This window comes from Lacrimispora sanguinis (assembly GCF_044987295.1).
In the GTDB taxonomy this organism is placed as follows: domain Bacteria; phylum Bacillota; class Clostridia; order Lachnospirales; family Lachnospiraceae; genus Lacrimispora; species Lacrimispora celerecrescens_B.
In genome coordinates, this window is sequence record NZ_CP173277.1 from 2,720,001 (window position 1) to 2,835,343 (window position 115,343).

The following is a 115,343-nucleotide window of genomic DNA, read 5'->3' on the forward strand; positions in this document are numbered from 1 at the left end:
ACGCCAACTGCTCAAATAAATTTATTTCTGAATCACGAGCGCAAAGGAAATAGCGGCTCATTACTTTCTGGTCCAGAATATGAGCGAGTGTTCGTTCCACCAGCTCTTCTTTTTTAAATTTGGAAAGTCCATTCATACCATGTCTTTTTGCAATCTCAAGAATACTGCCTTTATCATAGCAATCATAAACTTCTGCTATATGAACTTCTTCCGATGAAGCATCAGAACTCTGGTCCAGACGTTTATTGACTGCAGACATGTCATATTCCTTCAGTTCTTTTGAACCTGACTCCAAAAGATCATAGTACCCGGCGATGCCTCCACAGTTTTCCGGGACACAATCTCCTTTGAATTTTACAACCTGTCCCCAGCTTTCCTTATAATCAGCCACCACATCTTCTACCTGGATGTTTAATTCCCAGTTTTTGTCAATGCCGTAGGTATATGTAAACTTGCTGGTACCGGATACCAGACTGTCAATGGTTTCATCACTTAAAAGGTATTGAAATTTCTGGGACCTATCCTCTGTTCCCGGAACTACCCGAACCCCTTCAGAACGGAATTCAAATTCATACAGGTGTTCATCGGACCAGCAGAATGCTGTCTGAATCATCTGGTGCAACTTTCCAAAGGTTATCCCTTGCGGTACCAGAACCCTTCTCCAAATCGGCGGCTTGCTGCCTTTGATCGTGACTTTCAGTTGATATGCTCCCATGAAAACGCCCTCCTGTCTCGTATCCTTTGTATCCGTTCTTAAATTACGGAATGTTATTTTTATTTCTACTATAAAATAAGCGCACGTTCCAATTTACCATATTTCCTCCCATTCTGTCCAGTCCATCCCGTGAATTTTTGCAAACAAAAGGCTGTTTTTTGTAATTATAACAGCTTTTTCTATGCCGGCTATCCTTCTTAACTAAAATATAGGAATTTCATTTTCCCATCCTGCAAATACTATTAATAGGAAATAAATAGATCTGAAAGGATTTACACAACCTTTACATTTTCTATACTAAAACATGATATCAGAAAAGTTTTACGGCTGATATACTCCATGATGTAAGCGAAAGCAATTTTAAAGAGAAAAGAGGAGAAAGTAAATATGAAAAAAAATTACATTAAGGTTCTTGCATTAGCTGGAATGGCTATTCTTACAATGGGTACTTTAGCTGGCTGCGGCAGCAAAAATGCTGAGACACAGGCTCCTGATACCAAAACCGAGGCTGGCACTACAAGTGGGACAACCGCTAACGAGACAACCGCAAAAGAAGATACTGCCTCTAATTTAAAGGGTTCTATCAGCATGGTTGGTTCTACCTCTATGGAGAAATTCGCAACCGCTTTAAGTGAAGTTTTTATGGAAAAATATCCGAGCGTTACCGTACAGGCCGAATTTGTAGGTTCTGGCGCAGGAATCGAAGCAGTTACCAATGGTTCTGCAGATATCGGTAACTCTTCCCGTAATTTAAAAGATGAAGAAAAAGCAAAAGGTGTTGCTGAAAATATCGTTGCAATCGATGGTATCGCCGTTGTCTCTGATCCGGCCAATACCGTTGATAATTTAACAAAAGACCAGTTGATCAACATCTACAACGGAACAACTACCAACTGGAAGGAATTAGGCGGAGCCGATCAGCCGATCGTTGTGATTGGACGTGAGGCAGGATCCGGTACAAGAACTGCTTTTGAAGAACTGTTAAAGCTGGAAGATGCATGCAAATACAGCAATGAGCTGGACAGCACCGGCGCAGTTATGGCAAAGGCCGCTTCCACTCCAGGCTCCATTGGCTATGTATCTCTGGACGTTCTTGATGATACCGTCAAGACCATGAAGCTGGAAAGCATAGAACCAACTCCGGAAAACATCAAGGCAGGTTCCTACTTCTTAAGCCGTCCATTCGTTATGGCTACCAAAGGAGAGATATCTGAGCAGAGTGATCTGGTGAAGGCATTGTTTGACTACATCTATTCAGATGAAGGAAAAGATTTAGTGAAAGCCGTTGGTTTAATCCCGGCAAACTAATTGAAAAGAAATTCTTCTTATACTGCATAACGATAATATTTACAGGGGACGCAGCCGGATGATTATGCTACGTCCCCGTTTTGAAAGGAGCTGTTATATGCGACCAAAATCTTATTCCATATTTGGTGGCCACGGAAGTAAATCAGGAGTCGAGCATGCTGCAGAAGTGATCTTTACTGTCTGTGGCTTCTTTGCCGTTTTGGCTGTGGCCTCTATCACTCTGTACATGATCATAAGCGGTACGCCGGCACTTTTTAAGGTGGGGATTCTGGATATTCTGTTCGGAACCATCTGGATGCCGGCAGCCGCTACACCAAGCTTTGGTATCCTCTATGTCATTCTGACCTCTATCATTGGAACTGCTCTGGCGATCCTGATCGGCGTTCCCATTGGCGTTATGACTGCCGTTTTCCTGGCTGAAGTTGCCCCTGAAAGATTAACCAACATCGTGCGCCCGGCAGTAGAGCTGTTAGCCGGTATTCCTTCCGTTATTTATGGGTTGCTTGGTATCTTGATTTTAAACCCATTAATGTATAAAATAGAGTTAAAAATATTTGCAGGATCCACCACTCACCAGTTTACCGGAGGTGCGAATCTGATCTCCGCTGTTTTAGTGCTGGCCTTAATGATTCTTCCTACGGTTATCAACATCAGTGAATCAGCGCTCCGTGCTGTTCCGCAGCACCTTAGGAGTGCCTCCCTGGCTCTTGGAGCTACAAAGATCCAGACGATTTTTAGTGCGGTCCTTCCGGCAGCAAAATCCGGTATCATTACCGCGATTGTCCTTGGAACAGGCCGGGCCATCGGTGAAGCAATGGCCATCAGTCTGGTGTCCGGAAGTTCGGTAAATATGCCTCTTCCCTTTAATTCGGTCCGTTTCCTTACTACTGCGATCGTATCAGAGATGTCTTATTCCGCCGGGCTCCACAAACAGGTGCTCTTTACCATAGGTCTTGTCCTATTTGCTTTTATCATGCTCATTAACATTACCCTTAACAACCTGTTAAAGAAAGGAGAGGAAAGCCATGACAAATGATATCGTTATTCCTGTTCAAAAAGAATCCGCAGTAACACATAGCATTTATAACCAGAAAAACCGGATCTCCGATTCTTTCTTAACGTTTCTTATTTACTTATGCGCTTCCATCTCTATTATGGTCCTGGTCGGAATCATGGGCTATGTGTTTGTTCGCGGCATTCCCGAAATAAGCCTGGAATTTCTGACCACTGTGCCAAGTACCATTAAAGGAACCTTTGGTATCGTCGGAAATATTGTTAACACCTTATATGTCGTTGTCATTACCCTGTTAATCGCCACTCCCTTAGGCGTTGGCGCAGCCATTTACTTAAACGAATATGCAAAGGGCGGAAAAGCGGTACGAATCATCGAATTCACCACAGAGACCCTGGCAGGTATCCCCTCCATTATCTTCGGACTTTTTGGTTATGTGTTTTTTGGAAACACCCTGGGCCTTGGCTATTCCATCCTCACCGGTGCATTAACCTTATCCATCATGGTTCTTCCCCTTATTACCAGAACCACTCAGGAAGCCTTAAAAACCGTTCCGGAAAGCTACCGTTCTGGTGCACTGGGCATCGGTGCAACCAAATGGTATATGATCCGGACCATTCTGCTTCCCAGCGCCATGCCAGGCATTGTAACCGGAATTATCCTGGCCATCGGCCGTATCGTGGGAGAGTCCGCTGCCCTTCTCTTTACGGCAGGAAGCGGTTACCTCCTTCCAAAGGACTTCTTCGGGAAGATATTTGAATCGGGCGGTACCCTGACGATTCAGTTGTACTTATGCATGCAAAAGGCCAAATACGGCCAGGCCTTCGGAATTGCCGTTGTCCTTCTGGTCATCGTACTGGCAATAAACGGACTTGCAAAATTTCTGTCTCATAAATTCAATACGGAGGTCAAAGAATCGTGAATACCAATACAGTAAAAATTTCAACCAACCATTTAAATCTATATTATGGAACGAATCACGCACTGAAGGATGTAAGCCTAAATCTCTTCACAAATAAAATTACTGCCTTTATCGGCCCATCCGGCTGCGGAAAATCTACCTACTTAAAAACATTAAACCGAATGAATGACCTGGTTCCAAGCGTAAAAATAGAAGGAGAGGTTCTTTTAGATGAAGAAAACATCTATGATCCCCGAGTCGACACCACTCTTTTACGAAAAAAAATCGGTATGGTATTTCAGCAGCCAAACCCGTTTCCAATGAGCATCTATGACAATGTAGCCTACGGCCCAAGAATCCATGGTATAAAGAATAAATCCGAGCTTGACGATATAGTGGAAAGAAGCTTAAAAGGAGCAGCTCTCTGGGATGAGGTATCTGACCGTTTAAAAAAATCAGCCCTCGGCCTATCCGGCGGCCAGCAACAGCGTCTTTGTATCGCCCGCGCCCTGGCAGTTGAGCCGGAAGTACTGCTTATGGATGAGCCCACCTCAGCCTTAGACCCTATCTCAACCCTGAAAATCGAAGACCTGATGGATGAGCTGAAAGAAAAGTACACAGTTGCAATCGTTACCCACAACATGCAACAGGCAACCCGAATCGCAGATAATACTGCCTTTTTCCTTGTAGGAGAGGTGGTGGAATACGCTCCCACAACCGAGCTTTTCACTGCCCCTAAGGACAAAAGAACCGAAGACTATATCACAGGACGCTTCGGCTGATCCATTTTATATAGAACAATAAAGGAGAAAAAGCAATGACAACAAGAGTTAATTATGAGCATGAGTTAAGCCTTTTAAACCATGACATAAAAGAAATGGGGCGAATGGTCGAAACCTCCATTGAACAGTGCTTTGTGGCATTTGAAGACCAGGATTTTGAAAAAGCAGAGGATATCATAAAAGGAGACCGTACCATCAACGACCTAGAGCGTTCCATCGAGGCCCGCTGCCTCTCCATCATCTTACGCCAGCAGCCTGTTGCAGGCGATCTAAGAGTGGTTTCCAGCGCTTTAAAAGTGGTTACGGACTTAGAGCGTATCGGCGATCACGCTTCCGACATCGCTGAACTCATCCTGCGCATAAAAGGAGAACACGTTTACCACGTAGTCCGCCATATCCCTTCCATGGCCACCGCCGCCCGTGAAATGGTCCGCTGCTCCATCGAAGCTTTTATCAATCAGGATTTAGAGACTGCAAAGCAGATTGAAAAGCAGGATGATGTGGTTGATGAATTATTCGATAAGGTGAAGAATGATGTGGTTGATTTGTTAAAGCATTCCAACGAGCATATCGATCAGTGCATTGATTTGTTAATGGTAGCAAAATATTTAGAGCGAATTGGGGATCATGCAGTAAATGTTTGTGAATGGACAGAGTTTTCAAAAACCGGAGCATTGAAGAATGTACGGATATTGTAAAGCTACGAGCAGTGCGTCCTCAAAAATGAAAGAGCCCATAAGAATGCCAGCATTCTTATGGGCTCTTTTGATTTTGAGGACATACGGCGACAGCCGTCAAGCGAGAAGTAGCGAAGCGGATTCGAGCTTGAGCACTGCGGACTAACGGGCAGCACAATCAAACTCAATCTTTTACTATCTCACTTCTCCTACAACATCGCCCCACCTCTACAATAAGTCTGAACCACATCATAATCATCTCTAAGAACTACAAAATCCGCATCATACCCAGCAACCAGTCTGCCCTTCCTATCATCAACACCCAAACACTTAGCTGGATTAATCGTACAAGAATTCAAAGCCGAATCAAAAGGCACCATAGCCTCTTCCACCAAAATCTTCAGCCCCTTATTCGCCTTCAGCGTACTACCCGAAATCGTATCCGTCCCCTTCAGATAAGCAAGGCCATTCTCCCTAATCTCAATGCTATGCCCACCCAGCTGAAAATCCATTCCAGCGGCGCAATGCTTTGGACAAAGAGAATCCGTAATCATAATCGCATGGTCCCTGCCCTTAATCGCATAATAATTATTAAGCGCAGCCAGATGAGAATGGCACCCATCACAAATGATCTCGCCATAAATATCCCTCACCCTGAACGCAGCTCCAACCAGCCCAGGATCCCTATGATGATAAGGTGTCATGCCATTATACACATGAGTCATAGAGGTAGCCCCATTGGCAATCCCCATAAGCGCCTGCTCATAAGTCGCAGACGAGTGTCCCATACTTACCACCACACCAGTATCCTTACAATATCTCGTTAAATCAAAATTAACATCATGCTCCGGCGCAAGCGTAATATATTTAATCAACCCCTTAGCCGATTCCTGATACTCTTTAAACTGTTCAATAGATGCAGTCGCGATTGCCTCCGGAGGCTGGGCCCCCTTATACTTCATATCCAGATAAGGCCCTTCAAAATGGATTCCAAGAATCTCAGCCCCTTCATATCCGCCTTCCACCACAGCTGCCACATTAGCAACCGCCTTTGTCAGCACATCCGGCATCTGGGTCACAGTAGTCGGAAGGATGGAAGTCACTCCCTCTTCAGGTATCCGTCTCATCCATTCCCGCAATCCTTCCGGTTCCCCATCGTTGGTATCATAACCATAAGCTCCATGGGTATGAATATCAATAAATCCCGGAACAATCCTATCATCCCCGTAATCCTGATCAGCCGCCATCTCACCATATTCAAGGACTGCCTTAATCTTTTCACCTTCCACTTGAAGCTGTGCCGGGATGAACTGTCCAGCAATCCAGACCCGTCTGCTCTGTATTATCATAACCGTAACCTCTCTTTCCTAATTTTCTCCCCAGCTTACAAACGGAAAGAAATATCAAAAGTTATTTCTCATTTAAAACTCATCCGCCAGTAACTGGTACGTTTACCTATAGTATAAACAGTTCTTTCCCCGTTTTCAAGAAGTTTAGGAATAGTTTCCTCATGCAGCAATTAATCCTGAGAAATCGGCCACCGTATAATCACCCGGAACAAATCAGCCTCCACTTCTATTTGAAGCCTGCCGTTTTGCAGCTCCACAAAGCTTTTTGCAATCGCCATTCCAAGGCCGGAACCTTCCGTGTTCCGTGCCTGGTCCCCTCTGACAAACCTTTCCGTTATTTCATCCGGATTAAAGGTAAGCTCTGCAGCCGAAACATTCTTCAAAGTAGTGACCACATAACCCCCTTCCTTCTTCATATCAATATACGCCCTGGTATGAGGCATTGCATATTTAATAATATTCGTCAATAAATTGTCAAATATCCGATAAGTCTTCTGGCTGTCCAGAGGTAGAACGATTTTTTCATCTGGCAGATTCCATCTGAAATCAATGGTACTTTCCTCAATTTTATCACTTAGCTCCAGGCTGACTTCCTTTAACAGGCTGACAATATCCACATCCTCCAGATTCAGCGTCACGTTATTACTATTCGCCTTACTGATTTCAAACAAGTCCTCTATGAGCGCCTTCAAACGCATCGACTTCTGTTCCAGAATATCAATATAAGCCTTCCTCTGTTCCGGTGTCGTCTTATCATCCCTCAAGAGACTTACATAAGTAATAATAGCCGTTAAAGGAGTTTTTAAATCATGTGACATATTACTGATCAAATCGGTCTTAAGCTTCTGGCTTTTCACCTCTTCGCCGACAGCAACCTTGAACCCGCTTTGTATCTTCTGTATTTCCTTCTTAAATGGCTCAAACACACTTAAATCCTCTTCTATGGCAACCTCTAAATTACCCTCTGCAATCTGGTTTGTAGCCCTTAAAAGAATCTGGTATTTGTCACTTAAATCCCTGTAGTACTTTCTCATTACAATAAACAAAATAATAGAATAAAGAATCAAAGCACCGATTCCGAAAAACCATAGACTGCAAAGGACAGACAGAATAATAAAATTCACTCCAACAATGCGGAAAATGGTCCGGTCTGACCGTTCCTGCAGGTTGATATTCCCCACAAAATTATAAACCTTACGGCAAAGATTTCTCATCCATTGCCAAAACCAGCCGCATAAAGTCCGTTCATGAAAGTAACGTTTCATGCCAATATGAATAACGTCACGCACACATAATACGGCCCAGTAGACAATAGCGAACGGAATGGACCACCACATCAGGTTCCAGAGCTTTATCATAATTCCCGCCACCAGCGGCAGAAAATTGGCTCGCATAAGAGCATCATACAAGTCTCCACGGTTTGTTACTGCCACAAGATTGGTAAGGCCTGTGCCAAAAAATACACCGCCACAGATGACTCCCCCAACGATTTCAAAAGGCGTTCGTAATATCCGGCTGTACTCCGGGAGGTCAGGATCAAAACAGGAGAGCAAAAAGGCTGCAATCGCTACGGCACAGACCAGACCAAAGAATATCCGGGAAACGCTGCCTGAGTAATTATAGGCGCTCCAGACCGTTTCTCTCTCATCTTCATATGCAGCAATCTGCTGGGGTCTCATTCCATAAGCAAAGGTAACATTTCTTGGATTTTTCAGCTTTAAATCCGTCTCATAACGATACTGTTCCCAATAGTGATCACTCATGGGGTCCTTATCCCCTAACGTCCCCAGGGTATTCATAAGTTTGACCGTATTGTCTCCGCTTACTGCCCCAGCCTGCATACGCCCAAGATCATCATAACGAAGCTCTGCCTTAAACGTATATTCATCGCTTCCACCAATGGAGCGGCCTCCCGCATGATCAGCCAAAACTTTGCCATTGCCATCAAGGATCTGATAATCCAGGTAATTTCTTATGCCATTAAAATTCCGGTTCCAGGATTCATATTGTCTGACACAGTTTTGACGCAGCTCCTTTAAATAATCAATGCGCTCCTCCTGGTCAGGCAATCCATTGGATTCATCCCCAGAAGTGGTAATGGTATCCACTCCTTCCATGGCAACCGGCTCTCCTTCCGAGGCTGCAGTCCGGCTGTTCACACCATTCTTTAATTCCTCCTCTGCCAGAGGGAAATAGAACTGAAAGGGAGATATGACGCTGCCCTGTTCATACTGGGCCTGTTCCAGATAAAGTACATAATTGCCCAGCACAAGATGCTTAAGAAACGCATCCTGCCCATAAACAGGCTCCTCGTATCTGGCTGATTCATTTTCAAAAAATGGATAAAGCCCCACCATGACAGATGCTGCCGACAAAATTACGATTAATGCCAGAAATATGCTGATTCTATGCCTGTTTCTCAATTTTATATCCAACGCCCCACACCACCTTTAAATATTTCGGTTCCTTCGGGTTGATCTCGATCTTTTCCCTGATTTTCCTTACATGAACCATGATCGTATCTGTGTTAATGGCCCGTTCATTCCAGACCCGCTCATAAATCTCTTCTGCAGAGAACACTCTTCCCGGGTTTTTCATAAGAAGAGCCAGTATCTTAAATTCAATGGGAGTCAGCTTCGCCGGTTTTTCGTCAACAGTCACTTCCACCGTGTCCTCATTCAGCTCCAGACCTCCAATGGAATAAACATTGCTTTTCTCCCTCTGCTCCTTTGCCTCCAGCATATCCATATATTTTTTATAGCGCCTTAACTGGGAATTCACCCTTGCTAACAGTTCCATGGGGGTAAACGGCTTTGCAACATAATCATCGGCGCCGATATTAAGCCCCATGATCTTATCCACTTCCTCAGACTTTGCCGACAGGATGATTACAGGGAAATCATGGGTCTCTCTTAATTTTACTGTCATCGTAATGCCATCCATTCGAGGCATCATCACATCCACAATAGCCAGATGAATCTCTTCCCTCTCCAAAATCTTAAGACCTTCCACACCATCTGCCGCCTGGAATACCTCGTATCCCTGGCTCCTTAAATATATCTCAATTCCTTCTCTGATCTCTTTATCATCTTCTACCAATAAGATATGGTTTGCTTCCATGTTCTCTCTCCTTTCACCTTACTGTCCATTCTTTCCGGACATAGAGGTATGCCTATATAACCCTAAAGGGTGTTACCTGATAATTAATAGGACCTGCCGCCCGCAGCATCCCAATTTATGATACCACATTTTCTATCATTTTACTTTAATTAAAGGATACGAAAGCAATCTTAAATGGAGGGGCACAGAAAACGAAAGAAATTCTAAAATTTCATTCCCCTTCATTAACAAATCATTTCCACATAAAAAAAAGGCCATCAGGATTTAAAAAATCACTGATGCACCTTTCTGTTTTATTCAGATGTCTTCCGTAAATTGCTTTCCATCAACCGGTTAAATCCCAGCCAGCCGTTATTGTCTCCAGCGCCCTTTAATACCTCGATCATGGTCTCCATCTTCGCATCCGTGTTATCTGCAAAATTCAATGCCAGCGCCTCGATCAAAGCCGGTTTTTTGGGAGAACCGTATTCCAGCTCCCCATGATGAGCCAAAATGCAGTGCTTAAGCTCGGAAGCCGTCTTTTCCGGAAAACCTGCAATTGACCGGATCCTCTCTCCCACCATTTCTGTTCCAATGATGATGTGGCCCAAAAGCTGTCCATCATCCGTATAGTCGTTTTCCGGGAATGTGGAAAGTTCCCTGGTTTTTCCGATATCATGAAACATCGCTGCAGTTAAGAGCAAATCCCGGTTAATGAACGGATAGTAGCCGGCGTAATAATCACACAGCTTTACAACGCTTAAGGTATGCTCTAAAAGTCCGCCCACAAAACCGTGGTGAACACTTTTTGCCGCAGAGTGGAACTGAAATGCCTTGGCAAAAGCGGCATCCTCCACAAAAAAGCTTTCTGAGAGCTTTCTTAAATAAGGATTCTTAACCGACCGGATAAAGCCCAGAAACTCCTCATACATAAGTCCGATATCCTTAGAAGAAACCGGAAGATAATCACCGGGAACGTATTCTCCCTCATCCGCTTTCCTGATCCGCTTAATATTCAACTGGTTGGAATTCTGGAAAACGGTAACATCTGCATCTATGTATACATAATCCAGAGTTTCAAAATTTCCGATTCCCGGAGATCCCAGATCCCAGATCTTGGCATCCACAGTCCCGGTCTTGTCCTGAAGAATCAGGTTTCCATATTCTTTTCCCGATTTCGTAAGGGCGATCTGTTTATTTTTGCATAAATACACATCTGATACATGAATTCCCTCACGGAATGATTCTACATACCTCATTGTTTTCCTCCACATTCTTAACCCCAGGCAACACGGAAGCCAGGAAGATTACCTGGCTCCAATGGTTACCTGATACTGTATCTCTTTATATTCTTCCCTTCCATTGCGGGAAACACTCACAGGAATTACATCTCCTGGATTGGAATTTTCGAGCACTGACTGAAAGTCCTTCATAGTAACAATGGTTTCCTTTCCCATGGTCCTTATAATATCGCCGCACTGGATCCCGGCGCTATAGGCAGGGCTGTCTGCATTTACATCAACCACATATACCCCAAGAGGCATACCGTTGCTGTTCATGACAGCACTTACTTCCTGTCCTTTGATCCCAAAGTATGGATATGCCACCCCATTACTCATTTTTCCCAAAATGCTCTTATAATCGGATATGGCCATAGCTGCTGTCATATCCTTATTGCTGTCATTCTTATGTTCATCCGTTACCCAGCCGATGATCTGCCCCGACGTATTCATAAGGAACGTGCCGGTCCCGGCATTTCCCTTCACATCGGAATACAGGATGCGTGTCATGCCATCGGTAATTTGTACATTTTTCGTTATATACGATATAAATCCGTATCCAGTGGAATGGACCATGCCGGCAGGGCCGCCAATGGCCAAAACCAGATCCCCCTGCTTCACGGAATAGGAATTTCCAAGCTCGATAGCCTTAATCTCCTCTAACAAAGCCCTTCCAAGATCGGCCGTAGAAACGCTTACAATGGCCATTCCGGAAAGCTTATCGGTCTGCTTGATGGTTCCCTGGACTTCCGTTCCGTCGGAAAATGCCACACGAATCGCCTCCGCATCCTCCACCGCTCCATCCGGTGTCAGCACCAGGAGCTCCTGATTTGCAGAAGCAATCACCACTCCGGAGAAAAGACTGGAGTTTTCCACAGGATTATTAAACCAGTCTGTCTGGGTTTTTACGGAATGGACCGTTACGATCCCCTTGTCCGCTTTTTGGACCAGAGTTCTAAGGCTTCCATAAAGAGTATTTAAATCATCCACTGAAAATGGATATTTCTCCATAGCAGATTTTAAAATATCCTCAATCGGTTCTGTCTCAGCTACAGACCCGGTCTCAGCCTCGGAAGGCACAGTTTCAGGATCATCCTTTGGTATGGTCACAGGAATACTTTCACTGGTGGACCCTTTTGTAAAAAATCGTTCAGCTACAGGTCGGGATACGGCAAATGTCACAGCTGCAATAATTCCGAAAATAACCGCAGTTGCAAAAAGGCCCAAGGCCCTTTTTAACATATCCCTTTTTGACATGGGCTGTCTCACTATCTTTTCATTGATAAACCGACGGGGCTCCGTCTTTCTATCATCTGGCCCGTTATTTTCCGGCATACTTACCCTCCTTTGCAGAAGACCTAAATACTATTATAAGGTTGTTCGCCCTTTAATGCAAGAAAAACCTACATGAATAGAGACTTCATCCGGTAACCTTAGGAATAATTTCCAGAAATCCAGAAACATTATAATTATCCCCGTGGCATGAAAAACAACCTGAGGATTGCAGTTTTTGTCCCATATATGCTATACTGTAACAGATACCATCATCACCGAACCACAATGCAGAGAAAGCAGAATAAACAAGGAATATTATATGAATCAGAAAGCATTAAAAACTTTAGAATATCATAAAATCATCGCACAGCTTGCGGAATACGCTTCCAGCGATTCAGGTAAGGCACTGTGCCGGAATCTCGTCCCATCAACGGACTACCATGAGATCGTTAGGTCCCAGAGCGAGACGACCGATGCCGCCACAAGAGTTCGCCAGAAAGGCGGTATCTCTTTTGGGGGCGTGAAAGACATCCGGCCATCGATTAAGCGCCTGGATGTAGGAAGCTCCCTGGGAATTGTGGAGATTCTTTCCATCAGCTCCCTTCTTACTGCCTCAGCCCGGGCAAAAGCCTATGGACGCCATGAGGACTCTGAGCTGCCGGACGACTCACTGGAGGAGTTTTTCCGGATGTTAGAACCCTTAACCCCGGTCAATACAGAGATCAAACGCTGCATCATCTCCGAAGAGGAAGTCAGCGATGACGCCAGCCCAGGACTTCATCATGTAAGGCGCTCCATGCGTTCTATTAATGATAAGATCCATACCCAGTTAAACTCCATATTAAACTCCAACCGGACCTATCTTCAGGATGCGGTAATCACCATGAGAGATGGACGTTACTGTCTCCCGGTGAAATCTGAGCATAAATCTCAGGTATCAGGCATGGTTCACGACCAGTCCTCCACCGGTTCCACTCTTTTTATCGAACCGATGGCCATCGTGAAGCTTAATAATGACTTAAGGGCCCTGGAAATTCAGGAACAGAAAGAAATCGAAATGATCCTTGCTGATTTAAGCAACCAGCTGGCTCCCTATCTTGAGGAGTTGGAAACAAATTTTGAAATTCTGACCAAACTGGATTTTATTTTTGCAAAAGCAGCCTTATCCAAATATTACAATGCAAGCGAACCGGAATTTAACACAAAAAGGATCATAAACATTAAGGATGGCCGCCATCCCCTGCTTGATCCGGCCAAAGTAGTCCCCATCAGTATCCATCTGGGCCGGGACTTTGATCTGTTAATCGTAACCGGACCAAATACCGGAGGTAAAACAGTTTCCTTAAAGACAGTGGGCTTATTTACACTTATGGGACAGTCCGGCCTTCATATACCGGCATTTGACGGTTCCCAGTTAGCTGTATTTGATGAAGTGTTCGCAGATATCGGAGATGAACAGAGCATTGAGCAGAGCTTAAGTACCTTTTCCGCCCATATGACCAACATTGTTAATATCCTGGGCCAGGCAGACAGCAATTCTCTCTGCTTATTTGACGAGCTTGGGGCTGGAACCGATCCAACGGAAGGAGCGGCCCTTGCCATCTCCATCCTGTCATTTCTCCATAATATGAAATGCCGCACCATGGCTACCACTCATTACAGTGAGCTAAAGGTGTTCGCCCTCACAACCCCAGGTGTGGAAAATGCCTGCTGTGAGTTTAACGTAGAGACACTCCGGCCAACCTACCGCCTTCTAATCGGCGTGCCGGGTAAGAGCAACGCTTTTGCCATTTCCAAAAAGCTGGGGCTTCCGGATTATATCATTGAGGATGCGAAGACCCACCTGGAAGCAGAGGATGAAACCTTTGAAGACCTTTTGACCCATCTGGAAGAAAACCGTGTCACCATTGAAAAGGAACGGATTCAGGTCGCCTCTTATAAGCTTGAGGTAGAACAGTTAAAAGCCCGTCTGACCCAAAAGGAAGAACGGCTTGATGAACGCCGGGATCAGATGATAAGGGCGGCTAAAGAGGAAGCTCAGAAGATCCTCCGGGATGCCAAGGATACGGCAGATCAGACCATACGGAATATTAACAAGCTGGCCGCAGACTCCGGCGTGAGTAAGGAGCTGGAAGAACAGCGGACCAAGTTAAGAAGCAAGCTTCAGGCTGTGGATTCTTCCCTGTCCCTAAAAAATGAGAAAAAACAGCCCGGAAAACAGATCGATCCCAAAAAGCTGAAGCTGGGAGACGGAGTAAAAGTCTTAAGCATGAACTTAAACGGAACTGTCAGTTCTCTTCCAAATGCAAAAGGCGATCTGTATGTGCAGATGGGAATTCTCCGTTCCTTGGTCAATCTTTCGGATTTAGAGTTACTCCATGAGGAGTCTGTTTCCACACCCGCCACCGGCGGTTCCAGGAAAACAGGAAGCGGAAGCAGTTCCACGCGTATGTCCAAATCCTTTACTATCTCTCCGGAGATAAACTTAATCGGAATGACTACGGATGAAGCCATTCCCCAGCTGGACAAATATTTAGACGATGCCTATCTGGCCCACCTTCCCCAGGTGCGTGTGGTACATGGCCGGGGGACGGGAGCCTTAAAAAATGCGGTGCACAAGCACTTAAAGAAGTTAAAGTATGTGAAGGAATTCCGGCTTGGCGCCTTTGGAGAAGGAGATTCCGGCGTAACCATTGTTTCATTCAAATAAAGTATTTCGTGGGCAGCCGTCAAATGGATATGCGGGCATATTCTCCTTGCCCGCTGCCTTTGCATGAATCATTTGAGAAAGGGGGCCATTATGGCAGAAAAACAGCGAATATTGATCGTAGACGATGACAGCAACATCGCAGAATTAATTTCCCTATATTTGTTAAAAGAATGCTATGAAACAGAAATCGTAGGCGACGGAGAGGAGGCACTGCGGGTATTCCCGGAGTTCCGTCCCCACTTGGTGCTTTTAGACCTGATGCTTCCCGGAATGGACGGCTACCAGGTATGCCGGGAGATGCGTTCCTCCTCTCAGGTTCCCATCATCATGCTGTCCGCCAAAGGAGAGGTCTTTGATAAAGTTCTGGGTCTGGAACTGGGTGCTGACGACTATATGATCAAACCCTTTGATTCCAAGGAACTTGTGGCCCGTGTAAAGGCCGTATTAAGGCGTTACCAAACGACCCCTGTTCCCGCCGCTCTTCATACGGACCACCAGGGAGATTATGTAGAATATCCGGACCTTATTGTCAATCTGACAAATTATTCCGTTATCTATATGGGGCATTCCATCGAGATGCCGCCCAAGGAGCTGGAGCTTCTTTATTTTCTGGCCTCCTCACCAAACCAGGTGTTTACAAGAGAACAGCTTTTAGACCACATCTGGGGATACGAATACATCGGTGATACCAGAACAGTAGATGTCCACATCAAACGGCTCCGGGAAAAGATCAAGGATCACGCAGGCTGGGCTCTGACAACGGTTTGGGGAATCGGCTATAAATTCGAGGTAAAAAGATAAAAGGACAGCTACTCGCTGTCCTTTTCCTCGTAAACGTCTCTGTTTTCTTTATATCTCAGTGTGTTCGGTCCCAGAAAATGCCCTGTTCCCCAGTGGTTGTTGAAAGTATTGACTTCCTCTGATGCATCTTCTTCATATTCCTGATAATCCTGGTAATCCTGATAATCCTTGTTTTTCTTCATGTTTTTCACCTCTGTGATAGTATGGACGATTCGTTGTAAAATTAATCAATCACAATCATAGATATATGAGAGCAATTACAAAAATCACATCTAGGAAAATAAGAAGTGACTTAATTCCCGAAAAGATGTATACTAAATTTAATTACGTCTTATGATATCAATCAGTTCGGATTCCTGGATGTAAAAATTAATAAGATGGAGTAGTATTATGAAACAGTCAAATAATAGTCAAATAATCGAATACGGCATCCATATGGAATGCTATGGTTTTGAGGTGAAACACTAGATGACACATTCTCTCTATTATAAATTCGTCCTGGGCTATCTGCTGTTCGGTTTCCTGGGATTTGCTACCATTGCCACCTTTTCTTCTGAAATCACGGACCAATATCTCCTCGGCCGCCGTTCCGAAGCACTGTATGACGAAGCCAATCAGATCGCTTCCTCCTACAGCGGCATGTACCAAGGCAAGGACATGAAGCTGACCTCTTCTTATCCGGAATTGGTTAAGGAAGGCAATTATCTTCATGCACAGATATGGATCGTAGACCGGCAAGGCAAGGTGGTATCCGATAGTGCACAGTCCGATAAGCAGGGACAGGTTATTGAAAACTTTGACCCTACCTCAATGGGCAACAAGTCCTACACCATCGGCGATTACTATCATCAATTCTCCTATGATGTCTTAAGCGTCCATGCGCCCATTACAGGGAACTATAACACTTATGGCTATGTGGTGATCCACCTGCCCCTATCCTATTTGAAATTAGAGAGGGACGGGATCTTAAACATCGTCTATGTCACATCAGCAGTAGTGTTTGGCCTTTCATTAATTATCCTCCTGGTTTTTACTAAGAATGTTTATTTTCCTCTTAAAAAAATTACGGCGGGAGCAAACGAATACGCCCAGGGGAACTTAGCCCACCACATTGAGGTGAATACAAGAGATGAAATGGGCTATCTGGCCGCTACGCTTAACTATATGTCCGCCGAACTTGGGCAGATGGAGGAATATCAGAAAACCTTTATCGCCAACGTTTCCCACGACTTCCGTTCTCCATTAACCTCCATTAAGGGGTACCTGGAAGCCATCCTTGACGGAACCATACCACCGGAGATGCATGAGAAATATTTGACCAGGGTTATTTCAGAAACTGACCGTTTAAACAAGCTGACCCAGGGGCTGCTGACACTTAATTCCCTGGACTGCAAGGGGTATTTAAACCGCACAAGCTTTGATATCAACCGAGTGATCAAGGATACCGCTGCATCCTTTGAAGGAACATGCAGTGATAAAAACATCACCTTTGATTTAACCTTTTCAGAAAGCATTCAGATGGTTTATGCGGACCTTGGAAAGATACAGCAAGTGCTCTATAATCTGATAGACAATGCCATAAAATTCAGCCATGCGGATTCCACCATCTTCATACAAGCTTCCGTAAAGTATGAGAAGATCTTTGTGTCCATTAAGGATACGGGAATCGGAATCCCAAAGGAAAGTTTAAAAAAGATTTGGGATAGGTTTTATAAATCAGACTTATCCAGGGGAAAGGATAAAAAAGGCACCGGACTTGGTCTTGCCATTGTCAGGGAAATCATCCAGTCCCACGGAGAAAACATTGATGTGGTCAGCACAGAAGGGGTCGGGTCAGAGTTCATCTTCAGCCTGCCTAAGGCTGGCACTCCATAGCATAAACAAACTTCCCAAAGGGGTAAACATAGAAATACCGGTACAGTTTTTTCTTCCAGACAAACCTGGAAAATACTGTACCGGTATTTTTTATTCATTCCACTGAAGGTGATGAAGCTCTCCCTTCATAGTCATACGTTCAAATCCATGCTGCCTCAATGCCTCATACAACACAATAGAAACAGAATTTGATAAATTTAAAGACCTGATATCTCCCCACATCGGGATCCTGACACACCGGTCCTGATTCTCCAAAAGGATCTCTTCCGGAATTCCGGCGCTTTCCTTTCCAAACATGAGAAAGCAGTCCGGTTCATACTCCACATCGGAATAGACATGAAGCCCCTTTGTGGTAGCCATGTAGATCTTTGCTCCAGGGTTCCTGTCCAGAAAATCCTGATAATCACTGTATACCGTTACATCAAGCTTGTCCCAGTAATCCAGCCCGGCCCGTTTAATCAGTTTATCATTCAGTTTATATCCCAGAGGCTCGATCAGGTGCAGCTTCGTTCCCGTAGCCACACAGGTTCGGCCAATATTTCCGGTGTTGGCCGGCATCTCCGGTTCCAATAATACAATATTCATTCCCTTTACGCCTTTCCATCCAGTTTCTTGATAAATCGGTCCATACGGCTTAAGGCCTCCTTAAGATTCTTCAGAGAGTATGCATAGGAAATACGAAGATATCCTTCTCCACAGTCTCCAAAGGCCGTACCCGGTACCACCGCCACCTTTTCTTCCCGAAGGAGCCTGGTGGCAAATTCATCAGAGGTCATTCCAAACCGTTTGATCGATGGGAAGGTATAAAATGCACCATGAGGTTCAAAGCACTCCAATCCCATTTCTTTAAACGCATGGATCAGATAACGGCGTCTCTGGTCATAAGATTCCCTCATCACCTGAACATCTTTATCTCCATCACGCAGGGCCGCCACGGCAGCATATTGGCTGGTAGTCGGCGCGCACATAATGGCAAACTGATGGATCTTTAACATCTGTTCCAGAATCACTCTCGGAGCCGCAGCATAGCCAAGGCGCCATCCTGTCATGGCATAGGACTTTGAAAAGCCGTTGATGAGCACGGTTCGGTCCTTCATACCGGGAAATGCAGCAATGGTAGTATGGTCGCTTCCGTAGGTAAGCTCCGCATAAATCTCATCTGAAATCACAAACAGATCTTTCTCTATGACGATTTTAGCGATCTCCTCCAGCTCCTCCGCCTTCATAACCGCTCCCGTCGGGTTATTGGGAAATGGAAGCACCAGTACTTTAGTCTTTGGAGTGATCTTCTCTAACAGCTTTTCACTTGTCAGTTTAAACTGATCCTTTGCTTCCAGATCAATGATGACCGGAACACCATTTGCCAGAATGGTGCAGGGAACGTAGGAAACGTAGCTGGGCTGGGGGATCAAAACTTCATCCCCGGGGTCTAACATGGCACGGAGGGCAATATCAATGGCTTCACTGCCACCCACCGTCACCATAACTTCGTGGTCCGGATCATATGTAACCTCGAAGCGCCGGCTTAAGTAGCTGCATATTTCCACCTTTAATTCTTTTAGACCAGCATTAGAGGTATAAAACGTACGGCCCTTTTCCAAGGAGTAGATCCCCTCCTCGCGGATATGCCAGGGCGTGTCAAAATCAGGTTCCCCTACTCCCAGGGAAATGGCATCCTTCATTTCACTTACAATATCAAAAAACTTCCGGATTCCCGAAGGCTGGATCTCTACAATTCGATCTGATAATGGATTTCTCACGGCGTAATCAACATCCTTTCATCGGTTGTCCCTTCAGCAAGAACGGTTCCATGATCTTTGTATTTCTTTAAGACAAAATGGGTCGCCGTGCTTAGTACCGATTCCATGGGAGACAGTTTTTCTGATACAAACTGTGCTACCTGCCTCATGGTCTTTCCTTCTATGAAAACCGTAAAGTCAAAAGCGCCGGACATGAGATAAACAGCATTTACCTCACTGTACTGATAAATGCGCTCCGCAATCTTGTCAAAACCCATGCCTCTCTGAGGAGTAACCTTAACCTCAATCAGAGCCATAACCTTTTCTTCGCTGGTATTATCCCAGTTAATCAGGGTGTGATAGCCGCATATGATATGCTCTTTTTCCATATCGGCGATTTCATTGGCAATGGCGGCCTCATTTTCCCCTAAAAGAATCGCCAGGTCCTTTAAATCGATCCTGCTGTTTTTTTCAATAATTGCCAATATTTTTTCTCTCATATCCTGCCTCCTGATTTTATTATTGTCCACGCTTTTGGGACATAGGGGTATGCCCTCAGGTTAATCCTAATTGTTATCCGCACCTTTTGGACATAAAACCTTATAAAGTTCATCCTCTGAGGGCCGGTCAAGATAGCCGACGCTTTCCCCGTGGTCAATGATCCGTTTGATGCCTCCCGTTACTTTCCCGATCACCGCTGCATGGATTCCCTGCTCTTTTAAAGCATGTACCAGATCCCCTCCGTTATCAGCCGAAAAAAGCAGGCAGCCTGTCGAGAAAAGGCGGTACGGGTTTAAATCGTACCGCTCACAAATTTCAATGGTTTCCTGTTTTACCGGAATCTCAAGAAGGGAAAACCGGATTCCCGTCATATAAGCGCCGGATAAGTCCCAAAGAGCCTTTAAAATTCCGCCCTCACCTGCCGGTTCACATTCGGATGCACCGAATTCTTTCCACTTTTCCAAATCTCCTTCCAGTTCCATGTTCCCGGAATCCAAAATCCGGTCTACATAGTCTCTGGAAAACCATTGATACAATTCTTCTCTTTTATTTTTTACGGTTTCCACCGTACCGGACAGCCCGGCATATCCTGCAACAACAAGATCTTGCCCGGGCCTCACGGTTCCGGTGTTCTCCCTTTCAATCCGTCTCATATACTTACCTGCCTGCGCTTACGATCCTGCCTCTAATGAGGCATCTTCCGGCACCTGGGGTCCTTCCTGTACTGCGTTACCGGTATCCGCCGGAACTGTCTCAGGCGGTATTACAACCGGAGGCGTTTCCACTGGAATCCCGGGAGTTTCAGCCGGCACAGCAACCGCAGGAGCAGCTGGCCCGACCTTTATGATGGCCTTTGATGGATTATAGGTATCCGTATGGAGGATCTCCCGGCTCTGTTCAACGCCGTCCACATATACAACTTTCCACAGCCTGGACTTCATACCCTTATGTGCAGATTGGACCTGGCTTTTGCTTCCAGGAGGCAAGGTTGGATCCACGATCTCCTTTGGAGCACCCGGATCCGTTACACTCAAGGTCTCTGAAACAAAATCAAAGGTTCTGTTTGCAGGTCTGGTTTCTTTCCCATAGATGGTAAAGGTAAGGGTCTTTCCGGAAGTATAGCCCTCAACATAAATGGGCGTGCTGTAATTGTTGGTAAATTTAATGTCCTTATACGTACCGGCTATGGCTGCATCTTCAGAGGGTTTCACATAGCCAACTATCATGGAGTGGTTCTGCCTCTGGGCAACTTCCAGCTCTGCCCTCAGTACGGCGTTGTAAAGGGTGGTGGCAATCTGGCAGACTCCTCCGCCAATGCTGTCTACAACCTGGCCATTCTCATAGGCAGAGGCCGTTGCATAGCCATTTTCTACGGTAAACGGATGCATACACTCATAACCAGACAAAGTTTCCCCTGGCATCAGCACGTGACCGTTGATCTTGCCTGCGCCTACCTGGAGATTCTTGGATCTGGAAGCACCACTGGAAGAGAAGCTGGTGGAAAAGGTTCCTAGCACATCTTTTATGGTTATCAGATCATCCGTGGTAATTGCAGGTTTTACCTCTAAGACCACTGCGGTGGCTGTTACCGGTTCCTTCAGCCCATTGGCAAGAGCCGCATCCAGGGCCTGCTTTGTAGCCGCCACATCTACGGTTTTACCAATGGCCGAGGGAGTTACGATAAATTCCCCCTTACCACGGACTATGGTCGCATTCTTTGGCTCCATTACTGCCTGTGCACATTTATCTGCCACAAATGCAGCCACACTTCCATCATCAAGAGCCGTTTCCAGAGGGATGATCACATGGTTTTGTTCAATATCCTTCTTATTCAGATACCGTTTGATTAAGTTGCCTCCCTGCCAGGAAGATGCGGCCTGGGACACGGCTTCCGGATTACTCCAGTGAAAGCCCAGATTTTTTGCTTGGGTTTCCACCGGCTGTCCGTCAACAATCAACGTTATTTTCTGGTTTTCCATTTCATTTACCAGACCCTGTATCTTCTGGCTGGCCTCTTCTTCTGTCATACCTCCCAGATTATATTCTCCCACATATATCCCATCCGGAAGAGTATCAGCCATGGCATACGCGGGAGAAAGAAGCCCAATTCCCGCTGCTATTACGATCGCTGCCAGGCTCATGGACAAAGTTTTCTTTTTCATAATCATTCCTCATGCTCTGCTGTGCCTGTACGCTGCCAATACACCTCCTGATTCGCTTATAGAAACTGAAGCATCATAGGAAGCACCATGGCAGCAATCAGTAAAATTACTACAAGGATCAAAACTACTGATAAAAATTTTCTGTTGTTTTTATTGTTAAAGTTAATCATATCGTATCACCTCTCTTATATTCTTCCATACTGTGCTATGATTTTATCCGTGATTCTTGATATTTCATTTCTGGATAAATGTTCTGTTTGCACAGATAAAACTATTTTATGATATTTTAATAAATCCTGCAAGTGTTCTTTTTGCCTTTTTGAGGCCGGCTGCTCTTTTTTTACCTTATAAATCAAAGCCTGAGCGTCAAAAGCTTCCGGCGATTCTTTCCCATACCGTGCTGCCAATTCCTGATACAGTTCATGAGCTGCTTTTGCATCTGCAAGTGCCCGGTGGCTTGAGGTTTGAACGATCCCATAATATCCGCAGGCTGCTGTTAAATTTTTTTTCTCTTCCAGAGGCATAAATCTTCTTGCAAGCTTAAGCGTGTCGATTCCCTGACGCTCAAATTCATAGCCATCATTGATTGCTGCGCGCTTTAAAAAACTGTAATCAAATATTACGTGATGTCCCAGAATCGGCAAATCTCCTGCAAAATCCAAAAATCCGCTGATCACCTCTCCGATTCCACGGGAAGCTTCTAACTGGCGGTCAGTAATGCCGGTGAGCATACCCACTTGGGGTCCCAATTTCCTGTAAGGATTAACAAAGGTTTCATAGCTTTCTGTAACCTGCCCCTCTATAACCCTCACCGCTCCTATTTCAATGATCTTATCCTGCTTTGGGTCAAGACCGGTAGTTTCCAAATCTACGGCAATATAGGATGATACCACATTAATCCTCCCTCTTCTGACTTGGTTCCAGTCCGGCGCTGGGACAAAGCTTTTCCAAAAAGCACTGGCTGCACTTAGGGTTTCTTGCAACACAAATGGATCTGCCTAAAGTAATGATCTGGATATTCCATAAAATCCAGTGTTCCTTTGGAAGTACCTTCATCAGTTCATACTCAATTTTCTCCGGGTCCTCTTCCTTTGCAAAGCCCAGCTTTCTGGAGATCCGCTTTACGTGGGTATCCACTACAATGCTTGGCTCATGGTAGATGTTTCCCCGGATAACATTGGCTGTTTTACGCCCAACTCCTGCAAGAGAGGTCAGTTCCTCCATGGTCCGCGGAACCTCACCTCCGAATTTTTCCACCAGGTCCTGACAGCATGATATGATGTTTTTCGCCTTCATATGATAAAAGCCAAGAGAATGGATATCCTTCTCCAATTCCTTTAAATCCGCCTGTGCAAACTTCTTTGGGGAATCATATTTCCTGAATAAGTCCGGTGTCACCATGTTCACCCTGGCATCGGTGCACTGGGCGCTTAGAATGACCGCTATTAATAGCTGCCATGGATTTTCGTGGTTTAAATAGCATACATATGACGTTCCATATTCCCGGTCGAGGGCCTCAAGCACCTTTAATACCCTGGCCTGACGTTCTGCTTTTGTCTCTCTCTTTGCCATCATTTCCTCCATACACCGATTTCATAAGCCGCTGCATTATGAGACAGGGCATCCCGTTTCTTATAATCAAAAAGAACCGCTCTTCCGTCCCGGAATACCTCCACATGAGCCATCTTTATAAGCTGTCTGGCCTCATAACCTTCGTATCCTTCCTTCAAATACCGGAAAGCCGCCGCCTCTTCCTCAAAAAATGCCCTTACCCGGTCCTTATAAGGCTCCTGGTCTGCTGCAAAGACAGGCCGGCTCTTTAAATTTTCCCTCAGGTAAAGATCATACACCAGAAGATCCCGGTACAGGGAACGCTTTTCCGGTACCCGGCTGTAAATAAACTCTTCCAATACCTCATACCGGGCCATACGGCTATGACTGATTCTTAAGTACCCCTGTTTATCATAATATTCGGCTAATGCCTCAAACATATCAAAAGGTGTTTCAAACTCCTTATGAAGTTTATCTAAGGTCGTCCGGAATTGCCCGCTGTTACCGTAAACCTCCAGCATTTCCTCCAAAGCCTTCAGCTTTAAAATCCCGCCGTAGTCAATCCATCTGGTTGACAGCACCTCGTAGGGTGCCTTCTCCTTAAACTTTACCCCGTATTCTCCTGTCTTTTCCCACAGATAAGAACCTTTTAACACCTTTAAGAATCCAAGCTGAAGCTGCTCCGGCTTCATCTCATATACCTCATTAAAGGAATTGCGAAAGCTTTGGTAATCTTCTCCCGGCAGTCCGGCAATCAGGTCCAGATGCTGATGGATATTTCCAAAGCTGTTAATTTTGGCAACCCTTTCTTTTAAACGCTCCAAATCCATGGTCCTGCGGATTTCCTTAATGGTTGACCGGTTGGTGCTCTGGACTCCGATTTCAAGCTGAATAAGTCCCGGTCTCATATGGGACATAAGTTCCAGCTCCTCCTCGTTTAAAAGATCTGCGGAAATCTCAAAATGAAAATTGGTTACTCCGTTATCATGTTCTATGATATGGCGCCAGATCTCCATGGTATGCTTTCTGCTGCAGTTAAAGGTCCGATCCACAAATTTCACCTGGGGAACCCGGTTTTCAAGGAACACATCAAGCTCCTTTATAACCAGGGAGCTATCGCGAAGCCTCACAGACTTATCCAGAGAAGAGAGGCAGTAGCTGCAGGAAAAAGGACAGCCACGGCTGCTTTCATAATAAATAATACGATTCTCAAAATCCTCCAGGTTCTTATAGAAGAATGGAATCGAATTCATGTCCACCGCTGTCTTTCGCGGATTCAATACCACATTTCCTTCCTCGTCTCTTACAGCGGTACCGTCTATGGCCTGAAAGGAAGAACTCCTGCCATTTAAATTCCCCCTGTTATGTTCCAGATAGCACCGCACCACTTCAGAAAAGGTTTCCTCTCCTTCTCCCATCATGACACCATAAACAGACGGTTCCCGGTGAAGGATTTCAGGGGCGTCATAAGACACCTCGGGACCTCCCAGCCAGATCTCCGCATGAGGGAGAACTTTCGGAAGGTCCCGGATCAACTCTAATACATAAGAAAAGTTCCAGATGTAACAGGAAAACCCAATAACATCCGGTTTCCTTAAGAAAATATCTTTTAGGATCTCATCTGGCTGATTGTTAATGGTGTATTCCTGGGTTTCAATCTGAAATCTTCCATCCTCCAGTTCCGGTTCTCTTACATGGGCTTTCGCATAGGCCTTTAAACTGTAAATAGCGGGATTGGAATGGATATATTTGGCGTTAAGCGCCACCAGCAAAAATTTCATCTTAAACCTCGATCTCTATCTTTCTTCCGGTTGGCTGATACTGGTAATACCGAACCCCTGCCGCATTGAGCATCCGTTTGGAAGCATTGACTGCAGGAGTACCGTCATACTTGTCCGAACCGTATACGATGGTTTTAATACCTGCCTGTATAATAGCCTTCGCACATTCATTGCAGGGGAACAAGGTAACATAAAGTTTGCTGCCTTCCAGGCTTCCCCCTCTGTAGTTAAGGATAGCATTTAATTCACTGTGAGTGGAATAGAAATATTTGGCATTGTAAGGATCCACCTGCTCATCTTCCTTGTCCCACGGAAATTCATCATCCGAACAGCCCATGGGAAAGCCATTGTAACCCATGGATAAAATCTTATTATCCTGGCTTACGATACAGGCTCCCACCTGGGTGCTGGGATCCTTAGAACGCCTTGCGGAAAGAGCCGCTACTCCCATAAAATATTCATCCCATGTAATATAATCTTCTCTTTTTCCCGCCATTTGTTTTCCTCCTTCTTGCCCATGCTTTATGGGCAGGGACCACCCCGCTTCATCGGGTGTACAAGAATACCCAAAGGGTATATCCATAAATCCGTTTTGCTCCTTAATCATTCGCACCGTCTGCTTTATCGCCTGTATTTAAAATATGGTATCCTGCCGCCTTGGTCAGCCGGTTCATAATTGCCTGTCCTAAATGGTCTCTGGAAAAGCTTTCGGAAAAAATAAAATCCGCTTCCAAATCATCGAATTCCCTGAGTACTCCATAAAGGTTATGGGCAATGGTCTCCTCCCTGGCACGTAATCCCATACTTCGTACCATTCCCTCGGGATACCTCTCTCTCGTTTCTTCGGTGCAGATGATCCCAACCCGAAATCCCTTAGAAAGTTTTTCTTTGGCCAACCGGTTTATGTTCTGTATTACATCCTCTGTTTCGCCCTCTACCAGAGTTAATTCTGCCTTTGGCGCATAATGCTTATATTTCATTCCAGGGGCCTTTGGCCTTACATCCGCTTTCATCGGCCCGGAAACAATAGCAGGATCAAGAGGGACTTCTTGTCCGAGAACCGCAAACGCCATTTCCTGTGTAATGGCTCCTGGCCTTAATATCACCGGTTCATCCCCTGATACATCGATGATTGTGGATTCCACACCGATCCCTACGGCCCCTCCGTCTACAATCATTTCAATCTTTCCATTCATATCCTGCCATACATGATCAGCCGTAGTGGGGCTTGGCCGTCCGGAAGTATTGGCGCTGGGCGCTGCCACCGGCACTCCGGCCAAACGAATGAGAGCATTTGCCACCGGATCGGCTGGCATACGCACTGCCACCGTATCAAGACCTCCGGTAGTCCCATAGGGAACTAATTCACTTTTTGGAAAAATCAGGGTCAAAGGCCCCGGCCAAAACGCTTCCATCAGCCGCCGTCCAGCTTCAGGTATGACAGTAACCAGGGGAGGCAGATCATCAAAATCAGCTATATGGGCAATCAGCGGATTATCCGAGGGTCTGCCCTTTGCCGCATAAATTTTCCCTGCCGCTTCTTCGTTTAGGGCATTAGCTCCCAGACCATACACGGTTTCCGTCGGAAACGCCACCAGACCGCCATTTCTTAATATTTCCGCAGGCTTTTTTAGCAGTTCTTCCTCCGGTTGTTCTTTATCTTCTATTATAATTCGTTCTGTCTTCATATCACTCTGCTCTTTTCTTTTAACTTCCATTTATCATATCACAGGCCCAGTTCCCATGCAACTTTTTTGCTGACAGTCAAAGGCTTTCCTTCCTTAACCCATATTAAAACAATAGTTGCACGTTTTTCATATTAATGATACCATAATAAAAACATTTTATTTGGGAGGAATACCACATGGAAATCATCATACCGGAAAACTATGACCCCAAACTCTCCGTACGTGAGACCCAGGAGGCCATTAAATACATTAGAGATACGTTTCAAAAAGAGCTTGGTAAAGAGATGAATCTGGAACGAATCTCAGCCCCCCTATTTGTAGAGCGCAGCAGCGGATTAAACGATGATTTAAGCGGCGTGGAGCGCCCGGTACGGTTTGATATCGCCGGCATTCCGGATGAAACCGTTGAAGTCGTTCACTCCCTTGCCAAATGGAAGCGTATGGCCCTTCATGAATACGGCTTTCTGCCCGGCGAAGGCCTTTATACCAACATGAACGCCATCCGGCGAGATGAGGACTTAGACAACCTTCACTCCTGTTATGTAGACCAATGGGACTGGGAAAAGGTTATTACCAGAGAGGAACGGAATGAAGAAACCTTAAAGGAAACTGTCCGCACCATCTTTAAGATCATCAAGCACATGCAGCATGAGGTCTGGTACAAGTACCCCCACGCCGTAAAGCACCTGCCTGAGGACATCACCTTTATCACTTCCCAGGAACTGGAGGACCGTTATCCGGACAAAACTCCAAAGGAGCGGGAAAACTTAATCACAAAGGAGTACGGCAGTGTCTTTCTCATGAAGATCGGAGACAAGCTTGAGAGCGGAAAGCCTCATGACGGCAGAGCTCCTGACTACGATGACTGGCAATTAAACGGGGACATCCTGTTTTGGTTTGAGAATTTAAACTGCGCCCTGGAAATCTCCAGCATGGGCATCCGGGTAGATGAAGAATCCCTGGCAAGTCAGTTAGAAAAAGCCGGATGCGAAGACAGGAAAAGCCTGCCTTACCATAAAATGCTTTTAAATGGAGAACTGCCCTATACCATCGGAGGCGGTATCGGACAATCCCGTCTCTGCATGCTTCTTCTGGATAGGGCCCATGTGGGTGAGGTTCAGGCCAGCATCTGGCCAAAGGATATGCGTGAAGAGTGCAGGAAGCATAATATCATTCTTCTTTAGACCGACCGGATAAATAGAAGGGAGGTTGTTCAATCACAATTGACCGTGATTGAACAACCTCCCTTTTCTATGTAAATCATGTCAGAGTTGGTACCAAGTTCTCTTTAGCAGGGCGTTTTCAGCTTGAAGGTCTGAACCATTTCCTTCAGCGCCTCCGCCTGTCTGTACAGTTCAGATGTTGCGGCAGTACTTTCCTCAGACGCTGCTGAATTTATCTGCACCGCACTGGACACCTGGCTGAGTTCATCGTTTATGCGGGCGATACCGGAAGCTTGCTCAGACGATGCACCGGCAATTTTTTCCGCCAATCCGGCGACCTGCTCTATTCCACCCACAATTTTATTAAAAGCGTCTGCGGTGGTCTTTGCGATCTTCATTCCGTGCTCGGCTCTCTGTATGGAGTTTTCAATCATATCCGCTGTTTCCTTTGCGGCTTTTGCAGAACGGGCCGCCAGACTCCGAACTTCATCTGCCACAACCGCAAAACCTTTTCCGTATTGGCCCGCCCTAGCGGCCTCTACCGATGCGTTTAATGACAGTAAATTTGTCTGGAAAGCAATGTCTTCAATCGCCTTTATTACTTTTGAGATATTTGATGAGGATAAGTTGATCTCATCCATGGCTTTGAGCATTTCCTCCATGTGCTTGTTGCCATCCACGGCTCCATATCTGACGTCATTTGCACATGCCATAGCCTCTGCCGCATGATCTGTGCTTAAGCCGATCCGGATTTTCACCTCCGCTACAGCAGCAGCCAGTTCCTGAAGGGAGCCTGCCTGATGGCCTGCCCCTTCCGATAGGCGAATGCTTGCTTCTGATATCTGGCCTGCTCCGTTTAAAACCTGACCTGATGTATCGCATATTTGAGACAATATTTGGTTATTTTTCTCTACGATGCTGCTAAGCGCAATGCCGAGGACATCCTTCTCCGAATTTACTTTCACATCAACAGTCATATCTCCGCGGGCTATTGCTTCTGCTGTCTGAGCCTGGTTTCTGGTGTTTTCCACCATTGCCTTAAAGGATTCCATCAGCTCTCCCACCTCGTCCTTTGTGAGAACCCGTACGTTTGCGCTCGCATCTCCCACAGACAATTGTCTTGCGATGTTGTTAAGAATTTTAAGAGGGCGCACAATGCTTCTGTTTAGGACCCTGCATATTATGGAGCTTGCAATACCAGATAGAATGGTCAACAGCAGTATTGCGGCCGAAAAAAACGCAAAAAATACCGCTGAAACACTGCCTGTAGAATATAATCTGTAAATGGTGAAAAGGCTTATCAAAGATATTATAACTGTTATGATGTTCACTATACCGAATCCTAGTGCCAGCCTTTTGCTAAGAGCAATTGAATTCTGTTTTTCCTGTATTCCCCGTTTTTCCATTTGAGTTGCACCCCTTATTTTGATTTTATATCTATTGTATATATCGACAGATTCCGGCATTATTTTAGCATAATTACGATATTTGTCCATATAAAAATTGATAGGGCGCAGACTGCATTGGCATTTAATAAAAAAGCTGAAGCGAACCGTATCCGCAACAGCCTTGATGTTTTACATAAATTGATAAATATTATACAAATTGATACCTATGATAACTACCATCAAAGACAGGAATAACTTGTCCACCACCTTCTCGTCAATCCTTTTATTGATCACCCGGCCGCTCATCCCGCCAAAGATCCCTCCTATCACCATGAGCACCAAAAGCCAGATGGAGAATTCCGGGACCGTTCCTGTTACCAGAGAATTCAAAAGTCCAGTGATCTGGGAAAACAAGATGATATAAAGGGAATTCTGGGCGGCTGCCTTCGTATCCATGGAAAAGAAGAAAAACAGCACCACCAGGTTGATGGGGCCTCCTCCAATTCCTAAAAATGAAGAGAGAATTCCAAGAACCAGTCCGATCAGCACACAAATGACCGAATTGGTCACATGATGAGTATGGATCTTGTCCTTTTTAATCGTATAGATCAGAGTTCCCAGAGTGATCACCAGGAGACAAGCCGCCTGAACGGCCCCCACCATATCTTTGTCTGCAAACAGGGAAGAAACCGCCTGGAACATGGACTTTCCAACAACTCCGCCAATGGCCGCTCCTATGGCAAGAGGTGTCCCTGTCTTCATATCTACCAGGGACTCTCCACTCATTTTCCCTTTGATCACAGAATAGCAGGTCATTGCAAGCACAGTACAACCTGACAGAAAGCTTATGGCAGATACGCTTAACACTCCAAATGCATCCAAAGTAGGCTTAATGATAACGCCTCCACCAATTCCGCAGATGGCGCCTGCAATGGATGCGCCAAAACTGATCAATAGAAATAATCCATATAAATAACCACTCATTTTATCTAAATCCTTCCTCGCCGGTATTAGCGGCATTCTTTTCCCACCTCAATAGACCCCAGCCAGGCCGTTGTCCCCTGGGCGGCAAAAAAGCGGCAGATTGTCTCATAATCCTCCGCTGCTGCCGCTTTCACATCAACCCTTGCAGATCCCGCTGTGAACTTCTGCTATTTCCCATATTGCTCCATCCCCTGCCAGCAAGTCTCCCAAAACAAAGCTGCCGTTAAAAAACCGTACGTTTCTGAATAATGTTTTCATTAAAAATCTCTCTTATCCTTCTTCAGACCGCCGCTTTTTTTATACGCTGTATTTTATCATATCACAATCCGCCCAAAGATTCCATTTTATTTATTCAAACTCCTGAACAGCCTTTTCTTTACAGCCATTTATCAATTTCCCTGTAACGCTCTGCCATCTCATCAAGTGTCACACACTCAACCAGCGAGGCCCTCCCATAGGAGCCGAACTTTACAATCAAGGTTCCTACCACTTCCTTTACTCCCCGCTCTACGCAGTCGACAATGGCGGCTACATCTTCATCGGGGATGGTGCCGTACATCACCGTATCCATGATGGGCGGTAAAAATACCCTGGGATCAAAAGCTTCCTTCATTGTCTCCAGCCGCTCATAAATAGCACCGATTGACCCGCTGTTTCTCTTCTCCTGATACTTTTCAAAGAATTCCTTCATGTTCCGGGTAACAGCAAGACGGATATCTGTATCCACGTTAATCTTATTAATCCCAGCTCCAATAGCTGCCGTAAGCTGTTCCATGGATATTCCTTCGGTGTTTGACAGCTTTCCGCCAAGATCATTGATCTCATCTACTATGTATTTCGGTACGGTGGAGGAACCATGGGAAACCAGAGCACCGAAGATCCCCTGATGATTCATGCATTCCCTGATTGCAATGACAATCTCCTTACGCAGCTTAACATCCTTTCCCTTAGATGCTCCATGCATGGTGCCATAGGAAATCGCCAGGGCATCAACACCGGTTTTCTGAAAGAATTCCACTGCATCTAATGGATTGGTATAAGTAGAAGAATCGGAAAATACGTGGTCTTCCACGCCGGCGAGCACTCCCAGTTCCCCTTCTACGCTGACTCCTCTGCCATGGGCATACTTTACCACTTCCCTGGTAAGCTCAATGTTCTCTTTAAAAGGCAGGGAAGAGCCGTCGATCATGACGGAAGTATAACCGCCTTCTATGGCGGCCACGCAGGAATCAAAGTCTCTACCGTGATCTAAATGGAGAACAATCGGAATATCAGAATCCATACCGTATTTTTTTACCGCATTTCCAATATTTCTCGCCCCGGCCTTTTTATCTTCCAGGGTTGCATTTAGAAAATCAATCCGTCCTCCCATGAATCCATTTGCCAGATCCGCCCCCTGCAAAATGGCAGGGGAACGGAACATTTCATGTACTTCGATTACTGCTTTGGCCTGGGCGACCGCATTCACGTTAAATCCGCCTTGACCAAAGCCATATTTTATGGAGGCCTCCATTAGAGGCCTAAGTGGTATTAAGCTCATTTGTTTCTCCTATCTTCAAAGATGATCAATCGGTTAAGGCAGCCACGAATTCCGTAAACGTAAGAGTGATATCCGGATGACTCTGCAAAAGACTTACAGGGAATTCCGGGGTTGGCTCCCCATATCCGGCCCTCCGAACCACAGCTCTGTGCCAGTTTCGAAAGCATCCCAGGCGTATTTTCCCCGCTTGTGCAATCTCTTGAATACCAACCGTAACGCAGTAAGAAGGCATATCCTCCAACGCCCCGTTAAAATCTCCGATGGCATTAGCCGCTCTAGTTTCCGGGCTTATTTTTAATATTCTCGTCTTTTGGGCTAGAAAATCTTCTGAACTTAATGTCCCGTCCGCTTCATTAAACGCCACGTGGCCGTTAATGCCGATGCCTCCAAAGACAATATCCACACCTCCAAGCCTTTCTATCAGCTCAGGAATATAAGAGAGGTTGTCCGGGTCCGGGAAAATTCTCTGCTCCGATGGCATTATCAGCTCCGGCCTGATTTTAGAATAAACGTTTCTGTCCATAAATCCACGAAAGCTTAATGGGTGATCTGCAGAGATCCACCTTTTTTCATCATCTAAGTATTCGTCCATATTTATGAACCAAACATTCTTTAAGCTTATGTTTTCCTCATTCACCATTTCCACAAAGTAAGAATACTGGCCAACAGGACCTACCGGACAGATGAATACGGTCCTTTCTCCCCTGGCATTATGGTTTTTTATCTCTTCCGCCATCTGCTCCGCCATCTGACGGAACACCTCATAGTTATCTTTCATACAAAACAGCTTCATCTTCGGATTCCTCAAAAGGGCTTCCTTATCGTATCCGTAATATTCATGCTTCATGTGAATTCCCCCTTATTTATGATGATGAGCCATACATCCGCAATCCTCATGTCCTTTTCCGCCAGAAGTTTCCCCCTTCATCATCAGATGGACGGCACTCAGCTTAAATGTCTGAGGAAGCACCAGGATGTTAGGATTTGCTCCCACAAATTTCTTCTTTGCATCTTCCAGTGCCTCTTCCACCGTAGCTCTCGTCTTCAATCCCATGCCCCGTGCATAACCAGGGTCCTGGGCTCCGCATAGGTAAATGGCGGAAGTATTCATCTCGGCAACATGGGCGCAGCTGATCATGGAGAACCCGTGGAAGGGATGAAAGGCATTGCAGTTACGGTATTTCCTGATATACTCTTCATCGGTTGCAAAATACTCTCCATAACGGTTCATATCCGGCAGAGTATTCATCTGGTCATGCTGGAACATCTCATACATTTCTCTTAAATACGGCCAAAGCTCGTCATGGAAATATCCGTTGCAGGTGGAGGTGAAAATGATAACGCAGTTATCACTCATGATCCTCTTATGGCGGATCACCTGGGCGGAAATGGCCTGCATCAGCATGATGGGGTTGGTCCCCATCCCATCTCCGTAATGGAAAAACTGGGGCATACCGAAAATCATTACATCGTATTTCTTTTCAGCCCATGGCACGTAAGTACGCTTGTCAGCCGTAATCCAGGAGTGGGGCTGCATTACAGCCGCATATCCGCTGTTGATCTCGATCTGGCGGGATTTTGTATCCAGAACCGCATCACAGCAGAAAAATTTCTTTCCCATACATGTTTCCATATACTGTCCGATCTCGTCAAACTTTGTCCTCATAAGGGATTTTCCGCTAACAGGAGTGAAATCTGCCCGGTGCATAACCTCCGGCACGTGGTGGGAGGCAATGGAGCGCCAATGGGTAATTCCTGTGGAACAGTGCTTATAGCCGCCGGAATAGCCGCCGTATGGGTTTCCCTGGGTGTGCCCGATGAGAATCGCCACATCACTGTCATAAACGTATTTGTTCATCAGGACCGGATCGCCCCGCTCTGTTGTCCCAAGATCCACCAGATGATCGTAATCCTCGCTGTCGTGGTTGATGATCTGATGGGTGTACCAGAATTCATGGAACAGTTCATTTCCAAGCACGGCCCTGATTTCCTTTTCCGTATTCTTTCTATGGAGACCGTTGGAGCAGATCAAAAGAATGTCCTTCTTTTCCACGCCCGTATCATATAATTCTTTTAAAATCAGTTTTATGGAAATTTTCCTGTGAGAGGTGGGCTGTTCTCCTCCCTTTACCCGGTCAGGAAATACAATGGTTACTTTCGATCCCTTATGAGCCAGTTTTGAAAGAGGCTCCATGCCCATAGGGTTTCGTAATGATTCAAGGGTCTTTTCCTCCAGCTGATCCTCTGGAATATAAGGCGGATCCGGTACTGTCTCCCCCGGAATAAATATATCAGCAGTATCGGGCAATGTGACGTTTACAGTTCCCTGTCCATACTCTAATGCTACATTCATCTTATACGTCTCCTTTTCTCCAATTTCGTTTACAAATGAATCAGGTCCTATTTTCCTAAATAGGTTCCTATGATCTCTAAATATTCCTCAGGATAAAAACCGATTTCCCCCTGGAATCTGGTCAGGGCGATCAGACCTCCGTCAATGACCGGAATGGAAGCCAGCATCTGTGCATTATCAGCCTTTAATCCTCCGCCGTAGACAACTGGAAGTCCACCGGTCACTTCTTTGATGTAAGAGCCGGTCCTGGCTATGTACTCTTTATCCGGCGGAGTTTTCCCCGGTCCAATGGCCCATACCGGTTCATAGGCGATGACGACTCCCCCAGTGTCCACACCAGATAATCCGGTCCCAAGCTGCTCCTTCAATACTTCCTGCCAGCGTGGCTGCTCTTCTGCGGTTTCCCCAATGCAGTAAAGCACGGACAGTCCTGCCTTAAGCGCCTGCTTAACCTCCTGATTCAGCAGGCGGTTAACCGCATGGGAGTCAGTCACTCCTGCTTCCGAAAGAATCCCTGCCTTGTCCCTTCGTTCCTCACAATGACCGATGATCGTGGTGGTACAGCCAATGGCTTTTGCCGCGTTTGCTGTGCGGTTCGTAGTAAAGGCCCCAAAATTTCCGCCGACTGCGGTATCCTCACGGAACACTCCCTGACAGCCGATGTTCACCGGGCTATTTTCCCCCAAAGCACTTGCCGCTTGGATCAAATGGGCTTCAGGAAAATACATGGCAAACTCCACATCATCATTCTCATACTTCCTTAAAGCTTCCTGGGTGTTTGATACAATATAGCTTCCCCACTCACGGATAGGCGCTATGGAATTCACACCCCCCTTTTCCCGGGGAATATCAAACCGCTTTAAATTTAAAAAAATATGCTTCATTTTTATTATCCTCCTTTTTTTATTTGTATTTCACTAATTTTATATATTTTCTTGAAAGTCTATGAAATCCCTCAATTCCGGACCGATCAGAGGACGGCACCATTTTACAAACTCATTGGTCACGTCGTTTCCCCGCTCGTTAATAAAGCTTTCCGGAATGGCTCTTTCATGAAGCATGACCTTTTCAATGGGAATCCGTTCCGCATGGATGCAGTATTCTCCATCCACTCTATCCTCCCGGATAAAGCCGATCATTACTCCGCCCTGTCCTTCCATAGCAGCTTTTAAGGCCTCCCGCCCTGCAAGTACAGCCTCCTCCCGGTCAACCGGGGACTGCCATGCAATAGAGGAACGTCCGCAGATTCCAGGCTTTTCACTTCTGGCCTTAATATCCAGTTTCTGAATCACAAGATTGGCCAAATAGGCGCTTACATCTCCGTAATAGGTTGCCCGACCGGTCTTGTAGATCGGGGGAACCACCGGTTTTCCATCTTCCCCCTTTAAGCCTTCGCTGGCAACAACGACCACACCGCCCTTTTCTTCATGAAGCTTCTTTACATCCGCTAAAAATTCCTCTTCTTTAAACGGACGCTCCGGCAGGTAAATCAGATGGGGCGCATCTCCCGGCTTTTTGCGGGCAAGGGCTGAAGCTGCCGTGACCCAGCCTGCATTTCTTCCCATGGCCTCAATGACGCATACGTGGATGGGCAGGGATTTTACATCCATTCCGACCTCTGCAGTGGTAGCCGCAATGTATCTGGCCGCACTGCCAAATCCAGGGGTGTGATCGGTAATTGCAATATCATTGTCAATGGTCTTGGGGATCCCAATCACCGTAACCCCTGATTTTTTGCAGGCTTCATGAATCTTTCCGCAGGTATCCATGGTTCCATTGCCTCCATTAAGGAGCACATACCTGATGTGATATTTCTCAAATATGGCCGGCATGGCCTCATAATCCTCCTTCTCCAGGGCGTACCGAGAGGAACCGATGGCCGTGGCAGGAGTTTCCAAAAGAAGCTTTAGCCTTTCCTCCGGGATCTCCATGAGATCCATAAAATTCTCTTTTAATATCCCTTCGCTGCCTCCCAGAGCAGCATATACTTTATCAACCTTTTTGCTTTCCCTGGCCTCTTTGATCACGCCGTAAAGAGATGAATTGATCACCGCAGTAGGACCGCCTCCATGTACCACCAGAACATTGCCATTCATATGTTTGATCCACTCTCCTTTTCGTAAAATCATTTCACTGTATCAAACGGAATCCCACGGTCTTCCGTCCTTTTGCTAACAGCGTACCATATTCTCCTCCGGATTTGTGCAAATTTTACCCAAACGTTTGGGTTTTATGGTATACTGTTTTCATTGATCGTGGTTTATAATAACATTAAAAAAAATTCTTTTCCGGAGGTAGCCTATGACATTAAAAGAAATAGCGGAAGAAGCCGGCGTGTCCATTTCCACCGTATCCAGAGTCGTGAACAAAAACATTCCCGGCGCCGCCAGCAAAGAAGTTCAGGACCGGATATGGGAAATCGTCCGCCGGACCGGATACACCCCAAACCCCACAGCCCGCAGCTTGAAGCTTGGAGAAAATAAAGCTTCTTTGACCTCCTCCCGTTCCATTGCCTGCCTGTTTGCAAGAACAACGGATACGGTAACTGATTTATTTTTCTCCTCCCTTGCCAGGAGCATCGAGCAGGAAGCCTTTAAACGAAATTATGTTCTAAAATATTCCTTTTCTTCCTTTGATATCAACCACCCCGGCACTTTCCGGCTGATCACAGACAACCACGTAGACGGGGTGGTCATTTTAGGGCGCTGTGACAAGCAGCTCCTCGGCCTTTTAAAAAAGTATTTCAACTGCCTGGCCTATACGGGTCTAAACAATCTGGAGGCTAAATACGATCAGATCATCTGTGACGGGCATCAGGCCGCCCTTACTGCCACCAGCTATTTAACCGAACTTGGGCACAAGAAAATCGCATACATCGGAGAAACCAAATCTGAAAACCGCTATAACGGATACTGCGCCGGATTAAAGGCCGGAAGGCTTCCACTTATAAAGGAATATGTAGCCAACGTTTCCCTCTCCTCTGAGGGAGGATATCAGGGAGCAAAGCGCCTTTTAAAAGCAGGCTGTGATGCTACCGCTTATTTCTGCAGTAACGATATCACGGCCATCGGAGCCATGAAGGCCTTTCACGAATCCGGGCTTCGCATCCCCACGGATATCTCAGTCATCAGCATCGATGATATTGACACGGCACAGTACTTAACTCCCATGCTCACCACGGTCCATATCCCGGTTGAGGAGATGGGTCAGATGACGGCAAAGATCTTGATCGACCGCATCGAAGGCGGCCACCGTCTTCCTGTTAAGATTGACCTGCCGTTTTACATTGCTGTCCGTGACAGCTGTGCAGCTCCCAAACGGTGAAATTCAATTGAAAAATTTGCAACGTATAAATAAAAAGTAAAAAGGTGGACTCAGATGTCCACCTTCTATTCTTTCCGCCAATGATCATGGATGCTTACGAGTACATATGAAGAATTTATGATTATTATAGCTATTGCTGGATTAATTGTAACTATCCTGAATTATGCACATAAGAAATAGCCGCCCTGCTCCTGACAAAGTAGACGGCTATTCTTAGTTAAACTATTCGCCAGTCGGGGAGCCTTAACCTCCCTTGCTGACTGTCTTGTAAGTATATTATATGGCAATTATATATTAGTCAAACATGAAAAACCGCCCGCTGCCGGACGGTTTTTCATGTTTTTTCATAATTCGCATCATTCGATTAACAAGATTGTCTTTATTTCCCTTATCTCGTATTCAAATATTCCATGACCCCCATGTGAATCGTCCAAGCAACCCGGTCCTGATAATCCGAGTTATTCAAAAGAGCAGATTCCTTCCAATTGGTTAAAAAGCCGCATTCCACGATTACGATCGGGGTCCGCACATGTAAAAGAAGGTAGTAGTTATCATTGGGCTTTGCCAGCCTGGTATTTTTCTCACCCAGCACATAATCAAACCGGCTCTGTAAAATCTCAGCCAGCTCTTTTCCCTTATCAGATTTTTTATAGTAAAATACCTGTCCTCCGTATACATATTCCTCATGATAGCTGTTCTGGTGTATGCTGACGGTAAGTGACGGGCTTTCATCATTGATGATCTCACAACGCTTGCTCATGTCCGCCATCTTTTTTTTGCTGTCCCTTTCCGTATACAATCCGTTGTCATCTTCTCTGGTCAGAACCACTTTCACGTCAGAAGCTTCCAGATACTTTTTTAACCGGTATGCTATCTGCAAATTTATATCCTTTTCCAGGGTTCCGTCAATGCCGATCTTTCCCGGATCATTTCCTCCATGTCCCGCATCTATGACGACGACTGGCTTTTCTTTTCCGGGCTTTACACTGACTTCTGCCGTCATCTTTCCAGCCTGACTTGATACTACATATACCAACACCAGCAAAACCAGTGCCATGAGGGGTTCCCACTTCTTTAATTTCACATTTTCTACCTGATTCATCTTCTTAATGAATTATATATTTTTGTGAAATAAAAAAGAACTGCTCCCTGTGACTTTCCTGTCATTCTGAACTCAATACATTATAGTCTCTTGTCCCATCTTCAGTAATCCATTCCAGATATTGTGCCAGTATGCTGGGATATCCTTCCTCTTCCCACAGCTTATAACCGGCTTTCGCTTTGGCTTTATCCCGGATGTCTGTAACTCTACCCGCATAACAGGCTTCGTTAAGCTCTGCATAGACTTTTGCCATCTGTTCCTTCTGAGATTTGGTCAATCCGTTTAGTGTATCAAGCCTCTTGAACTCATCCTGGGCCTGATTGTAAAATACCTTGCTTAAAAACTTTTTCCCAAACTCATCGAAGTTCAAAAGATTTTTATCAGTGCTTCCTGTCTTTTTTGCCCATTCCTTCATATCCAATGGTTTAGTATGATATCGGAAGTTTCCGTCATCTCCATAATATAAGATTCCATATTGACAAGGCGGCGTGGATAAGGAGCTGGTCACAATCTCATAGATCCCGGTGTCGCTTCTGGACCTCATATAATGCTGTACATGAAGGTGACCGCTTAAAAACAAGGGGACATCCCAGCTTTCCAGCTGGTCAATAAGCTGTTCACTGTGTTCAATGGTGCAGTCTTGTAAGTAAACTTCACTTTCATCAAGAAGATTATGGTGGCCGACCGGGATCACGTTCATCCCAAGATTCCAGGCCTCCTCCATCTGCTCCTCAATCCAGTCATATGTATCATCCTTAATCATTCCTCCAACCAGATTTCTCGGTTCATACTGGCATGTATCAAGCATTAAGGCTCTGGTATAATCATTTACCTGATAAACATAGCTTAAGGAAGCGGGATCCCGGCTGACCGCCTCATTGTATCCGAAATCCTGGTAAATCTCCTCGAATTCTTCCGCAGTTACATTATCCGCCCCCAAAAAGGTATCTCCTACAAATTGAGCTGCCTTAGAATTATTGATATCATGATTTCCGGGAATAACGATTACGGGAATTCCGGCTTCTTCAATTTTATCAAGCTTTTTTGCAAACTCTTTATGGCTTTCCTTTTCGCCTTCATAGGTCAAATCTCCGCTTAAGATAACAAGATCAGGCCGTTCCTTCTTAACCTCTTCCACAAAAGCATCCGTAATCTCCCAGATGTATTGCATCACCTTGCCGTCACCATGGTCTATACTGTATTGAAAACCCTTCTGAAAATCCGTCAAGTCCTTGGCCAAATAATGAATATCCGTGGCAACAATGATCTTGCAGCCACTGTCAAAGGCTTCTTCAGGAGGCTGTGAAGCCGGATCCTCCGAAGTTTGGGGGAATTCTTCTATGGTTGTCGGTTCAGTCCTCGTTGTTTCTGTCTCCTGCGGAGTTGTACTCTCTGCGCTGGTGCTTTCCGGCTCTGTTCCTTTGAACGAGCACCCTGCCAACATACATACCACGCCCAGTAATGCTGCCAATATGATCCTGTTTCTCATAACCTGACCTTCCTGTCTCTTACACGTCTTTCATTTACTTTTTATCTAGCCGAATTTCGTCCCACAAGTCTGACGGTTCAAATCCCAGCTTCCAGCAAGCCACACCTGCCAGGCCATACTGCTTTATTAAATCCATCTTAAGTCCTATGGAGCGTTCTTCTTCCAGCCACAGCTTTTTAAGCCCTTCCTCCGACTGCAATTCTCCGTAATACTGGCCTAATTCCTCCTGCCAGTATAATTCCACTTTATTTTCGCTGACCCAATCCTTTGCACGGGCTATGCCCAAAGAGGATGAGGTAACCTTTCCGTCAGGTCCCTCAGTCCACACCCTTGTATAGAGGGGAATTCCATTGATTACTTTTTCCTTTGGCACCAGGGCCAGGGTATCCTTGATCCCGTTTTCCACATAGTTAATGGAAGCCACAGAACCGGCATCCCCGCCTGCATAATGTTCATCATATCCCATTATAATCACGTAATCAGCCACGATCCCCTGTTCTTTTCGGTTATAGAACTGATTGCCGGGGGCCGGAACATAATTATCCACGGATAAAACGATCCCCTTCTCACGGCAAGGTATGGAAAGTTCCCGTATGAACTGAACATAATGGACCCCTGCTTCTTCCTTGATCCCTTCAAAGTCCAGATTAATTCCATCAATACCGTACCGATCCACTTCCGACATAAGGCCGTCAATCAGCTTCCGTCTGATGGTGGTCTTTGACATTAGGATCTCCGTATTTACATCAGGGCTGAAATTATTGATGAGGGCCCAGACCTTTAAGCCCTTATCATGTGCTTTCTTTACATAATCCTCCTGAGCCAGGGATCGGAAGTTTCCTTCATTATCCGTAAGCTCAAACCAGGTTGGAGAAATGACATTGACCCCTTTTGTATTGGCGATCACGCTGTCAAAAGAACCATTTCCCTCAAGGGTTGTCATCTGGTGCCAGGCAAGACAAACCGGTTCGTCCATGGAAACATTGGTGTAGACCGGTGCTGCAAAGGTACTTTTAGGAACCTCACTGGTCACATCTCCCAGCCGTTTGCGTTCCACATAGCCTACAAATCCGTCTTCCGTCCGCACCTTATCCCACTTTTCCATAGAGTCCAGGACAGTGACCTGACTTCCTGGTGAAATCCATGTTACGATGGGACTTTTCACTCCGCCTTTTACCCTTACATTGCCCTTCTCGGAAACCTGTGCCGTTTGCTGGGCATCCCAGTTGTCATTTATAAAAATCCGCTTATGTTCAGCGCTGTCATAAGCGGTCACGCGTATATCCGTATAATTTGCCACCAGTCCGATGGACAAATAAACCCCGTTCTCATTCACCCAAATCAGGGGCTTCCCAGACATTCCGACCGTGGAATGATCCGCATAGACAATGGAGTCCGGCAGGGCATACACAAGGAGATTTTCATTGCTGTCCCAGTAAAACCGCTCATTCAACATATCATTCACCCACTCAATCGGGAGATAGGTTTGTTCCTGCAGGTAAAGCCCTTTTGCTTCCTGAAGATCCTCATTGAGATAAAGGGCCACTTCATCTCCCTTTACTCCCAGCAGTTCGGCTATATCTGCCTGTTCCTTTGAGGGAATATACCGTTCCAGAAACCGCACCCCGAAAAATATGGCGGTCACTAACAAAATCAATCCTAGCGCCGCAAGACCCGGCGCGGCTTTTTTCTTCATCTGTTTTCCTCCTGCTAATGGATCGTATCGTCTTTTGCCTGTGCTCATTATATCACAATTCTAATTTTTTGGAATTTACATTTTCATTACATTCCGTATCCCCTATTCCCACCCTGACGCACTGAAACAGCCAGCTTAAGGCTGAAGATGGCATCCCGCATGCGTCCCATTTGGCACTATCCAATATTTACCGGTAATAAACACGGTCGAATCTTATTTCTCGCAGTTTTCCGGTCTCTCCATCAGGAACAAAATCGGCCATATAAAAACTATCGTCCTCCCTTATTTCAAATATTTTATTCCAGTCTTTCTCAGGCAGTTCTTCTCCATCGATAATGATGGCAATTCCCTGATCCCTGTATTTTTTAAGTCCTGCCAGATACTGACCTTTCTCCGTCTGCACGTTCCTTTCCCTGGCTTCATCTCTTTTCATCTGCATATACCCCGTCTGTTTCTCATTTGTTACATAAGCCGGGGGAGGACCACAAGGGTTTTGCCGTGACACAATTCCTCCCCGCTATTTAAAAAAACTGCTGATAAAAGCCTATGATTTCACCGGTGACAGCAAACACGTCTACTGAAACCGGAATTCGGGAGATGGGTATGTTAAGCCTCTTTTCCGCATTCTTTCTGGCTTCCTCGCTGCCAAACGACACGAGCGTCTTCCAGCTCTTTTCCGCTTTTTTTCCCTTTCTCTCAAACCCCAGAAACGCTTCCAGCTGCCACTCGGTTAAACTCCCGAGAACAAATTGCCTGTCACATCTTAAAAATTCTTCCAAGTTGCCTTCTCTTACGGTTCCGTAATCCACAATCACTGCCTGATAACCGGACTTTTTGCACAATAACAGCGTATCAATCCCCGCTCGTTCATAATAATCCGCTTCCAGTAACTGAAAACATCCGGCTTGGGACTGCTCCTTTGTGCACAGCTTTCTCATATTCTGAAAATCCTCATGGCTGTTCCATTCCAAGACAGCACACCGCTTCCTTAAGACTCCTCCTAAATATCCTGCCGTCATTACAGTAAAATGGGTCACCCCCACTCCTCTTCCGGTTCCTATGATCCCGATGACCTCCTGATTAGCTGGCTTTTTACCGGAGTTTAAAAGCTTCCACACCTTTTTTGCCGTTCCATTCATGAGGCGTTTATCCTTTCCCTATGGTACAGTTTTTGCCCGAAATCATCTGAAAAAACCAATCGCTAATCTGTTTTTTATATCTTCCTTTTCCTCTTTTCCTTATGCTTTTTATTTCTAAAATTTCTTCCAGAAGAGTCTTGTAAAAGTCTCCTGTTTCCGCATTTGTATCAAAAGGGTCCGGAAAATAAGGGGCCTTTACGCAGCGGGAAGGGGCTGCCCCGTCAGGCAGCCTTATCCTGGTTGTCCTGGCTGCATGATTATAAACGATCCCATAGGAGTTATGGCCTTTCACAACATATTCCGCAGAGATATAGGCACTGTTTCTGCTCCAGCTGCTGTAATCGCATACCAATATCACTGCATCGGGACTACCCGCCAGTGCCTGTTCAACATTTTTACCGTAATCCAGAATACGGATTTGATAAGGCGGCTCTTTTAATTTCACCGCCGGCCCGTAATAAGGTTTCCAAATAAAACCCTGATACCTCATCAGGCCAAACTGGTCCCGCTTTGCGGCTGCATGGTCACCAAGCCCGATGCCCATACCGGAATCATTTTTTTCTTCAAATAAATTGGGATATCCGTGATTTCTAAGATAGACAGACAGGCCGATTCCAATATGAGTCGTTCCGGCCCCTGATTTGCTCCCTGCAAGAGCGATTATAAGAGATGACGATTGTAGACGGTCTTTTGCAGCCGTTCCCATGTTTTTAAGCTGTCCAAGCCTCTCACCCAGCTCTTGTGCTGATGAAAACCGTTCTTCCTTTTCCTTTTTCATACACCGTTTTATGACGGCCGCCAGATCGGCATCCATTGACGAAGCCGGTTTGTAGGGCAGTTTTGGAAATTCTCCTGTAAATAGAAAATGAATGATAGCACCAATGGCATATAGGTCTGTTCTTTCATCCAGTACTCCATCCTTTGAATACTGCTCCGGCGCCGCACATCCTACGGTTCCATACCGCTCTCCGGGCATATTTGCATCATCCACGGACGCGGCAAGTTCAAAGTCAATCAGTTTAACGATGTCATTGCACAATAACAGGTTTTTCGGCTGTAAATCTAAATGTAATATGGGGTTTGGTCCTGCGAGATGCAGGTAATTGATGATGCTGGTCAACTGGATTCCATATGAGATGGCCAGTTCCCGCGATAGATGGCCCTGTTTTTTCACAAGGTCAAATAAAGATTCTCCTTCCAGATACTCTTCGATTAAATAACTATAAAATTCGTCTTCCTCTACATCATAAATAATGGGAATTCCAGGATGGCGAAGTTCCTTAAGAACAAGTGCTTCATGCCTTAGACGTTCAAACGTTAGAAAGCTTTTGGGTACCCGCTTGATTGCCCGGTATTCCTCAAGCCCTAGATGAACCGCCAGAAAAACTGTCCCTGCCCGGCCGGTTCCCAAGATGCCGTATAGCTGATATTTGCCAAACAGAACGGCGCTTACTAAAAACACCTCCTTTTGTCTGTCCAATATCATCTCTTGGGGTATATTCTAATATATTCTTTTTAACTTTTCAACTATTTTTTTACAAAAACTTGAAGCCTCCTTAAAGCGCCTTACGAAGATTACGAAAAAATCGAATAAATCAATATTAAATTTATATCATATCCAAAAACAAAACCGGGAAATTCCAAAAATCAAATAAGATTCCCGGTTATTAGCATTCAAACCTTAAAATTATATAAATTTTTTCACATAGTAATTGCTTTTTCGCTATATTATATAGTATAGTTATGTTGAGGAAGTATGTAAACATTCATTCACCATTTTTAAAAGAACAGGAAGTGATCCTATGAAGATAGAACGTATTAACGAAAATCAAATTCGCTGTACGCTTACAAGCTTTGATTTAAGCGTCAGAAACTTAAATTTAGGCGAGCTTGCCTATGGCAGTGAAAAAGCCCGCAACCTGTTCCGCGAGATGATTCAGAAAGCCTCTAACGAAGTGGGATTCGAAGCAGAAGACATTCCTCTCATGGTAGAAGCAATTCCATTGTCCAACGAAAGTGTGATGTTAGTAATCACTAAAATCGAAGATCCGGAAGAATTAGATACAAGGTTTGCCAAATTTTCACCATCAGCCGACGAAGACTTAGATTCCATGCCAGGAGATCTGGCAAGCGAACTTTTGGAAGGTGCCGACGGACTGTTAAACTTATTAGGTATTGACAAGAAGGACGAACCTGAGACAGAAGAGCCAAAAGAGCAATCAAGCGCTTCCTCGATACGAATCTATTGTTTTCAAAGTCTGGATCAGATATCTGATGCTGCAAGGACTGTTGGTCAGGTTTACGATGGCGAGAACACATTATATAAAAAACCTGATACCAGACAGTATTATCTGGTGATCAGGAACACTCCTGACAAATCTCTGGATTTCAGCCGTGTCTGCAACCTGCTTGCAGAATATGGTTCCAAGATTCACCAGGACTACGCCTCCGAAGCGTACTACAGGGAACATTACGAGGTGTTGATTGAAGGCCACGCCCTTCAGTCTCTTGCAAAACTTTAATCCGTTCCTTTGTTCATAGTACTTCATCACAAATCAAAAATGAGGTTCGGCCCCTTAAAAGGGCCGAGCCTCATTTTTAAAATCCTAAAGCTTCTTCCAAAAAAAATGTAAAAATCAATTCGAACGTAGCATCCGTTTCCTTGCACGGGATCAATATCCAGTCATGGATCATCTTAGCCCCTTTTTTATAAATGATTTCCGTTCCCTTCAATTTTCCCGCCTTTTCCGCCAAAAGTTCGCAGTCCGGTGTTAAGATCTCATCTGTGCCGGAAAATATCAGGATCTGTCCCAGATGATCCCAGTTTCCATAAAGGGGTGAGACAAAGGGATGCTCCGGTTCCAAAGGACCGCGGTAGCGGGCGCCGGCTTCTTTCAGCTCTTCTACAGGAAGAATAGGATCTGTTTTTTTCATGATCTTTATCTTCGGGTTGTTAAGAGCAATGTCCAGCCACGGGGAGACCACAGCAGTTCTCACCGGCATAGGTAAGTTCCCCATGTCCCGCAGTTCCTGTAAAAACGAGAGAGCCAGACCACCGCCGGAAAAATCCCCAAAAACGAAAAAATCATCTTCCGGATATTCTGCCGTCAGCCAGCTGTAAACCCGGACCAGATACCGGTGGACATCCAATGCCGTATATTCCGGAGCCAGAGGGCAGGAAGGCATGGTCACCTTTACCTGCTTTTCTATGGCAAAATACTCCGCTATTTCCCTGTAACGTTTAGACGGCTCCAGGCTATAGGCCCCTCCCGGCAGCATGAGGATATGGGCAGCCTTCGAATAGCTTCCGTTTATGGTGACTCCAGGAAAGCCGTCTACGTTCCAGGCTTTTACCCTTACCTTTTTCGTAAAACGTTCCTGGGTCAGCGTTCCCGTTCCTCTGGGCGGCTGGTCCAGTTCAAGAGCCATCTTTTTGTCCGCTTTTTTAAGCCTTGCAGAAAACCTTGCCATCTCCGTCTTCATGCTCATGATTTCCCCATCTCCCTTCTCTGTTTTCATATGTTACGATTCTTTGCATAATCTGTTTAGTTTTCTCATTTCATACAGAACAAACTGGCTGACAATGACCATTGAGGTAATATCCGCCACCGGCCCTGCATACAGAATTCCTTCCAGACCAAAAGAAAGAGGAAGGATAAGAATCAGCGGGATCAATAACAAAAGCTGACGCAGCATGGATAAAATGGAAGCCTTTAAAGGTTGTCCCGTCGACTGGAAATAACTGGTTGTCACTACCTGGAAACCGGCAGTAAAGATCCCCAGCATATACACCTTCAGGCAGCGGATTGCAAACTGGGTGAACTGCACATCCTCCGTCCCGAACAGGCTTAAGATCTGACTTGGGAACAACTGACAGGCCAGACAGCCCGTAAGTGCAACCGAGGTTGCTGCCACAGCCGCTGTAAGATAGGTCTTCCTCACACGCTTTGGCTGATTTGCTCCCTTATTAAAACCGAGAATAGGCTGGGAGCCGATGCCGATCCCAATACAGATGGAAATAAGGATCATTCCGATCTTGTTTACAACACCCATGGCGCTTAAGGCCACATCGCCGCCAATGTCCGTCTTGTTTCCATAATACACCAGGGAATTGTTCATGACAACCTGCAAAATGGTAGACGCCACCTGGGTGATGCCGCTTGAAATTCCAAGAGGCAAGGCCATCTTACAGATATCCCCATCAATGCGTAAGCTATTTTTATGTAAGCGCATATGCTTACCCTTGTATACAAAATACAGTACCAATACAACTGCGGAAATGATCTGGGAAGTAATGGTAGCAATGGCCGCTCCGGTCACGCCCCAATGAAATACGAAAATATAAATGGGATCCAAAACAGTATTTAAAGCAGCACCAACTAATATGGCATACATGGATAAGGCGGGACTTCCATCGGTCCTGGCCATATTGCTTAGTACCACGGAGAGCATGTTAAAAGGGGTGCCCAGTAATATGATAGAGGTGTACTGCCTTGCATATTCCATGGTATTGTCAGTCGCCCCAAAAATCCTTAACATAGGGGTCATAAGCGGGAATCCCACAGCCATAACGATCATACTGGCCGCTAAGGTCACCAGAAAAACAGTTCCAAGAGTCTTGTCCGCCACTTCCTCATTTCTTTCACCAAGCTTAATGGCTGCAAAAGCGCTTCCTCCCGCTCCTAAGAGGGTGGAAATGGCTAAAATGATTGTGACAATCGGAAATGCAATGGTGGTCGCAGCATTTCCCAAATACCCAACACCCTGACCGATAAAGATCTGGTCAACAATATTATAAATCGAATTCACCAACATGGCGACAATTGCCGGAAGTGCAAACTGCATCAGCAAATGCCCCACTGGTTTATATCCCAGGGGGTTCTCCCCCTGGTTTATCCTGCTTTGTTCCATATAATGTTCTATTCCTTTCCTCTCTGCTCTACGATATGATCGAGAGCATTGCAAGCCATGCGGATGAGCATTTGCTCCGCTGCATCGCGTTCCTCATTGGTAAACCCTTTTAATATAATATCCGCCCAATCATTTACGCTTTCCAAGGTCTTCCCCACAACAGCTGTGGCTTTTTCCGTAACGTAAATTCTCCGGATGCGTTTATCCTCCTGCGCCATTTCCGTCACAACATAGCCTTCTTCTTCCAGCTTTTTAACCGCACGGGTGGCAGTGGCCTTATCGTAATGGCCAAAAGAAGCCAGCTCATGCAGGCTCATGCCTGGCTTTTTAAAAATCTGCAATAAAAAAAACTGTTGTCCACAGCCTATCTGATAAGAAGATAATTGATTAGCAAAATACGCATTGTTAAGTCTCTGGATAATCGAGATATATTTCCCGATTTCCTTGTGCTCACTCATGTTTTCCACCTCCAAGCCTTTAGGACGGCATCTCATCTTTTTTAAAGATGATAAACAGCATAACATAAAGTGGTTGCATTCGCAACTTTTTTTTATTCATGCAATAAAAAGCGATACCGATTATGCAAAACCGGTACCGCTTATCATAAAACTGTTTACTTTGTTTTAAAAATCTCACAGGTTTTCCTGCAGGCAGCCTCTGTAGCCGCGCAGCCGCCAAGAGAAGTTTCCCTTAATTCAAATGGGATCGAACGCCCCACCATCATCATGGTGTCCACCGTCTGATCAAACGGTATGAACTGCTCTACTCCTGATAAGGCCATCTCGGCACATACCAGTGCATTGGAAGCACCCAGAACATTCCGGCTCTGGCAAGGATACTCCACCAGACCGGCTACCGGATCACAGACCAGCCCCAAGAGATTCACGATTGCAGAGGAAGCCGCATCCATGCACTGCTTCGGCGTTCCGCCCATGATCTCCGCTGCCGCTGCTGCTGCCATTGCGGAAGCAGCACCAACCTCGGCCTGACAGCCAGCCTGTGCTCCAGCCACGGTTGCATTCCTCATAATCAGATAACCAACCGCACTTGCTGTAAAAAGGCCATCTATGATCTGTTCGTCATCTAAGGAAAACTCTTCTTCCAGAGCAAGCAACAGCCCTGGCAGCACCCCGGAACTTCCGGCTGTGGGCGCCGCCACAATAAGGCCCATGGAAGCATTTACTTCCAGAACAGCCAGAGAATAGGTAATTGCCTTTGACAGCATGCTTCCGCATATGGATTTTCCCGATCTCCTTCTGTTCCGAACCTTTGCAGCTTCTCCACCAATCAATCCGCCGATGGATGCCACAGGCTCATCTAACGGTTTATGACAGGATTCTTTCATAATCCTATAAGCTTCCTTCATCCGGCTTATGGTCTCCTCCGGATCGGCACCAAACTCACTGGCTTCCCGTTGCCGCATCACTTCTGAAATCCGGCAGTGATTTTCCTCACACAATTTCAACAATTCACTTCCTGATATAAAGTCCATAAAAGCCTCCTAAACCTGAATAAGCATAACATCTTCCACTTTCGGGTGTTCCCGCAGCTTATCCAGCAATTCCTGTGGGATTTCCTCATCAGATTCAACCACAGAATAAGCAGTAGCACCTTTCTGTTCCCGGAACAGGCGCATGAAAGCAATATTTACATTGCGTTCACTTAAACTGGTAGCAATATAGGCCACCATGCCGGGATAGTCCAGGTGGCGTATAACCAGCGTGGAATATTCTCCTGTAAAGTCTACATCAATGCCGTTGATCCTTATAATTTTAACTTTACCGCCTCCTAATGAGACTCCCCGGACCGACATAGTCCCGCCCTGTTCCCCAGACACATGGATCTCTACTGTGTTTGGATGAACTTCTGTTTCCTTTTCATCAACGGCGAAAGAATACTCTAACCCGCATTCATCCGCCAGTTGGAAGGAATTCTTAATTCTCAGATCATAAGTCTCAAAACCTAGGATGCCGCCAAGAAGTGCACGGTCGGTTCCATGGCCTTTGTAGGTCTTTGCAAAAGAACCGTACAAAATAAACTCCACTTTTTGGATTGGCTCATTGAACATCTTTTTAACCAGAAGAGCAATCGCTACAGCCCCTGCAGTATGGGAGCTGGATGGCCCTACCATATTGGGGCCGATTACTTCAAAAATACTGATAGACGGCATAAACAGCCTTCTCCTTTCTCAGTCATCTTAACCTTTGTTATCCTTCTTAATATATTTATGGTAATACATATCAACCAGCGCACTGATCGCATTATCTCCGGATACGTTACATGCAGTTCCAAAGCTGTCCTGTGCAATATACATTGCCTGAAGAAGGCTGGCAATATCTCCCACTGCAGGGATTCCTACAATCGGGAAGAATGGAGTTGCCGTAAAGATAGAACCACCTGGAGCTCCCGGAGATGCAACTAAGGCTACTCCAAGTACACAGATAAACGGGAATAAGGTAAGGAATCCATGAGGCATGCCATAAATGAGCAGGGTAGCAGTCACACAGCAGGTTATTGTGATCATGGAACCTGCCATATGAATGTTAGCACACAGCGGAATTACGAAGTTACGGATTTCTTCTGATATACCATTGCTTTCCGCACATTTAATATTAACCGGAATGGTAGCAGCGGAAGACTGGGTACCAATTGCAGTTAAGTAGCCGGGTAACTGGTTCTTTAACATAGTAATTGGATTTCTTTTTGTCAATACGCCTGCTAAAGTAAAGGCCGCAAGCAGGTAGATTAAATGAAGCAGTATCACGATCACGAATACCTTCCAGAGTACGGACATAATCGCAAAGGTGGTTCCCTGATAAGTCATCTTAGCAAAAGTTCCGCAGATATACAAAGGAAGAAGGGGAATGATCACCCGGCCAAGTACCTTTGTAATGATCTCAGAAAAATCTTTGATCACATTATATAAGGTATCTCCGATCTCTTTTCCACGCATGGTACTGATGCATACTCCCAATACAAAGGCCAGTACAACAGCAGCTGTAGTTTCAAGTAACGGTGTGATGGCCAGGGAAAAATATCCGCTGATGGCCTTATCACTAGCAGAAGCAACTTTCGCAACTACCTCTTCATTCACAAATGAAGGGAAAAACGTACTGGCTACCGCATAAGCTGCGCTGCCTGCAAGCAATGTGGAAGCATAGGAAATCGCTGCGGTGAATGCCAGCAGCTTTCCGGCTCCCTGGGACAGGTCCGCAATTCCCATCGTAACAAAAGCTACTACCATAAGCGGAATGATGAACATTAAAAACTGTTTAAATAAATCCGATACTGTAATTAATATCGAAGTTACAAAGCTGGGACAGTACATACCGATTAAAATACCAATAATAATAGCTATAATCAGCTTTGGAACTAGTCCCAGTTTCTTCTTACTCTTCTTACTTTCCTCCATATCAATACCTTCCTTTCATATGAATAAAATAAATTTTATTATATTCATTTATATGATGTAATTTATTTTATCACAAACGCTACAGAATTGCAATATTATTATGATTTTCTAATAATTAAACAAAAAAATCTGCAGGTTTTTTGTCATTTTGCACAAAAACCTACAGATTTTTACTTTATCTACCATTTTCACTGTATTAATGTTTATTCGCTCTTCTTTTCTCCATTTGCCCCCACATTCCGAATGTGCATGTAAACAGTGTTTTTAGAAATTCCAAGATAATCGGCTACTTTAACAACCGCATCTTTCATGGTAAAAACTCCCTGTTGATGCAGGGCATTAATGATTTCTTTGTTTTTAAGAGACGGAAGTATTCCTTCATCTGCCAATACCGTTTTCCGAACCTCCTGAACTCTGCTGAAAATTAATTCATCAATATTTTTTGCGAAAGTTTCAGTTTTAACCAGGGAGTGAGTGGATATTTCGGGGATATAGCTGGATAGGATCTCGGAAAAACCTGTATTTAAATAAAAATTGATACATAGAAGTCCGATAATCCTTTTCTCCTCCCCCCGCACTACAATGGTGGAGGATTTTAATGGTTCTCCATTTTTGTTCTTGGTAAAATAGGAAATATAACTTTTTTCACCATCTTTTTCAATCTCTTCCAGCATCTGAAGCGCCAGGTCCGTAATCGGCATCCCTTCCGTACGTCCTGTATGGTGTCCATTGATGATCTTAATTACGGAGTGTTCCGTATCCTCCAGACTATGTAGCACCATCTCATAGCCTCCCCCCAGATAATCCGCAAGCCCTTCCAACATAATCTTATAAGATTCCAGTATAATTCGGTCAATCAGTGTTAAGTGTACATTATAATCCTTCATTGTTCTCAGCCCCTACATTCATTTTTTAAGGAATAATGCAATATTTTCAAAAATTATAGCATGCTATAAAATATTTTTCAATAAAAAGATAGAATACTTAACAACAATGTAATTTATTACATTAAAAAAGTCCAGGCGACGCCTGCCTGGACTTTTTTCTTATTCCGGTTTTTTAACAATAAAAATGAGGAAAGACGCAAAATCCCCTGATTCTTTGAAAAGATGACTTCTGTCAATGGGAATACCGGCATACATAAGCTCGCTTCCATAGTATTCACCAGTCTCCCCCGACATGGTAACTTTATAAAGCATATCCTCGCAAAGGCCCTGGAGCTTCAGCCTCAGCCAGCCTGCATTGGCAGGATTCAAAACCTGATAATAAGCGGCGATTGCCTGTTCCAAATCTTCTGATACTGCCATCCATGCCGTGTCATTTCCTTCAAATGGACTTTTTAGCCTGTAAAATGTTCCCTGATGTAAAAGTTTCCGGTATTTTTTATAGCATGCAATCTGCTGCTTAACCGTCTCTATTTCCTCAGGAGTCAGATGGTTCAAATCCAGTTCATATCCAAAAGCCCCGAAAATCGCTGCATTTCCCCTGGAATCCAAAGGCGTAATTCTATGAACCTGATGGTTAGGAACTGCGGAGACATGGGCTCCGATGCTGGATATGGGATAAACCATGGTAGTCCCATACTGGATCTTTAACCGGTCCATGGCATCCGTATTATCACTGCACCATGCCTGCGGAGCAAAGTACAGCATTCCAGGGTCAAACCTGGCTCCTCCGCTGGCGCAGGATTCAAACAGGATCTCCGGAAAGTCTCTGGTGAGCCGGGTATATAGGTCATAGACTCCCAGGATAAATTTATGCATCACCATTCCCTGCCTGTCAGGGGAGGTTCCTCTAGAGAAGCATTCCGTCAGATATCGGTTCATATCCCACTTGATATAGGAGATTTTTGCATTGGCAATAATATCCTTTAACATACCGTAAACCGCATCAACAATTTCCTTTCTTGAAAAATCAAGGACATGCTGATTCCTGCTGGGTGTTTCATAACGGCCGGGAGCGGATAGGATCCAGTCTGGATGAGCCTCGTAAAAGCGGCTGTCTTTATTGACCATCTCCGGCTCGATCCACAGACCGAATTTTAGGCCCAGGGCCTCCACCTTCTCAGACAGTCCGGAAATTCCCTCCGGAAGCTTATTTCTGTTTACTTGCCAGTCACCTAAGCCCCTGTGGTCGTCACTTCGTTCACCAAACCAGCCGTCATCAAGAACAAACAGCTCCACGCCCGTTTCCTTCGCTTTTCTAGCAATATCGAGAATCTTTTCTTCGTTAAAATCCATATAAGTTGCTTCCCAGTTGTTCAAAAGCACTGGCCTTTCCCTGTCTCTCCAATACCCTCTCGCAAGCCGGGTCCTGTATAAAAGGTGGAAAGTTTGACTCATAAAGGAAAGCCCCTGTTCCGAATAAACCATCACAAGCTCCGGAGTCTGAAACGACTCCCCCGCTTTCAAAGGCCATTCAAAGGTATCCGGATGGATTCCCATAAGAACACGGGTGGTATCATGGGTGCAGACTTCCACCTGACCTAAGAAGCTTCCGCTGTATACAAGGCTAAAACCATATACCTGGCCGCTGTTCTCCGTTGTCTCTTTTCTTGCAAGCGCCAGGAATGGATTGTGCTCTGCGCTGCTGATCCCTCTCATACTGTAAATAGACTGGATTCCCTGTTCCAATGGACGCCTCTTTAAGTACCGCTCTCTGGACCATGCCCCGGAAAGCTGAATCATCTCATAATCACAATCCGGTAAGTCAACCGCTCCGCTCATGGCAGTCTTAAGGACGATCTCCTCCTTGCCATGATGATCAAAACGGGCATGCCTTGTAAGAACCGGCATCTCTTCATAGATCGTATAGGAAAGAATCAGCTCCGTATCCATCACATCATCATGAAGGGTGATCTCCAGGGTGGCGGACTCCCGCTCCTCCTCCACATAGGTAGCCGGAAGAGGCTCTATGGAGCGCTTCCCCTCAAAGATACGGTGGGACACATAGGTAAAGTTTGTGATCCTGCTGCCATTCTCCTGCCTGATCATGCAGGCACCGTATCGGTAATCCCCTGTTCCATAGGCCGGATATTCCTGCTTGGTATATTGGAGACATAAGCTGACCGGCGCCGGGCAGCTTATGGCGGCATGGGCACGCTCTCCTGTCTCAAGGAGATATGCATAGGACTCCCTGTCCGTAATCCGTTTCCCATAGTACAGATTTCCCAGCTGTCCATTGGCCATAATCTGAATGATATAACTTATGGACCGGTTATACAGGTGAAACTGTTTCGCTTGTTCATGATAAATGATAGACATAATTCATACTCCTTTTATAATTTTCCTCCGGATGTAGCAATTCCTTCTATAAACTGTTTCTGGAATATAAGATAAATGATAATCATTGGGATACAGGCCAGCAAGGATGCCGCCATAAGCTCCGGATAATTTGTTTCAAACTGTCCCTGCAGCTTTGCAAGGGCGGCAGATAAGGGCATGGTATTTTGCTCTGTGTTGACGACCAGAGGCCACATCAGCTCCTTAAATCCAAACAGCGCGGTAAAGATACCCAGAGCCACCATGGAGGATTTTGTAAGGGGTGCCATTACATAAAGAAAGGTCTGGCCGATATTGCAGCCGTCAAGCCTGGCCGCCTCCTCTAAGGAAGAGGGAAGTCCCATATAAGCCTGCCTTAACAAAAAGGTTCCAAAAGCTGTCACAAGTCCCGGAAAAAGCAGGCCAAAGGAGGTGTTTAACATTCCCAGCTTACTCACCATTAAGTATTGAGGAATAATAAAGATCTGGGATGGCACCATCATCTGGAACAAAACCAGGGAAAAGGCCAGATTCTTTCCCTTAAAGTGAAGGCGTCCAAAAGCATATCCTGCCATGGTTGCAGTAAGCACCGCACAAATGACCCGTTCTACAATCAGCATCAACGTATTCCAGTACAGCCTTAAAAAGTTCATTTTGCTTATGATGGATAAAAATGCTTCCTTTCTCCATACCGTAGGAAAAATGATGAACGGATTCATCTGAGTTGCCTCCGATGTGCTTTTAAAGGCGGTTAAAAACATCCACAAAAAGGGGACCAGCATGATGACAGACCCGATTGTAAGAATGAAGTAAACGATGGCTGATTTAATTTTTCTACTCTTATCCATAATTCTCCTCCCTAGCTGTAGTTCACCCATTTTTTCTGACAAATCATCTGAATCATTGTGATCAGAAGGATTACCATAAGAAGCAGCATGACAATGGAAGAGCCATATCCCTTGTTTCCTTCTATAAAAGAATACTTATAGAAAAGATACACCAGGGACTGGGTCTTTACCAGCGCCGGGTTGCTTCTTCCCATCATCATATAGATACTGTCAAACACCTGCATGGCCCCTATGACTCTGGTCACGGTCACAAAAAACATGGTGGGTGATATTAAGGGCAGTGTAATTGTAAAAAACTGGTTGATCCCGTTTGCCCCGTCAATCTGCGCTGCCTCATAATAGTCTCTGGGTATTTCCTGAAGGCCTGCAAAAAACAGTACCATATTATAACCGATCACAGACCAGATTCCTACGATGGCCACAGAGATAAATGCGATATTGGGATTGGAGATCCAGTTCACTCCGGAAAGTCCTATCCCCCGAAGCAGATGGTTAAGCAGTCCGAATTCCGAATTATAAAGCCATCTCCAAACCATAGCCACCGCTGCAGGAGCAGCTACCATTGGCAGGAAATAAATGGTCCTCCATATTGAGCGCCCCCGGATTTTCCCATTTAGAAAAACGGCTAACACAAGGGCAATCGCAATGGAAAACGGTACCTCTACCACCGCATATTTACATGTATTCCACAAAGCCTGCCATACAGCCCCATCACTAAAAAGCTGACCGTAATTGTCAAAGCCAATAAATACATTGCCTTTGCCAAAAGCCCCTGTTTTGAAAAAGCTCTGATAAATGGTCTGAAAAATAGGGATGATGTTTAATATAATAAGCCCTGCCATGGTCGGAAGCAAAAACATCCACCCCCATAAAAATTCACTTCTCTCCCGCCTTGATACCTTTGACTTTCTGTTCATGCAGACCCTCCGTATTTCTTTGTCAAGCGGATATTCCCAATCCGCTTCACCACTTGATTCGGTTAAAAAGGGGGAGGCGCTTTAAAAGCCTGCCTCCCCAGCTCTTCCTATTCTTGTGCCAGCATGGCATTCATTTCCTGAGCAATGTCCTTGCAGACATCCTCCACGCTCTTTGCTCCGGTCCATGCATCAATTAATTTTTCATGGCTCATATTGTTCCATGCAACCGTTGATTTAGAGTATGGCCTGATGACCAGGTCACTCATCATATCTAAATATGCCTGCAGGTTAAAGCCCTGATATGCCTTTATCCAGTTATCCGTTGTCCCTTCATAGGCAGAAATAACAATTCCAAGGTCAGACTGCTTCTGCTGAGCTTCCTTTGATCCCATGTATTCGATCAGCTTCCATGCTTCTTCAGGCATGCCGGTATTGGCGGAAGCCGCCCAGCCCAGTCCATTGTAAATGGATATCCTCTTTCCAGAGGCCGCATCTTTTGGAAGGTCTGCGATGTCACAGTTTGCCTTTACGTAATCATTATTGCAAAGCTCTGGAAGCATCCATGAGCCAGCCGTGATCATGGCTACCTTGCCGGCTTCAAACAAGGCTTCCTCTGTATTCTCTGCCATCACTTCATATGGAGGAGCATATCCTTCTTTCATCAGGTCCGTGATAAACGTTAAGGCCTTGATGGTTCCCGGCTGGTCAAATCCGGAAGATTTTTTATCATCGCTGATTACATAACCGCCCATATCATAAACGATATTGTTCCAGCCTGCCTGGTCATTGGTAGGCCTTAAGGCAAATCCATACTGGCTTCCATCTGCTTTGGTCAGCTTTTTTGCTGCTTCTGCATAATCATCCCAGGTCCAATCCTTGTCGGGATAAGGGACTCCTGCTTCATCAAACATGGTTTTGTTGTACCAGAGAGCGATGGTATCAATATCCTTTGGCACTGCATACTGCTTTGTACCTTCCCAATTATAGATCTGCACAATGTCCTTAGGGAATTTATCCATTTCCAGTTTCTTGCTTTCCTTGATCCGGTCCGTTAGGTCCAGGAGCATCTCGTATTCGGAATACCTTGCGATCTCATTGGAATGCATCCAGAAAACATCGGGAAGAGATCCACCGGTTGCTCCTGCCTCCAGCATGGTCCAGTACTGCTCCCATGGAGTTACCTGAATCTGTGTCTTAATTCCCGTTTCATTGGTAAAGTCCTTCATGATCTCTGTAAGTCCCGGCTCCTGGTTTTTATCCCAGATTGCAACCGTCAGAGTTCCCTGAGCAGCCGTATTTCCTGACTCACCGGAGCTTTCCACAGTCTGTTTTGTTTCTCCTGCGCTTGCAGGAGCAGTTTCGTTCCCGGCCTTGCCTGCGCATCCAACCACTGCTGCTGCCATAACTGCCGCCATTGCTGCTGTTAACCACCATTTACGTTTCATTTTGCTACCTCCCTTTAATTAGTCAGTTTATATAGTTAAAACTGAATTTAAAACCATTTTTTGTACATTTTTCTTTGTCCAATCCTGATTATAAACCTTTTTTTATCTATATTACATAGACTAATGTGACAGGTACATGGTGTTTTGTTATATTTACCAAACCTCTTCTCTCATCTTCTTCCGATACTGGAGCGGGGATTCTCCCTCTGTCTGAAGGAAACTTTTACAAAATACCGAAGCATCATGAAAGCCGCAGGATAAACCGGTTTCCGTTATACTAAGGCCCGTATCCTCTAGCAGACGCTTTGCCTCCATGATCCGGTAGGCTGTTAAATACTGCTTCGGAGAAATACCCTTATATTTCATAAATAGCCGGTACAGATAGGTCCTGTCGATTCCTACATATTTTGCCACATCTCCGATCTGGATGGGGTAGCTGTAATTATGGCGTATAAATGTTTCCGCCCTGGACAGATAGCTCTGCTCATACTCTCCCACTTCCTTGCTGCGTTTTGGGAACCGGGAAAACAGCAGATAAAGAAACCCTGCTGTCTCATCCATATTGTGTTCCCCGCTTTCAAAGACGGTCACCAGCCGGTCCATATAGTCTCGCCATTCCTCACCACGATCAAAATGGTACACATATTCATTTTCCTCCTGTCGGTAATCGCTTAACAGCCTCTCCGCTTCAGTCCCTGCAAAAGCTGCCCAGGCATATTCCCAAGGCTCATCCTTATCCGCCTGATAATAAGTGACCTCCTGAGGCTTGATCAAAAATGCATCTCCTTCTTTTAAGGCATATTCCTCGCCTCCTGTGCGGTAGATCCCCTTTCCCCTAAATATCACATGCATCAGGTAATGCTTCCGGATCGCAGGTCCGAAAAAATGCCCTGACGCACACTGTTCACGACCGCAGTAATAAATGGTCAGCCCCCGTACCAATTGATTCATGTTTCACCCTCCATACAACAAAATGACAATTTTATGAAACAAACGTCCTATCTTTTTTTCTGCTGCAATTATACAATATCCTCATCAGACAGACAAGGAAAACAAGGAGGAAGGAACATGGTAAAAATAACTTTTATGGGGGCAGGGAGCACGATATTTGCAAGAAATGTCTTAGGCGACTGCATGTGCACTCCAATACTTCAGGACGCTGTGATCGCTCTTTACGATATTGATCAGGTGCGGCTTTCGGATTCGGAGCTTATTCTGAGTGCAATCAACAAAAATGTGAATGAAGGACGGGCTGATATCAAAACTTATCTGGGAGTGGAAAACCGGAAGGAAGCGTTATCAGGTGCCACCTTTGTAGTGAACGCCATTCAGGTGGGCGGATACGATCCCTGTACGATTACAGACTTTGAAATTCCTAAAAAATACGGCTTAAAGCAGACCATTGCGGATACCCTGGGGATCGGCGGCATTATGCGAGGCTTAAGGACCATACCTGTTATGGAGGACTTTGCCAGAGACATGGAAGAGGTTTGTCCGGATGCCTACTTCTTAAATTATACCAATCCCATGGCGATCTTAACTGGCTACATGCAGCGTTATACATCCATTAAGACCATTGGTTTATGCCACAGCGTCCAGGTATGTTCAGAAACCTTATTAAAGGGGCTTGATATGGAGGATAAGCTGGAGGGAAGAACTGAGTTAATTGCCGGGATCAATCATATGGCCTGGCTCCTAAAACTCCATGACAGGGAAGGGAATGATCTTTACCCTATTATCCGCCAGAAAGCCTTTGAGAAAAACCAGAGTACGAAACATAAAGATATGGTGCGGTTTGAGTACATCAACCATTTAGGCTATTATTGCACGGAATCCAGTGAACACAATGCGGAATACAATCCGTTGTTCATAAAGTCCAAATACCCGGAAATGATTGATGAATTCCAGATCCCCTTAGATGAATACCCGCGGCGCTGCATCAAGCAGATCAACGAGTGGGAAGAAGAAAAAAATACAATTCATAACAACGGACAGATCACGCATGCCCGTTCCCATGAATACGCCTCCTATATTATGGAAGCAATTTTGACCAATAAGCCATACAAGATCGGAGCAAGTGTATTGAACCGGGGGCTGATCGATAACCTCCCCGTTGACGCCTGCGTAGAAGTTCCCTGTCTGGTAGACGGAAGCGGAATCACCCCCTGCCATGTGGGCCCCCTTCCCACTCAGCTGGCGGCCATGAACATGACCAACATAAATCCTCAGCTTCTCACCATAGAAGCCGCCCGTAACAGGGACAGAAAGACCATCTACCAGGCAGCCATGCTGGATCCTCATACTGCTGCCGAGCTTAATATAAAAGATATCTGCTCCATGGTGGATGAACTCATTGCAGCCCATGGTGATTACATGAACATGTACCAGTAAAAGAAGCTCTCAGGAATTATTTACAAGATGCCCTTAATACCTGTATACTTGACCCTATCAAACATCCTAATATAAGCGGATCGTATGACAGGGTCTTTCACTATTTTAAGGGGGTATATTTTTGATCGAAAAACAAACGACTTATAAAAACGTTGCCGGGTTCCGCTGTTTAAGGAACATCAAACGGCAGACCAATGATCTGTATCTGGTCCACTGCGGTATCCAGCAGTGTCCTCCAGGATACACCTACGATCACAAGGTTCCAAATGAAAATCACCTTCATTTTGTTCTGGGCGGCGCAGGTTCCCTGGAAATTGACGGGAAACGGTATGATATAAAAACAGATGACATCTTCCTCATACCGAAAGGCTATCCCGTTCTTTACAACGCAGATCTTAAAAATCCCTGGGAGTATATGTGGATCACTTTTGACGGAGAAATGGCAGAGGCTTATTTAAGCTATGCAGGTATATCCCCACAGCTCCCTGCCATCCATTCCCAGATTCCCAATCAGCTTTATCTACCCATGATACACAAAATACTGGATACCAGTGAATTGACCTTTGCCAATGAAATCAAGCGTGTGGGATACCTATACGAGATATTGTCTACCCTGATCGAAATGCAAAATACCATAAGAACCATTAAAAAGAACCAATACGACTATTCCATCGATACTTATGTAGATTATGCCCTTCAATATATCAAACTGAACTATGACTGCATCAAGGTCCAGGACATCGCAGACTACATCGGAATCAACCGTTCCTATTTGACCACAATATTCAAAAAGCAGCTTCACGTTTCCCCTCAGGAATACTTAATGAGGTTCCGGCTTAACATTGCCGCCAATCAGCTTGCCACCACCTCCTTATCCATTCAGGAAATTGCCACAGGAATCGGATATCATAACCCTTTAACATTTTCTAAGATATTCAAGCAGGAATTCGGCGTCAGCCCGAAGCATTACAGAGAAGAAAAACGACAGCCATAAAAAAACAGGAGGCAGTCCTTAGGGACTAGCCTCCTGTAACATATTCTATCTGTTTGCTAACACTTCGTTAATCTGGGAAACCAGAACATCACATTCTATTCCATGAACCTGGCAAGCTTCCTCCAGGGACTCACCCTGAGATGCCGGACAGCCGAGGCAATGCATACCTGCGCGCATTAACATAGGTGCAATGTTCTCGTCCATTTCAAGCAATGCTCCTATTAACATATCCTTCTGGATCTGCATCTTGTGTTCCTCCTTAAAAAATTGTACTTACTGTCTTTATAATATAATACTTTTCTTCCTGATTAGCAAGGGCTAAATTCCTTGTTTTTTCCTTCCAGCTTCTTTTTGACAAATTTTTCTCAATAAGTAGTCTTGACATTGTATACAGTATTCATATATAATGTATTCATACAAAGGTTGTATGAATTATAATCTTTGCCGGCACTCATTTATAATTTACACTTATATAGCAGATTTTACGGAGGAATAAGACTATGAGAACAGAATGGAGAGCTTTCACAGGCGGTGTTTGGGAACGGGAAATCAACGTCAGGGACTTTATACAGAAAAATTACACACCTTATGACGGCGATGATTCCTTTCTAGCCGGACCGACCACAGCAACAAACGCTCTTTGGGCACAGGTTATGGATTTATCCAAACAGGAGCGGGAGGCTGGCGGCGTGCTGGATATGGATACTAAGACTATTTCCACCATCTCCTCTCACGGACCAGGATATTTAGATAAAGACAAAGAAACAATCGTAGGCTTTCAGACCGATAAGCCCTTTAAGCGTTCCTTACAGCCTTACGGCGGCATCCGTATGGCAGAAAAAGCATGTGCAGACAATGGTTATACCATTGATCCTGAAGTTAAGAAATTTTTTACGATTCACAGAAAAACACACAATGCCGGTGTTTTTGATGCTTATACCCAGGAAATGCGTGACTGCCGTTCCAACCACATCATCACAGGCCTTCCGGACGCCTATGGCCGCGGACGTATCATCGGCGATTACCGCCGGGTAGCGCTTTACGGCATTGACCGTCTGATCGCAGATAAGGAAGAGCAAAAGGATACAACCCGTACCACCATGTACTCAGACGTGATCCGGGAAAGAGAAGAGCTTTCCGAGCAGATCCGAGCTCTTAAGGAATTAAAAGAGCTTGGAAACATCTATGGCTTTGATATTTCAAAACCGGCCGCCAATGTAAAAGAGGCGATCCAGTGGCTGTACTTTGCCTACCTTGCCGCTGTCAAGGAGCAGAACGGAGCAGCCATGTCCTTAGGCCGCACCTCCACCTTTATTGATGTTTATGCACAGAGAGATTTAGAAGAAGGAATCTTTACCGAGGAAGAGATCCAGGAGTTTGTGGACCATTTCATCATGAAGCTTCGTCTGGTCAAATTTGCCCGTACCCCGGAATACAATGAGCTGTTCTCCGGCGATCCTACCTGGGTAACAGAATCCATCGGCGGAGTCGGTATCGACGGACGCCATCTGGTGACCAAGTCCTCTTTCCGTTACCTCCACACGCTTAAGAACCTGGGAACAGCTCCTGAGCCAAACTTAACCGTGCTCTGGTCCACAAAGCTTCCGGAAAACTTTAAGCGATTCTGCGCCAAGACCTCCATTGAATCCTCTTCCATTCAGTACGAGAATGATGATCTGATGAGAGTGACACATGGAGACGATTATGCCATTGCCTGCTGCGTATCTTCCATGAGGGTTGGTAAGGAAATGCAGTTCTTCGGCGCGCGGGCTAATCTTGCAAAATGCTTGTTATATGCAATTAACGGCGGCATTGATGAAGTTACCAAAAAACAGGTCGGCCCCAAATATCGCCCTATCACTTCCGAGTACTTAGAATATGATGAGGTTATGGCTGCCTATAAGGATATGATGAACTGGCTTGCAAGGGTTTATGTAAACACCTTGAACGTCATCCACTATATGCACGACAAATACAGCTATGAGCGCATTCAGATGGCTCTTCATGATAAAAAGGTGACCCGTTGGTTCGCAACCGGTATTGCCGGACTTTCCGTAGTGGCTGACTCTTTATCTGCCATCAAATATGCCAAGGTAAAGGCCGTAAGGGATGAAAACGGAATCGTGACCGATTACATCGTAGAAGGAGACTTCCCCAAATACGGCAATAACGATGACCGGGTAGACATGATCGCAAACGAACTGGTTCATACCTTTATGAATTATGTAAAAGGAAACCACACTTACCGCGGCGGTATCCCTACCACCTCCATCTTGACAATCACTTCCAACGTGGTATATGGTAAAAATACAGGAGCAACTCCTGATGGACGTAAAAAGGGAGAAGCCTTTGCACCTGGCGCAAACCCAATGCATCTTAGGGATACCCACGGTGCTGTCGCTTCCCTGGCATCGGTTGCAAAGCTTCCGTTCAGAGACGCTCAGGATGGTATCTCCAATACCTTCTCTATCGTACCGGGAGCCCTTGGTAAGGAAGATCAGATCTTCACAGGAGATTTAGAGGTAGATTTAGAGCTGGCTCTTAACGAAGACCAGAAGTAAAGGAGTGTTTTTATGGCAGATCCAAAGGAGAAACAGATTGACGATATCGTCTCCATGCTGGACCAGTTCATGACTGGAAACGGCGGACACATGAACATCCACGTATCAGAAGACGGTACCATATGTACCGATGAAACAATGGCTAAATCAGTTACTACCATGAACTCTACGGATTGTGCAGACGGAAATTCCGCCTGCAGAGTTCCCACCTTATTCCAGGCATTGGACACAGACGATGAAGACCCGGAAAGCAACCGGCTGTTTATGGAAGATACTTACTAAATACAAAAGGAGGATTATAAAATGACAAATATCAGCGAATCTCAAATCAATAACCTTGTTAATTTATTAGATGGCTATGTGGAAGAAGGCGGACATCACTTAAATGTTAATGTCTTCACCCGTGATACCCTTCTAGACGCTCAGAAGCATCCGGAAAGTTATCCCCAGCTTACAGTACGTGTATCCGGTTATGCAGTGAATTTTATCAAGCTGACAAAGGAACAGCAGGATGAGGTAATCTCCCGTACGTTCCACAGCAATATGTAATAAATAGCAAAGAAGGCGATCTATATGACAGGATATATCCATTCTATTGAAAGCTTCGGTACCGTTGACGGGCCGGGCGTGCGCATGGTGATTTTTTTGCAGGGTTGTCCCATGCGCTGCCAATATTGCCACAATCCGGACACCTGGAAAATGGCAGGCGGCACACCAATGACATCAGAAGAACTATTAAAGCAGTATGAGTCATCCCGGAATTTCTACCGGGGCGGAGGTATAACGGCTACCGGCGGGGAGCCCCTTATGCAGCTGGACTTTGTGATTGAGCTTTTTGAAGCTGCAGCAAAGAAAGACATTCATACCTGCCTGGATACCTCAGGCGTTACTTTTCATAGGAATGATCCGGATTATCTAAAAAAAATAGACCGGCTTCTGGACTCTACCGACCTTGTCATGCTGGACATCAAACACATTGATGATACAAGGCATAAAACACTTACAGGGCATTCCAACGAAAATATTCTGGACTTTGCCCAGTACTTAAGTGACCGGGATATCCCGGTGTGGATCCGTCACGTGACAGTGCCAAAGATTTCAGATGAGACCCCTGATTTATACAGACTAGGGCGTTTTATCGGCGGGCTAAAGAATGTGAAGGCCCTTGATGTCCTGCCTTATCATGACATGGGAAAGGTTAAATACGAAAGCCTGGGAATGGAGTACCCCCTAAAGGATACTCCCCCCATGTCTAAAGAAGGTGCCGTTGCTGCCAAGAAGATTATCTTAAGCGGAATCAGGGATGTCCGCACAGGACTCCCTGATCGGTATTGCTCCCAAAATTAAACAATAATTGTACCATTTACTACTTGAATATTTCTGATTTATAGTATAAAATATAGAAAAATCTATATAATATAAGGAGGTAATTTATCATGGCACGAGTTATTAGTGATGCTTGCGTTAGCTGCGGAAGCTGTGAAGGTGAATGCCCAGTAAGCGCTATCAGCCAGGGTGATTCTCAGTTTGTTATTGATGCTGATGCATGTATCGATTGTGGCGCTTGTGAGGGCGTATGTCCAACAGGAGCTATTTCTGAAGCATAATTATGATACATAAATGCCTCTTCCGAAAGGAAGAGGCATTTTGTTATATTATCACGTTCTTTATATCTGCATACTAATAAATTAACAGGATAAAGGAGAGGACATTTATTTTATGAGAAAACCACTGATCGGCCTGACCCCCGCCCACGACATGGAAAGCGGCGATGTTAAGGCACGTCCTACTTATATGCGGGCGCTAAAAGCTGCGGGAGCGATCCCGGTCGTGATGCCCTTAGATGCCTCAGAAGAAGATTTAAAGCAGCTTTCCCAGGATTTGGATGGATTTCTGTTCACAGGCGGTCCTGATGTACACCCCTTCCTTTTTGGGGAAGAGACACAGGCTCACTGCGGCAATGTGTCCCCAGCCAGGGATAAGATGGAGATTTCCCTACTTCCTATGATTATGGAGTTTCAGAAGCCGATCCTTGGAATCTGCCGGGGAATCCAGGTTTTGAACATCGCTCTTGGAGGAAACATCTGGCAGGATATTCCTTCCCAGGTAACGCAGGATTTTCCTCTGGCCCATTCCCAGCCATTTAGTTATGATATGCCGTGCCATACGGTTGTTTTAACCGAAGGCAGCCTCCTTGCCCAGATATCAGAAAGCTCTTCTATAAAGGTTAACAGCATGCACCATCAGGCCGTTAAGGATCTTGCTCCCGGACTTATTGCTTCGGCCTACTCGACCGATTATTTGATCGAAGCCCTGGAAATGCCAGACTATCCCTTTTTTATCGGGGTTCAATGGCATCCGGAATATCTGTGGGAAAAGAATAAAGAAGCGTTCCGACTGTTTCAGACTTTTGTAAAGGCTTGCAAAGAATAACATATATGCATAAAAAATCCGCAGTTTCCACTTTCATCGGCAGCTGCGGATTTCCTTGCCAGAGCCTTTTTGTTCGCTCTATTTATCTGAAAGTAGTGTGGTTTTATAACTTTTTTCCATTTCTCCCGAACTTCTTTTTCCGGTTAAAAAATGGTATCTTAGAAGCAGCAGCTTCTGCACGCCCTTTGTTGTCCTTTTGATATGAACGCATAAGCTCGTCCAACTGTTTGAACCGCTCTTCTTCCTTTTCTTCTTTTAAATTCAATAAATATTCCATTTCCTTAATGACCTTGTCATTGACCAAGCAGCTGACATCCTGGCTTAACTGCTCATTATTTACCTCCAAAGCCCGTCCAATGATATGGTTCATGATCTCCTGGAACTGCTCCATCTTTTCCTGGGCAATGGAAATCTGCGCCGTGTTATGTACATCCAGGCCTGTCCCATCTTCCGCACCAGATATTGCACTGTCTTTTAACTCCTGAGCTACCTGACCTTCTAGTAACTCATCTGGTATGACAGGGTCCCTTCCCTCCTCAATAACCTTGTCAAGCGCTGTCTTAATGGCCTTCAACTGATACCCCTTGTCCTTTAAGTCCTTGATCTGCTTGAATAAACGGATGTGTGCTTCAGTGTAATACCGGTGCCCCATCTCATTTCTGGGAATTTTCAACTCCAGCTCGTCCTCCCAGTATCTAAGGACATGAGACTCCACATCGACCTTCTTCGATGCATCCGATATTAAGTAATGTATCTCAGCCATAGCTATATCCTCTCCTTTGGTTCGTTTAGTTTTCATAACCTTACTATTTATATCATATGCTGGCTTCGGATGGATTATGAATGGGAATTGGAACTTTTTTGAGGGATTTGAGAAAATTTTGAGAGAGAAGGGGGAAATGAGTGGGGGATGAATGGCGGAGCCTAGGGGGGTAGTAATGGGAAGGGGATGGATGGCGAATCCGCAGGGGCCATCTGGGAGAAGGAATTCGAGGTTCGAATTCCTTCTCCCAGATGGGGGGCGTTCGCCCCATAGAAAGAGAGATTCCCCGGCCCGGAAAAACAAATGAATTTGTTTTTCCGGGCCGGGGAATCTCTCTTTCTATCCTGCTCATTGCTTGGCCATGTTTGCAAATTTCGTATACTCTGGTCTCCAGACCAGATTAATCGTACCAATCGGGCCGTTTCTTTGTTTTGCAATAATAACTTCTGCAATATTAGGCATATCCGTATCCTTATTATAATAATCATCACGGTATAAGAACATAACCACGTCGGCATCCTGCTCAATAGCTCCGGATTCTCGGAGATCGGAAAGCATTGGACGGTGGTCTGGTCTTGTTTCGCAGGCTCGGCTTAGCTGGGATAGGGCGATTACAGGAGCGTTCATCTCTCTTGCCAGGGCTTTTAGGGATCTGGAAATTTCTGAAATCTCCTGTTGGCGGTTGTCGCCGCCTTTTCCGCTTCCGCTCATCAACTGTAGGTAGTCAATGATGACCACGCTAAGACCGTATTCTAACTTCATCTTACGGCATTTGGAACGCAGTTCTCCAATGGAGATTCCCGGGGTATCGTCAATGATCAGTTTGGAATTGCCGATGACTCCGATCCCCTCTACTACGGCATCCCAGTCAGAATCGGATAAGGTACCCGTTCTGAGCTTTTGGGAGTCTACATTGGATTCCATGGCCAACATACGGTTTACCAGCTGTTCCTTAGACATCTCCAGGCTAAATACCATACAGGGCAGGCCTTTTTTTACAGCAATATGATCTACCAGGTTTAGTACAAAGGCCGTCTTACCCATAGAAGGACGGGCGGCGATCAGGACAAAGTCCGAAGGCTGCAGACCAGAGGTCTTATAATCTAAGTCAATAAAGCCTGTAGGGATTCCGGTTACGGTTCCCTGGTTTTTGGAAGCCTCTTCGATCTTCTCAAGAACATTCATTGCAACCTGGCGGATGGGTACAAAATCGCCGGAGCTGCGGTTCTGGAGCAGATCAAAGATGGTCTTTTCCGTGACGGCCATAATGGTTTCTAAGGGTTCTTTTCCTGCGTAGCAGGTGTTGGCAATTTCTTCATTGGCCTTAATAAGCCGCCTTAGAACTGCTTTATCACGGACAATATTTGCATAAGACTTTATATTGGCGGATGTGGGGACCGTGGTGATGATATCCCTTACAAAGTCCAGACTTGAAACCTCAGGAGGAACATCCTTTACTTTTAAACGGTTTTGAAGAGTAACTAAATCCACCGGCAAATTCTCATTAAAAAGCTCCAGCATGGCTTCAAACATGATGCCATACTGGTGCTGATAAAAATCTCCTGCTGTAACAATCTCGGAAGCCGTGATGATCGCATCCCGGTCCATCAGCATGGAACCGATGACGGATTGCTCTGCCTCGATGCTGTGAGGGAGTACCCGTTTGATCAGGGCATCATCCATATTCATGCCTCCTAGCTTTCTATTACCTTAACATTCAGTTTTGCGGTTACATCTTTATGAAGCTTGACTGGAACCTCATGGGTGCCAAAAGTCTTAAGTGGTTCAGGAAGAACCAGCTTCTTTTTATCAATATCATATCCCAGCTGGCTCTTTATGGCAGCCGAGATTTCCTTTCCTGATACGGAACCAAAGGCTCTTCCGCCCTCTCCTGCCCGTATGGATAAGGTGATGGCTGCTTCCGAAAGCTTGGCTCCAAGCTCCTTTGCCGCCTCCAGCTGCTCCGCTGCGACTCTGGCCTCATTGGCCTTCTGAAGCTTTAAGTCATTTAAATTCTTAGCCGTTGCCTCGATTCCCAGCTTTTTAGGGAGAATGAAATTTCTTGCATATCCATCGTTAACCTTTACGATCTGTCCCTTCTTGCCCAATGCCTTTACGTCTTCTAATAATACAACTTCCATTATGATATGTCTCCCTTCTCTAACATCTCTTTAATAACCGCTTCTACGCGGGTTTTGGCTTCTTCAATGCTGACGCCTGCAAGCTGTGCGCCTGCAATGGTACGGTGTCCTCCGCCGCCCAGTTTTTCCATCATAACCTGTACATTGACTTCATCAATGGAACGGGCGCTTATATACACCGCATTATTATAATCTGTCATTACAATGGAAGCCTTGATCCCGGCTATGTCAAGCAGCTCATTGGCCGCCTGAGCTCCCACAACCGTAGGACTTCCGATTCCTTCCGAGGAACATACGCTGATGGCAAAACTATTCTCGAAAATCTCTGCCTCACGGACAGCCTCTGCCTTTGCTTTATAATCTTCCAGGTCATCGCGGAACATCTTCCGCACACGAACCACATCCGCGCCGTTTCTTCTTAAGAAAGCTGCCGCTTCAAAGGTCCTGACACCTGTCTGATTGGTAAAATTATTGGTATCGATGACAATCCCTGCATACAGGGCATCTGCTTCCGCCGATTTGATTTTAATTCCATCTGCAATGTATTGCAGCACCTCCGCCACCATTTCACAGGAAGAGGAAGCATACGGTTCTACATAGGAAAGGACCGCATTGTCAATGATCTCACTGCTCTGTCTGTGATGGTCCAGGACCACGATAGTCTTCACAAGACGCAAAAGTTCCGGTGCATCGGTAATGCTGGGACGGTTTACGTCCACAACCACCAATAGAGTATTACCATCCACCAGCTCCGCTGCCTTAGCTCCGGTCAGGAATAAATCCTCCGGGTAATCGGGATTTCCCACAAAACGATCCAGAATAGGGCGTACTGAGGTAGTTACTTCATTAATAATGATATGGGCCTTCTTATCCATGGCCGTGGCAATGCGGTAAATTCCAACTGCCGCACCAAAGGCATCGATATCCGTTAAACGGTGTCCCATGATCAGCAGCCGGTCCTTTGTTTCCATCAGCTCTCTTAAGGCGTGAGCCTTTACACGGGCTTTTACGCGGGTGGTCTTTTCCACCTGCTGGGCTTTGCCTCCGAAATACTGGATCCGTTCGCCATCCTTTATCACCGCCTGATCGCCGCCCCGTCCCAGGGCCATATCAATAGCGATTCTTGCAAACTCATAATTCCGGGAATAGCTATCCCCGTTCATACCAAGGCCAATGCTTAAGGTCACCGCCATCTCATTTCCGATATTGACGGTTTTCACTTCCTCCAGAATAGAAAAGCGGTTTTCTTTCAGTTCCGTGATGTAGGACTGTTTTATGGAAATAAAGTACTTATCTTTTTCCAGCTTCTTAACGATTCCATTCATATTGGAGATGTACTTCGTGATCTTCCGGTCAATGAGGGCAGTAAGCAGAGAACGGCGTACTTCTTCCACGCTCTCTAACGCCTCATCATAATTATCCAGATAAATAAGACCGGCCACCATTTTCTGATCATCCACCATCTGCTTATAGGTGAGAATTTCCGTTTCATCAAAAAGATAGACTGCCACGAGCATCTGTCCGGCAGCCTCCACTCCAACGGATGAAATAATAGCTTCCGGTGAATCTTTCATATAGACAGCTTTTAAGCGGATCTGGTATTTCCGTCCATTGCATGCTGCATGCAGAACGGCCGTTCCTTCGTTAAGCTTTAACACTTCCTTCGTGATCTCCGGAAAAATGGTCGTGAGGTTCTTTTTTGTGATCTTTAGAGGCTTTTCTTCCCCTAACACCTCTGAAAACGCTGTATTTCCCCAGAGAATCCTTCCGTTTTCATCCGCCATTCCATACGGAAGTTCCAGATCGGTAAGGAGCTGCTTCTGCATCCAGGAATATTCCGCAGAAAATTCCACAAGGCCGCTCATCAGGAGTTTCCTCCTGTAAGTATAAAGCCAGACTGCTATACCAACATACAAAAGCGTAAAAATCGCCATTATAATGCCTGCCTTTGTACTGGCAGCGCCGATCACCGTATTGGCGGCGATCAGTAGTGCGCTTAGATAAAGCGGCCACTGCATATACGTCCTTAGCTGTCCCTTTATTTTGAACTTTTCTTTCATATCTTTCTCCTTATGGAAAAAAGGGTTCTCTTTTTCACTGTCTTAACATTATATCATAGTCATCTGGGTTCGTCCATTAATTTACAAAAAGTAAGAGAATACAAGGCTTTCCGCAGATATGAAAAGATTATTTAAGGGTTTTTGCGTTACATAAAACGCAAAAACCCCTTTTAATTGTATAACCATTTTATCCAGACTTATCCTGCTTCTGTAAAGGCAAAAATCACTGCCTGCTATCTTTTACGTGTTTTATACGACTTCTTTTTTATTCATTTTATATTGATCAATCATTTTAATAATCTGCGTTTTTGTATAGGGCTTAATAATAAAGCCAAATGCCCGTATCTTCCAGGCTTCCAGTGAAAAGCCTGGAATGCCGGAAAGAAGCACTACCTCCGGTGGGTTCGGAAATTCATACAGTTTAGCTGCAAGAGTAATTCCGCTGATGTCCGGCATGACCACATCCGAAAACACCATATCTACCGGATTTTCTCTCACGTATTGTATGGCCGTAATGGCTTCATTGAAGCTACCGCATAGCTCAATTCCGTCTATTTCCTTTAAAATACGAGTCAGCTTGATTAATAATTCCTCTGAGTTATCCACTACTACAACCCTGATGCTCATAATTCCTCCATGGTTTTATCTCTTTTTCATTAAATGTAATAATACCATTATACTTAAAAATGAATATTCTTTCAACGGGGACAATATAAATTATGACCTTTGCGTCGATATTTGATACCTTGACAAGGCTTTTAGGCATGAGTTTTTGATAAAAAAAGAAGCCATAACTCTTTGTGCCAACGCACAAAAAGTTATGGCTTCGTTACCTTAAAGTTTTAGGAAGAGCAGTGTCATTTCTATTATAGCAGAACCAGCCCGCCGTTTTTCTCAATCTCCACAACAGAATGCTTACTCAAATACTCCAGGGACATCTGGGGAACCTCAGTTCCAATGCGTTTTATAACCCGGCATTCCCTGTATACATCATAACCTCCGGTGCCGCTGGCCCGATAGTCGCTCATACAAAGGCTTAAAGGACGGCCCGCAAGAGGCTCTCCCTTATACAAAATCTTCTTCACCCGGTTTCCTACAGACTCTTTTAAGTCCACTTCAAAGGTTATTCCGGAAAAGTAATCATAATTATAATGCTCCACTTTCGGTTTCAAAAACACATCTGATATCTCGATATTTCCATCTCTTAAAGTAAAATACTCGGCGCAGCGCTCCAAAGCCTTTTTAAGAGACTCTTCCTTTACCTCAAGGACTACAAGGGTATTGGAAAACGGATATACCCGCACCAGATCCCGCATGGTCACATGATCCGGCAGACTGATGGGCGAATTACCCAGGCCAACGCAGGAAATATCCGCTCCCGAATATTCCAGCTGAACCTGATTGAAAAAGTCTGCGATGGACGACCCATAAAGGGCCATTTCAAGCTTGCTCTTCTCCGGAACCGGCTCTTTTAAACGTCCGATGTCCACATCAAGCCATTCCTGCACCGCCTCCTCCAGAGGAAGCAGAGACTCGTAAGGCTCTTTCTCATGAACCTCACCGGCGGGACATATGGACGATTTCACTGAGACCTTCCCGTTTTCAAATCTGATATCCAGACAGGCATACTGTGTGGCATTAGGCGCCAGCTGCAGGGTATGGGTTCCGAAAAGATCTCTTCCGGGAAGAGACATGTGCTGGTGGGCAGTCAAAAGGAGGTCGTAATCCAGCTCCTTTAATATGCGGCAGCCCACATTTTCTCCTGATGTACTTAAAACCATTCCGCTGTCAAGATCACACTCATAGCCGCCGTGATAAATGCATACGGTGATATCTGTCTGGCTCTTCAATACTTGCAGCTCTTTTTTCGCTGCTTCAAAAGCATCGGTAATATGAATCTTCTCTAAATGCTCCGGCTGTTCCCATACATTTACATAATCTGTCACAATGCCGGTCACTCCCAGGCGAAGCCCATTTTTCAGCGTAAAGACATGGCTCCTTGCTATCCGTGCCTTTCCTTCCAAATCTGTAGCATTGGCACAGAGGCAGATTCCTTTAAGTGCCTGAACGTATTCTGCAAGACATTCATAGCCAAAATTAAAATCATGATTTCCCGGAACAACGGCATCGTAACCTGCCTCGTTGTATACCATTGCTATGGGGTGTATTCCAGGGACAGCTTCCTTCCGGGAAGTGGTATAGGTGGCAAAGGGTGCGCCCTGCAGCGTATCTCCTCCGTCAAATACAAGAGTATTTCCGTCCTTTTTAAAATTGGAGATGCAGTTTAATAGTCCCATGGGCCGTTCTTCTCTGTCACCGTAAGAGGTGGGGAACAGGTATCCGTGCACATCCGAGGTGTAATAAATTCTTGCCTGTTTCTCCAATTGATCACCCCCTGGCCAGCTTCACACGTATTTTGGTGGATATGTATTCCACAATAAGAACTAAAACAACAAGACCAACCAGAATCGCTCCCGCCTCATTCCACCGGTAGGCATTCATGGCAAAGATCAGGGGTGCACCAATACCTCCGGCTCCCACCAGTCCCAGAACCGTTGCATCCCTTAAGTTAATATCAAACCGGTAGATAACCGTAGATGCAAAATTGGGAATCAGCTGGGGCAGGATTCCATACCGGATTTTCTGGAATGTATTGCAGCCGCAGGCATCTAAGGATTCCAGAATCCTGGTGTCCAGATCCTCAATGGCTTCAATATACATTTTGGATACCATACCAATGGAGCAGACAGACATGGTTAATAGTCCGGTAAATGCACCGGGTCCGCTGACGCGGATGAACATAAGGCCGTATACAAAGGCCGGAATGGTCCTCACCGCCATGATCACCAGACGGCTCAAATAGGCAATGGGAGCCGGCATCAAATTGGAAGCGGATAAGAAGGATAAGGGAATGGCGAGAAATGCCCCCACAATGGTTCCTAAAAATGCAATGCAGACCGTTTCCAAAAGAAGGTATGGAACTCCCTGTACGGTCAAATTAAACAGCAGTTTCCTGTCCGGGTGAAGGATTCCGTTTAAAATATTACCGGCAATTTTAAGCCCTCCAAGTCCGCTTCCTGAAAAATCCACGGCAGAGCCTGACCATAGAATAAGAGCCAGGACAATCACGGACACGGTTATCTGGTATACGGTGTTTCTTGGGCGTTCTTCATATGCTTTTTCAATCTGTTTATTCATCTGTCAGCCCTCCTACACCAGTTTCCGGCGGCAGTAACGGCTCACCGACTCAATTAAAAATACGGCAACAAACAGCATGATAAGGATCATACCCACACTGGGATATTCTCTCCAGCCTAACTTCTCATTCAGAATCAGCCCTAGGCCGCCTGCGCCAACGTAGCCTAAAATCGCTGCATAGCGGACATTACCCTCAAAGCAGAACAATCCATTGGAAATATAGGAAGGAAGCACCTGAGGAATGATGGCACTCACAAAGGCCCGGACCTTGGTGGCTCCGATGGCCTCCATGGCTTCAAAGGCTCCCATATCGGCAGTTTCAATCTCTTCATATAAAATCTTACCCATGTAGGCAAAGGTGAAAACGGCAATGGCCGTAGTTCCTGCCAGGGTACCCAGACCGAACACATAAGTAGCGATCAGAGCGGTCACCAAAGTGGGAAGTGTCCTTACAATGCTTAAGAACAATCTCATGATGCTGACGACTGCAGGACTTTTTATGATGTTGGTGGAAGCTGCCATAGCAAAAGGAATGACCAGCACCGCGCCAACCACGGTCCCAAGAAGCGACATCTTGATGGTGTCAAACAAGGGCTTCCACACCTGAGAGCTATAGGAAAATGCCGGAGGGACCATCATTCCTAATATTACAAAGAACTGATTTCCCCTTTCCAACAAGACCCTCATGTCAAACCCGGTGATTTTCACGGAAAGCACAGTTAAAAACACCAGGATCAAAGCGATCAAAGGAAGCCTGGAGGCCGGTCGAAAGACGGTCTTTCCGCTGGACAATACGATTTTCCTGGGCGGAAATATCTTGTCATATAAACTCATCCTGCTGCCTCCTCTTCTTTTCCTTCATATATTTCATCTAAAATATCCTGGGTAACTTCAGAGGAGGGGCCATCGTATACGATCTGACCAGCCCGTATGCCTACAACGCGGCTTGCATACTGGAGTGCCAGATCCACATGGTGAATATTTAACAGGATGGTAATGTTCATTTCCTTATTGATCCTTAAAAAATCTCCCATAACCTGTTTGGCCGTAACCGGGTCAAGAGAAGCCACCGGCTCATCTGCCAGAATGATCTGGGGATTCTGAGCCAGGGTCCTTGCAAGCGCGACCCTCTGCTGCTGACCGCCTGACAGCTGATCCGCACGGACAAACGCCTTATCAAGGATTCCCACCTTGTCAAGTGCCTCTAAGGCTCCCAGCTTATCCTCCTTTGGATAAATGCCAAACAGAGCCTTTAAAAACGGCAATTCCGGCACCTTTGACATAAGAACATTATTAATAACCAAGGTTCTCGTCACCAGGTTAAAGGACTGGAAGATCATGCCGATCCTGCGGCGGAAACGCCTTAACTCCTTTCCCTTTAACTGCATCACATCAGTCCCATCCACGGTCAGGGTTCCTTCCGTGATATCATGCATGCGGTTAATAGTACGGAGAAGGGTTGATTTTCCGGCACCGGAAAGGCCGATGATCGCTACAAATTCCCCCTGCTCAATCTTTAAGTTCACATCTTTTAAGGCATGAAAACCATTGGGATACTTCTTGCCCACCTGATTAAATTCAATCATATTTTCCTCATTTCCCAGGATAGAGTGCGGAGGCGCCGCAAATGTTATCCGTTTACGACGCCTCCGCAGCCTGTGTGTATTATTTATTTCGCATTTAATTCCTTAATCATCTTCTGTGCCGCACGTTCATTGTCATAATCAGAGCTCTGTGCAGGCTGATATCCATTGTGGCTGTAGATGGCGATGACTTTCTTGCCCTCTTCCGTGTTGCCAATGTTGATAAATGCGTTCTGAACTGCCTTTATAAACGCTTCATCCATGATTTTGGAGGTCTTGCTCACGCTGACCGTATCATTGAAAATAGGAGGAGTCACACCGATTACACCTGTTTCTTCCCAGATGGAGCCGGCTCTTCCGTATTCAGATTTCCATTTCTCCTCATAATCCCTGCGGGCGTCCGCATAGGTACAGAGAGCATCCACCTGCCCGGAAGCAAGTCTTGCAAATGCACTTCCATAAGAATCAGACTGAACTGCGTGGGAAAGATTTAAAATATTCTTCTGGAAATTATCCTGAAGCCATAAGGAGGGATAAATGTATCCTGCTGGTGAAGAGGATGACATAACGCTCCAGTTTGCTCCGTCTAAATCCTCAAAGGTCAGCGCTTCGCCCTTGTTTACCTTATCTGACAACGCTTTTCCCTTTTCAGAAGGTCCTGCAATAATAAGCGCGCGGTAGGAAGTTGCCTGATCTTTGGTTCCCTCGGTTGCCTTACCGTCATTCCAGTCCTTTGCGGAATCAAAATTCTTGCTCAATGCATCCCTGGTGGCCGTAAGAATCACTTCTGCGCCATCATCATAAAGGACATAAGTTCCTCCAGGAATCAGACCGATATCTGCAGTACCTGCGGAAAGAGCCTCTCCAACCGCTTCATAGCTGGTTCCAACCGTAATTACTACTTCACCGATATCATAACCTTCTTTTCCCAGCTCTGACTTCAGCATGTCTTTTAAAGGCTCTGTGGCGGTTACGATCTCTTGTGGCTCTCTGGAAGGAACAAAGTATACATTCAGTTTATCAACCTTCTTGTTCTCAGCTTTTGCCTCCGCCTTTGTGGTTTCTCCTGCTGCAGAAGACGCTGCCTCGGTCCCTGCTGCGGTTGTGGCTGCTGTTTGGCTGCCGCCAGAACATCCGCCTATCATCGCTGCACAAAGTGCTGCTGCCATTAATACAGAAACTGTTTTTTTCATACTGCTCTCCTTTTTGTGTGATTCATCGGTTCTTGGGATCATGAGTCATCACGCACTGTCCCCTACCTCTAACTTTGTCGGGAGATAAATTGTCATATTGTCCTTACGGCCTTCCTGGATCTGTTCTAACAAAAGCTTGATCGCTGTCTGCCACACGATATCAGGAAACATCCGGACCTTGGTGTACGAGGGCCATTTGGATTCCAGGGTCTCAATGTCCTTATAGATGACCACAGCCACATCCTTTGGCACGCGAAGTCCTGCATCCTGAAAAGCTTCTAAAGCACCTTCCGCGACCTCTTCGCTTCCTAAGAGTACCGCTTCCGGCAGACGGCCTGACTGGATTGCCTGTTTTGCCAGATTATAACCGCTTTTCCTGCTGATATCGCCTATGTAAAAATTCTCTTCCTCATAAAAGCCTCTCTGCATAAAAGCTCCCCGGATTCCTTCCAGTCTCCGGTAACCGATTCTTACCTGGCCTTCTTCATAAGTTCCTCCGATATAGCCGACGCTGCAGTATTTTTTCTGGTCCATAAGATAGTCCAGCATTTCATGGATTCCCTTATTAAAGTCCATGACAATGCTGTCATACTCATAATCCTTTGGATCCGAGTTGATGAATACAATGGCAAAACTCTGCATACGCAGAAACTCCATCTCTTCCTCCGAAAAAACGCCGAAGGCCATGATACCGTCGTACTGTCCAGGCTGATTTTTATCCAGACGTTCAAACCGTACATCATTTTTTCCTGACATGGACTTTGCGATTAAGTCCAAGGAAGAAAGCCTGATGTTGGTCCGGTCTTTCCGGATAATATGCCAGTCAGCTACTCCTATGACAATTCCTCTTTCTTTTTGCGCATGACGCCTCCTGGGTGGGACATATTTTAACTCGTGGGCAATTCTGAATATCCTTTTTTTCACTTCCGAACTTACCACAATGGTATCATCCTGGTTTAATACCCTAGATACCGTTGCAATGGATACATCCGCAAGCTGTGAAATTTCTTTTATTGTAGCCATAATCTATATCCTCACCTTCCAATTTTCATTATAATTGCAGTTTCTGTTAGCGTCAATAAGTAAAGTAAAATTTTACTAAATTTTTACCTAGTTTTGATCCCTAATTCACAAAAAGGATGTCTGACTAAAGACATCCTTTTCCTATACTACATGGTCCTAAGTCACGGCCTCCATTTGTCCAGGCCGTGACTTAGACGATCAGCGAACAAGTTAATCCTCATTTCCTCCCAGATTCAGCTTTGCAAACGCATCTGCAAAAGCTGAATTGATGGGCTTATCCGCTTCCTTTTTCTGCTGGTTCAAATACTTTGCCACATCCTTTTTGGATACCCCGGCGCCTTCCTTGGCACGCCGTTCCTTAAAGTTAGAAAGCTTTTCCTTGTAGCCGCATTTGCAGACAAAGATCTGTCCGTCTCCTTTTCCCTTAAGCTCCAGCTTCTTATGGCAGACCGGGCATCTTGCATTGCTGGTTCTGGAAACTGTCTCCCGGTGCCCGCACTCCCTGTCCTGGCAGACCAGCATCTCGCTGTTTTTTCCTTTGACTGCCAGCATCCGTTTGCCGCAGACCGGGCATTTGTGGTTGGTTAAGTTGTCATGGTTAAAACTGCCTTCGCCTGACTTGATCTGATGAATCAGATCACCGGAATACTGTCTGATGTCCTTCATAAACGCGGCACGTTTTAATTTGCCCCCAGCAATTTCGGAAAGTCTCATCTCCCATTCAGCCGTCAGCTCCGGTTTCTTTAGATCCTCTGGTACAAGAGTGAGCAGCTGTTTGGCCTTGGAGGTCAAATAGATGTCCTTCCCACGCCGTTCTAAAAGAAAGCTGGAAAATAGCTTTTCAATGATATCCGCTCTTGTGGCCACGGTCCCAAGTCCCCCTGTTTCTCCCAGGGTCCTTGCCATATCACGGTCTTTTGTTTCCATATAAGAAACCGGATTTTCCATGGCGGAAAGAAGGGTCGCTTCCTGAAAGGGTGACGGGGGCTTTGTCTTTCCTTCGGTCATGGTAACCTTAAGCCCTGCAAGCCGGTCCCCCTTTTTCATAATAGGAAGATTTTGCTCTTTTAATTCCTGCTCCTCGTCTTCCTCATCCTGAGTTTCATAAACTTCCTTCCAGCCCAGTGCCTTTACGGTCTTCCCTCTGGCCGCAAGAGTTTCTCCTCCTAAATCCAAGGTAATTTCTGTCTGTTCATATTCAAAAGGAGGATATAGTACCGCCAGGAACCTGCGGACCACCAGATCATAGATCTTCCGCTCGTCGATGGTCATATGCTCCATCTGGACAAACTGTTCCGTAGGAATGATGGCATGATGATCTGTCACCTTCTTGTCGTTTACAAAAGAAGGAGCTGCCTGGATCCTCTGGTTCATCAGCCTTCCGGCCAGCTTCCGGTATGGGCCAACGCCGCAGGCCTCCAGTCTTTCCTTGATGGATGGAACGATGTCCGAGCTTAAATACCTGGAATCTGTTCTGGGGTAAGTAAGGACCTTGTGGTTTTCATAAAGCCTCTGCATGATATTTAACGTCTCTTTTGCAGAATAGTTGAACCTTCGGTTGGCTTCCCTCTGCAGCTCCGTTAAATCATAAAGCTGAGGAGAATCCATCTTCTTCGGAACGCTTTTTACCTCTGTAACCACGCCCTCGCCCTGGGCTTTCATTTTATTTAGAAGGGTTTCCACCCGGTCCTTATCAAAGGAACGGAAACTCTTTGATTTCTCATCCCGCCAGGTAAAGGAAAGGGCCGGGGTTATACATTTGGCCGTAATGCCGTAGTAAGGCTTGGGAACAAAATTTTTGATTTCCTCTTCTCTCCTTGCGATGATGGCAAGCGTAGGGGTCTGCACCCGGCCGCAGCTTAAGCTGGCGTTGTATTTGCAGGTCAGCGCCCTGGTTGCATTGATACCCACCAGCCAGTCCGCTTCGGCACGGCACATGGCGGCATCGTACAGGTTATCGTACTCATGACCATTTTTTAATTTTGCAAATCCTTCCTTAATGGCCTTATCCGTAACGGAAGAGATCCAGAGCCTTTTTATTGGCTTCTTATTCCCCGCCTTTTCAAGGATCAGTCTGGCTACAAGCTCCCCTTCCCGTCCGGCATCCGTGGCAATGATGATTTCACCCACATCTGCACGGTGAATCTGGTTTTTTACCACACGGTACTGCTTGCCGGTCTGTTTGATCACTTCAAGCCGGAACTGGTCCGGCATCATGGGAAGATTCTCTATCTTCCATTCCTTATATTTGGGATCATAGTCTTCAGGGTCAGCAAGCGTCACCAGATGGCCAAGTCCCCAAGTGATCACATAATTTTCCCCTTCGATTACTCCATTGTTGTTCTTATTGCAGTGAAGGACCCGGGCAATATCCCTGGCCACCGACGGTTTTTCCGCTATAATTAATGATTTCATGTAATTCCTCCAAACTCAAGTCTCTTCCAATTATATCGTATTGTCCAGGTTATTACAACTTCTACGTCATATCGAGCCGTGCCAAAAAAGCCGTTCCTGTCATGCGGTAACAGGAGCGGCTTATTGGAGGAGTCATGATCCCTCACAGGTCAATTGAAGGTATCATCAGAGGGTTCGTCTGATGTATAGAATATTCACATGTAGTTAGTTTGAACTAACTACCTTTATATTATCATAAACGAAAATGAAATACAAGAGATTTCTTGAAATTATTTCTCATTATCTTATTTAATCGTCCTGCCCCAACACAATGTTATGGATCCACACACCTTTTTTCACCAGCACAAAGCCAACAATGCATTTTATGATCTCCACCATCTGGCACATGAAATATAGCGGTACGATAGGAATGACAGTATACCGGCTGAGAGTATAGGCAACCGGAATGCTGACCACCCACATGAATACACTGTCAAACAAAAATGTGATAAACGTCTTCCCACCGGATCGCAGGGTAAAATAAGCCACGTTCATGAATGCGTTCATCGGCATACACAAAGCCAGTATGCGGATAAACTGGACGGCCAGGCTCCTGACCTCGTCCGTGGTATTGTAGATCATAGGGAACAGAGGGGCTGTGATTGCTAAAAGTCCTCCCATGAGCACGCAAGAACCAATGGAAAAGGCAATCAGTTTCGTGTCCGTATCCCTGGCTTCTTCCATTTTTCCGGCTCCAAGAAGCTGTCCCACAATGATAGAGACCGCACTTCCAAGGGCTAAGTAAACCACATTAAATACATTTCCTATGGTAGAGGATATATTAAGGCCTGCCACCGCAGTCAATCCTCTTACAGAGTAGCACTGCATCAAAGTAGCCACTCCCGCAGCCCAAAGTGCTTCGTTTACGATAAGAGGTGTCCCCTTAATAAAGATATTCTTAACAAGGCCAGCCGGTATATAAAAGCTTTTATAAGCTCCTGAAATAAACGGATTCTTTTTCGGATTCCTATGAGTCCAGACTATTATGATCGCTGCTTCTACGAATCTGGCCATAACGGTTGCTATTGCCGCCCCCACTACACCCAGAACCGGGGCTCCAAGCTTACCAAAGATCAGGATATAATTAAACACAAGATTTACCATGACTGCCACAATTCCGGCTTTCATGGGAACTACCGTTTCTCCGCACTCCCTCAAGGTACTGACATAAGCCTGCTCAATCGCAAAGGGTACCAAACCAATCAGCATGACAAGCATATACCGCCTTCCATGCATCAGTGCAGTCGCAAGCTCCCCATCATTCCCCTCTCCATGGAGGTACATGGCGATCATATCTTCTCCTAAGAAGTAGAACAAAGCTACTGCAACCGCAGACAGAAGCGCGCAGCAGATGATTTTAAACCGGAATGTATGCCGCACTCCGTCATGCCTTCCGCAGCCAAAGAACTGGGCGCCGAAGATACCTGCTCCCGATATGATTCCAAAAATACTGATGTTAAAGACAAAGATCAGCTGGTTTACAATAGCCACGCCGGACATCTGCTCTGTCCCTACCATACCCACCATAATATTATCCAGCAGGCTGACAAAGTTGGTGATCCCGTTTTGAACCATAATGGGAATGGCGATTGTCAACACCATTCTGTAAAACGCCTTATTTCCGATAAATTTTTTCATAAGTTCTTCCAGTAAAAGCGCGCTTTTCTGTTATACCTCCGTAACGTAGATTTTCTGCCGTCAAGCGGATATTCGCAATCCGCTTCGCTACTTGTTTATAACCGAATAGCAGCTATCGCTGCTTGTCAGGTTAAGCTTGTACTCCACCTGACACAAGCAAGTCCCAACCCACCACTTAATCTTTTCGCATTTGAAATGGGGGACTTACTTGATTCGGTTAAACAGAGTATCATAACTTTAATATGGAACAAGGGCCTATGTCAACAAAATCTGATTATTTTACTCGGTTTTTCACTGAGAGTGACTGCGGATAATTAATAGACGGGAGCCTCTGTCCAACGGTCACAATCCCGTCAGACAGCGGTTCCCGCCTATCCATATCTTTCTCTTGCGAATTTTACTTCTCCTTTGCCTTGGCAAAAAAACTTTGAAGAAGAATAAAAAATGCCAGCAGCGCCGCAATGGTGATCTTTGTCCACCAGGATGATAGCGTCCCCTGGAAGGTGATGAATGTCTCTATGGTTCCCTTTATTAAGACCCCAAACAGGCTCCCGAACACATTTCCCACACCTCCGGAAAGCAGTGTCCCCCCAATAACTGCCGATGCAATGGCTTCCATCTCAAAACCCTTTGCCTGCTCCACAAAGCCCGCACAGGTATTTAAACAGAACAGAAATCCGCCTAATGCACATAAAAAGCCGTTTATGACATACACCAAAAGCTTCGTGCGCTTTACATTTAGCCCCATCATCAGCGCAGATTGCTCGTTTCCGCCTACCGCATAAATCGTCCGCCCGAACTTCGTATATTTAAGAGCCACGAAGACCAGCACCAGTACCACCAACGCGATGATAACGCTTGGATAAAGGAAGGGATAGTTCACCACACCCTTTTTATTTACGGTTCCTCCGAGAAAGGTCAAATTAATTTTACTCTTCGCCCATTTTAAAAACAGCTCATTCTTCACGCTGATCATTTCCTGGCTGATGATGGCCGTCATGCCTCTGGCAAAGAACATTCCTGCCAGGGTCACGATAAATGGCTGTATTTTTAGGTAGGCAATAAAAAATCCCTGGACCAGGCCAAAGAAGATGCCTATGACCAGAACAGTCAAAAGAGCCGGAACAGCTCCAATTCCCTTTACTTCCATCATCCAGGCCAGCATCATGCAGGTAAGGGCCACCACAGAACCAACGGAAATATCAATCCCTCCCGTAATCATGACCATGGTCATGCCTGCCGCGATCACGATCAGACCGGCATTAGAGATGAAAAGGTTTAAAAATACCTGGGGCTTTGCAAATCCTTTGCTGTTAAAAATTATGATTCCGGCTATGTACATTGTCACGAAAAGGGCAATGGTGATCATAAGCAGAAATATTTTTCCGTCTGTCTTCCCTCTGTTCTTCATTTATGCCACCTTCTTTCCCACTTCACGGCCTGTTTGGTATCTTTTTGCCATCTTTTTAAGCTCCGTTGACTGGAGGGCAACGATGATCACCACAACGATTGCCTTATAAACCGGTATCTGGTCCGGAGAGACTCCCATGGCGTATAAGGTGGTACTCAAAGCCTGAATGGTGTAGGCACCAATGACACTTCCAAGGAGAGAGAACTTACCCCCTCCCAGGCTATTGCCTCCTAATGCTACTGCAAGGATCGCATCTAGCTCCAAATTAAGCCCGATGTTGTTGGCGTCTGCCGAATAGATTCTGGAAGATGCAACAAGGCCGGATACGCCGGCGCAAAGGCCGCAGAATACATAGGACAGAAAAATGATCCTGGAAGATTTGATTCCCATGAGCCTGGAAGCCCTGGAGTTGATTCCTACCGTCTGGATATAAAGCCCCAGCGTAGTCTTTTTAAGTAATACGTAAGTAAGGATCACTACCAGAAGTGCCACGAATACGGGTGTTGGAACAGGAATCCCTGGAATGCTTGCTCCCAGCATTTTATAAGATTCCACCCGGATATAGGTGATCTGCCCTCTGGTGATCAGCTGTGCCATACCCCGCCCTGCCGTAAACAGAATTAGGGTCGCTACCATGGGCTGGATCTTCATCTTCGCCACCAGGAATCCGTTAAAGCATCCGCATAACATACCTACAAAAACCGCTGCCAGCACACCTAATATATAGGGATTTTGAAACTCATTCACGGTCTGGAGTCCGCCTGCCAGAATATAGCAACAAACGGCTCCGGCCACAGACATGACCGCTCCCACAGAAATATCCGTACCCCCGGAAGCCGCTACAACCATGGTCATTCCCACAGACAGGATCACCAGATCACTGGCCCGGTTGATCACATCGATAATATAACCGTATAAAACACCGTTTTTTATTGTTACCTGAAAAAAAGTAGGTGTTTTGATAAGGTTTGACAACAGCACCAGAACAAGGCAGAACAGTGGCAGGAACAAGCGGGTTCCTGTTAGTTTCTTCACAAACACGATCAGCTTATTCATCTCCCGCACCTCCTGCAATAGCCTTCATAATATTATTCTGGTCCAGTTCGCCTTCTTTAAGCTCCCCCACCTTCTGCCCATCCCGGAGTACAGCCATACGGCTGCAGGTACGCAGCATTTCCTCTACCTCCGAAGAGATAAACATTACGGCCTTGCCCTCCTCTGAAAGCTTTACCACCAATTTCTGAATCTCTGTCTTGGTACCGACATCGATCCCTCTGGTGGGTTCATCTAGTATGAGAAAATCCGGGTCCGTAAGGAGCCATCTTCCTAAAATTACCTTCTGCTGGTTTCCTCCGCTTAAGCTTTTTACAGGAGTCTCCCTGTTAGCTGTCTTTATCTGTAAAAGTTCTATATACTTATCTGCAAGCTCCTCCTGCTCTTTTCTTCCAAAAGGCCGGAACATTCCCTTCTTTGCCTGAAGCGCCAAAATCAAATTGTCACGTACCGATAGATCCGCCACGATCCCTTCCTCCTTCCGGTTTTCCGGAAGATACGCCATACCAGCCATCATGGCGTCAAGGGGAGCCGCCACTGAAACCGGCCGGCCGTTTACTTTTAACGCCCCGCTGTCCGGCTTATCCGCTCCATAAAGGCTCCTGGCAAGCTCCGAACGTCCGGATCCTAAAAGCCCGGTAAGGCCAATTACCTCTCCTTTACGGACCTTTAAGTCGTAGGGCTTTATAGTTCCCTGCTTCCCGATCCCCTGTGCATCGATCACCAATTCCCCGGACCGTTCCTTTGCCTCTCCACTTTTCTTTATGGCAGCCAGATCGTCAAAATCTTTTCCCATCATCTTGGCTACCAGCTGTACTCTGGGCAGTTTTTCCGTTTCATACTCTCCAACCAGAGCCCCATTTCTCAAAACGGTGATCTTATCGCAGACCTCATATACCTGTTCCAGGAAATGAGTGACAAAAATGATTCCTACCCCTTCTGATTTGAGACGGTTCATCAGACGGAACAGCTTCTCCACCTCATTGTCATCTAAAGAAGAGGTGGGTTCGTCTAGAATCAAAACCTTTGCGGACATATCCACTGCCCTGGCAATGGCAAACATCTGCTGCAAAGCGATGGAATAGTTCTCCAGAGCCCTTGTCACATCTATATGGATATCCAGACTCTCCATTAAATCTTTCGCCTTTTTATTCATGGTTTTCCAGTCGATGATGCCTGCCCGCTTCGGTTCCCTGCCAATGAATAAATTCTCCGCCACGGATAAATTAGGGCAGAGATTGACCTCTTGGTAGACCGTGCTGATCCCATGAGCCTGGGCCTCCTGGGGAGAATGATTGATCATATTCCCTTTAAACCCGTCAATGGTGATTTCTCCTGATTCAAACTCCTCCACACCTGTCAGAACTTTAATAAGGGTGGATTTTCCGGCTCCGTTTTCCCCCATCAGCGCATGGATCTCTCCCCTTCTCAACGTGAAGTCTACATGATCAAGGGCCTGCACACCTGGAAATGTTTTTGATATACTTCGCATGGCTAATACGATTTCATTGGGCATAGAATCCCTTCCTTTCCTCCCCCGTCCTGCTGAAACCGGCAAATTCAGGGATCAAAAAAGGTGCAGAGCGAAGGACTTTAAACCTCCGTCCTCCATTCCCCTGCACCTGTTTATCCAGATTCACTTCTGCTTACGGCTCTAAAGCCCTGTGGATCAATAGGCTCTCTTTGGTTTTTCCTGAGCCGCCGTATCAGCCGGATATACTCCTTCCTGTACATAGGCGATCTTATCTACGCTTTCACCCTTTTCCAGCTTCTGAATGATTTCAGCCACGCGGGGGCCATGAAGCGGGTTACATTCTACGGAAACGTTCATATCACCGGCAATCATGGAATCAAATGCAGCCGCAACCGCGTCAAAGGAAATGATGATGATATCGCCCTTGGGCCCGCAGGTCTTTCCTGCCGCCTTAATAGCGTCAATGGCTCCAAAGGCCATGTTGTCATTTTCTGCAATCACAACGTCAATATCTTGATAGGTCTTTAAGAAGGATTCCATTACTTCCTGTCCCTTGGCCTGAGTGAACTCTCCTGTCTGCCGCTCCAGCATCTTCCACTTTGGATAATCTTTCATCTTCTCTTCCACGCCGTCGGTACGTCCGATCTGAGCAGAAGAACCAATGGTTCCCTGTAGAGTTACGATGTTGATGTCATCATCTGAACGGTTGTTTTTCTTTAAGTAATCACCAAGCCATGCTACTGCATCGTAACCTTCCTGAAGGAAATTGGAACCGACCCATGCAGTATAGAGAGAATCGTCGGAAACATCGATCATACGGTCAACGATGATGACCGGAATCCCCGCATCCTTTGCTTCCTGTAAAACCGTATCCCAGCCCGTTTCGGTCACCGGTGCAATCACAATATAGTCCACATCCTGCTGGATAAAGTTACGGACAGCCTTTAGCTGGTTTTCCTGCTTCTGCTGTGCATCATCGAATATCAACTTGTACCCGTTCGCTTCCGTAAACGTGGATTTCATGGATTCCGTGTTAGCTGTTCTCCAGTCAGATTCCGCTCCTACCTGGGAAAAACCTACCACAAGCAAATCCTTTTTTTCTTCTGTCTTGGGTGCCTCTGTCTTAGCCGCCTCTGTTTTTGTTTCCCCTCCTGCCGGCGCCGCGGTGGTCGCTGCAGTCTGAGAACCGCTGCATCCGGATAAAACCATAGCTGCAGTCATGGCAGCCGCCGTCATCATGCCCAGTAATCCTTTCTTCATATCCGTTCCCTCCAAAATGATAGATGTGTTTACTTTTCTTAGTAACTACCAGTATCATAGCGGTTACCGGCTTTCTTCTCAATGCAATATCTTTTGTAAACGGTTGAGATTCTTACGCCTTTGCCGGTCATTCCAAAACAAGGTTGGATTTTTTCGGAAAAAGGTTGATTTTTATCTGTTCCCCTTTAAAGCAGCCGGGATCCTGACGGTAACAGAGGTTCCCACCCCATACTCGCTTTCGATGGAAACCCCATAGGTTTCACCAAAATTAAGCCGGATCCTCTCTGCCACATTGGCAATTCCAAATCCTTCCCGCAACCCTAAGTCTTCCCCGCCGTTTCGCACTAGTCTCTGCATTTTTTCAAGTTCTTCCGGCTTCATTCCGATGCCGTTATCCTCCACCTTTAGCAGAATGTCCTCTTCCTCCTGCCAGCCGCTGATCTTTAGAAAGCCCTTTTTCCTGCAATTCTTAATCCCATGGTAAAGGGCATTCTCCACAATCGGCTGCAGAGTCAGTTTCAACGTAGAGAAGTCCATGATCTGCTCCTTAAAATCGATCTCATAATCCATAATGTCCTCATAGCGGAAATGCTGGATCTGAAGATAGCTCTTTACATGTTCCGCCTCCCCCCTGATGGTGATAAAATCCTTTCCATTGTTAAGCCCCATCCGCAGAAAGGAAGAAAGGGCCGTAATCATGTCCACCACATCCTGATGACGTTTCCCCTCTGCCAGCCAGACGATCGTATCCAGGGTATTATAAAGAAAATGAGGATTGATCTGAGCCTGTAAAAGCTTTAATTCGGTTTTTCTCTTGAGCTCCTGTTCTTCCCTAATATGTTCAATCAGCTCCCCGATCCGGATCACCATGTGATCATACTGGTCGCTTAGCATCTGGATCTCACGTATATTACTTTTGGGCGCATTGACCTTTAAGCTGCCGTTTGCAAGCACCATGGTATATTGACACAGTTCCTCAATGGGTTTTGTAATCTTCTTTCCAAAGGAAGAAAAAGAAACGATTAAAAACACGATGATGTAAGCGGAAACCACGATACATGAGGCAATGACCCTCTTTGTCTGAGAGTCCAGCTTTAAACGGGTGGATTCTAAGGTCTTTGTTTCGTTGTAAATATAATCGGACATGGTTTCTTGAATCAGTTCAGTGATTATGTAAATATCCTTATCCAGGCGCTCCATATTCCGGTCATAATCACCGATAATATTGCTGGTACGGATGTCTTCAATCCTCTTTTCCAGAATTCCGATCAGAATGATGATCCCATCTAACCCCTTTTTGCTGTTTTCCTGAGGAGTGGAATCCTTTAACTGTTCAAACAATCTCCGGGAATTTTCCAGCTCTTCATAGGGATTTAAAGAATCAAAGGTGTCCGCGCCTATGACAATGCGGTACATCTTATAATCGATGTTGGATTTAAAGTCAAAATTAAACTCCGTAGCCATAGTTAAGTTCCGGATGCTTTGCCGATACTGTTCATTCTGCCACGCCATCATATACAGCAATATCCCAATCATAATAATGACCGGGATAAATACGATTGCCTGCATGGATTGTAATTTAGCTTTGATTGAATCACGTTTTCGTATCATTTCTGCCTCCTGACCGGAATGCTTTCGGCGTAATTCCATGAGTCTTTTTAAATATGTAGCTGAAATAGTGAGGATCTTTATACCCCACCTGATACCCGATTTCCGAGGCCCGAAGGTCTGTCTTTAAAAGCAATTCCTTAGCCGCTTCCATACGGACCTTTGTTAAATATTCCACAAATGTAATACCCATTTCCTGACTGAATATGGTGCTGAAGTAATTAGGGCTTATATTCACGCTGGAGGCTACCACATTTAAAGAAATGTCCTCATCCTTATAGTGGCCTTCAATGTAATCCTTGGATCGATCAAGAACCAGGCGGTACTTTTTCTGAGAACAGGTGGTACGGAGGGTGATGGCCTTTTTAAGGATCTCCCTGGCGTACTTTACTGCCCCTTCCTCAGATCCCACACAAGGCTTTAAGGTTTTTCCATCTCCAAATTCCTTTAAAACCTGCTCCGGCTCAAAACCAAGCTGGGTGACAAAACCAATGACAGCAAGATAAACATCCATCAGCAAATACTGCCGGAAGATCAGGGACTTAAAATTACTGCCGCAAGCCTCTAAATATTCTTCCAGAAAATACTTTACCTCAGATATCGAACCATTTTTAAGGAAATTAGGAACAATATCCCGGCTAAGTTTGGTTATGTCCATCCCTTCCAGGCTGATGGTTCCTGAATCATCATGAAGCCGGACGGCTGCCTCTGCCGTAAGAAGCTGGTTGTATTCCAGCATGTAGCGGCAGGCGTAGGCTCTACTAGCCGCCTTAAAACAGGTTCTCAGTTCACTGAGCCTGTATACCGGAACGCCAATTCCCCCGAAATATTCCATGCCTGGGCAGGACTCCACAAGTCGTACCAAAAGCTCCTGGCAGGCAGTGGTCTTTCTATCTAAGTCTTCCCAATCGTTTCCCATGACCAGAAATGCATACCCTTCTGTCAGTCGGTTAAATACGATGACTTCTGCCCTGTTCTCAAACCGGTCCTTTATCATCTCATCAAACATAACAACCTGATCCGTAAACTGCTCCTGACTGCCGGAAACCCTTGCCTGAAATAAAATCAGATTATACACCGGTGCGCTAAGGGACAGACTGTGTTCCCGGCCCTTTAAAAGGATCTCCTGAAGGCTTAAGTTTCCTGATACAATGGTATCAAACAGCCGGTCCCGCTCCATCCGCTTTCTTTCCTCCTGCTGCTTTAGAAACTCCAATTTATAGCCCCTCTCACTTTTTTCCTGGATAATTGCTTCGCTCATACGCTCCAGAGCCTCTAACAGCTGGCTGCTGCTTACAGGCTTAAGAAGGTAATCCGCTGCGCCAATCCTTATGGCCCGCTTTGCGTATTCAAAGTCATCATATCCGCTGAAAAACATGATGCGAAGGTCCGGAAGTTCTCTCTTTACCATCTCAGCCAGTTCAAGCCCATCCATAAAGGGCATTCGGATATCAGTAAGCAGAATATCAGGCTTTGCCTTTAGAATCAGAGGATATGCCAGCTCCCCATCCGGTGCTTCCCCTGCAAACTCAAATCCGTATTTTTCCCACGGAATACCATTTTTAATTCCCTCACGGACTATTTTTTCATCCTCAGCAAGAAAAATCTTAACCATGTCCAATCCCCCTGTTTGCCCCACATTCATAAGTAGATTATATAAAATCTAAAAAAGAAATATAAGAGAATAATTTCAGTCCCTGCATTTTCAATCGTAAAAAAATATACTAAAATCATAGTACCACAAAAAGAGGACATCTTAAAGTTCCTGATTCATACAGAAACCCTGTTATTTTAATCCAGTTCCTCTCCGTTGGTTTCAATTACCTTCTTATACTTGCTTTTATCCACCCACTGGTAAGCTGTGTCATTCCCAACTCACAATCATAGGATGGTACAACCAGGACAGGACTTTTTGCCGCTGATATCCTGGCATACGGTCCTGCAATAAAATACCGTAACTATGGAAATGTATCCGAAAGGAGGACATAGACAATGGAAGATTGTAAAAAAAACGAAAATACAAATGATCAGGTGTGGAACTTTTATTCCGCTCCCTGCCTTCACCCAATGAAAGTAAAAATTAATGTTGATAAACCCGGAACAGCTCCAGGTTATCTGTTTGCAGCGCCATATACGGGGTTCGGAGAAACCCTGGTCGGACAAACGGGGGCCCTGATTATGGACCAAACCGGCGATCCTGTATGGTTTCGCCCCCTTAAAACCCGGTATCAGCAGAACACTGATTTTAAGGTACAAAAGTACAAGGGAAAACCGGTCCTCACGATGTGGCAGGGCACTATTTCCGGAACTCAGACAGAAAATCCCAACCTTCCCGATGGGGACCCGGAACCAGGGGCTTATTTTCAGATATTAGATCAGAATTATCAGGTAATCCAAAAACTAAAAGCAAGGAAAGGGTTTACCTCCGATGTTCACGAATTTACGATCACCAAGCGGAATACTGCTTTGTTTACCGCAATAAAACAGGTGCCTGCGGATTTATCCAGATATGGCGGTCCGGCAGACGGTTATATTGACAATTACTCCATCCAGGAGGTTGATCCGGAATCCGGAAGGCTTCTGTTCTTCTGGGATGTTCTGGCACACGTAGATCCGGCTGACTCCATGCTGCCGGCTTCCTCTGCACTGGAATCCAATAATATTTGGGATTGCTATCATGTAAATTCTGCTGAGGAGGGACCAGACGGTACACTATTGATCAGCATGCGCAATATGTGGGCTATTTACCAGATCGACAAGCAAACCGGAGAAATCCTATGGCAGCTTGGTGGAAAAAAGAGTGATTTCACCTTCGGCCCAAACGCAACATTTTCATGGCAGCATGATGCCCGCTACCGATCCCACGACAGAATCAGCTTGTTCGACGATGCATGCTGTGCTTCGGCGAGTTCCCCTCCAGATAATGTGGCGAGGGGCCTGATTCTGCAGCTTGACATTAATAATATGACGGCAACAGTATCAAGAACCTATTATCATGATCCGCTTTTGTACGTCGCCAGCCAGGGAAATGTACAGCAACTGCCCGGCTGCAATCAGCTGGTAGGGTGGGGACAGGATTCCTATCTTTCCGAATTCAAATATGCCGGCAACACGGCTGAGGATCCATCGGTGAATTTTATATATGACATGGAGTATCCCGGTGATAACATCACTTACCGGGCATTCAAATATTGTTGGAAGGGGACTCCTGCTTGTCCGCCTGATATCGCCGTATCTTTATCTCCACCCAATGTAATTGTATATGCATCCTGGAATGGTTCAACGGAAACAGCTGCCTGGCGGGTGCTTTCCGGACCTGCCCCGGATTTACTGGACGTTGATATATGCAGCACCCTCCGTACAGGATTTGAGACGAAAATAATAGTACCGTCATTTGGACCTTATTTTCAGGTAAAGGCATTAGATGCTAACGGCAAAAAAATAGGAAAGTCAAAGATCGTCTGCCTGGACTTCGAGTTAAAGTCTTAAACTTAAACGAAATACCACATGATATACCTATTGCATAAGCAGATAGGCAGTGAAACTATTCGTTCGTTTCACTGCCTACCTGATGAAATTCAGTTTTTTAATTTAACTGTCCTGTTCCCTTTTAGAAAATAACCGTTTGCCAGAAAAGATCTCAATCATCTTCCTCCGGGATCAGTTCCGTAGTCTCTTCCTTAGGCGGCATGGCAAAGGAGAAAATAATAAAACAAATAAATGCAGCAATCAGTCCGGGTATGATCGGCTGGCTGAATTTGATCCCAAACAGCATGCCTTTGGAAATATGCTCCAGATATACGACAACGATAGTTCCTGCTATCAGAGAGGCGATGGTTCCTGCCGATGACGCCTTTTTCCAGTAGTGTCCCATAACATAGGGAAAGAATGAGCCCGCCGCCCGAAGGGTAAAGCAGAACATAAGGATGGAAACGATACTCTGGGTATTAAATAAAGCAATCAGCATGGAAGCCACACCTACCAGACACATAACGATCTTTGTTACTTTCATAACAGACTGGCTGGAAGCATCCGGCTTTAGTACTGCTTTATAAATATCGTTGGAAAAGATTGACCCTGCTCCCAGTAAATCGGAATCTGAGCTGGACATCGTGGCCGAAATAATGCCGGAAAATAAAAGTCCGCAGACAACAGCCGGCATCGTATTGATCGCAAGGATGGGCAGTGCATAGCGGGCTCCTACCTCTGCAAACTGCTCAGAGCTGAATTTCCCCATATTCATTAATGCCAGGGTAATAATACCGAGAATTGTGGGAATAAACGCATAGATGAAATTAATAAGTGCTGCCAGCCAGGCCCCTCCTCTTGCAGCCTTCTCATCTCTTGCGGCGTAAAATCGTGATACTGCCTCCTGTCCCACGGAAAACGTAGCGGTGTACATGATAATAAGAGAAATAATCCCAAATAAATCATAGCCCTGGAACATGCTTAACGTCCCTTCCGGAATATTAGCTGTCACATTGCTCCAGCCCCCCGCATACCGAAGTGCAAAAGGAACCGCTATAATCATACCGATAACAATCAGGAACACCTGGACAAAGTCCGTCAAAGTAACGCTCCATAAACCTCCCATTATGGAATAAACCGTTACCACCACCGCTACGATGATGACTGCCACCTGATAATCAATACCAAGCATGGTGGATAATATGACCGCAGAAGCAATGAACTGCCCAGCCGTAAGCCCAACCAAAGGAAGAAGCATGATAATAGCCGTGATTATGCCACAGGTCTTATTGTAACGTCTCCGGAAATATTCCGGTACGGTCTTAACAGTTGCCGCCCTGAACCGGGGAGCGACAAAGCTTAAAATGGAAAATGCAATTCCCATCGTGATTATGTACCAGGCTGCGCTGAGTCCAAAGCCTGACATCCCGTTCTGCACCACTCCAAGCGAGCTTCCTCCCCCAATTTCCGTGGCTGCCAGTGTTCCGGCCATAAGCAGCGGCCCAAGACGGCGGCCTGCTACCAGAAAATCTGTGTTAGTAGAAATCTTGGTGGAAGAATACCAGCCGATCCACAGCATAAGCAGCAGATAAACAATAACAATGGCAGTTACAACAACATTTGCTCCCATAAAAACCCCTCCTGTTTTCTGTAAGAAAATTCTTTTGTAAATCCAGTTTAACATACTCACCGGCCCGGTTACACATCCGATTCTGTCAATTACCCACCAAATATGCAGATTCCTTCTCTCTTCTTGACTTCTGCCGGAAATCTAAATACAATGGAATGAGATCGGAGGGACTGTTCTATGCTGCGAATTGCCATCTGTGACGACAGCCGAGAAGACAGGAAGACTATTCTTGACTTTGTGTGCGGCTACTATAAAAAGCATGATATGGATGCTCAAATTGATGATTTTGAAACTGCCGGAAAGTTACTTTCCGCAGAGGACACTTATGACATCTATCTGTTAGATGTCATCATGCCTGATATGACCGGCATAGAAACCGCCAAGTGTCTGCTAAAAAAGAGGGAAGCTCCTGTTATCATATTTATCACTTCATCTTTGGAATCCGCTGTAGAGGGTTACAGGGTTAACGCCGCAGGCTTCGTCTTAAAACCCTTAATCCAACAGGATATTGAGGAAACCTTAAGACGGGTTATGGAACAGAATTTTAAATTAAGAGAATCCTCTATTTCCATTGTACATAACCGGGTCCCCATGGAACTGAAGCTAAGCCGAATCCTGTATTTTGAAAACAGGCTGCACCGGGTCTACATAGTTCTTAGAAACGGAGATATCCTTTCCATCCACCAAAAGCTAAATGAGCTTCAGGAAGAATTAAAGCCTCTGACCTGCTTTCTGCGGTGCCACCAAAGCTATATCGTAAATCTAAACTATGTAGAAGCCCTGGAACCTATTGGGTTCTTGATGATAAACGGACAGACCGTTCCCGTTTCCCGCAATTTTTATAAAGAATGCAAGCATGTTTACTACCATTTTCAATTAAAGTGAGGCCGTCATGAATGAAGCAGCTTGTAACGTTGTATTAAATCTGATCAATCTCGCAGTCCGCATGATGCCTATTTTTGTTTGCCTGGAGCCAAAGAGAAAGAATCGCGAAAACATCGCGGCTGTATCGGCATACCTCTGGGTCATCATGGTTTCCCTTCAATCCCTGTTTCATATCAGAGAACCAATATTTCTCATTGTCCAGGGGATATTTTCCTGTCTCTTTTTTCTTCTGCTCCTTATATTTTTCAACGGGGAATTGAAGAAAAAAGTATTTCTCTACTTATCCGCCTGGCTTTTTGCAGTTCTGTCCATGTCATTAAACGAGTTTGCCGCCTCGGTTCTTGGAAGATCCATATTTCTTTCCTATAGCCAGATCTGCGTCATTGTCTCTCTCCTGTCTGCCTGCGGTTTCTATATCTTTGTCCGCTACTGGCTAAAAGACATGACCAGCCAGCTGTTCATTCAGCTTTCCAAACGTTCCAACCTGCTCCTGACCGCCTATCCGGCTATTTCTCTCGCCATTTCCCTGTTTGGCACCTCCACCATTTTTTCCAGGGAATCCCTGACCAAAAGAGGGTTTGAAGACGTTGTATTTTATCTTGCATTCTGTACGATGATCCTTGTTCTCTATGTCATGACTCTCGCCGGTACCCTGGAGGCTGTTTCGAGAAAAAAGACGGAGGAAGAACTTTTATTTGCAAGACAGCTGATCGGTAAACAGAGGGAACATTATAACCAGATGCTGGAACATGCCGAGGAGCTTCGGATTATCCGTCATGATTTCAGACACCACATCCACGCGCTTCTTAATATGGACAGGAATGAGCAGAGGAAATACCTCCTAGACTTAAATAAAGAGCTGGACACCTCAAGGGAACAAATTTACTGCGAAAATCCTGCCGTCAACCAGATCCTTCAGGAATATGGCATCCGCTGCCAGGAAAACCAGATTGAATTTGTTGCAGGCCTGGATATATCCGCCTATATCCCCATTGATGATCTGACCCTTTGCATTGTCATAGGAAACCTGTTGGAAAACTCCATGGAAGCTTGTATGAAGCTTAAGAAAAACCGCTTTATCCATTTACAGGCAAGGTGGAGGCAGGATCATTTGATGATGCTGGCAGAAAATTCCTATAATGGCCAGATCAAAGAAAGCGGGGGGAAACTTTTATCCAGCAAGCAGGATGGCGGCCTGGGACTTTTAAGCATCCGCAGGATATTAAACCGGCCCGGTGATGATTTTGACATTTACTTCAATGAAACCACCTTTACAGCCATGGTAAATATCATGGGCCGTTCAGAAATTTAATAGAAAGTAAGGTGTAAAAAATATAAGCATGAAACGTTTTCGGAAAAACCGATATGTTTCATGCTTATTTGATCTCCTGATTTATACCGTAGTTAACATAATTAAGAGACCTGAATCTTATCTTTTCGCTAACTCCAAAGCCGTATCCAGTGCGGACAGTTCAGGAACTTTTATGATAATTTCTGGAAATTCACGATCAATGATCTGAGATAATTCAGCTCCTAATATCTTATTTTTTAACAGCACGCTTCCCCAATACCATAGTTCTATAGGCTCTTCTCCCCTATACTTATGGAGCCCTGCTTTATTATAAACATCCCTGACAAGAGCAAACAGTTCATCCCTGCACTCCCTGATGATCTTTAATCCCGCTTCCTCTCCCATAATACAGGCCTTTTCCGCAAGAATTGAATAAGAGGCGATTTCCGCCTTCTCCATCAAACAGTCATTAACAAAAACATTTATCTCATCTAATGTTGTTAAGCCGCTTTTCTCTGCAAATAACTGATACAGTACAGGACAGTTCTGCCTTCCGTCAATATGGCTGGCCGCTTCTTTTATTACTTTCATTCCCATATGAAAGCCGCTTCCCTCATCACTGAGCACATGGCCCCAGCCGCCGCAGCGCGTAATTTCTCCGGATTCCCCTCTGGCAAATGCAATGGAACCGGTGCCGCTTATCAGTACAATTGCCGGTCCTGAGGACATATGTAGAAAAATCTCACAATCATTATGGACTGCTATGCTTTCCTGTTTAAACCCCATTTCTGTAAAAGATCTCATGCATTCCTCTTCCTGCCTTTTGGAATCAATTCCGCTGGCAGCAATGCAAATCCGTACACAATCTTCTGCTTTTAAGTGATTTTCTTTCAGAACCGGCAGAATAAACTTACGGTACTTTTCATTGCAAAGCTCAAACCCATCTGTATTCATGGTACCTCCCGTACCATAAAACTCTCCTATGACATTGCCCTCAGCAGATTCAATCTTCATTCGCGCCACAGATCCGCCTATGTCTAAACCAGCATAGTATTTCATTATACCCTCCTAAATTATGCCTTTGTGTTCATTACCCGGTAAAAATCATGAAATTTGGGGGTATCACATTCAATGCATTTACGTTCTGATCCATAAACACTCATGATCTGAAAAGCAAGCAGAGCCTGGAACATGGAAAAGTACGGTTCTTTGCTTCCGGACAGATTCAAAATGTGACTGCCGCTCTCAAAGTCCAGAGAGGTTATGACAAAATTAATACAGCCCTTTTCCCTGGAATATCTCTCTAAGACTGCCATACGTTCTGAATTATGAGCTCCTGCAGGCAAAAACAGATTGCAAAGTCCAGGCTCAATGGTGTTGTTAATCCCATGCAAATACTCCTCAAATTCATAAGCCGAAGCAGGTACGTACAAGGTTTCCAGGATTTTCAAAGCCCCTTCTTTAACCGTATAGTATCCGGCCTCCTCTGATATCAGGGTAAAATGCTGCATGGACGCAAGCAGTTCTTCATTTCTTTTACAGAATTCTATGGAGGCATCTATATTGGAAGGCGCTGCCTTTATGGATTTATTTAATTCATAAAGGAAATGAGTAAGCTGCTCTTCCTCCACCCGATTCCAGCTCTGCCCCAGTACCAGCCCCATGAAGGATAAAGTTAAAACCGTTCCAGTCATTCCTTTTGTCTTAGGCCCGACAGTTTCTTCCCCGCATGCTATAAGCTGATGAAGGTTTCCTTCTAAAGCGACAGGTGACTCAGGATCTGCTGTCACAGTTATAACTGTAAAACCATGTTCTCTCCATTCTTTTACTGCTGATATGGTAGAAGTACTTTTTCCTGACTGGGATACCGCTATGACCAGGGTATCTTCAGGCTTCAAAACCTTTATAAAACCACTTAAACGGGTAGGTACTGCTGCCGTTGCTTCAATCCCAAGGATCTTCTCCATAAAGTCTGCCGCTGCCATTGATGCAATATAAGAGCTGCCTGAACCAATGATCAGAATCCGTTTTACAGGGTTTAATTTACATTCCTTCAGTTCCCGGAAAATATCTTCCCTTTCCTCTACCATTCTTGCCCATATTGCGGGTTGTTCCTTAATGTATTCCATCATTTTCTGTGCCATGTGTTCCTCCTTATAGAAAGCTGAAAAGCGTTTGACTGACTGTAGTTCTAATGCTATGATTCTAGTATAATGTTACCGCAGAAGGGAGCTTTGTCTTGAACCAATACATGCCAAGATATCTTAAAACCAAAAACCGTATGATGATTTTTGACTTATTCCGAAACCAGCATCTTATGAGCCGGGCAGAATTGGTCCGTATTACTGGCATCAGCTTCCCCACTGTTTCAAAAATTGTCGATAAACTGCTGGAGCTGGGCATTGTCATTGAGTTAGAAGAGACAGAGCAAAGCACCGGAGCTGGGCGGAAAGGTCATCTTCTTAAGTTTAACCCCGGAGCCTGTTATGCCATTGGCATTGAATTTGAAGGCCAGGTTGTTCATCTGGGACTGGTAGATATGCTGGGCACCTGTCAGTACTGCAGATCTATTTATCTACCCGCTCAGAATCATACTCTGAAATTATCTAAACTGACAAAAGAAATTAATACCTTAATGACCCTGGCTGACAATGACCATATACCGGTTCTGGGTATTGGAATCGGTTTTCCCGCTATGATTAACCCGGAGACAAACAGCATTATTCATATGTCAGGAATGAATATTGAACATGAAGTTCCATTTGTAGATGCATTTTCGGAATTTGCCTCAACTTTGACAGTTCCATTTTTCCTTGACAATGATGTTAAGTTTGCCTGTCAGGGAGAGGCCTTCTTACGCCGCAAGAACCCGGAATACCAGGATCTCATATATTTCACCCTGGGTACAGGCTGTGGTGTCAGCTATATGATGAACGGGGAGCTGTGGTACGGTGCCACTCATAAATCAGGAGAGATCGGAAACATGATGATCAGCTCCTGCCAGATACCGGGTACAGAGGTGCCTGAACCGACCCCATTTGAGCAGCTTATTAATTTAAATGCCATATATAAGCATTTTCAAATCAGCCTGCAGCAAAATCCAGGCCTGCCGGAGTCCATACGGGAAGATATTATTAATTATCTCTGTCCCTATTTAAGCTTTACTCTGTCCAACATATCCTATCTTTTGGATATCCAGCATTGTGTACTGACAGGAATTGTACCTCTTGCTTTAGGAGAAGGCTTGCTGCAGAAAATACAGGATACGCTCCGCACCACCCTGACACAAAACACCCTCTTAATTGAGCCTTCCATCAGCCGTGATGCTGGCATTATCGGCGCCGCAGTCACAGTGTTTAACAAACGTCTGGAGGCACTGTTTAAGGATTAATTCCTATCTCCGTTTAAATGCTTGTGCAAGAATAAACCATGATACATGAGGAATCCATTGCTCCGCCCAGCGCCAGTTATCACTCACTGTGCCGCCTGGTTCCCGGATGAATGCGATTCCTTCTTCATTGCTCTCATCGCTTGTGATTCCATTGCAGATACCCCCCGGGCAATTCATAAAATCATACCGGTCTTTGAAGAAATACTGGATATTATTCTTGCCGTAGCCATCCATCATACAGGAATCAAAGGGATTTAAGCCCATGATCCAGTTAATCTGATTATCAGCGAAATACTCCAGCTGATCTTTTAATTCTTCATCATCCGTAACTCTTAAAAGGTCCCTGGCCGCTGCTGATAAGGAAGCAATCCTGGCATTCTCTCCCTGCCACCATGGTTCTACTGTTGTATGGTGCGGGAAAAAGAACTGGGTCTTTTTCACCCCATCACTGTCCTCAAAAAGAAATCTCGGATAGCCGAAGGGATTAGAAACAGAATATGTAATAGTAAGAATGTGCCTCATTATCATTTCCGATGCTCTCACTGCTTTTTCAGACTTCTCCCTGCTCTTTTCAATTGAAGCATATTCAAGAAGTGCTATGACAGGAAGTCCTTCATCGGCTGCATGATAATAAGGAAGGTTGCCGGAAGAGGTCAAATAAGCTGCCGTATCCCCCTCCATAATAAGACGCGCATAAATACGCTCCGCCATATCTCCTGCCTGTGCCAGGTACTCATACTCTTTACTGGACTTATAAAGCTCTGCTAATGCCAGAAGCGCACAGTATTCATCAATCAGATTCCACTCCCCATCATTGGTATGCCTCTCATTATTTGCTGACAGGTAATGCCATGCATCCTTTGCTGCCAGAAGATATTCATCCCTTGTGTAATCCGCTCCCGGATAAAAATGTCTGGAGGCTGCTGCCAACGCTGCGATTGCAGTTCCTCCTCCTGACCGCAGACTGGTTTCATAATTTGCATCCTCAACGGTCTCAGCATCAGCAGTTGCTGCCTTTTCACTGAACTGGGAGCTGGAACCATGATACTCAAATCCGATTTTTCTGTTTCCTCTCACATGATCCAGGGCATTTCCCCTGTTAATCGAACGGTAAAAGCTTCCCGAGGGAGCGCGCATCCGCATAAGAAAATCAACCCCATAAGTTCCTTCATCCAGCATCCTTCGTTTTATCATGGTATATTCCACATTACAGGAGGCCTCCAGCTCTTCCGCCGCTTTAAAAAATGCATAAGCACTGAAAGAAGCCTGCTGTGGATTATGCACGGTTCCATGTGATAAATGAGATAAATGGATTCCATAATCTCCAGTGGCATCATACCAGCCACCATGAGCATCAACCTGCCCCTGCCGCTCTCCTGCAAAGCCCAGCTTCCGGTCCTCGAAGAGCCATTCTCCACTGGATCTTTGGGCTTTAAAATAGTAGCCTGCTGCATTTAACAGTCTCATGGTAATTAAGGATTCCCTGATTTCAAATACATCACTTTTCACAGTACCTCCTTTTGTTTCAAGATGTAACTGAAACTTCCCAGAACCCTTCCATTCTGAAAAGTCCAGGGTCCAGTAATAACCGGTTTCCCACTGTGCCACAGTTCCCCATTCTTTTACCTCACCTTCAAGAACAACCGGTCCATCAGCTTTAAGAAGCTTGAATCCTCCAGGGCAATCCTCTTTCATTCCCTGATAAACCGCCACTTTCTTACCGGATGCATCATAACCCAAATGATTGACAAGTAATTCCATAAAATACCCTCCTTATATTTCTAACCTTTTACAGCCCCTGCTGTAAGACCTTTGATAACCTGTTCCTGGGATATAACATATAAAACAAGCAGCGGCACAATCGTAACAATAATCGCTGCCATCATGCTTCCATAATCGGTTCCAAACATATTGCTGACCATAGATAAGATCACACAGACTGGCTGTTTCGACCTTTGTGAAAGATATACCATGGAAGTCAGCAGATCATTATAAGACCAGATAAATACCATGATTCCCACAGTTGCAAACATAGGCCTGGATAATGGCATGGTAATATGAGTTAATACATAAAACGGTGAGGCACCATCTATAATCGCCGCCTCATCCAGTTCATCCGGCAGAGAGCGCATAAATCCTGTCAGTAACGTAATAGAAAAACACAGATTCCCTGCAATCTGAGGTATAACAGCGGCTGCATGGGTTCCCCGGACAGGAAGCTTACTGATCGTCACAAAGTTTGGAATCATAGTGGCAAAGGACGGAACCAGAAGACAGGCAATCAATACCGCATCTGCATACTTCGTCCATTTAAACCGGAATCTTCCCAGTGAAAATGCTGCGAGTCCTGCGATTAACACAACACCGAGCACAACAGAGCCTGATATAATGAAACTGTTAATAAAGGCCCTGGACATGCTTAGATCCGGGTAACTCATAATGGTTTTATAATTGTTAAACTGTATGGCCGCAGGAAGTGCTACTCCGTTTTTTACAATCTCCTCTGAAGTCTTAAAGGAATTCACAAGTACCCATAAAAGCGGAATGATGGTGGTCAAAGCCCAGAAAATTAAAATTATGTATTTTAGTATCCTGGCAGCCAGTTCTTTTCCTTTCCCTGCCTCATGCATCCTCTTCACCTCCCTGCAGCATCTTTCTAAGCACACTGGTTACCGCAACTCCAAGAACGATCATGACTATGGCTATGGAACTGGCATATCCCCCATTGCCCCTTGCAAATGCCTTCTGATACATATAAGTGCTTAAAAGCTGACTGGAATCCAAAGGACCTCCATTGGTAACCATAAAAATAATATCAAATACTTTAAAGCACCCGGAGACTACAAGAACAATCGAAGATGTAAGAACACTGCGCAGCATTGGTACGGTAATATAAACCGCTTTCTGCACCGGCCTGATCCCATCCAACATGGCTGATTCATAAATATCAGAGGATATGTTTGATATACCTGTTAGAAAAATCACAAAGTAGAAACCGACATACTGCCACACAACAGGAATCAGTGCAAGGTAAATGGAGGTTTTTTCATTGATCCATACCTGCTTTTCCCCACCAAACAGGGTAATGAAATAGTTGAGAAGCCCATATTCATACTTATAAATCAGGGTAAACATAAGACCGATTGCAGTCGCTGATATGACAATCGGAAAAAAATAGATTGTTCGGAAAAACTTAAAACAATGCCTGACTCCATCTACCAATATGGCCAGAATCAGGGCAAAACCAATCTGAAATAAGAGAACCCCTGCCATCAGAATCGCTGTATTGCGAAGCGCTGTTCTGACAACCGGATCTCTAATTAAATCTTTATAATTTTCCAGGCCGATAAACGTCTGTACCGCAGAGAAATTATACCAGGCTGTAAAACTGTAATAAATCGTCTTTCCCAACGGGTAAATCATGAAGCACAACAGAAGAACTACCGCCGGAAGCAAAAACAGTAAGGCAGTCCGTTGTCTTTTCGCCTTCATGGTCCCTCCCCCTTTCTATCCTTTTAAAAGGAGTGGCAGAATCTATAGATCTTCTGCCACTTTTCCTCCCTCTCTTCTATTTGCTGGTAGCCTCCAGGATCTTACGTGCCTCAGCCAGAAGTTCCAGGCTGGTCCTCTTTCCTTCTACCAGATACGGCGCTCCGTCATCTGCAATGGCCATCCAGGCCTCCCGGCTTACCTGGGAATCAATAGCCGTATCCGTATAAGATGCCTTATTTAACATCTCAACCGCGCTCTTCTTCAAAAGAGAGGCGCCTTCCGGTACAGGGCATTCAATTGCTGAACTTCCGCCTACCGCAATAAATCTCTGGACAATCTCCGGTGATGTAAGATATTTTAAGAGTTTCAGTGTTTCATCACTGCGCTCTGCTGCCTTTTTGCTAAAGAACCAACCAGAACCGAAACCCGCAATTACGCAATCCTCTCCTCCTTTGCCTCCGGGGAATGCAGGCATTGCAATAAGACGCATATTTTCATTGTCCTCCAAAGCGCTGACACACCAGGAACCATTGATCATCATGGCTGCTTTTCCTTCTTTAAACATCAGACGGATATCATCCTCTGAAATTGTCATGGTATCCTTAGGAAAGGCTCCCATCTGGTACCATTCTGCAATACTGTCAAGCGCCGGTGCCCAGCTGTCATCAAAGTAATTCTTATGTCCTTCTCCGCCCGACTGAGCCAGAATCGAAAGCTCCAGTAGATAAGAGGGCTTTGCCATGGAAGAAGCAAATGCAGGAATATCATTTTCAGCAAATATTTTAATTGCTTTCATGATATTATCATAAGACACAGGCTCCTCCAGGCCGTATTTCTCAAATAATTCTTTATTATAAAACAAGCCTTCATAATATCCCAGATAAGGAAGACTATACTGCACGCCATCATATTTCTGACTGTCAAGAGCTGACTGTTTAAAGTTCCCAGACCACTTCTCGTCGTCTTTCATATAAGTTCCAAAATCAACAAACAGTCCGGAATCCACCAGCGGCTTTCCATCTGCTCCCGTATAAAATATGGATAAATCAGCCGGTGTTCCTGCCGCTATATCTGCCTGCATCTTCGTACGGAATACATCATTTACTCCTGCTGTTGGAGCTGATTCGTCTACAATCTCAATATTGGGGTTCGCCGCCATATACTCTGCAATTACTTCAGACCAGACCGGCGCCCATTGATCAGAGCCTGTAAAAAAGGTAAATACCCTGATCTTTTCTTTTCCCCCTGATGCGGCTTTACCCGCATCAGCAGCCTCCGTTTCTGTTTTCGCCCCCCCGGTCTGTGGTGCAGACTGGCTGCAGCCTGCAAGAGATAATGACAACATGGTTGATCCTGCAAGTACCGCTAACACTTTTTTCATTTTTTTCATGTTCTCTCTCCTTTTCATTCCTTTATTACTCTTAAAAGCAGCAACAACCGCTAAAAAGACAACTCCCTGCCTTTTCCTCTGCTCCATACCCCAAAGAACAGTGTGGCAATTCCTATGGTTATGGCTGAACAGGCCATCATGGAACCGCCTCCCCATAATTCAAAAGCAGCCCCTCCAATATAACCGAATACCAGCTTGCTGAATACAGTACTCATCGTTGCATTTAACACCTGACTGCTGGCTCTTAGATCCGGCGGTACCCTTCGGTTAATGTAATTCAACAAGCAATAACTGATTCCTGTAAAGCTGAATCCATGAAGCAGGTTTGTAAAAATAATCAGCACAGGCACAGTTAAAAAATAGAGAAGGGTCCATCGGATACAGGTAAGAACTCCGGACAAAATAAGCACCCCGGACATCCCTATCTTTTTCACAAGCCTGTGCATCACCATGAGACAGGGGACCTCGACAACAGAACAAGCGAACATCATCCAGCCAACCAGTTTGCTGTTTCCCCCGATCTGCACAAAATGAATGGGGTAAAAATTGTAGAAAAAACTGGTTCCCAGCCCATACATTAAATTAAAGCCGATCAGTACGACCAGAGTCTTATCGGATAATACCTCCCATATAGAAGACTTATTTTTCCTTTCTTTAAAGCCCTTTACAGGCGGGATGGATAAGGAGAAGATCAGGCATAAGGCCATGGCTGCTGCCACAATCCAAAATATAGAGGAATACTCATCCTTTAGAAAATACCCGGCCAAAACAACAGTTACAGCATAACCGATGGTCCCTCCCAGCCGAATTCTTCCATAATCCCATTTGCTGCCGGTCAGGGACTCTAAGGTAATATTGTCATTTAAAGGAATAATGGGAACAAAAGAGGCGCTAAAGGCAGCCACAAGGAATAACACAGGCCAATAGCTTTTCGTAAGGTAAAAACCCAACGCTGAAATAATGGAAGCAATGTAGAGAAAAGCAACCACTCCATTCTTTCTCTCTGCCCTGTCACTGATACTTCCCCAAAAGGTCTGTGCAATCAGCAGCACGATCGTGGATATGGATATCATGCTGCCAATCTGAGTTGTAGAAAAACCGATCTGAGCCAGATATAAGTTTAAATATGTATTATAGATTGCCTGCCCCGAAAAAAATATAAGATACACACAGAACAGTCCCTTGGGAAAGCTCATGCTTTTCTTTTCCTCTTCCATTACGCAACTCCATTCTAATTATTAAACTTTATTTATTAATTATGTATTGGCAACAGTATAACATAGGCAAAATGGAAATTCAAGCCGATATTTATAGTGTTTGTTTACAATATTTCTTATAATTCCAGCCATTATGGCATATGTAGACTTTTTTCTTTCCATTTACCTGCGGATTTCCATCTAATTTTATGTCTTTTATAGTTTTTCGTTTATTTCTAAAGTTTGTTAACTATTTAAAAGATTGTCGTATTATTAAAAGAGCATACAAAAAAGAGGCTGTCAAGTAACCTGTACTATATTATACAGCTTATTTGACATACCCCTTTTGCTTAAGCAAGCGTATCCAAACCGCTTTAGGAAATTTTTTCTTATGGCATGACAGCCAAGTAAACGATGTTACTCAGTCTTTTGTCTTCTCACTGCATTTACAATCCATAATAAAATAACGGAACCAACGATAGAGACGATCAGGCTCCAGACATTAAATCCGGTAATGCCGGTTCCTCCCAGGAGGCCCATCAAAAACCCGCCGATTAAACCGCCGATGATCCCTACCACGATATTGGCGCCAGCGCCCATACTTTTATTATTACCAGTGAACATACTGGCAATCCAACCGGCAAGAGCACCAATAATAATCCAACTTATAATTCCCATCATTTATTACCTCTCTTTAAAAGAATTATTTATAATGAAATTCATCATTATTTGTGTAAAAACCTGTCAGTCAATAAATTCAAAATAAAACAAAGTTTTTGTCCTCACCAGGTATTTATAGTTAGTTTGTACCATAAATGTATTTTTTATACATAGCGCAAAAAAAGGTACTGTTTCCAGCACCTTTTTGATAATAAGAGACCGCATGATCTCATTATTTACTCTTCGCTAAGATTTATTCCCATGATTCCTGCCTGCACTTCATTAATCCTGTCATTGGCAATCATCGCTTTCCCCTTTACTCCCTCCAGACTATTTATTATCTCTCCATCCGGTACATTGGGGTAAGCACCGTTCTTATACTTTAGTACAGAATACTGAGACTTGTTTTCGTTATAATACGGAACTATTAACTCATGATATCCATTGTCTAACTTATCACTGACAATGATTGGTTCATTAATTAGTGTAAATTCCTGAACAACGTGCAGCTTTCCACCATTTTCGGATAACAGCAATGCACTGCTTCCACCGGATCCGCTGGTATAAGGACCTGTTACCATAACAAATATTTCATCCTTACCATCATCATTTAAATCAATATAGTTATAAAAATAATTTGTCGTTTCATAATATTCCTCCGGTACCTCCATGTCTTCTATTATCAGATCTCTTAGTTCTTTCAACGGCTTTGACTCCGCCTTCATGCCTGATATGCCCTCCGGTAACTTCAGCATTGGTACTTCATCGGTTTCACTGCTATTGGCAGCCGATGTCTCTTTTGAGCCAGTACTTTCAGAATATGTACTTTCTGACTGGATAGGCTCTTTCTGGGTTACTTCCTTTGTTATTTCTGCAGACCCAGTATCCTTCTGCGTGTTTAATGCGTTATTTCCGCAAGCACTTATGGACAGTGTTACTGTAATTGCAAGGCTTCCTAATAGCAGCATCCCGTTTTTTTTGTTTTTCATCTGAATATCCTCCATTTGTTTTTAGGTTATACTGTATTCTCACAAATAAATGTAACAAACTTGTATTATACCTACGGATTTTTTAAATATTTTTCCCACTGCATTTCCAAAGTTTCATCTTTTTCTCCCACTGGCTGAACGAACAATATCTTGCCGCTTTCCTCTTCCAGGGTAATTTGATATTTGATATCCTTTATTGTCAAAGAACCTTTCCATATAAGCATGGAACTCGACGGTGTCTCTGAGTCAATTAACAGGTAAGGAGTTATATCAATCTCTCTTAATATGGGACCATAAGTAGTAATCTCCAAAACAGGAATCTTGCTCAGTTCCCGAAAACATTGTCTCCGCGCCTCATATAAACTATACCTGTCTCCTGTTTTAAGTTCAATAAGCTTTAGATTTGCATTGCCGTCCGTTAACAGCTTCATTTTTTCTTCTAGTGTTAACGTATTATTTTCTACTTTATCCATCTGAAAAACATTCATATCCATTTCTTTTGTCTCACTTAACAGCTTCCGGTCCTGATACTGAAAATAAAGATATGGAAAGATCAAGATTGCCAAAGCTAAAACAGTTACCCTGGTCAGATATAATACATAATTAGATGTCCTGTTCATCGATACTTCCTTTCCATACCAATGTCACTGTAGTCCCTTTACCCACTTCACTCTCAAACAGTATTTCACCTTTATGAATCTTCATAATATTAGAGCAAATTGCTAATCCCAGGCCTGCTCCCCCATCTGCTCTGGAACGGGATTTATCCACCCGGTAAAAGGCTTCCTGAATTTTAGAAATCTCCTCTTTTGGCATACCCATCCCATTATCCGTTATTGAAATCCATACATTACCGCTCTCACAGCCGGTTTCTATCGTAATCTCACCATTCATGCCAGCCGCTTTTCCGCCATTATCTAATATATTTAATAAAACATTTTTCATTAGCTCCATATCAGCTCTGATCGGAAAATTGATGGAAGATTTTTTCACAGCAATTTTCTTTTTGTCAAAAACAGGGTTCATTGCTTCCAGGGCATCTTCCAGCAAATTCTGAACGGTACTGACGGAATAATTGGGCATTGCATTCTTTTCTATTAATAACTGCATCATCCTGTTAGAAAGTGCTTCCAGTCTCTTTCCTTCCGAAATAATATAGTCCACGGCATATAAGAAATCCTGCTCCTCCATTTTGCTTCTCTTTATTAAATCTGCATATCCTATCATGGCAGTAAGAGGCGTTCTGATTTCATGAGCTAAGCTGCCAGCCAGTTCTTCCTGCTTTTTTGCCGTTTCCTTCAGCAACTTGATTTTTTCTTCTAATTGTTCCGCCATTCCATTAAAATCGGATGCCAAAATGCCAACTTCATCTTTCTCCTTATATTCCACTCTTTCCGTGTAGTCTCCGAACCTGATTTTTTTCACCGCATAAATCAGTTTATTAATTGGTTTTGTTAACTTTATAGCATTGACAGCGTTTAGCAAAGCGCTTATAGCCCCCACAACAATTATGGTTATTATAAAAATTCTTTGCTGCTCTTCTTTTTCTAAAAAGATCTGTGTAAGATCTTTATGAACTTCAATTATAACAGGTCGTCCAAGCAGCTCTGTGAGAACTGACATTTGTAAAAAATAACCCTTAGCATTTTTATCTACTCGATATACAATCCTATAAAGAGATAATTCACTACTCTCTTTATCTAAAAATCCTGCATTATCGTTCTGAAATAATACCTTTCCATTTTCATCGCTTATTCTATAAGATTCTCCATTCCAATTGTTTTTCAAAATATCAATTGCTTCCTCAATACTTTTTATTGGTTCCTTATACAAAGTACTGCTATCATTTGCAAGCAGTGTTACCAGATCACGATGAATGTTTTCGATATTTTCTTTTTCCCTCTCAACCTCCAGCAAATATGCTTTATGGAAAGTCATTGAAAGCAGTACTACTCCCTCTAATGTCAATGCGAACAGAACGACCAGAAATGTATTCGAGAATATCTTCCAGGAAAGTTTCATTTAATCCTCCAAGCGGTATCCAATTTTAAATACAGATACCAGTTGATCATATAGATCTAATTTTTTACGCAGCCTTTGTATATGCATATCAACTGTTCTGCTATCTCCGGTATACTCCCCTTCCCATACTCTCTCATAAATCTGCTCTCTAAATAATGCCAGATTTTTATTTTTAATAAATAGCACCAACAATTTAAACTCTTTCTCAGTTAATGTGATTTCCTGCTCATCCTTTGTCACCTTGTGTGATGATACGTTCACAGAAATATTTCTGTAAGACAAGATTTCGTCTGTTTTATAATACCGCCTGAGCACGTTTTCAATCCTGGCCTGCAATTCCTCTATCTGAAAGGGCTTTGTCAAGTAATCATCAGCACCTAGCTTGAAGCCCTTTACTTTGTCCTGCACACTTCCTTTTGCAGTCAAAAATATGACCGGGATCTCCATAGGGCGGATAAATTCCATTAATTCAAACCCATTGGCCTTTGGCAGCATGATATCCAGAAGAATCAACGAATACCTTTTCTCCAAAATTTTATTTGCAGCCGCTTCCCCGTCATAGACCTGTTCACATTCATACCCCATCGCTCTCAAGCTAAGCTTTATAAAATCTGATATAGGTTTTTCATCTTCGACAATTAAAATATTATGCATTTTTATTTCCTTTCTATCCAACTTCCCCTATTCATGGTATCTGTTATAACCTTCTTACTATTATTTCATATTATTCGTCTTACTATATAAAAAAACATATATATGTATCAAACTTGTAAAAAGCCGGAAAACATCATAGTCAAATATTAATACACGAGCTTATAAATTACAACATAAAAAGGACTCCACATTCTCATGTGAAGCCCTTCTTATCACGAAGCTCTCTTCTCGGCCGCAAATGCTGCCCAAAAAGTTATATCTGTCAGTCTATATCATTTCCATTGCTTTCAATTACCTTTTTATACCAATCAAACGATTTCTTTTTTCTCCGATGCAAGGTTCCGCTTCCATCGTCTGCCCTGTCCACATATACAAAACCATATCGTTTGCTCATCTCTCCGGTTGAAGCAGAAACAATGTCAATACAGCTCCAGACTGTATACCCCATTAACTCTACACCATCCTCCATGGCTTCTTTCATTGCCTGAATATGGCTTCTTAAATAATCAATGCGGTAATCGTCCAGTATCCTTCCATCCTGCTCAATCTCGTCTTTTGCACCTAATCCATTCTCAACGATAAACAAAGGTTTCTGATAACGGTCATACAACTGATTCATAGTGATTCTAAGTCCCAGCGGATCAATGCTCCAACCCCATTCACTAGTTTGTAAATAAGGATTTTTCACAGAACGAATAATATTTCCCTCATTTGCTGTTTTATCATTCATATCCGCAGCTACGCAGCGGCTGGCGTAATAGCTGAAAGAAACGAAATCCACAGTATTTTTAAGAATCTCCAAGTCTCCATCTTCCATAATGAGATTGACTTCCTTATCACGAAAGAGCTTACGGGCATAAGAGGGATAAGCCCCCCGCACCTGTACGTCGATGAAGAACAAATTTTCCTGCTCTTTCTTCACAGACTCCCAAACATCCTCAGGGTTGCAGGAATAAGGGTAAAAACTTCCTCCTGCAAGCATACAGCCAACCTGATTACCCGGATCGTATTCATGAGCCAGCTTAGTAGCCAAAGCGCTGGCTATCAAAATATGATGTGCTGCCTGATAGGTAGTCTGAGCTTTATTTTCCCCTTCCTGGAACGCAATCCCCGCACCGGAAAAAGGGCTGTGTAAAATAATATTAATCTCATTAAAAGTCAGCCAATATTTTACTAATCCTGAAAATTCTTTAAAACAGGAATCCGCATAATTCAGAAAAAGATCTATAACCTTTCTGTTTCTCCATGAACCGTATTTCTCCACCAATCCCATGGGAGCATCAAAATGGCACAACGTCACCAATGGTTCAATCCCATACTTTTTACACTCCAAGAACACATTACGGTAAAAATCGATTCCCGCCTGATTGGGCTGTTCTTCGTCTCCGTTAGGAAAAAGCCGTGACCATGAAATAGAAGTACGGAATACTTTAAAACCCATTTCTGCTATTAAAGCAATATCTTCTTTATAACGATGATAAAAATCAATTCCCTCATGGCTGGGGTAATATTCTACTTTCTGCAATTCGGGATGGGGAACATTCCCTGTTTTCACTTCCAATCTTCGTACTCCATGAGGAAGCACGTCAATATTACTTAATCCCCGGCCTCCTTCACGGAAGGCGCCTTCCGCCTGATTGGCGGAAATGGCTCCTCCCCAAAGGAAATCTTTAGGAAATTGAAAATCGCTCAAATTATTCCTCCTCTTCCGGAATATCCTCAAAACCAATCACCAAAGTCAGTACAAACGATAATACAATGGATAAAATTGTAATACCTGCAATCCATGCAATACTGGTTCCTGGGTGTTCCGGGTCAATAAACTGTACTCCAGTTAAAACGCTGGGTGAGACCATGGAACGGCTGGCAAGCCCTCCGATTCCAGCTAAACAGCCGCAAACAAATCCTGTAATCAAAGAAGCAATCAACGGACGTTTTAATCGAACAGCAACACCATAAAGAGCCGGTTCCGTAGTTCCTGCAATCAGAGCGGAAGAAGCTGCTGCAAGGGCCGTTTGACGCAGTTCTCTGTTTTTTGTTTTTAAAGCTACTGCTAATGAAACTCCGCCCAAAGAAAGGTTTGCGCCTATTTCAGACGGCATAACGGTTCCTTCCATTCCGGTGTCAGAGATGGTCTGCAGAATCGTTGGGGTAAACACCCTGTGCATACCTGTAATAACCAGTAAGGGCCAAATCGCGCCCATAATACCAACTGCCAGGAATCCAAGTTTTGCCTGTACAAAGAATACAAATTTAGAAATTGATGTACCAATTAAAATTCCTGCAGGTCCAATGATTAAAATAGCAATAGGAGCCGCAATTAATAAAATTAACATCGGCTTTAAGAAATTTTTCGTAACGGCAGGTGTAATTCTATCAACGCCCCGCTCAATATAAGATAAAATCCAGGTCATGCAGATTGCTGGGATTACTGTATAAGTATATTTAACAGATGCAATTGGAACACCTATGAAATGGGCCGCTGTTTCTCCAACCGTAACCGCCTCCATCAAACCGCGAAAATCCGGGTGAATTAAAGTTCCTGCAATAGCAATGGCGAGAAACATATTCGTTTTAAATTTCTTAGAAGCAGAAGCTGCAACCATTACAGGCAGGAAATAAAAAGCACCATCGCCAATGGAGTTAATAATCTTGTAAGTGTCGCTGTCAGCAGGCAATATATTTGCCATAGCCAATAACATCACTAACAATTTCACCATGGAACCGCCGATAATTGCCGGAATTAATGGAGACATGGTTCCCACGATAGCATCTAAAATGTTGTTTCCGATCTTCTTTAAGGTCAGAGGTTCTTTCTTCTCTCCCCTTGCAACCTTGCTTTCTTCTCCAAAGTCGCCTAACTTTAATATTTCCTGATAAGCAGTACCAACATGGTTTCCGATAATAACCTGAAATTGTCCTCCCTGCTTTACAACACCCATAACGCCGTCAATTGCTTTGACTGTTGCTTCATTTGCCTTACTTTCATCCTTTAAGACAAATCTTAAGCGGGTCATACAGTGGGTAAGGCTGGAAATATTGTCGATTCCCCCAATATTCTCCACAATAGCTTTTGATACAACCGCATAATCTCTTGCCATTTTTCTTTCCTCTCTTATAAATTAATAAATTCGCATAGTTTTTGCTGATTGTGATTATACTGTTTATCAAGTCTCCTGTCATTAGTTCTAGGGTTTAAAAAAACAAGTGACGTCTATTCTCACTTGTTTTTTATGCGTAACAGTATGTTTTTTGTTTCTTTCCTAATTTGAAGTATGATCCGTTCCTTCAGAAGTATACCGGTATAGCTTCTTACCCAGCCGTTCCACAATACTGATCGCAGGCATTTGAGTGGTAATATCATAAACCTTTAACCGCGTATAAGTCACATAGTAAGCAATGTTATAGTCCGATAATTTCGCCACAGTACAATTCTCCGTATTCGTCACACTGAGTATCTGGCAATTTTGTTCCTTAAAACGGATCACATGACCAATGGTATCATTCGACTCCCCGGAAACTGAAAACACAATGACCAGGGCATTTTCAAAAAATCTGCTCTCCGTGGGATAATGAGGTTCGTCAATATAAAGACAAAACTTTCCCATACTGGAAAAATACCTTGCCCCATATTTTGCCACAATTCCAGACATGCCGCTTCCTACAAAAATAATTCGATTAGCACGGACAATCACTTCCGTCAGCATATCCAACTTTTTCTCAAATTCTTCCGAAGTAGTTTTCTTCAAAAAATCAATGACTTCAGTCACATCATCCGTTGCAGATATTTCTTTTCCCTTTTCAAAATGTTGCTTTAACTTTACCTTAAACTCGGCATAGCCGTTACAATCCATTTTCTTACAAAAGCGCAGTACCGTAGAAGTGGAAACATGGGCTTCCTGAGCCAATTCCCGAATTCTCATGTACTTCACTTTATCATAGTTTTTCGTCACATATTGATACACTTCCATTTCCAGATCATTCAGTGACTTAACCTGCTCCACACGAAACATCCCTGTTCTCCCTTCTATGAAATACTTTTGCTTGTCCTATTTATCAGTTTACTCATGTCATCACGAAATAAGCCACTCTTTTGCCTTTTCCAAATCATCAATGCAGGCCATCATAAACAAACTATCTACTTTTTTCTTTTTCATATAACTCTTCATTTTTAAATCCAAGCCGACAAATACTATTTTTCTCAGTGGCTTATTTAACATAATGAAACGATCAACGATCCAATCTAAAACTTCTTTGTCAACATCCGAGTCATCAAGAACAACTGCGATAAAGGAACTCGTGGACGGTCTGCTGATTTCTATCAGATCCCATTTAAACTTCTGCTTTAACAATTCCTTTTCACCATAAAGGGAATCCAGATGCTCACACCAAACTTCTCCACCATTATAAAACAACGAAAAAGACTTTTTATTCAAACCATATTCATACTTCTCCATTGAATAATCCCCCATTAGATTTTTCGTTCCATACAAATAGAATCCGGCATATCCATATACTGCCCATAGTTCGGCATAATCTTATACCCTGCCTTTTTATACATGCTGCAGGCCGCTTCTAATGGTTTTCCAGTCTCTAAAATGCACCATCGGTATCCTTTGATTTTCGCCTTTGCCTCTAATCTCCGAACCACTTCTGAACCTAGTCCTATATTTCGATACAATGGGTCTACATAAATTCGTTTTAATTCTGCGTGATCTTCATCATACATTTTAAAGGAACCACACCCAATCGGTTCCCCTTCCCGATATACCACAATCACGTCATGGATACTGTCTCTTTGATTATATTGTTCATACTGACTTCGTTGAAATTTACCTCCAACAATTTCATCAAGAGCAC

106 protein-coding genes (2 of these 106 cut by a window edge) are annotated in these 115,343 nt (G+C 44.8%); 24 read left to right on the forward strand and 82 right to left on the reverse strand.

Translation table 11 applies throughout. From position 1 onward, the window contains the following. Positions 1–715: the beginning of a plasmid pRiA4b ORF-3 family protein gene (locus ACHZES_RS12580; protein WP_395549098.1), read on the reverse strand. It extends 854 nt beyond the left edge of the window; 715 of the gene's 1,569 nt are visible here — the first part of the coding sequence; the start codon lies at positions 713–715; its stop codon lies off the left edge, out of view. Between the two features lie 387 nt (positions 716–1,102). Between ACHZES_RS12580 and ACHZES_RS12585 the strand changes: the two genes are divergently transcribed. From ACHZES_RS12585 to phoU, 5 genes are all read left to right on the forward strand, one after another. Then, positions 1,103–2,023 (forward strand): phosphate ABC transporter substrate-binding protein, encoded by a 921-nt coding sequence (locus ACHZES_RS12585; RefSeq protein ID WP_154527085.1) that lies wholly within the window; start codon positions 1,103–1,105, stop codon positions 2,021–2,023. Positions 2,024–2,120: 97 nt separating this feature from the next. Then, complete coding sequence (pstC, locus tag ACHZES_RS12590; RefSeq protein WP_038285151.1) at positions 2,121–3,059, forward strand: phosphate ABC transporter permease subunit PstC; 939 nt, start codon at positions 2,121–2,123, stop codon at positions 3,057–3,059. Next, a complete protein-coding gene (gene pstA / locus ACHZES_RS12595) occupies positions 3,049–3,957 on the forward strand; it encodes a phosphate ABC transporter permease PstA (RefSeq protein WP_038285153.1) in 909 nt (302 codons plus the stop codon). The genes pstC and pstA overlap by 11 nt, the downstream gene beginning before the upstream one ends. After that, a complete protein-coding gene (gene pstB / locus ACHZES_RS12600) occupies positions 3,954–4,718 on the forward strand; it encodes a phosphate ABC transporter ATP-binding protein PstB (RefSeq protein ID WP_025231091.1) in 765 nt (254 codons plus the stop codon). The genes pstA and pstB overlap by 4 nt, the downstream gene beginning before the upstream one ends. Before the next feature lie 35 nt (positions 4,719–4,753). Next, on the forward strand, positions 4,754–5,416 hold the full coding sequence (gene phoU, locus ACHZES_RS12605) for a phosphate signaling complex protein PhoU (RefSeq protein WP_038285159.1): 663 nt from the start codon (positions 4,754–4,756) through the stop codon (positions 5,414–5,416). Positions 5,417–5,604: 188 nt separating this feature from the next. Here the strand turns inward: phoU and nagA are convergent, their stop codons facing one another. The 5 genes from nagA to ACHZES_RS12630 all read right to left on the reverse strand — a co-directional run bounded on the left by nagA (position 5,605) and on the right by ACHZES_RS12630 (position 12,458). Beyond that, entirely contained in the window at positions 5,605–6,744 is a 1,140-nt protein-coding gene (gene nagA, locus ACHZES_RS12610) for an N-acetylglucosamine-6-phosphate deacetylase (protein WP_154527087.1), read from the reverse strand. 170 nt (positions 6,745–6,914) lie between these two features. Then, positions 6,915–9,179 carry a sensor histidine kinase KdpD gene (locus ACHZES_RS12615; RefSeq protein WP_154527089.1) on the reverse strand — a complete coding sequence of 755 codons (2,265 nt, stop codon included), beginning with the start codon at positions 9,177–9,179 and terminating at the stop codon, positions 6,915–6,917. After that, entirely contained in the window at positions 9,151–9,864 is a 714-nt protein-coding gene (locus ACHZES_RS12620) for a response regulator transcription factor (protein WP_038284221.1), read from the reverse strand. Before ACHZES_RS12620 ends, ACHZES_RS12615 begins: the two co-directional genes overlap by 29 nt. Positions 9,865–10,157: 293 nt before the next feature. After that, entirely contained in the window at positions 10,158–11,102 is a 945-nt protein-coding gene (locus ACHZES_RS12625; RefSeq protein WP_395549100.1) for a 3'-5' exoribonuclease YhaM family protein, read from the reverse strand. Positions 11,103–11,150: 48 nt separating this feature from the next. Then, positions 11,151–12,458 carry a S1C family serine protease gene (locus ACHZES_RS12630; RefSeq protein WP_395549101.1) on the reverse strand — a complete coding sequence of 436 codons (1,308 nt, stop codon included), beginning with the start codon at positions 12,456–12,458 and terminating at the stop codon, positions 11,151–11,153. 259 nt (positions 12,459–12,717) lie between these two features. On the opposite strand from ACHZES_RS12630, the gene ACHZES_RS12635 reads away from it, so the two are divergent. Together ACHZES_RS12635 and ACHZES_RS12640 are read left to right on the forward strand one after the other, a co-directional pair. Continuing rightward, positions 12,718–15,108, forward strand: coding sequence for an endonuclease MutS2 (locus ACHZES_RS12635; protein ID WP_395549102.1), 2,391 nt, complete (start codon positions 12,718–12,720; stop codon positions 15,106–15,108). A 90-nt stretch (positions 15,109–15,198) separates the two neighbouring features. Continuing rightward, positions 15,199–15,909, forward strand: coding sequence for a response regulator transcription factor (locus ACHZES_RS12640; RefSeq protein WP_038284218.1), 711 nt, complete (start codon positions 15,199–15,201; stop codon positions 15,907–15,909). Positions 15,910–15,917: 8 nt separating this feature from the next. On the opposite strand, the gene ACHZES_RS12645 is transcribed toward ACHZES_RS12640, so the two are convergent. Then, the gene (locus tag ACHZES_RS12645; RefSeq protein ID WP_154527095.1) at positions 15,918–16,091 is read right to left on the reverse strand and encodes a hypothetical protein; all 174 of its coding nucleotides are present in this window, start codon (positions 16,089–16,091) and stop codon (positions 15,918–15,920) included. Between the two features lie 286 nt (positions 16,092–16,377). Here ACHZES_RS12645 and ACHZES_RS12650 point away from each other — a divergent pair, with 286 nt between their 5' ends. After that, positions 16,378–17,784, forward strand: coding sequence for an ATP-binding protein (locus ACHZES_RS12650; RefSeq protein WP_395549104.1), 1,407 nt, complete (start codon positions 16,378–16,380; stop codon positions 17,782–17,784). Positions 17,785–17,874: 90 nt separating this feature from the next. Here ACHZES_RS12650 and ACHZES_RS12655 read toward each other — a convergent pair whose 3' ends face one another. The 11 genes from ACHZES_RS12655 to ACHZES_RS12705 form a co-directional block, all read right to left on the reverse strand. Next, on the reverse strand, positions 17,875–18,369 hold the full coding sequence (locus ACHZES_RS12655; RefSeq protein ID WP_038284216.1) for a tRNA (cytidine(34)-2'-O)-methyltransferase: 495 nt from the start codon (positions 18,367–18,369) through the stop codon (positions 17,875–17,877). 5 nt (positions 18,370–18,374) lie between these two features. Beyond that, positions 18,375–19,544 (reverse strand): aminotransferase class I/II-fold pyridoxal phosphate-dependent enzyme, encoded by a 1,170-nt coding sequence (locus ACHZES_RS12660; RefSeq protein WP_038284215.1) that lies wholly within the window; start codon positions 19,542–19,544, stop codon positions 18,375–18,377. Continuing rightward, positions 19,541–20,023, reverse strand: a complete 483-nt coding sequence (locus ACHZES_RS12665) for an Lrp/AsnC family transcriptional regulator (protein ID WP_038284214.1) — start codon at positions 20,021–20,023, stop codon at positions 19,541–19,543. The genes ACHZES_RS12660 and ACHZES_RS12665 overlap by 4 nt, the downstream gene beginning before the upstream one ends. 66 nt (positions 20,024–20,089) lie before the next feature. Next, complete coding sequence (locus tag ACHZES_RS12670) at positions 20,090–20,677, reverse strand: AIR synthase-related protein (RefSeq protein WP_395549105.1); 588 nt, start codon at positions 20,675–20,677, stop codon at positions 20,090–20,092. An 18-nt stretch (positions 20,678–20,695) separates the two neighbouring features. Then, positions 20,696–22,186: a VanW family protein gene (locus tag ACHZES_RS12675; protein WP_395549106.1), complete on the reverse strand. Its 1,491-nt coding sequence runs from the start codon at positions 22,184–22,186 to the stop codon at positions 20,696–20,698. Positions 22,187–22,242: 56 nt separating this feature from the next. After that, positions 22,243–22,356 carry a hypothetical protein gene (locus ACHZES_RS12680; RefSeq protein WP_025231076.1) on the reverse strand — a complete coding sequence of 38 codons (114 nt, stop codon included), beginning with the start codon at positions 22,354–22,356 and terminating at the stop codon, positions 22,243–22,245. A 15-nt stretch (positions 22,357–22,371) separates the two neighbouring features. Continuing rightward, entirely contained in the window at positions 22,372–23,079 is a 708-nt protein-coding gene (locus tag ACHZES_RS12685) for a 3'-5' exonuclease (protein ID WP_353655278.1), read from the reverse strand. Position 23,080: 1 nt separating this feature from the next. Further along, on the reverse strand, positions 23,081–23,758 hold the full coding sequence (gene nth, locus ACHZES_RS12690) for an endonuclease III (protein WP_051835344.1): 678 nt from the start codon (positions 23,756–23,758) through the stop codon (positions 23,081–23,083). Continuing rightward, entirely contained in the window at positions 23,758–25,518 is a 1,761-nt protein-coding gene (locus tag ACHZES_RS12695; protein ID WP_395549107.1) for a B12-binding domain-containing radical SAM protein, read from the reverse strand. Before ACHZES_RS12695 ends, nth begins: the two co-directional genes overlap by 1 nt. 1 nt (position 25,519) lies before the next feature. Then, a complete protein-coding gene (locus ACHZES_RS12700) occupies positions 25,520–26,014 on the reverse strand; it encodes a dCMP deaminase family protein (protein ID WP_038284207.1) in 495 nt (164 codons plus the stop codon). A gap of 103 nt (positions 26,015–26,117) precedes the next feature. Beyond that, on the reverse strand, positions 26,118–27,206 hold the full coding sequence (locus ACHZES_RS12705) for an L-threonylcarbamoyladenylate synthase (RefSeq protein ID WP_038284206.1): 1,089 nt from the start codon (positions 27,204–27,206) through the stop codon (positions 26,118–26,120). A 176-nt stretch (positions 27,207–27,382) separates the two neighbouring features. Between ACHZES_RS12705 and asnA the strand changes: the two genes are divergently transcribed. Further along, positions 27,383–28,390 carry an aspartate--ammonia ligase gene (gene asnA / locus ACHZES_RS12710; RefSeq protein WP_154527101.1) on the forward strand — a complete coding sequence of 336 codons (1,008 nt, stop codon included), beginning with the start codon at positions 27,383–27,385 and terminating at the stop codon, positions 28,388–28,390. A 104-nt stretch (positions 28,391–28,494) separates the two neighbouring features. Here the strand turns inward: asnA and ACHZES_RS12715 are convergent, their stop codons facing one another. Next, positions 28,495–29,478 (reverse strand): HAMP domain-containing methyl-accepting chemotaxis protein, encoded by a 984-nt coding sequence (locus ACHZES_RS12715; RefSeq protein ID WP_330373038.1) that lies wholly within the window; start codon positions 29,476–29,478, stop codon positions 28,495–28,497. 46 nt (positions 29,479–29,524) lie between these two features. On the opposite strand from ACHZES_RS12715, the gene ACHZES_RS12720 reads away from it, so the two are divergent. Further along, on the forward strand, positions 29,525–29,653 hold the full coding sequence (locus ACHZES_RS12720) for a hypothetical protein (RefSeq protein WP_395549108.1): 129 nt from the start codon (positions 29,525–29,527) through the stop codon (positions 29,651–29,653). Between the two features lie 293 nt (positions 29,654–29,946). On the opposite strand, the gene ACHZES_RS12725 is transcribed toward ACHZES_RS12720, so the two are convergent. From ACHZES_RS12725 to ACHZES_RS12755, 7 genes are all read right to left on the reverse strand, one after another. Continuing rightward, positions 29,947–30,741: a sulfite exporter TauE/SafE family protein gene (locus ACHZES_RS12725; protein WP_038284233.1), complete on the reverse strand. Its 795-nt coding sequence runs from the start codon at positions 30,739–30,741 to the stop codon at positions 29,947–29,949. A 135-nt stretch (positions 30,742–30,876) separates the two neighbouring features. Beyond that, a complete protein-coding gene (locus ACHZES_RS12730) occupies positions 30,877–30,999 on the reverse strand; it encodes a hypothetical protein (RefSeq protein ID WP_286173636.1) in 123 nt (40 codons plus the stop codon). Between the two features lie 118 nt (positions 31,000–31,117). Then, positions 31,118–32,281, reverse strand: a complete 1,164-nt coding sequence (locus tag ACHZES_RS12735; RefSeq protein WP_395549109.1) for a ketose-bisphosphate aldolase — start codon at positions 32,279–32,281, stop codon at positions 31,118–31,120. A 25-nt stretch (positions 32,282–32,306) separates the two neighbouring features. Continuing rightward, positions 32,307–33,128 (reverse strand): glucosamine-6-phosphate isomerase, encoded by an 822-nt coding sequence (locus ACHZES_RS12740; protein WP_395549110.1) that lies wholly within the window; start codon positions 33,126–33,128, stop codon positions 32,307–32,309. Between the two features lie 12 nt (positions 33,129–33,140). Continuing rightward, positions 33,141–34,634 (reverse strand): lactate racemase domain-containing protein, encoded by a 1,494-nt coding sequence (locus ACHZES_RS12745; protein ID WP_395549111.1) that lies wholly within the window; start codon positions 34,632–34,634, stop codon positions 33,141–33,143. A gap of 47 nt (positions 34,635–34,681) precedes the next feature. Next, positions 34,682–35,518, reverse strand: coding sequence for a triose-phosphate isomerase family protein (locus ACHZES_RS12750; RefSeq protein ID WP_395549112.1), 837 nt, complete (start codon positions 35,516–35,518; stop codon positions 34,682–34,684). A 39-nt stretch (positions 35,519–35,557) separates the two neighbouring features. Continuing rightward, the gene (locus ACHZES_RS12755; RefSeq protein WP_395549180.1) at positions 35,558–36,730 is read right to left on the reverse strand and encodes a diphosphate--fructose-6-phosphate 1-phosphotransferase; all 1,173 of its coding nucleotides are present in this window, start codon (positions 36,728–36,730) and stop codon (positions 35,558–35,560) included. A gap of 205 nt (positions 36,731–36,935) precedes the next feature. On the opposite strand from ACHZES_RS12755, the gene ACHZES_RS12760 reads away from it, so the two are divergent. Then, positions 36,936–37,958 carry a LacI family DNA-binding transcriptional regulator gene (locus ACHZES_RS12760; RefSeq protein ID WP_154527113.1) on the forward strand — a complete coding sequence of 341 codons (1,023 nt, stop codon included), beginning with the start codon at positions 36,936–36,938 and terminating at the stop codon, positions 37,956–37,958. A gap of 388 nt (positions 37,959–38,346) precedes the next feature. On the opposite strand, the gene ACHZES_RS12765 is transcribed toward ACHZES_RS12760, so the two are convergent. The 6 genes from ACHZES_RS12765 to ACHZES_RS12790 all read right to left on the reverse strand — a co-directional run bounded on the left by ACHZES_RS12765 (position 38,347) and on the right by ACHZES_RS12790 (position 44,864). Further along, on the reverse strand, positions 38,347–39,042 hold the full coding sequence (locus tag ACHZES_RS12765) for an N-acetylmuramoyl-L-alanine amidase (protein ID WP_038284620.1): 696 nt from the start codon (positions 39,040–39,042) through the stop codon (positions 38,347–38,349). Between the two features lie 79 nt (positions 39,043–39,121). Continuing rightward, positions 39,122–40,549 (reverse strand): metallophosphoesterase, encoded by a 1,428-nt coding sequence (locus ACHZES_RS12770; RefSeq protein ID WP_038284603.1) that lies wholly within the window; start codon positions 40,547–40,549, stop codon positions 39,122–39,124. 34 nt (positions 40,550–40,583) lie between these two features. Further along, positions 40,584–42,245: a glycosyl hydrolase family 18 protein gene (locus ACHZES_RS12775; protein ID WP_395549113.1), complete on the reverse strand. Its 1,662-nt coding sequence runs from the start codon at positions 42,243–42,245 to the stop codon at positions 40,584–40,586. Between the two features lie 187 nt (positions 42,246–42,432). Further along, positions 42,433–42,678, reverse strand: coding sequence for a hypothetical protein (locus ACHZES_RS12780; protein WP_395549114.1), 246 nt, complete (start codon positions 42,676–42,678; stop codon positions 42,433–42,435). 88 nt (positions 42,679–42,766) lie between these two features. Beyond that, on the reverse strand, positions 42,767–43,384 hold the full coding sequence (locus ACHZES_RS12785) for a hypothetical protein (protein ID WP_395549115.1): 618 nt from the start codon (positions 43,382–43,384) through the stop codon (positions 42,767–42,769). 7 nt (positions 43,385–43,391) lie between these two features. After that, entirely contained in the window at positions 43,392–44,864 is a 1,473-nt protein-coding gene (locus tag ACHZES_RS12790; RefSeq protein ID WP_395549116.1) for a serine/threonine protein kinase, read from the reverse strand. A gap of 322 nt (positions 44,865–45,186) precedes the next feature. Between ACHZES_RS12790 and ACHZES_RS12795 the strand changes: the two genes are divergently transcribed. Then, positions 45,187–45,906, forward strand: a complete 720-nt coding sequence (locus ACHZES_RS12795; protein ID WP_038284611.1) for an adaptor protein MecA — start codon at positions 45,187–45,189, stop codon at positions 45,904–45,906. Positions 45,907–45,982: 76 nt separating this feature from the next. Here ACHZES_RS12795 and ACHZES_RS12800 read toward each other — a convergent pair whose 3' ends face one another. The 12 genes from ACHZES_RS12800 to ACHZES_RS12855 form a co-directional block, all read right to left on the reverse strand. Continuing rightward, positions 45,983–46,903, reverse strand: coding sequence for an alpha/beta hydrolase fold domain-containing protein (locus ACHZES_RS12800; protein ID WP_395549117.1), 921 nt, complete (start codon positions 46,901–46,903; stop codon positions 45,983–45,985). 3 nt (positions 46,904–46,906) lie between these two features. Further along, a complete protein-coding gene (locus tag ACHZES_RS12805; RefSeq protein ID WP_038284613.1) occupies positions 46,907–48,295 on the reverse strand; it encodes an MATE family efflux transporter in 1,389 nt (462 codons plus the stop codon). Positions 48,296–48,303: 8 nt separating this feature from the next. After that, positions 48,304–48,753 (reverse strand): MarR family winged helix-turn-helix transcriptional regulator, encoded by a 450-nt coding sequence (locus ACHZES_RS12810; protein WP_154527125.1) that lies wholly within the window; start codon positions 48,751–48,753, stop codon positions 48,304–48,306. 155 nt (positions 48,754–48,908) lie between these two features. Continuing rightward, on the reverse strand, positions 48,909–49,787 hold the full coding sequence (gene sdaAA / locus ACHZES_RS12815; RefSeq protein WP_038284615.1) for an L-serine ammonia-lyase, iron-sulfur-dependent, subunit alpha: 879 nt from the start codon (positions 49,785–49,787) through the stop codon (positions 48,909–48,911). 9 nt (positions 49,788–49,796) lie between these two features. Continuing rightward, positions 49,797–50,465, reverse strand: coding sequence for an L-serine ammonia-lyase, iron-sulfur-dependent subunit beta (gene sdaAB / locus ACHZES_RS12820; RefSeq protein WP_154527127.1), 669 nt, complete (start codon positions 50,463–50,465; stop codon positions 49,797–49,799). Positions 50,466–50,492: 27 nt separating this feature from the next. Beyond that, positions 50,493–51,707, reverse strand: a complete 1,215-nt coding sequence (locus ACHZES_RS12825; protein WP_038284618.1) for a dicarboxylate/amino acid:cation symporter — start codon at positions 51,705–51,707, stop codon at positions 50,493–50,495. A 203-nt stretch (positions 51,708–51,910) separates the two neighbouring features. Next, entirely contained in the window at positions 51,911–52,594 is a 684-nt protein-coding gene (locus tag ACHZES_RS12830) for a transcriptional regulator (RefSeq protein ID WP_051835365.1), read from the reverse strand. Between the two features lie 159 nt (positions 52,595–52,753). Next, the gene (locus ACHZES_RS12835; protein WP_395549118.1) at positions 52,754–54,970 is read right to left on the reverse strand and encodes an alpha-galactosidase; all 2,217 of its coding nucleotides are present in this window, start codon (positions 54,968–54,970) and stop codon (positions 52,754–52,756) included. Between the two features lie 14 nt (positions 54,971–54,984). Beyond that, positions 54,985–55,815: a carbohydrate ABC transporter permease gene (locus ACHZES_RS12840; protein ID WP_100306303.1), complete on the reverse strand. Its 831-nt coding sequence runs from the start codon at positions 55,813–55,815 to the stop codon at positions 54,985–54,987. Between the two features lie 11 nt (positions 55,816–55,826). Continuing rightward, positions 55,827–56,732, reverse strand: a complete 906-nt coding sequence (locus ACHZES_RS12845; protein WP_038282143.1) for a carbohydrate ABC transporter permease — start codon at positions 56,730–56,732, stop codon at positions 55,827–55,829. A gap of 107 nt (positions 56,733–56,839) precedes the next feature. Beyond that, positions 56,840–58,177: an ABC transporter substrate-binding protein gene (locus tag ACHZES_RS12850; RefSeq protein ID WP_395549119.1), complete on the reverse strand. Its 1,338-nt coding sequence runs from the start codon at positions 58,175–58,177 to the stop codon at positions 56,840–56,842. A gap of 153 nt (positions 58,178–58,330) precedes the next feature. Continuing rightward, complete coding sequence (locus ACHZES_RS12855) at positions 58,331–59,128, reverse strand: AraC family transcriptional regulator (RefSeq protein ID WP_395549120.1); 798 nt, start codon at positions 59,126–59,128, stop codon at positions 58,331–58,333. 117 nt (positions 59,129–59,245) lie between these two features. Between ACHZES_RS12855 and ACHZES_RS12860 the strand changes: the two genes are divergently transcribed. Then, positions 59,246–60,568 carry an alpha-glucosidase/alpha-galactosidase gene (locus tag ACHZES_RS12860; RefSeq protein ID WP_395549121.1) on the forward strand — a complete coding sequence of 441 codons (1,323 nt, stop codon included), beginning with the start codon at positions 59,246–59,248 and terminating at the stop codon, positions 60,566–60,568. A 121-nt stretch (positions 60,569–60,689) separates the two neighbouring features. After that, positions 60,690–61,562 carry an AraC family transcriptional regulator gene (locus ACHZES_RS12865; protein ID WP_051835211.1) on the forward strand — a complete coding sequence of 291 codons (873 nt, stop codon included), beginning with the start codon at positions 60,690–60,692 and terminating at the stop codon, positions 61,560–61,562. 45 nt (positions 61,563–61,607) lie between these two features. Here the strand turns inward: ACHZES_RS12865 and ACHZES_RS12870 are convergent, their stop codons facing one another. Beyond that, positions 61,608–61,808, reverse strand: a complete 201-nt coding sequence (locus ACHZES_RS12870) for a DUF1858 domain-containing protein (protein WP_038282151.1) — start codon at positions 61,806–61,808, stop codon at positions 61,608–61,610. A gap of 254 nt (positions 61,809–62,062) precedes the next feature. Here ACHZES_RS12870 and pflB point away from each other — a divergent pair, with 254 nt between their 5' ends. From pflB to ACHZES_RS12900, 6 genes are all read left to right on the forward strand, one after another. Next, a complete protein-coding gene (gene pflB / locus ACHZES_RS12875) occupies positions 62,063–64,123 on the forward strand; it encodes a formate C-acetyltransferase (RefSeq protein ID WP_154527137.1) in 2,061 nt (686 codons plus the stop codon). Positions 64,124–64,135: 12 nt separating this feature from the next. After that, positions 64,136–64,405 (forward strand): hypothetical protein, encoded by a 270-nt coding sequence (locus tag ACHZES_RS12880; RefSeq protein WP_395549122.1) that lies wholly within the window; start codon positions 64,136–64,138, stop codon positions 64,403–64,405. A gap of 21 nt (positions 64,406–64,426) precedes the next feature. Beyond that, on the forward strand, positions 64,427–64,672 hold the full coding sequence (gene grcA3 / locus ACHZES_RS12885; RefSeq protein ID WP_038282157.1) for an autonomous glycyl radical cofactor GrcA3: 246 nt from the start codon (positions 64,427–64,429) through the stop codon (positions 64,670–64,672). Between the two features lie 24 nt (positions 64,673–64,696). Beyond that, positions 64,697–65,470, forward strand: a complete 774-nt coding sequence (pflA, locus tag ACHZES_RS12890; protein ID WP_395549123.1) for a pyruvate formate-lyase-activating protein — start codon at positions 64,697–64,699, stop codon at positions 65,468–65,470. A gap of 89 nt (positions 65,471–65,559) precedes the next feature. After that, positions 65,560–65,730 (forward strand): DUF362 domain-containing protein, encoded by a 171-nt coding sequence (locus ACHZES_RS12895; RefSeq protein WP_025231031.1) that lies wholly within the window; start codon positions 65,560–65,562, stop codon positions 65,728–65,730. 112 nt (positions 65,731–65,842) lie between these two features. After that, positions 65,843–66,556 carry a gamma-glutamyl-gamma-aminobutyrate hydrolase family protein gene (locus ACHZES_RS12900; RefSeq protein ID WP_395549124.1) on the forward strand — a complete coding sequence of 238 codons (714 nt, stop codon included), beginning with the start codon at positions 65,843–65,845 and terminating at the stop codon, positions 66,554–66,556. Between the two features lie 103 nt (positions 66,557–66,659). On the opposite strand, the gene ACHZES_RS12905 is transcribed toward ACHZES_RS12900, so the two are convergent. The 19 genes from ACHZES_RS12905 to ACHZES_RS12995 form a co-directional block, all read right to left on the reverse strand. Beyond that, entirely contained in the window at positions 66,660–67,319 is a 660-nt protein-coding gene (locus tag ACHZES_RS12905) for a helix-turn-helix domain-containing protein (RefSeq protein ID WP_038282164.1), read from the reverse strand. A 348-nt stretch (positions 67,320–67,667) separates the two neighbouring features. After that, positions 67,668–69,002: a replicative DNA helicase gene (dnaB, locus tag ACHZES_RS12910; protein ID WP_025231027.1), complete on the reverse strand. Its 1,335-nt coding sequence runs from the start codon at positions 69,000–69,002 to the stop codon at positions 67,668–67,670. A gap of 11 nt (positions 69,003–69,013) precedes the next feature. After that, entirely contained in the window at positions 69,014–69,460 is a 447-nt protein-coding gene (rplI, locus tag ACHZES_RS12915) for a 50S ribosomal protein L9 (RefSeq protein WP_038282166.1), read from the reverse strand. Then, positions 69,460–71,520, reverse strand: a complete 2,061-nt coding sequence (locus tag ACHZES_RS12920; RefSeq protein ID WP_038282168.1) for a DHH family phosphoesterase — start codon at positions 71,518–71,520, stop codon at positions 69,460–69,462. Before ACHZES_RS12920 ends, rplI begins: the two co-directional genes overlap by 1 nt. Before the next feature lie 249 nt (positions 71,521–71,769). Next, on the reverse strand, positions 71,770–72,147 hold the full coding sequence (locus ACHZES_RS12925) for a LytTR family DNA-binding domain-containing protein (protein ID WP_038282170.1): 378 nt from the start codon (positions 72,145–72,147) through the stop codon (positions 71,770–71,772). 239 nt (positions 72,148–72,386) lie between these two features. Continuing rightward, positions 72,387–73,904, reverse strand: coding sequence for a bifunctional metallophosphatase/5'-nucleotidase (locus tag ACHZES_RS12930; protein WP_395549125.1), 1,518 nt, complete (start codon positions 73,902–73,904; stop codon positions 72,387–72,389). A 4-nt stretch (positions 73,905–73,908) separates the two neighbouring features. After that, positions 73,909–74,718: a phosphonate ABC transporter, permease protein PhnE gene (phnE, locus tag ACHZES_RS12935; RefSeq protein ID WP_154527143.1), complete on the reverse strand. Its 810-nt coding sequence runs from the start codon at positions 74,716–74,718 to the stop codon at positions 73,909–73,911. 12 nt (positions 74,719–74,730) lie between these two features. Further along, positions 74,731–75,552, reverse strand: a complete 822-nt coding sequence (gene phnE / locus ACHZES_RS12940; protein WP_038283357.1) for a phosphonate ABC transporter, permease protein PhnE — start codon at positions 75,550–75,552, stop codon at positions 74,731–74,733. Then, entirely contained in the window at positions 75,549–76,304 is a 756-nt protein-coding gene (phnC, locus tag ACHZES_RS12945) for a phosphonate ABC transporter ATP-binding protein (protein WP_038283355.1), read from the reverse strand. Before phnC ends, phnE (ACHZES_RS12940) begins: the two co-directional genes overlap by 4 nt. Positions 76,305–76,387: 83 nt before the next feature. Beyond that, positions 76,388–77,494: a phosphate/phosphite/phosphonate ABC transporter substrate-binding protein gene (locus tag ACHZES_RS12950; RefSeq protein ID WP_395549126.1), complete on the reverse strand. Its 1,107-nt coding sequence runs from the start codon at positions 77,492–77,494 to the stop codon at positions 76,388–76,390. Positions 77,495–77,542: 48 nt separating this feature from the next. Then, on the reverse strand, positions 77,543–78,517 hold the full coding sequence (locus tag ACHZES_RS12955) for a LacI family DNA-binding transcriptional regulator (RefSeq protein ID WP_395549128.1): 975 nt from the start codon (positions 78,515–78,517) through the stop codon (positions 77,543–77,545). Positions 78,518–78,727: 210 nt separating this feature from the next. Further along, positions 78,728–80,932: a DNA topoisomerase III gene (locus ACHZES_RS12960; RefSeq protein ID WP_395549129.1), complete on the reverse strand. Its 2,205-nt coding sequence runs from the start codon at positions 80,930–80,932 to the stop codon at positions 78,728–78,730. Between the two features lie 288 nt (positions 80,933–81,220). Beyond that, positions 81,221–82,609, reverse strand: a complete 1,389-nt coding sequence (locus tag ACHZES_RS12965) for an MATE family efflux transporter (RefSeq protein WP_395549130.1) — start codon at positions 82,607–82,609, stop codon at positions 81,221–81,223. Positions 82,610–83,006: 397 nt separating this feature from the next. Then, positions 83,007–84,020 carry an ABC transporter permease subunit gene (locus ACHZES_RS12970; protein ID WP_395549131.1) on the reverse strand — a complete coding sequence of 338 codons (1,014 nt, stop codon included), beginning with the start codon at positions 84,018–84,020 and terminating at the stop codon, positions 83,007–83,009. Next, entirely contained in the window at positions 84,021–85,076 is a 1,056-nt protein-coding gene (locus tag ACHZES_RS12975) for an ABC transporter permease (protein ID WP_395549132.1), read from the reverse strand. Continuing rightward, a complete protein-coding gene (locus tag ACHZES_RS12980) occupies positions 85,069–86,589 on the reverse strand; it encodes a sugar ABC transporter ATP-binding protein (protein ID WP_395549134.1) in 1,521 nt (506 codons plus the stop codon). Before ACHZES_RS12980 ends, ACHZES_RS12975 begins: the two co-directional genes overlap by 8 nt. A 153-nt stretch (positions 86,590–86,742) precedes the next feature. After that, entirely contained in the window at positions 86,743–87,807 is a 1,065-nt protein-coding gene (locus ACHZES_RS12985; protein WP_395549135.1) for an ABC transporter substrate-binding protein, read from the reverse strand. Between the two features lie 171 nt (positions 87,808–87,978). Beyond that, positions 87,979–89,418, reverse strand: a complete 1,440-nt coding sequence (locus ACHZES_RS12990) for a sensor histidine kinase (RefSeq protein WP_242976985.1) — start codon at positions 89,416–89,418, stop codon at positions 87,979–87,981. Further along, positions 89,402–91,030: a response regulator gene (locus ACHZES_RS12995; protein WP_395549137.1), complete on the reverse strand. Its 1,629-nt coding sequence runs from the start codon at positions 91,028–91,030 to the stop codon at positions 89,402–89,404. Before ACHZES_RS12995 ends, ACHZES_RS12990 begins: the two co-directional genes overlap by 17 nt. A gap of 377 nt (positions 91,031–91,407) precedes the next feature. On the opposite strand from ACHZES_RS12995, the gene ACHZES_RS13000 reads away from it, so the two are divergent. Beyond that, a complete protein-coding gene (locus ACHZES_RS13000) occupies positions 91,408–92,904 on the forward strand; it encodes an arylsulfotransferase family protein (RefSeq protein WP_395549138.1) in 1,497 nt (498 codons plus the stop codon). 151 nt (positions 92,905–93,055) lie between these two features. Here ACHZES_RS13000 and ACHZES_RS13005 read toward each other — a convergent pair whose 3' ends face one another. Beyond that, positions 93,056–94,513 carry a sodium:solute symporter gene (locus ACHZES_RS13005; protein WP_395549139.1) on the reverse strand — a complete coding sequence of 486 codons (1,458 nt, stop codon included), beginning with the start codon at positions 94,511–94,513 and terminating at the stop codon, positions 93,056–93,058. A gap of 177 nt (positions 94,514–94,690) precedes the next feature. Here ACHZES_RS13005 and ACHZES_RS13010 point away from each other — a divergent pair, with 177 nt between their 5' ends. Together ACHZES_RS13010 and ACHZES_RS13015 are read left to right on the forward strand one after the other, a co-directional pair. Then, a complete protein-coding gene (locus ACHZES_RS13010) occupies positions 94,691–95,398 on the forward strand; it encodes a LytR/AlgR family response regulator transcription factor (RefSeq protein WP_395549140.1) in 708 nt (235 codons plus the stop codon). A 7-nt stretch (positions 95,399–95,405) separates the two neighbouring features. Beyond that, a complete protein-coding gene (locus ACHZES_RS13015; RefSeq protein WP_395549141.1) occupies positions 95,406–96,710 on the forward strand; it encodes a GHKL domain-containing protein in 1,305 nt (434 codons plus the stop codon). 117 nt (positions 96,711–96,827) lie between these two features. On the opposite strand, the gene ACHZES_RS13020 is transcribed toward ACHZES_RS13015, so the two are convergent. Both ACHZES_RS13020 and ACHZES_RS13025 read right to left on the reverse strand, forming a co-directional pair. After that, on the reverse strand, positions 96,828–97,748 hold the full coding sequence (locus ACHZES_RS13020) for a BadF/BadG/BcrA/BcrD ATPase family protein (RefSeq protein ID WP_395549143.1): 921 nt from the start codon (positions 97,746–97,748) through the stop codon (positions 96,828–96,830). A gap of 14 nt (positions 97,749–97,762) precedes the next feature. Further along, the gene (locus ACHZES_RS13025) at positions 97,763–98,833 is read right to left on the reverse strand and encodes an SIS domain-containing protein (protein WP_395549144.1); all 1,071 of its coding nucleotides are present in this window, start codon (positions 98,831–98,833) and stop codon (positions 97,763–97,765) included. Positions 98,834–98,970: 137 nt separating this feature from the next. Between ACHZES_RS13025 and ACHZES_RS13030 the strand changes: the two genes are divergently transcribed. Further along, positions 98,971–100,080: an ROK family protein gene (locus ACHZES_RS13030; RefSeq protein WP_404820231.1), complete on the forward strand. Its 1,110-nt coding sequence runs from the start codon at positions 98,971–98,973 to the stop codon at positions 100,078–100,080. Between the two features lie 3 nt (positions 100,081–100,083). Here the strand turns inward: ACHZES_RS13030 and ACHZES_RS13035 are convergent, their stop codons facing one another. The 15 genes from ACHZES_RS13035 to ACHZES_RS13105 form a co-directional block, all read right to left on the reverse strand. After that, positions 100,084–101,841, reverse strand: a complete 1,758-nt coding sequence (locus tag ACHZES_RS13035; RefSeq protein ID WP_395549146.1) for a glycoside hydrolase family 9 protein — start codon at positions 101,839–101,841, stop codon at positions 100,084–100,086. Positions 101,842–101,861: 20 nt separating this feature from the next. Continuing rightward, positions 101,862–102,710 carry a carbohydrate ABC transporter permease gene (locus ACHZES_RS13040; RefSeq protein ID WP_038283332.1) on the reverse strand — a complete coding sequence of 283 codons (849 nt, stop codon included), beginning with the start codon at positions 102,708–102,710 and terminating at the stop codon, positions 101,862–101,864. Further along, positions 102,703–103,572 (reverse strand): carbohydrate ABC transporter permease, encoded by an 870-nt coding sequence (locus ACHZES_RS13045; RefSeq protein ID WP_395549147.1) that lies wholly within the window; start codon positions 103,570–103,572, stop codon positions 102,703–102,705. Before ACHZES_RS13045 ends, ACHZES_RS13040 begins: the two co-directional genes overlap by 8 nt. Before the next feature lie 76 nt (positions 103,573–103,648). Further along, positions 103,649–104,962, reverse strand: a complete 1,314-nt coding sequence (locus ACHZES_RS13050; protein WP_395549148.1) for an ABC transporter substrate-binding protein — start codon at positions 104,960–104,962, stop codon at positions 103,649–103,651. Positions 104,963–105,012: 50 nt separating this feature from the next. Then, positions 105,013–106,179, reverse strand: coding sequence for an MFS transporter (locus ACHZES_RS13055; RefSeq protein WP_395549149.1), 1,167 nt, complete (start codon positions 106,177–106,179; stop codon positions 105,013–105,015). Between the two features lie 396 nt (positions 106,180–106,575). Further along, on the reverse strand, positions 106,576–106,839 hold the full coding sequence (locus ACHZES_RS13060) for a GlsB/YeaQ/YmgE family stress response membrane protein (protein WP_395549150.1): 264 nt from the start codon (positions 106,837–106,839) through the stop codon (positions 106,576–106,578). 215 nt (positions 106,840–107,054) lie between these two features. Further along, complete coding sequence (locus tag ACHZES_RS13065) at positions 107,055–107,807, reverse strand: hypothetical protein (RefSeq protein WP_395549151.1); 753 nt, start codon at positions 107,805–107,807, stop codon at positions 107,055–107,057. A gap of 71 nt (positions 107,808–107,878) precedes the next feature. Continuing rightward, positions 107,879–108,427, reverse strand: a complete 549-nt coding sequence (locus ACHZES_RS13070) for a hypothetical protein (RefSeq protein WP_038283324.1) — start codon at positions 108,425–108,427, stop codon at positions 107,879–107,881. Further along, positions 108,411–109,775 carry a sensor histidine kinase gene (locus tag ACHZES_RS13075; RefSeq protein WP_395549152.1) on the reverse strand — a complete coding sequence of 455 codons (1,365 nt, stop codon included), beginning with the start codon at positions 109,773–109,775 and terminating at the stop codon, positions 108,411–108,413. The genes ACHZES_RS13070 and ACHZES_RS13075 overlap by 17 nt, the downstream gene beginning before the upstream one ends. 54 nt (positions 109,776–109,829) lie before the next feature. After that, positions 109,830–110,483, reverse strand: coding sequence for a response regulator transcription factor (locus tag ACHZES_RS13080; RefSeq protein ID WP_154526529.1), 654 nt, complete (start codon positions 110,481–110,483; stop codon positions 109,830–109,832). 262 nt (positions 110,484–110,745) lie between these two features. After that, positions 110,746–112,176, reverse strand: a complete 1,431-nt coding sequence (gene ascB / locus ACHZES_RS13085) for a 6-phospho-beta-glucosidase (protein ID WP_395549153.1) — start codon at positions 112,174–112,176, stop codon at positions 110,746–110,748. A 1-nt stretch (position 112,177) separates the two neighbouring features. Next, the gene (gene ascF / locus ACHZES_RS13090; protein ID WP_154526533.1) at positions 112,178–113,584 is read right to left on the reverse strand and encodes a PTS cellobiose/arbutin/salicin transporter subunit IIBC; all 1,407 of its coding nucleotides are present in this window, start codon (positions 113,582–113,584) and stop codon (positions 112,178–112,180) included. Between the two features lie 162 nt (positions 113,585–113,746). Next, a complete protein-coding gene (locus ACHZES_RS13095; protein WP_038283316.1) occupies positions 113,747–114,496 on the reverse strand; it encodes a MurR/RpiR family transcriptional regulator in 750 nt (249 codons plus the stop codon). Between the two features lie 60 nt (positions 114,497–114,556). After that, positions 114,557–114,940, reverse strand: a complete 384-nt coding sequence (locus ACHZES_RS13100) for a hypothetical protein (RefSeq protein ID WP_395549155.1) — start codon at positions 114,938–114,940, stop codon at positions 114,557–114,559. Between the two features lie 14 nt (positions 114,941–114,954). After that, positions 114,955–115,343: the 3' end of a GNAT family N-acetyltransferase gene (locus ACHZES_RS13105; RefSeq protein ID WP_395549156.1), read on the reverse strand. Its footprint extends 451 nt past the window's final position; the window shows 389 of its 840 coding nt (coding positions 452–840); the start codon falls outside the window, past its right edge; it ends in the stop codon at positions 114,955–114,957.

Coding starts and splice junctions, on each gene's coding strand:
- ACHZES_RS12585 (WP_154527085.1), top strand. CDS start 1,103: ATGAAAAAAAATTACATTAAGGTTCTTGCATTAGCTGGAATGGCTATT.
- pstC (WP_038285151.1), top strand. CDS start 2,121: ATGCGACCAAAATCTTATTCCATATTTGGTGGCCACGGAAGTAAATCA.
- pstA (WP_038285153.1), top strand. CDS start 3,049: ATGACAAATGATATCGTTATTCCTGTTCAAAAAGAATCCGCAGTAACA.
- phoU (WP_038285159.1), top strand. CDS start 4,754: ATGACAACAAGAGTTAATTATGAGCATGAGTTAAGCCTTTTAAACCAT.
- nagA (WP_154527087.1), bottom strand. CDS start 6,744: ATGATAATACAGAGCAGACGGGTCTGGATTGCTGGACAGTTCATCCCG.
- ACHZES_RS12620 (WP_038284221.1), bottom strand. CDS start 9,864: ATGGAAGCAAACCATATCTTATTGGTAGAAGATGATAAAGAGATCAGA.
- ACHZES_RS12625 (WP_395549100.1), bottom strand. CDS start 11,102: ATGAGGTATGTAGAATCATTCCGTGAGGGAATTCATGTATCAGATGTG.
- ACHZES_RS12630 (WP_395549101.1), bottom strand. CDS start 12,458: ATGCCGGAAAATAACGGGCCAGATGATAGAAAGACGGAGCCCCGTCGG.
- ACHZES_RS12635 (WP_395549102.1), top strand. CDS start 12,718: ATGAATCAGAAAGCATTAAAAACTTTAGAATATCATAAAATCATCGCA.
- ACHZES_RS12640 (WP_038284218.1), top strand. CDS start 15,199: ATGGCAGAAAAACAGCGAATATTGATCGTAGACGATGACAGCAACATC.
- ACHZES_RS12645 (WP_154527095.1), bottom strand. CDS start 16,091: ATGAAGAAAAACAAGGATTATCAGGATTACCAGGATTATCAGGAATAT.
- ACHZES_RS12650 (WP_395549104.1), top strand. CDS start 16,378: ATGACACATTCTCTCTATTATAAATTCGTCCTGGGCTATCTGCTGTTC.
- ACHZES_RS12655 (WP_038284216.1), bottom strand. CDS start 18,369: ATGAATATTGTATTATTGGAACCGGAGATGCCGGCCAACACCGGAAAT.
- ACHZES_RS12665 (WP_038284214.1), bottom strand. CDS start 20,023: ATGAGAGAAAAAATATTGGCAATTATTGAAAAAAACAGCAGGATCGAT.
- ACHZES_RS12670 (WP_395549105.1), bottom strand. CDS start 20,677: ATGAGACGGATTGAAAGGGAGAACACCGGAACCGTGAGGCCCGGGCAA.
- ACHZES_RS12675 (WP_395549106.1), bottom strand. CDS start 22,186: ATGAAAAAGAAAACTTTGTCCATGAGCCTGGCAGCGATCGTAATAGCA.
- ACHZES_RS12680 (WP_025231076.1), bottom strand. CDS start 22,356: ATGATTAACTTTAACAATAAAAACAACAGAAAATTTTTATCAGTAGTT.
- nth (WP_051835344.1), bottom strand. CDS start 23,758: ATGGCAAAGAGAGAGACAAAAGCAGAACGTCAGGCCAGGGTATTAAAG.
- ACHZES_RS12695 (WP_395549107.1), bottom strand. CDS start 25,518: ATGAAATTTTTGCTGGTGGCGCTTAACGCCAAATATATCCATTCCAAT.
- ACHZES_RS12700 (WP_038284207.1), bottom strand. CDS start 26,014: ATGGCGGGAAAAAGAGAAGATTATATTACATGGGATGAATATTTTATG.
- ACHZES_RS12705 (WP_038284206.1), bottom strand. CDS start 27,206: ATGAAGACAGAACGAATTATAATAGAAGATAAAGAACAACCGGAGGAA.
- asnA (WP_154527101.1), top strand. CDS start 27,383: ATGGAAATCATCATACCGGAAAACTATGACCCCAAACTCTCCGTACGT.
- ACHZES_RS12720 (WP_395549108.1), top strand. CDS start 29,525: ATGCTTCTGTTTAGGACCCTGCATATTATGGAGCTTGCAATACCAGAT.
- ACHZES_RS12725 (WP_038284233.1), bottom strand. CDS start 30,741: ATGAGTGGTTATTTATATGGATTATTTCTATTGATCAGTTTTGGCGCA.
- ACHZES_RS12730 (WP_286173636.1), bottom strand. CDS start 30,999: ATGAAAACATTATTCAGAAACGTACGGTTTTTTAACGGCAGCTTTGTT.
- ACHZES_RS12735 (WP_395549109.1), bottom strand. CDS start 32,281: ATGAGCTTAATACCACTTAGGCCTCTAATGGAGGCCTCCATAAAATAT.
- ACHZES_RS12740 (WP_395549110.1), bottom strand. CDS start 33,128: ATGAAGCATGAATATTACGGATACGATAAGGAAGCCCTTTTGAGGAAT.
- ACHZES_RS12745 (WP_395549111.1), bottom strand. CDS start 34,634: ATGAATGTAGCATTAGAGTATGGACAGGGAACTGTAAACGTCACATTG.
- ACHZES_RS12750 (WP_395549112.1), bottom strand. CDS start 35,518: ATGAAGCATATTTTTTTAAATTTAAAGCGGTTTGATATTCCCCGGGAA.
- ACHZES_RS12755 (WP_395549180.1), bottom strand. CDS start 36,730: ATGAATGGCAATGTTCTGGTGGTACATGGAGGCGGTCCTACTGCGGTG.
- ACHZES_RS12760 (WP_154527113.1), top strand. CDS start 36,936: ATGACATTAAAAGAAATAGCGGAAGAAGCCGGCGTGTCCATTTCCACC.
- ACHZES_RS12770 (WP_038284603.1), bottom strand. CDS start 40,549: ATGAGAAACAGGATCATATTGGCAGCATTACTGGGCGTGGTATGTATG.
- ACHZES_RS12775 (WP_395549113.1), bottom strand. CDS start 42,245: ATGAAGAAAAAAGCCGCGCCGGGTCTTGCGGCGCTAGGATTGATTTTG.
- ACHZES_RS12780 (WP_395549114.1), bottom strand. CDS start 42,678: ATGAAAAGAGATGAAGCCAGGGAAAGGAACGTGCAGACGGAGAAAGGT.
- ACHZES_RS12785 (WP_395549115.1), bottom strand. CDS start 43,384: ATGAATGGAACGGCAAAAAAGGTGTGGAAGCTTTTAAACTCCGGTAAA.
- ACHZES_RS12795 (WP_038284611.1), top strand. CDS start 45,187: ATGAAGATAGAACGTATTAACGAAAATCAAATTCGCTGTACGCTTACA.
- ACHZES_RS12800 (WP_395549117.1), bottom strand. CDS start 46,903: ATGAAAACAGAGAAGGGAGATGGGGAAATCATGAGCATGAAGACGGAG.
- ACHZES_RS12805 (WP_038284613.1), bottom strand. CDS start 48,295: ATGGAACAAAGCAGGATAAACCAGGGGGAGAACCCCCTGGGATATAAA.
- ACHZES_RS12810 (WP_154527125.1), bottom strand. CDS start 48,753: ATGAGTGAGCACAAGGAAATCGGGAAATATATCTCGATTATCCAGAGA.
- sdaAA (WP_038284615.1), bottom strand. CDS start 49,787: ATGGACTTTATATCAGGAAGTGAATTGTTGAAATTGTGTGAGGAAAAT.
- sdaAB (WP_154527127.1), bottom strand. CDS start 50,465: ATGCCGTCTATCAGTATTTTTGAAGTAATCGGCCCCAATATGGTAGGG.
- ACHZES_RS12825 (WP_038284618.1), bottom strand. CDS start 51,707: ATGGAGGAAAGTAAGAAGAGTAAGAAGAAACTGGGACTAGTTCCAAAG.
- ACHZES_RS12830 (WP_051835365.1), bottom strand. CDS start 52,594: ATGAAGGATTATAATGTACACTTAACACTGATTGACCGAATTATACTG.
- ACHZES_RS12835 (WP_395549118.1), bottom strand. CDS start 54,970: ATGTCTATCATTTATCATGAACAAGCGAAACAGTTTCACCTGTATAAC.
- ACHZES_RS12840 (WP_100306303.1), bottom strand. CDS start 55,815: ATGGATAAGAGTAGAAAAATTAAATCAGCCATCGTTTACTTCATTCTT.
- ACHZES_RS12845 (WP_038282143.1), bottom strand. CDS start 56,732: ATGAACAGAAAGTCAAAGGTATCAAGGCGGGAGAGAAGTGAATTTTTA.
- ACHZES_RS12850 (WP_395549119.1), bottom strand. CDS start 58,177: ATGAAACGTAAATGGTGGTTAACAGCAGCAATGGCGGCAGTTATGGCA.
- ACHZES_RS12855 (WP_395549120.1), bottom strand. CDS start 59,128: ATGAATCAATTGGTACGGGGGCTGACCATTTATTACTGCGGTCGTGAA.
- ACHZES_RS12860 (WP_395549121.1), top strand. CDS start 59,246: ATGGTAAAAATAACTTTTATGGGGGCAGGGAGCACGATATTTGCAAGA.
- ACHZES_RS12870 (WP_038282151.1), bottom strand. CDS start 61,808: ATGCAGATCCAGAAGGATATGTTAATAGGAGCATTGCTTGAAATGGAC.
- pflB (WP_154527137.1), top strand. CDS start 62,063: ATGAGAACAGAATGGAGAGCTTTCACAGGCGGTGTTTGGGAACGGGAA.
- ACHZES_RS12880 (WP_395549122.1), top strand. CDS start 64,136: ATGGCAGATCCAAAGGAGAAACAGATTGACGATATCGTCTCCATGCTG.
- grcA3 (WP_038282157.1), top strand. CDS start 64,427: ATGACAAATATCAGCGAATCTCAAATCAATAACCTTGTTAATTTATTA.
- pflA (WP_395549123.1), top strand. CDS start 64,697: ATGACAGGATATATCCATTCTATTGAAAGCTTCGGTACCGTTGACGGG.
- ACHZES_RS12895 (WP_025231031.1), top strand. CDS start 65,560: ATGGCACGAGTTATTAGTGATGCTTGCGTTAGCTGCGGAAGCTGTGAA.
- ACHZES_RS12900 (WP_395549124.1), top strand. CDS start 65,843: ATGAGAAAACCACTGATCGGCCTGACCCCCGCCCACGACATGGAAAGC.
- ACHZES_RS12905 (WP_038282164.1), bottom strand. CDS start 67,319: ATGGCTGAGATACATTACTTAATATCGGATGCATCGAAGAAGGTCGAT.
- dnaB (WP_025231027.1), bottom strand. CDS start 69,002: ATGGATGATGCCCTGATCAAACGGGTACTCCCTCACAGCATCGAGGCA.
- rplI (WP_038282166.1), bottom strand. CDS start 69,460: ATGGAAGTTGTATTATTAGAAGACGTAAAGGCATTGGGCAAGAAGGGA.
- ACHZES_RS12920 (WP_038282168.1), bottom strand. CDS start 71,520: ATGAAAGAAAAGTTCAAAATAAAGGGACAGCTAAGGACGTATATGCAG.
- ACHZES_RS12925 (WP_038282170.1), bottom strand. CDS start 72,147: ATGAGCATCAGGGTTGTAGTAGTGGATAACTCAGAGGAATTATTAATC.
- phnE (WP_154527143.1), bottom strand. CDS start 74,718: ATGAATAAACAGATTGAAAAAGCATATGAAGAACGCCCAAGAAACACC.
- phnE (WP_038283357.1), bottom strand. CDS start 75,552: ATGAGTTTATATGACAAGATATTTCCGCCCAGGAAAATCGTATTGTCC.
- phnC (WP_038283355.1), bottom strand. CDS start 76,304: ATGATTGAATTTAATCAGGTGGGCAAGAAGTATCCCAATGGTTTTCAT.
- ACHZES_RS12950 (WP_395549126.1), bottom strand. CDS start 77,494: ATGAAAAAAACAGTTTCTGTATTAATGGCAGCAGCACTTTGTGCAGCG.
- ACHZES_RS12955 (WP_395549128.1), bottom strand. CDS start 78,517: ATGGCTACAATAAAAGAAATTTCACAGCTTGCGGATGTATCCATTGCA.
- ACHZES_RS12960 (WP_395549129.1), bottom strand. CDS start 80,932: ATGAAATCATTAATTATAGCGGAAAAACCGTCGGTGGCCAGGGATATT.
- ACHZES_RS12965 (WP_395549130.1), bottom strand. CDS start 82,609: ATGAAAAAATTTATCGGAAATAAGGCGTTTTACAGAATGGTGTTGACA.
- ACHZES_RS12970 (WP_395549131.1), bottom strand. CDS start 84,020: ATGAAGAACAGAGGGAAGACAGACGGAAAAATATTTCTGCTTATGATC.
- ACHZES_RS12975 (WP_395549132.1), bottom strand. CDS start 85,076: ATGAATAAGCTGATCGTGTTTGTGAAGAAACTAACAGGAACCCGCTTG.
- ACHZES_RS12980 (WP_395549134.1), bottom strand. CDS start 86,589: ATGCCCAATGAAATCGTATTAGCCATGCGAAGTATATCAAAAACATTT.
- ACHZES_RS12985 (WP_395549135.1), bottom strand. CDS start 87,807: ATGAAGAAAGGATTACTGGGCATGATGACGGCGGCTGCCATGACTGCA.
- ACHZES_RS12990 (WP_242976985.1), bottom strand. CDS start 89,418: ATGATACGAAAACGTGATTCAATCAAAGCTAAATTACAATCCATGCAG.
- ACHZES_RS12995 (WP_395549137.1), bottom strand. CDS start 91,030: ATGGTTAAGATTTTTCTTGCTGAGGATGAAAAAATAGTCCGTGAGGGA.
- ACHZES_RS13000 (WP_395549138.1), top strand. CDS start 91,408: ATGGAAGATTGTAAAAAAAACGAAAATACAAATGATCAGGTGTGGAAC.
- ACHZES_RS13005 (WP_395549139.1), bottom strand. CDS start 94,513: ATGGGAGCAAATGTTGTTGTAACTGCCATTGTTATTGTTTATCTGCTG.
- ACHZES_RS13010 (WP_395549140.1), top strand. CDS start 94,691: ATGCTGCGAATTGCCATCTGTGACGACAGCCGAGAAGACAGGAAGACT.
- ACHZES_RS13015 (WP_395549141.1), top strand. CDS start 95,406: ATGAATGAAGCAGCTTGTAACGTTGTATTAAATCTGATCAATCTCGCA.
- ACHZES_RS13020 (WP_395549143.1), bottom strand. CDS start 97,748: ATGAAATACTATGCTGGTTTAGACATAGGCGGATCTGTGGCGCGAATG.
- ACHZES_RS13025 (WP_395549144.1), bottom strand. CDS start 98,833: ATGGCACAGAAAATGATGGAATACATTAAGGAACAACCCGCAATATGG.
- ACHZES_RS13030 (WP_404820231.1), top strand. CDS start 98,971: ATGATGATTTTTGACTTATTCCGAAACCAGCATCTTATGAGCCGGGCA.
- ACHZES_RS13035 (WP_395549146.1), bottom strand. CDS start 101,841: ATGGAATTACTTGTCAATCATTTGGGTTATGATGCATCCGGTAAGAAA.
- ACHZES_RS13040 (WP_038283332.1), bottom strand. CDS start 102,710: ATGCATGAGGCAGGGAAAGGAAAAGAACTGGCTGCCAGGATACTAAAA.
- ACHZES_RS13045 (WP_395549147.1), bottom strand. CDS start 103,572: ATGAAGGCGAAAAGACAACGGACTGCCTTACTGTTTTTGCTTCCGGCG.
- ACHZES_RS13050 (WP_395549148.1), bottom strand. CDS start 104,962: ATGAAAAAAATGAAAAAAGTGTTAGCGGTACTTGCAGGATCAACCATG.
- ACHZES_RS13055 (WP_395549149.1), bottom strand. CDS start 106,179: ATGGAAGAGGAAAAGAAAAGCATGAGCTTTCCCAAGGGACTGTTCTGT.
- ACHZES_RS13060 (WP_395549150.1), bottom strand. CDS start 106,839: ATGATGGGAATTATAAGTTGGATTATTATTGGTGCTCTTGCCGGTTGG.
- ACHZES_RS13065 (WP_395549151.1), bottom strand. CDS start 107,807: ATGAAAAACAAAAAAAACGGGATGCTGCTATTAGGAAGCCTTGCAATT.
- ACHZES_RS13070 (WP_038283324.1), bottom strand. CDS start 108,427: ATGAACAGGACATCTAATTATGTATTATATCTGACCAGGGTAACTGTT.
- ACHZES_RS13080 (WP_154526529.1), bottom strand. CDS start 110,483: ATGCATAATATTTTAATTGTCGAAGATGAAAAACCTATATCAGATTTT.
- ascF (WP_154526533.1), bottom strand. CDS start 113,584: ATGGCAAGAGATTATGCGGTTGTATCAAAAGCTATTGTGGAGAATATT.
- ACHZES_RS13095 (WP_038283316.1), bottom strand. CDS start 114,496: ATGTTTCGTGTGGAGCAGGTTAAGTCACTGAATGATCTGGAAATGGAA.
- ACHZES_RS13100 (WP_395549155.1), bottom strand. CDS start 114,940: ATGGAGAAGTATGAATATGGTTTGAATAAAAAGTCTTTTTCGTTGTTT.